The organism is Gordonia sp. YY1 (assembly GCF_009872315.1).
GTDB lineage: Bacteria > Actinomycetota > Actinomycetes > Mycobacteriales > Mycobacteriaceae > Gordonia > Gordonia amicalis.
This window is the reverse complement of the sequence record NZ_WXYI01000005.1, coordinates 180676-296018: the sequence shown is the minus strand read 5'-3', so window position 1 is coordinate 296018 and position 115343 is coordinate 180676. Positions and strand designations below refer to the sequence as shown.

The following is a 115343-nucleotide window of genomic DNA, read 5'->3' as shown; positions in this document are numbered from 1 at the left end:
TCCACATCACCGGTCTCATCGCGCACATCGCACTCGCCGAGCTGACCGGTGCGCCGCTGGTGCTGATGTACCGGATGGACCCGGCGGACACCATCGCGACGATCGCGCGGGAGAAGGCGACCTTCACGGTCGGCTCGATCACGGTGTTCATCGCGCTGATGAACGTGCCGGACGTCGACCCGGCGTCGCTCGCGAGCCTGTCGAAGATCTACTCCGGCGGGGCGCCGATCCCGCCGAGCACGATCGCCGAGTTCCAGCAGCGGTTCGGGCACTACATCCACAACGTGTACGGCCTGACCGAAACCACCTCGCCGTCGCATGCGGTTCCGTTCGGGGTCACGGCCCCGGCCGACGAGGAGACCGGCGCCACCTCGGTGGGAGTTCCCGTCTACGACACGATCGTCCGGATCATCGACGAGCAGGGCAACGACCTGCCCGCCGGCGAGGTCGGCGAGCTGGTCACGGCCGGACCGCAGGTGGTCGCGGGCTACTGGAACAAGCCGGAGGCCACCGCCAAGGGCATCCCGAACGGCACACTGCACACCGGCGACGTCGGATACATGGACGCCGAGGGCTGGTTCTACATCGTCGACCGCAAGAAGGACCAGATCAACACCAGCGGTTTCAAGGTGTGGCCTCGCGAGGTCGAAGACGTTCTGTACGAGCACCCGTCGGTTCGGGAGGCGGCCGTCATCGGTGTGCCGGACTCGTACCGCGGCGAGACCGTGAAGGCGTTCGTGAGTCTGCGACCCGGCACCGACGCCACGCCGGAGGAGCTGATCGATCACTGCAAGACGCGGATGGCGGCGTACAAGTACCCGCGTGAGGTCGTGGTGATGGCCGACATCCCCAAGACGGCCACCGGCAAGCTGCTGCGTCGCGAACTCCGGACGGTGTCACAGTGATTCGTCCGGATCTGACCGTCCGCACTCCGTCCGAGACCCTCGACCTCCGGCCGTCGGCGAGGGCGCTCGAACTGCGGGATGAACTCATCGCGTTCATGCACTCCGACGTCTTCCCGGCGGAGGAGCGCTATGAACACGAGCGTGGTGTCGCCGGCCCCGACGACCACGACGTCCCGGCGGTCGTCGAAGAGCTGAAGCAGAAGGCGCGGGCGCGTGGGCTGTGGAATCTGTTCCTGCCGTCGGAATCCGGGATCAGCCAGCTCGACTACGCCGGTCTGGCGGAGATCACCGGCTGGAGTCTGCATCTGGCTCCCGAGGCGATCAACGGTCAGGCGCCCGACACCGGCAACATGGAGTTGCTGCACCTGTTCGGCACCGACGAGCAGAAGAAGACGTGGCTCGAGCCGCTCCTCGACGGCACGATCCGGTCGGCGTTCTCGATGACCGAGAAGGACGTCGCGAGTTCCGACGCGACGAACATCGAGACCAGCATCGACCGCGACGGCGACTCCTACGTCATCAACGGCCGGAAGTGGTGGACGAGTGGCGCGGCCGACCCGCGCTGCAAGCTGCTCATCGTGATGGGTAAGACCGATCCCGAGGCCGCAACCCATCGGCAGCAGTCGATGGTGCTGGTCCCGATCGACACCCCGGGAGTCACCGTGGTGCGCGACGTGCCGGTGTTCGGTCGTCACGACCAGCACGGCCACGTCGAGGTCGTGTACGAGAACGTCCGTGTCCCCGTCGAGTACCTGCTCGGTGAGGAAGGCGCCGGATTCGCCATGGCGCAGACGCGACTCGGGCCGGGTCGCATCCACCACTGCATGCGCGCGCTGGGCGCCGCCGAACGAGCCCTGCACCACCTGGTCCAGCGGTCGAAGGGGCGCGTCGCCTTCGGTAAGCCGTTGGCCGAGCAGGGTGTCGTCCAACAGCAGATCGCCGAGTCGCGCATCGCGATCGACCAGGCGCGCCTGCTGTGCCAGCTGGCCGCCAAGACGATCGACGAACTCGGAAACAAGGCTGCCGCACCGTATGTCTCGGCAGCCAAGGTGTCGGTGCCGCGGGTGGCGCTCGAGGTCATCGACCGTGCGATCCAGGTCCACGGTGGCGCGGGTGTCAGCGACGACGTGCCACTGGCCGCGATGTACGGATGGCACCGCGCGATGCGCATCTTCGACGGTCCCGACGAGGTGCATCTCCGCACGATCGCCAAGTCGGAACTGCGACGCTGACCGTTCCCGCGTAGCCGTTTCCTTCTCGCAGCGACTGTTTCCTTCCCGCCTATTGGATCTGACAGGCGGGAGGGAAGCGGTCGCGCGGGAACGGGCGATGTAGATCCGCCTGTCGGGTGAAGCTGTCGACGCCATCGTGCGTGGAATAATCGCTATCGAGAAGCGCTCACCCGCAACGGTTTCCGAGGGCGATCGTGCCGACTACGAAACCGAACTCCTCACCCAAGCCCTGTCCGGTGCCACACCTGCGGAGATCCAAAAACACGCGCAAACGATCGGCAACACTATCGCCGACGAGAAGGGCGGCATCCCCGCCTGCGACGACCGAGCCTCGGACACCCTGTCGCACCACCTGACTGACGACAGTCGCGTCGAGATCCACGCCAACGTGACCCAGGCCGTGGGTGAGAAGTTCATCGCCATGATCGACGAACGCTCCACCCCGCGACCCGAACCCGACGGCAGCGAGGACCGACGATCGCCAGGCCAGCGTCGTTCCGACGCCCTCGAGACCCTGCTGGATCACCCAGAACCCAGACACTGCTCACCATTCCCGCCGACGGCAGCAATCCCGCGTTCCTGCCCTGGACCGGGTCGACAACCCAGGCGACCGCGAAACGACTGTCGTGCGACGGAACTCTGACCGAGATCATCATCGACGGCGAGACCGTGCCCCTGGCCATGGGCCGCGAACGACGACTGTTCCCCGCCCACCTGCGTAAGGCGATCATCGTCCGCGACGAGAACTGCATCAAATGCGGTGCGCCGCCATCACACACCCAGGTGCATCACATCCAACACTGGTCCGACGACGGTGATACCGACCTCGACAACGGCTGCCTGCTCTGCCGACGCTGCCACACCCAGATCCACCACAACGGCTGGGACATCATGATGGGCTTCGACCGCCACCCTGGCTGATCCCACCGGCTGACATCGACCCCCGACGTCAGGCACTACCCGCCTACAACCGACGCACCATGCGACTCGACGACGCCGCCTGACACACAGAGACTTTCGCGCAGCAGGGTTTCGATACGGCTCGTCGCAAGCTCCTCACCTACTCAACCAGCAGAGGCACCCGGCGATCAGCCGGGACCGCATCCGTTCCTTGACAACTCCACAGTGTGAACACGGCCCCCCGATCGGTGACCGCCGGCCTCGCGCGACGGGCTGGTGCCGCGTGGCGACCGGTCAAATGAATCTCGTCGGCGCTGGTGCACCGGGATGCGGGTCGGCTTACCCTTGCCGCAGGTCACGATGATGAGGCGCGGCCGTCAGGGGATGAAGGACGAGGAGTGTGCGGTGAATCCAGGCGATCCCAACCAGCAACAGGGCGGTCAGTGGTCGCCGGCCCCACAGGGTCCTCCGCCGTCCGGCGGTTTCCCCGGCAACCCGGGTGAGACCGCGCAGTTTCAGGGCGGTCCGCCCACCGGTGGGGTTCCCGGACAGCAGTGGGGTCCTCCGGGACCGCAGAACCAGTACCCGACCGGCGGCTGGGGTCCCGCACCCGGAATGGGTCCTCAGCGGATGGGCCCTCGTCCTGATCTGTCGGTGATCTTCGCGCTGGCGGCGGCGGTCGCCGGCGTCGTCACCTACTTCATGGGTTTCGTCAGCTGGGTCTCGGTGTCGGCGGGAGCCGAGCAGGAACTCGACCGGTGGGGTCGCGACTTCGAGGAAGGACGGGGCGGCATCCCGGCCTTCTTCTCCTACGAGATCGTGCTGAACCCGGGCAAGTTCTTCATCCTGCTCGGGGTGGTCGGGGTCGCGACGACGCTCGTGTTGGTTCCGAGATACCGGAAGGCGCTGCCGTTCCTCGCCGTGATCGCGCTCGCCGGTTGGCTGGCACTCTTCGCGTCCGCCCTGATCATGCCGCCGTTCCTCGACCTCGGCGCCGGCGCCATCGCGGGTCTGATCTTCGGATTCCTGCAGGTGGCGCTCCTGATGACCGCGTCGTTCTTGTACGGTCTCAAGAAGGATGACTCCACACCTTCCTGACGGACATGTGCAACCGGCGGGTCTCGTCGACGACCCGCTGGTGATTGCACTTCGTCGTGCCGGCTGCGTATTCGCCGAGGACGAGGCCGAGTTGCTCCGTCGACACGCCCTCGCAGCCGAACTCGACGATCTGCTCAGACGCCGGATCGCGGGTGAACCTCTCGAACACCTGCTCGGCTGGGTGCAGTTCGGAGGTCTCCGGCTCAGCGTCGGACCGGGTGTGTTCGTGCCGCGACAGCGGTCGCTGTTGTTGGCGCGAGAAGCCGTCACGGCTGCGGCGCAACGACGAGAACCAGTTGTCCTCGAGGCGTTCTGCGGGGTGGCACCGATCGCCTCGGCCGTGGCCGCGACGGTCGACGGCGCGCAGGTGCACGCCGCTGACATCGCCGCCGACGCGCTCGTCCATGCCCGCCGAAACCTGCCCGATCGCGCGCAGATCCATCACGGGATCGGCTTCGACGCGATACCCGCGTCGCTTCGCGGCCGCGTCGAGGTGATCGCTGCCGTCCCGCCGTACGTTCCCGAGCACGCCTTCGATCTGCTCGCCCCGGAAGCGCGCGACCACGAGCCCCGACGTGCCCTCACCGGAGGGGTGGACGGCCTCGATCACATCGAGGCGCTGATCGCCGATGCGCAGACGTGGCTGTCCGACGACGGAGTGCTGCTCGTCGAGATGAACGTCGCACAGTTCGACGCCGTCGCTGTTCGCGACGGGCACTCCAGCGCATTCGCACTCGACGCCGTCCCCGGCGACGACGGGCAGACCGTCGTCGCCGTCCTGCGACGGTGCCCCTGAGATCCGCCCCGGGAATCAGCCCCGGCCCGAAATACGCCCCCGTGATCCGCCCTCCAGCGCCCCACCGACGACGATACGTCGTCGGGTAGCCGCTGAGGGGTTGTTCTCCGGGGCGCATTTCGGGAGCGGGTGGTTTTCGGGGGCGGTTGTCAGGGGCGGTTTCCAGGACGCCGGGTCTGGCGGCCTGTCAGACGCCCAGGGCCTGACGCAGCCGGCTGACCTCTGCCCGGTACTTCTCGACGTTGCGCATCTTCACGCTCTCGTAGCCGCGCACCATGTCCGGCAACCCGGCGAGTTCGACGACGGTCGGCAGCTGCGACTCACCGACCTTCCCACTCGCCATCGCGGCCAGCAGTGCGTCGACCATCTCGCGGTACTCGACGATCAGCGCACGTTCGGTGCGGCGGATCTCGTTGCGGCCGAACGGGTCGAGTGCCGTCCCGCGAAGTCGCTTCATCGACGCGAGGGACTTCAGCGGCCGGTTCGCCCAGCCGCCGAGGGCCATCTTCTCGCGCATGCCCATCCGGCGCAGTGTCGGCGGATGCAGGCGAACGGCGACCTCTGCATCGTCACCGAACTCCTCGGCCACCTTCGCCGCGAACGCGGGGTCCTGCGTCAGCCGTGCCACCTCGTACTCGTCCTTGTACGCCATCAGCTTGTACAGGTTGCGCGCGACGGTGTCGGTCAACTCGTCACTGCCCACACCCCGGCGCACCCGCTCGACGACGCCGAGATACTCACGTGCGTAACGCTCGTCGGCGTAGGCCGTCAGCTCGTCGTAGCGGAGGGCGACGGTGCGTGCCTGCTCGTCGCCGAAACCGCCTGCACGGACGACGCCCATCGCGTGCTCGGACGGTTCGGGTTCCGCGGTCGCGGCACCATGCAGCGAGGCGATGGTCGCCGACACCGCGTCCGCGTCGGCAACTGCCTGACGCCCCCGTCGGAATGCCTGCACGTTGGCATCGACCGCGACCCCGTTCAGCTCGATCGCACGCTCGATCGACGAGGCCGAGATCGCCAGCGCCCCGGCCTGGTACGCGGCTCCCACCATGACCAAGTTGGCGAACTGCTCGTCACCGAAAAGGGCCGTCGACAATGCCCCGGAATCCAGGTAGAGGCCGCGTGTCACGTGAGCGTCGATCGCCGAATGGATCGCGGTCTCGGCGGGGAAGCCCACCGAGGTGTCGATGACCATGAGCCCGGTGGGCACCTGCGTCGTGGACACCACGGCGACGGTCTTCTCGGGGGCTGCGACCTTCAGGTTGACCGGGTCGGTTCCGACCAGCGGGTCGCAGACGAGGTAGAGGTCGCAGTCGTCGGTGGCCACCTTCGCCGCCTGTTCGACGTCGTACGGCGCGACCTTGATGTCGCTGACGACGGCGCCGCCCTTCTGCGCCAGGCCCGTCATGTCGACGGTGCGGGCGGCGTGACCGTCGAGCACCGCAGCCGTTGCCAGCACCTGAGACACCGTCACCACGCCGGTGCCGCCGATGCCGGTGATCCGCAGGGAGAAGGTGTCGCGCACCGCCGGGAGGGACGGTTCCGGCAGCAGCGCGTCGGGGATGTCGGTGGCGTGCGCCCGCGTCCGCGTCGCGCCCGGCGTGACGGTGACGAAGGAGGGGCAGTCGCCCTTCAGGCACGAATAGTCGAGGTTGCATGAACTCTGGTCGATCTGCGTCTTGCGTCCGAACTCGGTGTGCACCGGATGCACGGACAGGCAGTTCGACTTCTCACCGCAGTCGCCGCACCCCTCACAGATCCGCTCGTTGATCATCACGCGCGTGGTGGGGGTGGGCATGGTGCCGCGCTTGCGCTTACGGCGCTTCTCCGCGGCGCAGTGCTGGTCGTGGACGAGGACGGTCACACCGGGTACGCCGGCGAGTTCGGTCTGCACCTCGCCCAACTCGTCACGATGACGGACCTCCACGTCTCTCGGAAGGCCCAGTGCGCGAGTGCGTTTCGGGTCGTCGGAGGTCACGACGATCCGGTGGACGCCCTCGTCGAGCAGGAGGGACGTCAACCGCGGGAGGTCCATCGCCCCGACCGGGTCCTGGCCGCCGGTCATCGCGACCGTGCCGTTGTAGAGCAGTTTGTAGGTGATGTTCTCGCCGGAGGCGACTGCTGCCCGCAGCGCCAGCGAACCCGAGTGCATGAAGGTGCCATCACCGACGTTCTGCACGAAGTGGTCGGCCGACACGAACGGCGCCATACCGATCCACTGCGCGCCTTCGCCGCCCATCTGCGTGATGCCGGCGACATCGCCGACCTGGCGCGGGTCCATCAGCAGAACCATGGCGTGACAACCGATCCCGGCGCCGACGAGGGTGTCCTCGGAGACCTTGGTCGAGCTGTTGTGCGGGCACCCGGAACAGAAGTACGGCGTGCGGACCGCAAGGGGTAGTTCGATCCTTGTGCGACGCCGCGACCGCTGCTCGATCCACGCCTGCGCGGCGTCGACGTGATGCCGTGCGAGACGGTCGGCGAGACCGCGGGTCACGGCGTCGACGTCGAGTTCGCCGAACCGGGAGAACAGCGTCGAACCGTCCTCGTGGACCTTGCCGACGATGCGGGGTGCACGCGGGTGACGGAACAGGATGTCGCGCATCATCGTCTCGATGAAGTCGCGCTTCTCCTCGATGACGATGACCTCGTCGAGATCGCCTCTGGCGGTGTCGAACATGAAGCGGTTCAAGATGTCCCGCTCGATCGGATAGACCATCCCGAGCTTGAGGAGGCGGATGCCGAGACGACGCAGGTCGTCGTCGCTGATGTGCATGAGGCGCAGGGCTTCTCGAAGGTCGAGGTAGGTCTTGCCCGCGGCGACGATGCCGATCCGGTCGTCGGGTGTGGACACCACGATCTGGTTGATCCCGTTGAGCCGCGCGTACTCCTGCGCGCGGGGGATGCGGGTGGTGAGCTGATTCTGCTCGAGTTCCATCAGGTTGGTACCGAGAAGCCGGCCGCTCGGGACATGCGGGCTACGCCCGAGATCTCCATAGGTGGGGATGATCCGATCGGGATCCACGTGGGCGGTCGACGAGCCGTCGGCGACGTGGGCCGAGATCTTCAGCGAGGTCCACAGTCCGCTGACGCGACTCATGATCGCCGCGTGCACGCCGAGGTCGAGGATGTCCTGCGAGTCGGCGGGGTAGAGGATCGGGATGTAGAGGTCGGCCAGGGCCATCTCCGACGCGCACGGCACCGTCGAGGACTTGGCACCCGGATCGTCGCCGACCAGGGCCACCGCACCGCCGGACGGGTGCGTGCCGACCAGATTGGCGTGCCGGATCGCGTCGGTGGCGCGGTCGAGGCCGGGGGCCTTCCCGTACCAGTAGCCGACGACGCCGTCGCGGGACATACCGTCGGGAGCAGCGCTCAGCTCGGCAACCTGGGCGGCCACCTGCGAACCCATCACCGAGGTCGCGGCGATCTCCTCGTTCAGGCCGGGGCGGTGGACGATGTCGTAGGGCGCGAGGAGGTCGCGGCGACGAGCGAGTTCGAGGTCGTAACCGGCGAGGGGAGAGCCCTCGTAGCCGGAGATGAACGACGCGGTGGTCAGGTTCTGGCGGCGGTCGACGCGAGCGCGGTCGCGGACCATGCGGACCAGGGCCTGAATGCCGGAGAGGTAGATCGTGCCCGACTCACGGGTATAGCGGTCGTCGAGCGAGAACCCGTCAGGAAAGGGCTCGGACGAGCGTGTTGCCGACAAGCCGGTCTGTGGGGTCGGCACGTGCTGGAAGCGTGCGCGGTCGTCTGCGAGGGTCATGGGGTTACCTGGCCTTCTATGTACGGTGGCCGGTCCGGTCGTGCCGGGGATCGACGCATCGGTTGTGGCGGCCCGGGGGTGGTGGGCCTGCCATCACAGTACGAGATGACGTGACGCGCGTCACGTTGAATGGGGCCACGGTGCGGGGGCTTCGACGCGGTGCCTCGCTCCGCTCGGTACCGGCTCAGCCGGCGGGGGTGGCGGTTGGGGGGCTTCGACGCGGTGCCTCGCTTCGCTCGGTACCGGCTCAGCCGACGGGGAGGCGGGCGTGACACGGACCACTCCATGGCGTACGATTCCGTTCAGTTAATCCCTACTAACTGAAGGGTCGATGGTGACCAGCACGCTCGACGGCTTCCGGGCCGCGCACCAGCAGAATCTCGACCTGCTCAACCAGCGTCTGACGACGGTGTCCGCCGGCGGCGGGGCCAAGGCGCGCGAACGCCACGTCGCCCGCGGCAAGCTGCTGCCGCGCGACCGAGTCGACGGGCTGCTCGACGTCGGTTCGCCGTTCATCGAGGTGGCTCCCCTCGCCGCGTTCGGGATGTACGACGACAAGGCTCCGGCCGCGGGTGTCATCGCCGGCGTCGGCCGGGTGGCCGGCCGGGAATGCATGATCGTCGCCAATGACGCCACCGTGTCGGGCGGCACCTACTACCCGGTCACGGTGAAGAAGCACCTGCGCGCGCAGGAGATCGCCGCGGCCAACCGGTTGCCCTGCATCTACCTCGTCGACTCCGGCGGCGCGATGCTGCTGCAGCAGGACGAGGTCTTCCCGGATCGCGATCACTTCGGTCGCATCTTCTACAACCAGGCCACCATGAGCGCCGCGGGCATCCCGCAGATCGCCGCGGTCCTCGGTTCCTCGACCGCCGGCGGCGCCTACGTTCCGGCCATGAGCGACGAGACGGTCATCGTCCGCAATCAGGGCACCATCTTCCTCGCCGGACCGCCGCTGGTGAAAGCCGCCACCGGCGAAGACGTCTCGGCCGAGGACCTCGGCGGCGGCGCGATGCACTCCTCGGTCTCCGGCGTCACCGACCACCTCGTCGACAACGACCAGCAGGCGCTCGCTAAGGTCCGCGAGATCGTCGCCACCCTCGGTCCGCGTGAGGCGCCGCAGTGGGAGACCATCCCGGCGCGGGAGCCGCTCCGTCCGCAGACCGACATCTACGACGTCGTGCCCACCGATTCGCGCACGCCGTACGACGTGCGCGAGGTCATCGAGATCATCTGTGACGCCGGTGAATACACCGAGTTCAAGGCGAACTACGGCACGACCCTCGTCACCGCCTTCGCCCACATCCACGGTCACCCGGTGGGCATCATCGCCAACAACGGCGTACTCTTCAGCGAATCCGCCCTCAAGGGAGCGCATTTCATCGAGCTGTGCGATCAGCGTCGAATCCCGTTGATCTTCCTCCAGAACATCACCGGGTTCATGGTCGGCAAGGCCTACGAGGAGGGCGGCATCGCCAAGAACGGGGCCAAGATGGTCAACGCGGTCGCCTGCGCGCGTGTCCCGAAGTTCACCGTCATGGTCGGCGGCTCGTTCGGTGCCGGCAACTACTCGATGTGCGGCCGGGCCTACTCGCCGAGGTTCCTGTGGATGTGGCCCAACGCACGTATTTCCGTAATGGGTGGGCCGCAGGCCGCCGACACGCTGGGCACGGTGCGCCGCAACCAGATCGAGCGATCCGGGGACACCTGGCCGGCGGCGGACGAAGAGGCCTTCAAGGCGCCCATCCGGGAACAGTTCGAACGCCAGTCCGACGCCTACTATTCGACGGCCCGACTCTGGGACGACGGCATCGTCGACCCCGCCCAGACCCGCACGCTGCTCGGGCTCGCGCTCGAGACGGCGCGGTACGCGCCACTGGCCGACCCGCGCTACGGCGTCTTCCGGATGTGAGACCCGAGACCGAGATGCAATCGCCGAGTTCGACCACGACCCGCAGAGGACCCGAGACCGTGAGCACCAGACCCATTCGCAGCGTCCTGGTGGCGAACCGTGGTGAGATCGCCTGCCGGGTGATCGACACGCTGCGCCGCCTGGGAATCCGAAGTATCGCCGTCTACTCCGACGCGGATGCGCAAGCACGCCACGTCCGTGAGGCCGATGTCGCCGTCCGGATCGGACCGGCCGCCGCCTCACAGAGCTACCTCGACATCGAAGCCGTCGTCGACGCCGCACGCAAGACCGGAGCCGACGCCGTCCATCCCGGCTACGGATTCCTCTCGGAGAACCAGAAATTCGCTGCCGCGCTCGCGGACGCGGGCATCGTCTTCATCGGCCCGCCGGCCGAGGCCATCGCCACGATGGGCGACAAGATCACCGCACGCGCCGCTGTCACCGAGCGCGACGTACCGGTGGTTCCGGGACTCTCGCGTCCCGGTCTCACCGACGCCGACCTCATCGCCGCGGCCCCCGACATCGGCTTCCCCGTCCTCATCAAGCCGAGCGCCGGGGGTGGCGGCAAGGGGATGCACCGCGTCGCCGACCCCGCCGAACTGCCCGCGGCACTCCAGCGCGCACGACGCGAGGCGGGCGCCGCGTTCGGCGACGACGCCCTGTTCCTCGAACACTTCGTGGACACCCCGCGCCACATCGAGGTGCAGGTCCTCGCCGACACCCACGGCAACGTGATCCATCTCGGCGAACGTGAGTGCTCCCTGCAGCGCCGTCACCAGAAGGTCATCGAGGAGGCGCTGTCGGCGCTGCTCGACGCCGAGACCCGCGCCCGGATCGGCGAGGCCGCCTGCGACGCCGCGCGCAGCGTCGGCTACACCGGCGCCGGCACCGTCGAGTTCATCGTCTCGGCGCACAAGCCGGACGAGTTCTTCTTCATGGAGATGAACACCCGGCTGCAGGTCGAGCACCCGGTCACCGAACTCGTCACCGGAATCGACCTGGTTGAGCAGCAGATTCGCGTCGCCCGCGGTGAGGTGCTCGGCCTGGCCCAGGACGACATCGAGCTCACCGGCCACGCCATCGAGGCCCGCGTGTACGCCGAGGATCCCGCGCGCGGCTTCCTGCCGACCGGCGGCACCATCGAACATCTCGTCCATCCCGACACGTCGCCGGGAAGCGGCGTCCGCGTCGACTCCGCGATGCTGGCGGGTCTGCGCGTCGGCAGCGACTACGATCCGATGCTCGCCAAGATCATCGCGCACGGCAGCGATCGTGAGGAGGCTCTCGAACGACTGGACCAGGCACTGGCGCACACTCGCGTCCTCGGTGTCGTCACCAACATCGACTTCTGCCGCTTCGTCCTGCGTCAGCAGGCCGTCGTCGACGCCGAACTCGACACCGAGCTCCTCGATCGTCTCGTCACCGATTACGCAGTGCCGCAACCTTCTCCGGAGGCGCAGGTCCTCGTCGGCCTCGCCCGCATCGGCACCCGGGACCGCGGTGACGTCTGGTCCTCGTCCGTCGGGTGGCGCGTCGGCGAACCCGCGCCGGTGGTGACCAGACTCGTGAGCGGCGGACATCACTCCACCGTCTCGATCCGCGTTGAACGTGCTGACGCGCACTCTGTTTCGGGAACAGCCACGGTCACCGCGGAGGGTGTCGAAGGCGACGCGTCGTGGTCCGCCGACGTCGTCTACCTGCCCGCGCGGCCAGGTGACGGCCCGAACTCCGACCGGCTCATCGTCGACGGGATCAGTCAATCGTGGTCGTCGACGCTGATCGGCGAATCCTGGTGGGTGTCGGGCCCGTCCGGCGCGTGGGTCCTCGACCTGGCCCGCCCGCTCCTCGACGAGGCCGCCGACGAACGGGCCGGCGAGATCGTCAGCCCGATGCCGGGCACCGTCGTCGCCGTGGGTGTCACCTCCGGCGACGAGGTGAGCAGCGGCGCATCCGTCGTGGTCGTCGAGGCGATGAAGATGGAACACGCCCTGACCGCGCCGGTCGACGGGACCGTCGATATCACGGTGTCGGTGGGTGACAAAGTGGATGCCGGACAGATCCTCGCCGTGGTCACGCCGGCTTCGGTGGCCGATCCGAAAGAACCCGTCGATGCCACCGCCCCTTCGTGACGGCCCTCCGCAGGCTCCGGGCCTCCTCAGGGAGCGAAGGGGTGACGGCCCTCCGCAAGCGACGAGCCTCGAAGGGCTCGGAACCAACCGAACACCAAAGTGACAAGAGCGAATAGGACTCTCATGGAACTCACGCAGGAGTACACCGACCTCATCGAGACGGTGCGCGACTTCGCGCAGACCGTGGTGGCGCCGGTGGCCGCGAAACACGATGCCGACCACACCTTCCCGTATGAGGTCATCGCCCAGATGGGCAAGATGGGGCTCTTCGGGCTGCCGTTCCCCGAGGAGTACGGGGGCATGGGCGGTGACTACTTCGCGCTGGCCCTCGCGCTGGAAGAACTCGGCAAGGTCGACCAGTCCGTGGCCATCACCCTCGAGGCCGGGGTGAGCCTGGGTGCGATGCCGATCTATCGTTTCGGCACCGAGGAGCAGAAGCAGCAGTACCTGCCCGACCTCACCGCCGGCACGGCACTCGCCGGTTTCGGCCTGACCGAACCGGGTGCGGGCTCCGACGCCGGTGCCACCGCGACCACCGCCCGCGACGACGGTGACTCATGGATCATCAACGGCGGCAAGCAGTTCATCACCAATTCGGGCACCGACATCACCTCGCTGGTGACGGTCACCGCGGTGACCGGGGTCAAGGAGAACGGCAAGAAGGAGATCTCGACGATCATCGTGCCGTCGGGAACGCCCGGATTCACCGCCGAACCGGCCTACAACAAGGTCGGCTGGAACGCCTCGGACACCCATCCGCTCACGTTCACCGACGTGCGGGTGCCCAAGGAGAACCTGCTCGGCGAACGCGGGCGCGGCTACGCCAACTTCCTGTCGATCCTCGACGAGGGACGCATCGCGATCGCCGCCCTCGCCACCGGTGCCGCACAGGGTTGCGTCGACGAAAGCGTCAAGTACGCCAAGGAGCGTCAGTCGTTCGGCAAGCCGATCGGGGAGTACCAGTCGGTGTCCTTCGCCATCGCCCGGATGGAGGCGCGGGCGCACGTCGCGCGGACCGCCTACTACGACGCGGCGGCGAAGATGCTGGCAGGCAAGCCCTTCAAGAAGGAGGCGTCGATCGCGAAGCTGGTGGCCAGCGAGGCGGCGATGGACAACGCGCGCGTCGCCACCCAGATCCACGGCGGCTACGGATTCATGAACGACTACCCGGTCGCGCGCCACTACCGCGACTCCAAGATCCTCGAGATCGGCGAAGGCACCACCGAGGTGCAGCTGATGCTCATCGCCCGAGAATTGGGATTCGCATGAGCGAGACCGACCAGACACCCGTGAACCGCGTCGTCCAGCGCGGACTCTGGTTCGAGGAGTTCACCGAGGGCACACTCTACGAACACCGGCCGGGCCGCACCGTGACCGAGGCCGACAACGTGCTGTTCACCACGCTCACCATGAACACCCAGGCCCTGCACCTCGACGCCGCCTGGTCGGCGCAGCAAGCCGGCTTCGGTGGACAGCGCCTGATCAACTCGATGTTCACGCTGTCCACGATCGTGGGCCTGTCGGTCAGCCAGCTGACACAGGGCACACTGGTGGCCAACCTCGGATTCTCCGAGGTCGCGTTCCCCGCGCCGCTGTTCGCCGGTGACACGTTGTACGCCGAGACCCTGTGCACCGGTAAACGCGAATCCCGGTCGAGGCCGGGGGAGGGCGTGGTGAACTTGACCCACATCGGACGCAATCAGCACGGCGAGGTCGTCGCGCGAGCCGCGCGGGCCACGTTGGTGCGCAAGCAACCTACGGAGTGACGAAGATGTTCTTCGACGGACCCGCCGACAACTCGCTCGTGAGCGGAGCGAATCTGGGTGATTCCCAGCTGGCCAACGCCTGGCTACCCGCCGGGCCGGCCCTGCTGTTCTGCCCGGCCGACCGGCCGGAGCGCTACCAGAAGGCTCTCGATCGCGCCGACGTCGTCATCCTCGACCTCGAGGACGCGGTGTCGCCGGCGAATCGCGCGGTGGCCCGGGAGGCGTTGATCGCCAACCCGATCGACCCCGACCGCACGATCGTGCGGATCAACCCGGCCGGCACCGGCGACTACCGTCGCGACCTCGCCGCGGTCTCCGAGACGAACTACCGCGTCGTCATGCAGGCCAAGTCGGAGGACGTGGCGTCGATCCTGGACACCGCATTCCAGACGATCGCGCTGATCGAGACACCGCTCGGTGCCACCCGCGCCAACGACATCGCCGCCACCTCGACCTGCATCGGACTCATGTGGGGCGCCGAGGACCTGGTCGTCGGACTCGGCGGGACGTCGAGCCGATTCGGCCCCGACGAGCCGCGGGCCGGCGAGTACCGCGACGTCGCCGCCTGGGTACGGTCGATGGTCCGCATCGCGGCCGCCGCGCACGGCAAGTTCGCCGTGGACTCGGTGCATCTCGACATCGGCGACGTCGACGGCCTGATCGACGAGGTGCGGGACGCGGTGGCCCTCGGCTACACCGCGACCGCGTGCATCCACCCGTCGCAGGTCGAGCACATCCGCGCGGGCTACCAACCGTCCGAGGAGTCGATCGCGTGGGCGCGCAGGGTCATCGACGGTTCCGCGGAACACAACGGCGGCGTCTTCAGCCTCGACGGCCAGATGATCGACGGTCCGGTGCTCCGGCAGGCCGAGGTCGTGCTGTCCCGGCTGACCGAACGACCGACCGTGAACGCCGAGGACTCCTGATCCACCTGCGACTCCTGATCCACCTGCACTGACTCGTTCGCGACATCCCCGAGAGACCGGAGCATGCCATGAGCAACGACGCTCACGCCCAGAACCTCGCACACACCCACGGACCGCAGAGTCCGGCCCTGCTGACGGACACGATCGGCGTGACCCTGGCGCGGACCGTCGAGAGATACGGCGACCACATCGCGCTGATCGACGCCGCGGCGGATCGGCAGTGGACCTACACCGAATTCCACCGTGACGTAAGGGCATTGGCCGCCGGCCTGCTGCGCCTCGGGGTGGCGCCGGGGGATCGCATCGGCCTGTGGGCGCCCAACCGGTTCGAGTGGGTTCTCACCCAGTACGCCACCGCCGAGATCGGCGCGATCCTGGTGAACCTGAACCCGGCCTACCGCCAGAACGAGATCGAGTACGCCCTGAAGCAGTCCGGATCGAGCGTCGTCCTCGCCGCCGAGCGGTTCAAGGACTCGGGCTACGCGTCGATGCTGGCGGAGGCGCGCCCGCACTGTCCGGACCTGCGAACCGTGGTGACCTTCGAGTCCACAGACTGGGCGGACCTGACCGCCACCCCCTCCGACGAGGAGCTGGCACGCGTCGCCGACATCGCGGCGTCGTTGTCCGCCGACGACCCGATCAACATCCAGTACACCTCGGGCACAACGGGATTCCCCAAGGGGGCGACGCTGTCGCATCGCAACATCGGGAACAACGGCTACCTCGTCGGTGAGCTGCTCGACTACACCGCCGAGGACCGCATCTGCCTGCCGGTGCCGTTCTACCACTGCTTCGGGATGGTCATGGGCAACCTCGCCGCCACCAGTCACGGTGCGGCCATGGTGATCCCGGGCCCGGCCTTCGACCCGCGGGCAACACTGGACGCGGTCGCCGAACACCGCTGCACCAGCCTGTACGGCGTGCCGACGATGTTCATCGCCGAACTCGCGCTGCTCGACGCGGCCCCCGACGGGTACGCTCCCGACCTCTCGTCGCTGCGCACCGGGATCATGGCCGGTTCACCGTGCCCCGAACAGGTGATGCGCCAGGTGGTCGATCGCATGCACATGAGCGAGGTCTCCATCTGCTACGGCATGACCGAGACATCGCCGGTGTCCACCCAGACCAGGGTCGACGACCCGCTCGAGTTGCGCGTCACCACCGTCGGCCAGGTCGGACCGCACCTCGAGATCAAGATCGTCGCCCCCGGCACCGGGGAAACGCTCGGACGCAACGAGACCGGTGAACTGTGCACGCGCGGCTACTCGGTGATGACCGGCTACTGGAACGACCCGGAGAAGACCGCCGAGGCCATCGACGCCGACGGGTGGATGCACACCGGCGACCTCGCCGAGATGGACGACGCCGGCTACGTCCGGATCACCGGCCGGATCAAGGACATGGTGATCCGCGGCGGCGAGAACATCTACCCGCGCGAGATCGAGGAATTCCTCTACACCCATCCCGACATCCTCGACGCCCAGGTCATCGGTGTCCCGGACGAGAAGTACGGGGAGGAACTCATGGCGTGGGTCCGACTCCGCGACCACGCAACCGATCTCACCGCGGAGGACGTTCGCGCCTTCGCCGACGGCAAGATCGCCCGGCACAAGATCCCGCGATACGTCCACGTGGTCAAGGAATTCCCCATGACCGTCACCGGAAAGGTACGCAAGGTCGCGATGCGCGAAGAGGCCACCTCCATCCTGGAGGACCTGAGATGACCGGTGCGTCCCGGTCGGGTGACCGGCAGACGAGTACGGCGCTGCGGGCCGACGAGCCCGCGATGGACCGGTTCCGCCGGCTCGTCGAGGACCGTTTCGGTGCGCGCACCGCGGATTACGACGAGCTCTGGTCGTGGTCGGTGCGGCAGCCGGCACAGTTCTGGCGAGCACTGTGGGAGTTCTTCGACCTCGACGCGCTGGCGGCCGAACCCCTCGCCGAGGGCGACGCAGCGGTCCTCGGCGACGCCCGGATGCCCGGCGCGCAGTGGTTTCCCGGCATCCGCTTGAACTACGTCAGCCAGGTCCTGCGCCACGCCGACCTTCCCGGTGCCGCCATCGTCGGACTCGACGAAGCCGGGGAACGCTCCGAGATCGCCTGGTCGGAATTGCCGGGAATGGTTGCCGCCCTGGCCACGACGCTGCGTGAGCAGGGGATCGGTCCCGGCGACGTCGTGGCCGCCTACCTTCCCGACATCCCCGAGGCGGTCGTCGCCTTCCTCGCCACCGCGAGCCTCGGCGCCATCTGGTCCGGATGCGGTCAGGACTACGCACCCCAGGGCGCCGCGAGCCGCCTCGGCCAATTGCACCCGAAGGTCTTGTTCAGCGCCGCGGGTTACCGCTACGGCGGCAAGGACATCGACAAGCGTTCCGACAGTGCGGAACTGGCGAGCCTGCTGCCGGAGCTGGTCGCGCACATCACGATCGGCGGGGACGCCGACACCGTCTCGGACGGGGGCCCGGCACGCATCGACTACGCCGACGCCCTCACCACGGATGCCGGTGACGCGGAACCGGTCCTCGTGGACTTCGACCATCCCCTCTGGATCTTGTTCAGCTCGGGGACGACCGGACGCCCCAAGGGGATCGTGCACGGTCACGGCGGCGTCGTCGTCGAACATCTCAAGGCGGGTGCGCTGCACGGCGACCTGTCCTCGGACGACGTGTTCTTCTGGCAGACCGCGCTCAGCTGGATGATGTGGAACTACCAGGTCGCCGGTCTGCTCTGCGGGGCACGGATCATCTGCTACAGCGGTTCTCCCCTCTACCCGGACGCCGACCGGCTCTGGCAGATCGTCGCCGATGAGAAGGTCACCTACTTCGGCACCTCGCCCGGTCAGCTACAGGCATCTCGCAAGGCCGGCCTCGAACCGGGCCGCGACCACGACCTGTCTCGGCTGCGCGCCCTGGGCAGTACGGGCTCCTCGCTCGCCGCCGACCTCTTCACCTGGGTCGACGACCACGTGAAAGGCGGACTGCCGATCTCGTCGATCAGCGGGGGCACCGACATCGTGTCGGCCTTCGCCGGCGGATCGATCGGTGCCCCGGTGGTGCCGGGCGAGTTGTCGGTCCGCTATCTCGGTGTCGCGCTGCAGAGCTGGGCCCCGGACGGCACACCGCTCGTCGGCGAGGTCGGCGAGCTCGTCGTCACCGCGCCGATGCCGTCGATGCCGGTGCATTTCTGGGACGACCCGGACGGCACCCGCTACCGTTCCGCCTACTTCGACCATGAGTGGGAAGGCCCGACGGCGCATCCCGATGGGCCGGTGTGGCGTCACGGCGACTGGGTCACCGTGACCGAGCGCGGCTCACTGGTCATCCACGGTCGCAGCGATGCGACGTTGAACCGGCACGGAATCCGCATGGGATCGGCCGACATCTACGAGGTCGTGGAGGCCCTCGACGAGATCGCCGAGGCGTTCGTCCTCGGCGTCGACGGACCCGGCGGCGCCTACTGGATGCCCCTGTTCGTCACTCTCGTCCCCGACGCGGTCCTCGACGACGCCCTCACCGCGCGGATCGCTGCCGCGGTCCGAGACCGGTTGTCCAAACGCCATGTGCCCGATGAGGTGATCGAGGCACCCGGTATCCCACACACGCGGACCGGCAAGAAACTCGAGGTTCCGGTCACGGCGATTCTGGCCGGCCGGTCGGAGGTCAACATCGATCCCAAATCGGTCGACGACTACTCGCTGATCGACTGGTATGCCGAACAGGGCCGAGCTCACCACTGGTGATCGTTGTGCACGAGGAGCGCATCGTCCCCGCCCGGCATGGGTAGCGTGGACGGTGTCGTCGACGGCAGACGTCGAATCGTTCATGTGACCCGACGGTCACATGTACTACCGTGGGCCCGGTGTGCCCGTCGGGACGGTGACGGGGGAGATTCCGTCATCACCGGCGCGCGACCCGAGCGAAGAAGACCCAGACGAGCCGACCAGGAGATCGCCATGACGTATCCATCGGGGGGCTACGGGCAGCAGCCCGAGTCCGGCCAGTCCTACGGCCAGTACGGGAGTCCCTCGGGCTACCCGCAGGCCGGATCCCAGAACCCCGGATCGCAGGGGTCGCCGACCTCCGGTTCGGAGCAGTACGGCCAGCAGTACCCGCAGAGTGGTCAGCAGGGTTACGGCCAGAGCCCTCAGCAGAATTATGGGCAGCAGTACGGCCAGCAGCAGGGCTATGAACAGCAGTACGGCCAGCAGCAGGGCTATGAACAGCAGGGTTACGGTCAGCAGGGTTACGGCCAGCAGGGCTACGGCCAGTACTTCTATTCGCAGCAGCCGGCGAAGCCGCCGAGCCAGGGCCTGCCCGCGATCACGCCGACGATCCTGGCCGGCGTCATCGGGCTGTTCGGGCTCGTCGTGCTGTTCAGCGGCTTCCTCGCCGCCGCCAAGGCCTACGACTTCGAGGTGCAGCTGTTCCAGACGCAGTACAACGCCCCGTACGCGCTGGTCGCCGTCGCCGGTGTGCTCTCGCTCATCTGGCTGATCCCGGGCGTCAAGGTCGCCGCGGCACCGATCGTCGCATCGCTGACCGTCACGGCGTTCCTGATCACGCTGTTCCAGTTCCTCAACGTCGACGACAACGCCTCCGGCGCGATCGTCCTGCTGATCTTCTCGCTCCTCTCGGCGATCCTCGCGATCGTGTGGCTGCTCGTCGAGGCGGCGGTCATCAAGGTGGCGCCCGCGGTGGGAGCTCCGTCGTCCGCCACCGGACCGATCTCGACCGCGGCGTCGACCGCCGATGCCTCGGCGAGCCAGTCGGCCGCCGGTCAGGGTCAGGGCGATGCCCAGTCCGCCGCATACGGCACCGGCAGCGGCCAGGCGCAGTACGGCCAGCAGTCGTCGGGCCAGCAGCCGTCGGCGAACTACGATCCGTCCGCGTACTCGCAGGCGCCCGGCACCGGCCAGAGCGGCTACCCGGGATCGGGCGCCCAGCCGGGACAGGCGTCGGCGCACAGTGAGTCCGGCTACGGCGGCTACAACCCGGGTCAGTACTCGGCGAGCGCCTCGGGAGCCTCGACCGGTGGTGGCGCGTCGGCGAGCCCGTCGGAATCGGAGGCCGGTCCGGCCGCCGACCACTCGACCACGGTCTTCCAGAAGCCCGAACCGCCCACGAGCAGCGGTAGCTGATCGGAGGCATACGAGGGTGCCCCGCCGACACTCGTCGGCGGGGCACCGTCGTGTTCGGGGCCGGCTCTCGTGACCTGAGACGCTTTCCGTCTCATCGCGGCGCGTCTCCGACGGCCCGGCGGCCACCCGTGCCACGCTCATGACGATGCCCACCTTCAGGCCCGACTCGACCGCGGAGAACCTGGCGTCGCAGCTGCGCGCACTGCGACGATCCCGTCGTGCCCAGCGCAGCGCCGTCGAGGGTTCGGCCCGGCAGCTGGCCGTGGTCGCATTCACCGTTCCCGCGCTCGCCCTGGTCACGCTCATCGTCGTGATGCTGACGGTGCTGCTGCTCGCGAGTAGCGGACTCACCGGCCTGCCGAGCGCGATCGCGTCGAGCTGGTTGGCGATCCATCAGGTGCCGGTGACCATCAGCGGGGTCACGATCGGCGTGCTGCCGTTGCTGCCGACCCTGGTCGTCGCGATCGGCACCGCCCGCCTGACGACCCGCGCGATCGGTGGGAGTGGACCCACACAACGGTCGGCGCACGACCTGTTCGACGTCGGTGCCGTGGTCTGCTCGGCGATCGTCGGTCCGTTGCTGATCACCGCGATGTCCCTGGCCATCGTGATGGACGGCGGATCGGTGCTCCCGGTGCAGACGCCCAATGCGCTGATCGCCTTCGCCTACACGATCGGTATCCACGGCGGTGCGGCGCTGGCCGGCGTCACCTGGGTACGACGACACGACTTCGCAGCCCGGTGGGGGATGTCCTACGCCGACCGCCGCGGCTTCCGATACGGACTCGTCGCCGTGCTGGCATTGCTGGTCACCGGCGCGGTGCTGGTGTGCCTGCGCATGCTGATGCGGCACACCGAGATCGGTGAGCTGATCGAAACGGGCTACGACTTCGACGGTTTCCTCGGGCTCACCCTGCTGTCGCTCCTGTATCTCCCGAATCTGATGGTCGGCGCGACCGCTGTCCTCGTCGGTTCCGACGTACAGCTCGGCGCGATGACCGTCGACCTGTTCACCGTCCGCGGGGGAGCGGTCCCTCCCGTCCCCGCCCTCGCCGTCCTGCCCGACGGAACCGGTGCAGGCGACTGGGGCTTCCTCGGGCTGATCGCCCCCGCCGCCGTGGCGGTCTTCGTGGGCTGGCGCTGCCGCGACCTCAACCCGGTCGCGCATTTTCGCTCGATCGGGGTGGCCGCAGCCGTCGCCGCATCGGCCATGGCGATCCTGACCGCGACCGCCGGCGGATCGCTGGGCGAGTTCGGCGACGTCGCGGTCACCGTCTCCGCGGCCGGCGTCTTCACGCTCGGCTGGATCGCGGTGGTCGGCATCCTCCTCGCGCTCGTCTACGCCTTCCTCCCCTCGACCCGGGCCGCCCGCGCAGCCGTCGGGGACGAGTACTTCGACGACCCGGACGACCTCGGCTTCGAAGACGAATACGTCATCGTCGCCGACATCGACGAAGACGACGAATACGTCGAGTACACCGAGACCGACGACGGTGCGTACGAGGACGATGAGTACGGCGAGGGGTACGACGACGAGGGGTACGGCGACGAGGGTGGCTACGAGGACGCCGAATACACCGAGGCGGACCACGCGGGGGACGACTCCGTCGACGGGTTCGTCCCGGCCGATGCGGACGACGTCCCGCCGTCGACCAATCGGATCCACCCCGACGACCTCGACGACAGCAACCTCGTCGACGACGCCGACTACGACCTCTACCCGGGAACACCCGGCGCGGGGCGTCGGCGCTGAGACCCGCTCATTCCCGCTCGACGTGCTGCTATTAGGCTCGCAGGCGTGACTTCGGAGACCGCGCCTGCACCAACACCTGTCGTGGTGATGGCGTCGGGCACCGGTTCCCTGCTCGAGTCGCTGCTCGCCCGTGCCGCCGCCGACGACGCTCCGTTCACGGTCGCGGCCATCGTGGTCGATCGCGTCTGCCGGGCCCAGGAGATCGCGCAACGCAACGAGATCCCGTTGATCACCTGCCGCGTCGGCGACCATGACGATCGGGCCGCCTGGGATCAGGCGCTCACCGACGCCGTCGCGGCGATCGATCCGGGCTGGGTGGTCACCGCGGGATTCATGAAGATCCTCGGTCCGGCCTTCCTCGAACGGTTCGGTGGACGAATCGTCAACAGCCATCCCGCGCTGCTGCCGGCGTTCCCGGGCGCGCACGGCGTGCCCGAGGCACTCGACTACGGCGTCAAGGTCACCGGTGCGACCGTCCACCTCGTGGACGAAGGCGTCGACACCGGCCCGATCCTGGCCCAGCAGGTGGTCACGGTCGACGACGACGACACCGTCGACACCTTGCACGAACGCATCAAAACGGTCGAGCGCGTGTTGCTCGCCGAAGTGGTGACCGCACTGGTCACCCGTGGAGTAGTCATCGATGGACGAAAGGCCCGCATCCCGTGAACGCACAGCCCGCTGACAGCGCCCGCCGACCCATCCGGCGCGCACTGGTGAGTGTCTACGACAAGAGCGGCCTGGCCGACCTCGCGACCGCACTGCAGGTCGCCGGGGTGGAGATCGTCTCGACGGGATCGACCGCCAAGACCATCGCCGACGCAGGTGTCCCCGTCGTGGAGGTCTCGACGCTGACCGGCTTCCCCGAGTGCCTCGACGGCCGGGTGAAGACCCTGCATCCCAAGGTGCACGCCGGCATCCTCGCCGACACCCGCAAGGACGACCACGTCGCCCAGCTCGCCGAATTGGGCGTCGCCGCATTCGATCTCGTCGTCGTGAACGTGTACCCGTTCACCGCGACCGTCGCCTCGGGCGCGACCCCCGACGAGTGCATCGAGCAGATCGACATCGGCGGCCCGTCGATGGTGCGCGGTGCCGCCAAGAACCACCCGTCGGTGGCCGTCGTGACCAGCCCCGGTGACTACGGTCTGGTGACCGAGGCGATCTCGGCCGGCGGCTTCACTCTCGCCGATCGGAAGAAGCTGGCCGCCAAGGCGTTCCGGCACACCGCCGACTACGACGTGGCCGTCGCCTCATGGATGTCGAGCGTGGTCGCACCGGAGGACGAGTCGCAGTTCCCGATCTGGGCGGGTGCCACCTGGAACCGCTCGGCCGTCCTGCGTTACGGCGAGAACCCGCACCAGGCCGCCGCCCTCTACGTCGGCAACGCCGGCGAAGGCGGCCTCGCCACCGCCGAGCAGTTGCACGGCAAGGAGATGAGCTACAACAACTACACCGACGCCGACGCCGCCTGGCGTGCCGCGTACGACTTCGACGCGCCGGCGGTCGCGATCATCAAGCACGCCAACCCGTGCGGCATCGCCGTCGGTGCCGACATCGCCGAGGCGCACCGCAAGGCCCACGCCTGCGACCCGGTCAGCGCCTACGGCGGCGTGATCGCCGCGAACCGCGAGATCACCGTCGAGATGGCCGAGCAGGTCGCCGAGATCTTCACCGAGGTCGTCGTTGCGCCCGGTTTCGCCGATGGCGCGCTCTCGGTGCTCACCCGCAAGAAGAACATCCGTGTGCTGGTGGCGACACCGCCGTCGGCCACCGGTATCGAGACCAAGCCGGTCTCCGGTGGTCTGCTGATGCAGCAGCGCGACGTCCTCGACGCCGAGGGTGACAACCCCGCCAACTGGAACCTGGTCGCCGGTCCGCCGGCCGACGCCCAGACTCTCGCGGATCTCGAATTCGCCTGGCGTGCTTGTCGTTCGGTGAAGTCGAACGCGATCCTGCTGGCCGCCGACGGTGCCTCGGTCGGCGTCGGCATGGGGCAGGTCAACCGTGTCGACTCCGCCCATCTCGCCGTTCAGCGTGCCGGTGACCGCTCCTCGGGCAGTGTCGGTGCGTCCGACGCCTTCTTCCCGTTCCCGGATGGTCTCCAGGTGCTGCTGTCCGCGGGCGTCAAGGCGGTCGTGCAGCCGGGCGGTTCCATTCGTGACAACGAGGTCATCGAGGCGGCCGACGAGGCGGGCGTGACGCTCTACCTCACCGGGGCCCGCCATTTCGCTCACTGATCTCGCACTACTCGTCGTCGCCGGTTTCGGCGCGGGTCTGATCGGATACATCACCGGACTGGCGTCCATCGTCAGCTATCCCGCACTTCTCGCGGTCGGTCTCACCCCGATCGCGGCGAACGTGACCAACACGGTCGCACTCGTCGCGGTCGGGGTCGGCAGCACCGCCCAGTCGGGTAGGGCCCTGCTCGACGGCGATCGCCGACGCCTCGTCATCGGACTGTTCGCCGCACTCGTCGGCGGAACGATCGGCGCCGCACTACTTCTCGTCACGCCTGCCGAGGCATTCGAGGCGCTGGTCCCGTTCCTGGTGGCGATCGCGGCCATCGCGCTTCTCGTGCAGCCGGTCCTGCGTCGGTGGGCGACCTCGCACGCCGAACGGCCGTGGATCTTCATCCTGGGACTGATGATGATCTGCATCTACGGCGGCTACTTCGGTGCGGGTGCGGGCATCATGATCCTGGCGCTGATGCTGGTGGTCACCAGTGAGCCGTTATGGCGTGCGGCACTGTCGAAGTCGGTGTTCCTCGGGGTCGCCAACGCCGTCGCCGCGGTCGGGTTCATGATCTTCGGGCCGGTGGACTGGTGGGCCGCGCTCGCGATGGCGATCGGCTGCCTCCTCGGCGGCTGGTGCGGGCCGCCGGTGGTCAAGCGACTGCCCGCCGGTCCGTTGCGGATCGTCGTCGGACTGTGCGGGCTCGGCCTCGCAGTGTGGCTCGCCGTCGCCTGAGTACGGATGAGGCCGACGATGGCGTCCTCGTGAGAGGTCCCCGAGGGCACATCGCCCTCGGACAGCGCTGAGATGGACGCGAACTTCGCGGTGTTTCGGTGTTTCGGTCAGCGTGAGCGCAATCCTGTCCGTCTCGTCGGCGGGCGACTACACAGGACGGGTGTCCGTTTCCGCACTGCCTGCCCCGCACCGCGACTGCTCGTCGAGCATGTCGTGTCCCGGGCCGGCGGCCGGAACGGAGTCGATGCGTCTGATGACGATCCACTCGATGAACTGGTCCGACGGGTCCCACCAATCGAGTTCGGAAACCGGTTGGGCGACCTGACGTTCGGCCACCCGGTGTGGGATTCCGGCGACGTCCCGGACGAGGTGTACGAACTCGACAGCGCCGACAACGGATTCGCCGACGTCTGGCACACCGACATGACGTTCATGCCGCGACCGCCGATGGGTTCGATCCTGCGTCCGGTCGTGTTGCCGCGCAACGGCGGCGACACCAACTGGGCCGACGCCGAACTCGCGTATCTGTCGCTGTCCGAGCCGATCCGACGCCTCGTCGACGGTCTGACCGCGGTGCACGACGGCAGTCGCGAGTTCGGCTACTACCTCAAACAGCGCCGCGACGGGCGCGGAAACACCTGGGACGGCAAGGAAGTCACCGAACTCGTACCGGTGAGCCATCCGGTGGTGCGGGTGCATCCGGAGACCGGCCGCAAGTCGCTGTTCGTCAACCCGGGTTTCACCTCGCACATCGAGGGCGTGTCGGAGGCCGAGAGTCGCGGCATCCTCGACCTGCTCTACGCGCACATCACCAAGCCCGAGCACATCGTCCGCCACCGCTGGCGTCTGGGTGATCTCGTGCTGTGGGACAACCGCAACACGCTGCACTACGCCAACCGCGACTACGGCGACAACCGCAGCGTGATGCACCGCATCACGCTGCGCGGCGACGCTCCGGTCGGGCCGGCCTGAGGCGACCTTCGAGATCCGTATGACGTTGTGCCCGGAATCCGGGCACAACGTCATACGGATACTTTTGCCCTCGTATTCAACCAAGGGGTTGACAACAGCGCTCCGCGGGAGCATCGTCATATTCAACTAATCGGTTGAGGAGGACGAATGGCCGACGAGCTGTCCAAGGTGTTCGCCGCACTCGCGGACCCGACCCGCCGCGACATGGTCGCGCGACTGGCGGTCTCCGACGCGACGGTCAGCCAGCTCGCCGAGCCGTACGACGTCAGCATCCAGGCGGTCTCCAAGCACCTGAAGGTGCTCGAGGATGCCGGCCTGGTGACCCGAACCCGAGAGGCCCAGAAACGTCCGGTCCATCTGGAAGCCGAGGTGTTCGACCTCATGACCAAGTGGATCGAGCGGTACCGACGGCGGGCGGAAGAGCGCTACCAGCGACTCGACGTACTGCTCGCCGAGATGAACGACGGACCCGAGGCGGAACGTCCCGAGGGTCAGAACGACAAGACAACCGATAACGACACGACAACGAGGAAAGGAAAGGCGTCATGAGCACCACACAGACCCGCTATCCCGAGGCCGCCATCGAAGCCGACAAGGAGGTCCCGATCATCCGGATCACCCGCGACTTCCGTGGCACCCCAGCCCAGCTGATGAAGGCGCACACCGATCCCGATCTGTTCGTCCGCTGGATCGGCCCCGACGCCATCACCAGCCGGATCCTCGAATGGGATGTGCGCGACGGCGGCAGCTGGCGCTATGTCTCGACCCACGAGGGTCAGGAGTTCGGCTTCCGCGGCTGCTTCCACACCGTGGGTGAGGACAAGATCGTGCAGACCTTCACCTTCCTCGGGATGCCCGACCAGGTGTCGCTGGAGACGCTGTGGTTCGAGGACCTCGGCGACGGCACGACGCGCCTGCATGCCCAATCCCTGTGCGACAGTTTCGAAGCCCGCGACGGCTGGCTCGCGTCGGGCATGGAGGTCGGCGTCAACGAGGGGTATGCCGCCCTCGACCGGCTGCTCGAGTCCGGCGAGCTGTAGAACCATGGCACTGGCAGAACTCGACGCCGCAGACCGGCACCGTGCGGTCGCGGCCGGATTCGCCGACGTGATCGCCGACGTCTCCGACTGGGAGGCGCCGACACCGGTCGACGGCTGGGTCGCGCGCGATGTCGTGGCCCACCTCGTCGACTGGTTCACCGGGTTCCTCGACGCCGGGGGCGTGCGGTTGCCGGGCGGGCCCGCGGTCGCCGACGACCCGGCGGCGGCCTGGTCGGCGCATGCGGCAGCTGTGCAAGAACTGCTCGACGGGCCGTCGGCGCGGGAGACCTTCGCCCACCCGATGGCGGGGGAGCACCGCCTCGCCGACGCGGTCGACCGGTTCTACACCGCCGACGTCTTCATGCACACCTGGGACCTCGCCCGGTCGCAGGGCGCGACCCCCGACCTCGACACCGCCTATGCGCAGGTGCTGCTCGACGGGATGATCCCCATCGACGAGTTGCTGCGGAGCTCGGGTCAGTACGGACCCGCCGTCGACGTGCCCGCCGACGCCGACTCCGTCAGCCGCCTGATGGGCTTCGTCGGCCGGGACCCCACTGCCGGCTGAGCCGGTTCCGAGCGTAGCGAGGCGTTGTCCTGCCGGCTGAGCCGGTTCCGAGCGTAGCGAGGCACCGCGTCGAAGCCCCAGCCCCGCTGCCCCTCGAGACGCCCTTCGGAGGCTCCGGGCTCCTCGGGGAGCAGGGGGTGCTTCGTCGGGCGCGACCCCTCTGCCGGCTGAGCCGGTTCCGAGCGTAGCGAGGCGCCGCGTCGAAGCCCCAGCCCCGCTGCCCCTCGAGACGCCCTCCGCAGGCTCCGGGCTCCTCGGGGAGCAGGGGGGTGCTCCCTCGGCCGCGACCCCTCCGCCGGCTGAGCCGGTTCCGAGCGTAGCGAGGCACCGCGTCGAAGCCCCCTCTGCCGGCTGAGCCGGTTCCGAGCGTAGCGAGGCACCGCGTCGAAGCTCCTGGGTGACCACCCGACAGTGCGCACGCACATCACAACTCGGAGTAGCGTGGATCACGTGCCAGAGGACAATTTCACCACCCATGGTTCTCAGTCGACCGAAACCCGCCATCCTTCACCCCGCACCCTGGGTGAACTGCGTGCCAGCGGCCATGTGCAGCGCAGTGTGCGCGACGAGATCCGCAACAATCTGCTGACCGCGCTCCGCGAGAGTCGCGACCCGTGGCCGGGGATCGTCGGCTTCGAGGCCACCGTCATCCCCCAGCTCGAGCGCGCGCTCATCGCAGGTCACGACGTCGTGATGCTCGGCGAGCGCGGACAGGGCAAGACCCGCATCCTGCGCACCCTCGTCGGGCTCCTCGACGAGTGGACGCCGGTGATCGCCGGATCAGAGCTCGGCGAGCACCCGTACGAGCCGATCACCCCCGCGTCGATCCGCAAGGCCGCGAACCTGCTCGACGATCTGCCGATCGAATGGCGTCACCGCTCGCAGCGCTACAGCGAGAAGCTCGCCACCCCCGACACCTCGGTGGCCGACCTCGTCGGCGACATCGACCCGATGAAGGTGGCCGAGGGTCGCAGTCTGGGCGATCCGGAGACCATCCACTTCGGCCTCATCCCGCGTGCACATCGCGGGATCGTCGCGATCAACGAGTTGCCGGATCTGGCCGAGCGCATCCAGGTCTCGATGCTCAACGTGATGGAGGAGCGCGACATCCAGGTCCGCGGCTACACACTGCGGCTCCCGCTCGACGTGCTCGTGATGGCGAGTGCGAACCCGGAGGACTACACCAACCGCGGTCGCATCATCACTCCGCTGAAGGACCGCTTCGGCGCCGAGATCCGCACGCACTACCCGCTCGAACTCGACGACGAGGTCGCCGTCATCGAGCAGGAGGCCGACCTCACCGCGAGTGTCCCGACCTTCATCGTCGAGATCCTGGCGCGGTTCACCCGTTACGCCCGCGACCACCCGTCCATCGACCAGCGTTCGGGTGTCTCGGCCCGCTTCTCGATCGCCGGGGCCGAAACCGTTGCCGCCGCGGCACTTCACCGCGCGACGGTCACCGGCGAGGACCAGGCGGTCGCGCGTGTCGTCGATCTCGAGTCGGTGGTCGAGGTGCTGCGCGGCAAGATCGAGTTCGAGTCCGGCGAGGAGGGGCGCGAGCTGGAGATCCTCGAGCACCTCATGCGCAAGTCCGTCGCCGACACCGTCCGCGCACATCTCGGCGGAATCGACATGGCGGCGCTCGTCGACGCCCTCGAGAACGGTGAGCCGGTCGTGACCGGTGACCGCGTGCGGGCTGTCGACTTCCTGGGCTCGATCCCGTCCCCGGAGACAACCGGGAATGTGCTCGACGCGATCGCCGAGCGCCTCGAGGCCGACATCGAAGGCGAGCGGGCGAGTGCCGTCGAGTTGGCACTCGAGGGTCTGTTCCTGGCGCGTCGGATCGGCAAGGAAGCCGACGAGGCGGGCCAGACCATCTACGGCTGAGGAGAACACATTGGCGCGCAAGAGCTTCCATCGTTCGCGCTACCAGCGGTACACCGGTGGGCCCGACCCGCTCGCCCCGCCTGTCGACCTGCGTGAGGCGCTGGAGACGATCGGCGACGACGTCATGGCCGGTGCGTCGCCGCAGCGTGCCCTGCGGGAGTTGCTGCGCCGGGGCACCCCGAACATGCGCGGCCTCGACAAGCTCCGGGAACAGGTCAACCGGCGTCGGCAGGAGCTGCTGAAGAAGCGCAACCTCGACGGCACGTTCGCCGAGATCCGCGAGCTCCTCGACCGCGCCGTCCTCGAGGAGCGCAAGCAACTCGCCCGCGATCTCGACGACGACGCGCGCTTCGCGGAGATGCAGATCGGCAGCCTCCCGCCGTCGACCGCGCAGGCCGTCGAAGAGCTGTCGGAGTACAACTGGCGCAGCCCCCAGGCCCGGGAGGACTACGAGAAGATCAAGGACCTCCTCGGCCGCGAGCTGCTCGATCAGCGGTTCGCCGGAATGAAGGAGGCGCTCGAAGGCGCCACCGAGGCCGACCGGCAGCGGGTCTCGGACATGCTCAAAGATCTCAACGAGCTGCTCGAGGCGCACAACCGCGGTGAGGACACGTCGGAGATGTTCGACGAGTTCATGGACGCCCATGGCGACTTCTTCCCGGAGAATCCGCGCAACACCGAAGAACTCATCGACTCGCTGGCCCAGCGTGCCGCCGCGGCGCAGCAGTTCTACAACTCGCTCACCCCGGAGCAGCAGGCCGAGCTGGACCAGCTGGCGCAGCAGGCATTCGGTTCGCCGGACCTGATGAGTCAACTCGCGCAGATGGATTCACAACTCCGCGCGGCGCGGCCCGGGCTGGACTGGGACAACGCGCAGTCGTTCTCGGGGGACCAGCCGATGGGACTGGGGGAGGGTGCCGCGGCGCTCCGCGACATCTCCGAACTGGAAGCGTTGTCCGAGCAGTTGTCCCAGCAGTACGCCGGAGCGCAGATGGACGACATCGACCTCGACGCTCTCGCACGGCAACTCGGCGACGAGGCGGCGGTCGACGCGCGGATGCTCGCCGAACTCGAGAAAGCGCTGTCGGAGGAGGGGTTCTTCGACCGTGCCGCGGACGGGCAACTCCGGTTGAGTCCCAAGGCGATGCGGCAACTCGGGCAGTCGATCTTCCGTGACATCGCCGAGCAGTTGTCGGGACGTCGAGGCGATCGTCAGACCCGGCGCACCGGTCTGCTCGGTGAGCCGACCGGCGCCAGCCGCGAATGGGAGTTCGGCGACACCGACCCCTGGGATGTCACCCGAACGGTGTCAAATGCGGTGTTGCGCACTGTCTCCGAGACCACCGAGCCGTCGCTGGCGACGTCGGAGATGGCGCGGTCCGGAGTGCGGATCGACGTCCGCGACGTCGAGGTCGCGGAGACCGAGAGCCGCACCCAGGCGGCGGTCGTGCTGCTCGTCGACACCTCGTTCTCCATGGAGATGGAGGGTCGCTGGACACCGATGAAGCGCACCGCGATCGCGTTGAACCACCTGATCTCGACCCGCTTCCGCAGCGACGAACTACATCTCATCGCCTTCGGCCGCTACGCGAGGTCCATCGACATCGCGGAACTGACCGGACTGCAACCACGGATGGAGCAGGGCACCAACCTGCACCACGCGCTGTTGCTGGCGCAGCGGCACCTGCGTCGCTTCCCGAACGCACAACCGGTGGTCCTGGTGGTCACCGACGGCGAACCCACCGCGCATCTCGACCCCAGTGGTGAACCGTTCTTCTTCTACCCGCCGCACCCGCAGACGATCGCGTTGACCGTGCGCGAGCTCGACCACGTGGCCCGGCTCGGCGCGCAGGTCACGTTCTTCCGTCTCGGTGAGGACCCAGGCCTGGCCCACTTCATGGACCAGATCGCGCGCCGGATCGGCGGTCGCGTCGTGGCACCGGACGTCGACGGCCTCGGCGCCGCCGTGGTCGGGGACTACCTGAAGTCCCGGAAGGGTCGTCGTCGACGCGGCTGACCGGCGGGCGCCGGCTCAGGCCGTGCGCGGCCTACGTCCGGCGATGGCCCACAGCACGATCCCGATCAGCAGGAGGACGGCGCCGAATCCGCCACCGAAGACGGCCAGGAGAACCCCGCCGACACCACTGAAGATGCCGCCGAGGTCGATCGTGGCGACCACGACGCGGTCGCTGCAGAGGAACGAATAGGTTCCCGCCTCGACCACCTCGTAGGAGTCGAAGGACCGCACCTGGGTGCCGTCGTAGGGGAATTCGGCCGTCACGTCGGTACCGCGTTCGAGTGCCGCCGGTCCGGTGATCTCACAGGAGGGCGTCGCGGCGGTGTTGTCGGGGCGGAAGAGGGCGAAGGTGTCCCCGGCGTCGTATCGGTGCTCGGCCCGTGGGTCGACGACGAAGGCCTGGTCCGCCTGATCGACCACCTGGCTGATCCCGCTGACGGCCAGCACCACGCCGACCGCGACCGATGCGACGAGGATCACGACACCGACGGCGGTGAGGATCTTGCCCCAGAGTCGCATCCCGGTCCGGTCCTTGGGGGGCGCGGGCGGCGGGTAACCGCCGTACCCGTACGGGCCGGGCTGGTTCGGGCCGGGCTGATATGGATTCGGCGCGCCGGACGAACCGGGATCGTAGGGTTGGCCCATGGGTCGCCTCCGGTGTAGGTCGGGCGGGTGTCCGTCCGGGGTGAGTGAATTATGCCCCACATGCGTCGGGCGGTGGGCGGATCGTCGTCGGGGTCGGCTCAGGGTCGAAATCAGGGTGGTCTGACTGCGGTGCGGCCACTAGGGTTTCCAGACGTGACCTCTTCCGGCGATCTCCCCGCACCCGACGATCGGCGGGCGCGTCTGCGTGCCGCCGACGCCGACCGGGAACTGGTGCACGAAATCCTGTCCGCAGCCATGGCTCACGGCAGCCTCTCGCCCGTCGAGTACGAGGAGCGTGCGGGAAAAGCCATGATGGCCAAGACCTTCGGCGATCTCGACGAGTTGACCGATGACCTCCCGATCGCGCAGCTCGGCGTGGCGATGCCGGCGCCGTCGATGTCGCCGGGCCCCCGGGTGACCGGTGGGAGTTCCGATGCGGCGGTGCGCCATCGCCTGGCCATCATGTCCGGTAGCGAATTGTCGGGGACCGCGGTGGTGGCCGACGCCCTCACCGCGACGGCGATCATGGGGGCCGTCGAGATCGACCTGCGCGAGGTCGAGTTCACCGCACCGGTTCTCACCATCCAGTGCATCGCGATCATGGGCGGCGTCGAGATCAGGGCCCCCGAGGGCGTGACCGTCGAGATCGGCGGCCTCGGGATCATGGGCGGCTTCGGCGGGAAGTCGCAGAAGTCGCCACGGCCGGGTGCGCCGGTCGTGCGCGTGACCGGGCTCGCGCTGATGGGCGGCGTCGAGGTGAAGGTCGTGCCGCGCGAAGATCCCGACGCGTGACCGAGCCCGCGCGGTCAGCGGTCATCAGGCGAGAAGCAGGGCGATGACGGCGATGGCCGGGATCGACGCGAGTGTGGTGATCAGCGCGGTGTCCCGCGCCAGGATCTGCCCGCGCCGGTAGCGGGTGGCGTAGACGAGGACGTTCTGCGCGGTCGGCAGTGCGGCGATCACGACCTGGGCGAACAGTGCCTCACCGGTCTGGCCGAATCCCCACCGCGCGATCGCGTACACCGTCAGCGGCATCACGACCATCTTCAGTGCCGCGGCGAGCGCGATGTCGCGGCGCGGGCTCTCACCCTTCTTGAACACCTGGACGCCGGTCAGCGACAGACCGAAGGCCAGCAGCGCCGCCGGCACCGATGCGTCACCGAGCATCTTCAGCGGTGACATCACTGCCGCGGGTGGCATCACACCGAGCACCGACACGAACAGCCCGGCGATGCCGCCGACGACGATCGGGTTGGTGATCGGGGCGATGAGCGAATCACGGACGATCGAGGTCTCGGTGTTCCGTTCGAGGGCGGTGAGGTCGAGGGCCAACAGTGCCATCGGGGAGTAGATGACGATCTGGAACAGAAGCAGTGGCGCGATGAACGACGCGTCGTCGAGGACGAAGATCGCAATCGGGAGGCCGAGATTGACGCTGTTGACATACGACGACGAGAGCGCGCCGATCACGAGTTCCGGGACTGGGCGTCGTAACCACAGCTTGGCGATCACGAGGTAGATGACGCCCATGAGCATCGCGCTACCACCGGCGATCACCAGCGTCGAGGAGAAGACGACCGACAGGTCCGTGGTGACCAGCGAATGGAACAGCAGCGCCGGGGTGAAGACGAAGAACACCAAGCGGGACAGGACTTCATGTGCGTGATCGCCGATCACATGCGTCCGCCCGAGGAGATAGCCGACCCCGACTACTATGAAGATCACCGTGAAGCCGGAGATGACGCCAGACACCGCTCGAGTCTATTCATTAGGGTGATGAACGGATTTATCGGATCGAACGAGGGGGTTACGGGTGTCATATCCACCGGGACAGGGCTCGGGCCAGGGCCAGGACGACTGGGGGACGGTGCCGAGCCCCGGGGCGGCGGACGGATCGGGAGGGTCGCGCCCGAACCTGAACAAGGGTGACCAGGGTCAGGGTTCCCCGGACTACGCGCCGACCGAGTTCGGTCAGACATACCAACCGGGACCTTCCTCCGATCCGCAGGGTCAGAATTCGCAGGGTCAGAATCCGTACGGACAGAACCCGTATGGGCAGAACCCCTATGGCCAGAACTCATACGGACAGAACCCGTACGGCCAGGACCAGAATCCGTACGGTCAGCCGCCGGGGACGGGCTACGGCCAGTACAGCGATCCCTACCAGGCCGGGCAGGCGCCCGCTTACGGATCGGCCGCCTACGGTGCCCAGAATCCTTACGGCGCTGCGCCTTACGGAGGTTACGGTTACGGCGCTCCGCAGAAGAGCACCAACGGCAAGGCGATCGGCGCACTCATCTGCGGCATCGTCGCCCTGGTCATGCTTGCCGCGTGCTTCCCGCTCGCGCTGCCCCTCGGAATCGCGGGTGTCGTCCTCGGCTTCATGTCGCGGCGTGAGGTGGAGCAGTCGGCCGGAAACCAGACCGGTGCCGGCATGGGCCTCGCCGGCATCATCACCGGCGCATTGGGAATCCTCGGCGCGATCGTGTGGATCGTGCTGTTCATCATCCTGATCGCGGCCGGCAACTCGACGGACTCGGTCTACTACTACTGAACGAATTTCGGCCGATCTGAGCTTGCGATCGTCGACTTCTGCCCAGTTCGAGGCGTTTTCTCACTACTCTGTGACCTGCGCAGCCATGTGCATGAACGATCCTCGCGCCGCGACGACGCACGGCTTGGAAGGGCACCTGATGTCGAACCCGACCGGAGGCGGGGATCCGCGCGATCCGTCCTCCACACCCCAGTCCCCGTCGGATCAGGTACCGCCGGATTCGGCACCCGACCCGAATCCTTCTCCGGGGGAGCCGACGCAGAAGGTGTCGGCCGCAGAGCTCCTCGGCGAATCCGGCGATCGCCCAGCAGGTTCGGAGGAGACGACCGAGCCGGTGCCCTCGACGCCGGACACCCGCTCGCCCGACACCTCGACACCCCTGACCTCGACGCCGGGCGCCGGTCCGGAAGGCACGTCGGTGCCGCAGTCGCACAGCCCGGCCGACGGTGTCACCCGCGTCATCAGCACTGGTGGCGCACGTGCCGGGGGTGCACCTCAGGGTCATACCGCGCCGCCCGCACCGCCCGGTCCGCCACCGTCGGGGTACGACTCGACACGCGTGATCTCGACCCGCCCTCCGGGTGGTCCCGGTGGGCCGGGTGGACCTCCGCAACCGGGTTACGGCCCGCCGCCGGGTTACGGCCGGCAGGGTCCGGGGCAGCAGGGGCCGGGGCAGCAGAATCACCGGCAGCCGGCGCCGCCCGGGTACGGACCGCAGGGGACCCCGCCCGGCTACGGCGGGGCCTACGGACAGCCCGGTCAGCCGGCGCCAGGAGGTCGGCCCGGGTACGGTCCGTCACCTCAGCAGCAGGCGCCCGCGGGGCCGCCGCCCGGACAGCATGCGTTCGGCGATGATCCTCGGCCCGGCCTGACCCCCAAGACGAATACGCTTGCGGTGGCTGCGCTGGTCGCCTCGCTGCTCGGTCTCGTGTGTGTCGGCATCGGCGGCCTGGTCGGACTCGTACTCGGCGTGGTGGCGCGCAGACAGATCGCGGCGTCAGGCGGTGGGCAGACCGGCGACGGCCTCGCGCTGACGGCCATCGTCATCGGCTTGTTCATCGTCGTCATGTGGGTGGCGTACTGGCTCGTCGTCGCGTTCACGGGAGTGGAAAGTCCCTGGTCGTACATCTGACGCGGATCTGCGGAGCGTCGTACGGATGACCATTTTGGAGCTGGGCGGTCCCGCCAGGTAGTCTGGTCGGGTTGTGTGCCGCGCCCGCGGGGGCCGATAGGCGCACTGACTCGGGTCGATCGGTGACGCGCAGCGTTGCCGGCGGCCACGCAGACCACAGTAGGAGAAGGGCTCAACCATGGCTGTACCGAAGCGCCGGATGTCGCGGGCGAACACCCGTAGCCGTCGTTCGCAGTGGAAGGCGGAAAACCCCGCACTGCAGGAAGAAAAGGTCAACGGCGTCCCCGTGCGGATTCCGCGTCGACTCGTGAAGGCCGCTCGCGCGGGCATCATCGATCTGGATCGTCGCTAGCCTTTTCCCGGTTGCCGCCTCGGCACCGCGATTTCTACACGGACGGCCGTCCCCGGTTTACCGGGGGCGGCCATTCGTATGCCGTCGGCGGACCGGCGTCCTGGTCGTGAGGAGGGTCTGAGGTGCTTCTCGACGTGCTGAACTTCGCGGGTGTCGCGGTGTTCGCGGCCTCCGGTGCGATGGTCGGTGTCCGCAAGGACTTCGACATGTGGGGCATCGTGACCGTCGGAGTGCTCACCGGCGCCGGTGGCGGGGTCCTGCGGGACGTCCTGCTCGGCATCACCCCACCCTCGTCGGTCCAGGGCTTCGGCAACGCGCTGACCGGCACGATCGCCAGTCTGCTCGTCTTCGCCTTCCATCCGGCCTTCACGAAACTGCGCCGGTCGATCCTCGTCCTCGACGCCTTCGGGATGGGCCTGTTCGCGACGACCGGGGCGTCGATCGCCGTCGACGTCGGAGCGAGCGCGTTCGCCGCCACCGCCGTCGGACTCATGACCGCAATCGGCGGCGGCGTCCTGCGGGATGTGATCTCCAACGAGATCCCGCTGCTCCTCCAGCCCGCGGACCTCTATGCGATCCCCGCGCTGCTCGGCGCCACGATCGTCGCGGTCGGTTCCTACCACACCCCCGTCCCGCACTGGGTCTGGCTGACGGTCGGGTCGATCCTCGCCACCGGTCTGCGTCTGCTCGGACTGAAGTTCGGGTGGCGACTCCCGACGGCCCGGCACTGACCGCCGCCTCGCAGACCCACCCACCCCGCAAACCCACCACTTTTCCAGATATCCACCCCATTGTCGGGTGGTGGAAATCTGGAAAAAGGGTGGGTTTCCGGTCACTCGACGCCGGCGGATCGAAGCGCTTTCTTGATCTGCGCGTAGAAAGCGGCCTTGTCGGCGAGGTCCTGCCATGTCCACCGCACGACGGTGTACCCCTGCGCACGCAGCTTGTCCTCACGGACCTTCTCGTCGACGACGGTCTTCCAAGCCGGATCATCACCGACTGTGCCGTTGTACTTGATCATTCCGTCGAACTCGCCGACCACCCTGTTCGCCAGCAAGAAGTCGACGCGAGCAATGAACTTGCCGTGGTCGTCGACGATCTCCACCTGCTGCTGGGGCACGGGTAGGTCAGGAGACTCGAGCATGATTGCGCGACTGAGGGACTCGCCGACGCTTTCCGATGACGCGTTCGCGTGCGGCAGCGTGCGGCGGAGCATCTCGACCCCCTTGAATCCTCGGCACGAGTCGAGGATCTGCCGCAATCGTTCCGGTCTGGCGTCGCGTCGGAGCGCGGCGTCGAGCACCGCGAGGGCCTGTCGATCGGTACCCAGGCGGGCGACATCGCACGCCGTGCGCTCGATGGATGTCACCGTCACCCCGTCGACGACCTCGATGTCCTGCGGCTCGACGACGGCCTGATGCCGGACGATCTTCGCCGCCCGCTTCCCGACCTTCGGCGACGTGACGTGAACGTGTGACAGTTGGGGCCAGAGCACCGGCAACCGGTGGATGGCAGCCGCGGAGACGTGGCTGAACAGTCGGCCCGGGCGTCCTGCGCTCGCGGCGGCGATGACGGTCAACCGGTGCTTCTCGATGGCGTCGAGTTCGTTGACCGTGGTGAAGTCGGTCATCGCGCCCGGCCAGAGACGGTACAGCGCTTTGCCTGTGACCATCCGCTGCAATGTGTCGTCGGTGGTGTGAGTGCCGACGGTGTCACTTCTGAGGATCAGTCCGTGCCGGTCGTTGGGTAGCTCCATGTGAATGAGACGCACGGGCGCCCGGTTTGGACCCACCTCCTGACAAATTCACCCTTTTTCCAGATTTCCACCCCCTTCTCGGGTGGTGGAAATCTGGAAAAAGGGTGGGTTTGCGGGGCGGCTACTGCGCGATGAACTTGTTGACGGTCCGGTTCAGGAAGTTCGGGATGACCTTGGCGGCATTGCCGAGGACGAGGGTCTGAGCACCGACGGAGTAGCTGGTGCGGTGCAGCAGCTTGTCCTGGCGCGTGGGATGCACGGATTCCCAGACCTTGTCGGCGATCTGGTCGGGCGTGATGCGGATGCCCAGGGTCTTCGTGGACTTCGCGTCGTCGGCGGCCAGCGCGGTCTTCGCCCACAGCGGCCAGATGCTGACGACCCGGATGTCGTCGTGCTCCCACTCGAGTTCGAGGGCCTCGGTCAGTCCGCCGACGAAGAACTTGGTGGCGGAGTAGACCGCGATTCCGGGCTGGCCGTAGATCGCCGACGCCGACCCGATGTTCACCAGGTGCGCGCCCGGAGTCTTCTTCAGGTACGGGTGGGCGGCCTGTGCGCCCAGGGCGACACCGAGTGCGTCGATGTCGATCTGCCGCTTGATCTGCTCGGGCGTGATGGAGTCGATCCTGCCCGCGTGCAGGATGCCGGCGTTGTTGTCCAGGACGTCGAGGGTGCCACCGGTGTGCGAGGTGAACTCGGCCAGCGCGTCGGCCCACTGCTCCGGTTCACGGACGTCGAGCGTGCCCGTGATCCAGTCGGGATGGTCGGCCTCGACCTTCGCGAGGGCGTCGGTATCGACGTCGTAGACGCCGACAGTCCATCCCTCGCGATCGAACCGTTCGGCAGTGGCGAGTCCGATCCCGGCCGCTCGCCGGTGATGAAGATGGATGACATGCGTACTCCTACGGGGTGGTCGGTAGCGGCTTTGGTGGCGCTGACCTGCAAGAAGGCTGTCCAGCACCGAACTTACCGGCCAGTATATTCGTTGATTCGTTTACTGGGTCACAGTGCGGTGCTATCTTGACAACACACATTGTCATTACATCGATCATTGTCATGATCGACGTCGACCGGGAGGGGAGTTCGCATGACGGCCGCGATGGAACGAACCGAGAACGTCATCAGCATGCGAGACCAGGGCACCGAGGAGGTGTCAGCGCGTCTGCTGGCGTCGGCCGCCCGCCTCTCGCGCAATGCGATGACCGAGATCGACTGGTCCAAGCCGATGGACCCGACCAAGTACGGCTGCAGTCCGGAGTGGTCGTCGCTGTACGGCACCGACTACTGGGACGAACTCACCGAGGAGCAGCGGATCTCGGTGACGCGCCACGAGTTCGCGTCGATCATGAACATCGGGATCTGGTTCGAGATGATCCTGCAGGAGATGGTGATCCGCGATCAGTACCTCGGCGACTACCACGGCTCCGAATTCCAGTTCGCGCTGACCGAGATCGCCGACGAGTGCCGACATTCGCTCATGTTCGCCAAGGCGTCGGAGAAGATGGTCGGCGCCTCTTACCGGCCGTCGAAGAAGGTCGCGCGCCTCGGCAAGATCTTCATGCAGACCGCGAAGAACGAGGTCGCCTACGCCGGAATCCTGGTCGCCGAGGAGGTCCTGGACGTTTTCCAGCGTGGCTGCATGCGTGACGACCGCGTCCTCGACTTCATCCGCACGGTCAACGAGATCCACGTCCTCGAGGAATCGCGCCACATGAAGTTCGCGCGCGAAGAGGTGCGCGAATCTCTCGACGGAGTCAGTTGGGCGCGCCGCCAGTTCAGTGCGCTGACCGTAGCGATCGGTGCGTACTACATCGTCACGAGTCTGGTGCAGCGCAAGGCCTTTGCCGACGCCGGCCTCGACGCCGACCGCGCGGTCCGCGAGATGCGCCACAATTCGCACTTCCACTCGATGATCCGTTCGAGCTGCGCCCACCTCATGGAGTTCCTCGACGAGGTCGGCTTGCTCACCAAGCCCGCCATGCGGTACTACCGGAAAGCGCACATGCTCTGATGTTCGTCATCACCCAATCATGTTGCAGTGACGCGGCATGCGTGTCCGTGTGCCCGGTGAACTGCATCCACCCGACACCCGAGGAACGCGGCTTCGGCAGCTCCGACATCCTGCACATCGACCCGCAGGCCTGCATCGACTGCGGTGCCTGTGCCGACGCGTGCCCGGTCGACGCGATCTATCCCGCGGACAAACTCGGCACGCGCGACAAGGTGTTCATCGACATCAACGCCGACTACTACAAGAACAACCCCGACGTCCGGTCGGGGTGGGTGCCGCCGACCGACGACGAGGCGTCCACCGTCACCTACCCGGACATCCCGAAACTGCCTGCCGGCCTGCGGGTTGCCCTGGTCGGCACCGGACCGTCGGGTGGTTATGCGTTGCGTACCCTGCTCGACCGGACCGAGGCGACGGTCACCGTCATCGACAAGCTGCCGACGCCGGGTGGACTCGTCCGTGCCGGCGTGGCACCGGATCATCCGGGCACCAAGGGTGTGCTGCGCGGATTCGACCTGCTCTACCGCGACCCCCGCGTCACCATGCTGACCAACGTGTCCGTCGGCGATGGACCGGACGAGGTCACCCCGGCTGAACTCGCCGAGCATTTCGACGCGGTGTTCTACGCCGTGGGCGCCAGTGAGTCCCGGCGCCTGGGCATTCCGGGTGAGCACCTGCCGGGTTCGACGTCGGCGACCGATCTCGTGGCCTGGTACAACGGCGTGCCCGGCGTCGACGCGGGACCGCCGCTGCGTCGGGGAACCGCCGACGATCCGGCGACGGGCCGCGCGGTCGTCGTCGGCACGGGCAACGTCGCGCTCGACGTCGCCCGCATCCTCGTATCCCCGCCGGAGTTGTTGGCCACCACCGACATCGCCGACCGGGCGCTCGAGATCCTGCGCGAACAGAATGTCCACGAGGTGGTCCTGCTCGGTCGTCGTGATCAGGCCGCGGCCGCCTACACGGCAGCGGAATACCGTGCGCTGTCGGAGATCCCGGGCGTCGAGGTGGAGGTGTTCGACGGAGCGAACGGGCAGGTTCCGTCCTTGCACGAACCCGCTGACCCGTCGCGGCGTCGGATCGTGTTCCTGTTCCACAGCACTCCGGAGGAGATCGTCGGCAATCCGCAGGTGCAGTCGGTGACGGTCCGTACCGGCGAGGGACGGCATCACGTCGCCGCCGACCTCGTCGTGCGCTCGATCGGGTACCGCTCGACCCCGATTCCAGGTCTCGCCTTCGACGACGAGCGCGGCGTCTTCCGCAATGTCGACGGTCGACTGGTCGACGAGTCGGGCGGGATCGTCCCCGGCGGCTACGTGCTGGGCTGGGCCAAGCGCGGCCCCAGCGGCGGGATCGGCGCCAACAAGAAGTGCGCCACCCAAACGGTCGAGGACTTCATCGCCGACGCCGCGTCGGGGAGTCTTCAGCGCACCCGGCGTGCGGCGGGGGAGTTCCCGGCACTGGTGCGCAAGCGGGTGCCGACCGTGATCGGGTACCGCGGAATGCGCGCCATCGACAGGCGAGAACGCCGCCGGGGCATCGAACAGGGTCGCCCTCGTGTGAAGTTCACCCAGGTCGCCGAGATGGTCGGCGCGGCGGGATGGCGGCGTAGCTGACCCTTCGAGACGGCCCTCCGCAAGCTCCGGGCCTCCTCAGGGGGCGATGGGGCACGGCCTCCGCAAGCTCCGGGCCTCCTCAGGGGGCGGAATGCATCCGCAGCCGCGTCGACCGTGCCACCATCGGGGCACACACCCATCCCAGGAGGCGCGATGATGCACGACGGCTTGAACCAGAAGTGGCGCGAGCGTTCGCTGTTCGCCGTGTTCGTGACTGCGTTGGTCACCCAGAACGCGATTGCGATCCCGTATGTGCAGCGCAACGGCCCGGAGTCGGTGAAGGATTTCTTCGTCGGCGACATCATGAAGACCACGCCGGGTCGTTTCGCGATGGTCGATCTGCTCTTCGTGGTGATCGCCTTCCATCTGTGGGCGTTCGGCGAGGCCAGGCGGCTGCGGATCATGCCGTGGTGGATCGCGTCGGTGGTCCTCACCTTCGGGGTGGGCATCGCGACGGCGATCCCGTTCTTCTTCCTGGCCCGCGAACGCGCGTTACGGCGCTGAGCACACGCCTCCGGGCTGCTCTCCGGCCTTCGGAACGGCCGTGAGAACCAGACAACCCTGCCGTAACACCGAGGCAAGTCGCATTTCACGCGGCGCGCGGATAGTGGCGGCATGTCGAGTACTCCGCACTTCCTGCAGGGTGTGTTCCCGTTCGCGGGAGCGGGCCTGACCAAGTCCGGTCCCATCGACCCGGTGCTGTCGTTCGTGGTGCCGTCGGGAATGACGGCCCAGCCCTTGTACTTTCGTGGCGGCAACAGCTCCGACGAACTGATCTGCGTGACCCTGATGCGCGACGGGACGCCGATGCGGATGTTCCCGATGGGGGCGCGGTCGTCGGTGAACGTGCCGCTGAGGGTGGTCGAGGACGTCGATCCCGACACGACGCTCGAACTCGTGATCGCGGCGCCTGAGGGTGCGAGCGGTGAGGTCGTGGTGGACTTCGGGATGGTCGTCTTCTGATGGCGGATTCGCAGAACCTGCACGAACGACGCCGACTGGTCGTCGTCGGGAACGGTATGGCGGGGGCGCGCACGGTCGAGGAGATCCTGACGCGCGGTGGCGGCGACCTGTTCGACATCACGATGATCGGCGACGAACCGTACGGCAACTACAACCGCATCATGCTCAGTCATGTCCTCGCCGGTGAGGCCACGGTCGACGACGACGATCTGATGCTGAACCCGATGGCGTGGTACCGCGAGCACGGCGTCACTCTCTACGCGGGCGACCGCGCCGAGGCAATCGACCGCTTCGCCAAGACCGTGACGTGTGCGTCGGGGCGGGCAATCGACTTCGACGTCCTCGTCATCGCGACCGGCTCCCACACGTTCTTCCCGAACATGGACGGCCTCCGCGAACCCGACGGCAAGCTCGCGCGTGGTGTGTTCGGATTCCGGACCATCGAGGACACCAACGGCATGCTGCAGATGGCGACGTCGCGCGATCACATGCGCGCCGTCGTGATCGGTGGCGGCCTGTTGGGTCTCGAAGCGGCGTACGGTCTGCAGACGCAGGGCGTCGCTGTCGACGTCGTGCATTCGCCCGGGCATCTGATGAACCAGCAGCTCGACGAGCGCGGGGGACGGGTGCTGCGGAACAAGATCGAGTCTCTCGGTGTCGGCGTGCACACCGGCAAGCGCACGACGTCGGTACTGCGCAACGACGACGGGACGGTCGCGGGAGTCGGCTTCACCGACGGGGATTCGCTGCCGGCCGACATGATCGTGGTGACCGCGGGTATCCGCCCGAACGTCGAGATCGCGCGTGGCGCCGGTCTGGTCGTGGAGCGTGGGATCGTCGTCGACGATCAGATGCGTTGTGAGGATGAAGCATTCATCTACGCGGTGGGTGAGTGTGCCCAGCACCGCAGTGAGGTGTACGGACTCGTCGCCCCGCTGTGGGAACAGGCTGTGGTTCTGGCGGACGTGCTGACCGGCGTGAATCCCCAAGCGGAATATCATGGTTCGCGACTGACCACGAAGCTCAAGGTCGCCGGTGTCGACGTCGCGGCGATGGGTGTCAAGGGGCCCGAGCGTGACGACGACGAGTTCGTGCAGTTCTACGAACCGCGCAGCGGCACCTACAAGAGCGTGGTGGTCCGCGACAACAAGCTGATCGGCGCGATGCTGCTCGGCGACATCTCCAAGGCCAACTTCCTCACGCAGGCGTTCGACGACAAGGTGCCCCTGCCGGACGAGCGCATCTCGATGCTGTTCGACATGGGCACGCCGAGCGCGGAGACCGGCGCCGCCGAACTCGCCGACGATGTTCAGGTCTGCAACTGCAACGGCGTCACCAAGGGCGACATCATGGGTTGCGTCGCGTCGGGTTGCACCAGCGTCGGCGAGGTGTGCGCGAAGACGCGGGCCGGCAAGGGATGTGGGTCGTGCAAGGGCCTCGTCGCCGACATCGTCGAGTACGCCGCGGGGGACACTCTGACGGCCGACGCCGCGGCCGACTGGTACGTCCCGTCGATCCCGCTCACCAAGCCCGAACTCATCGACGCGATCCGGCGACAGGATCTGCGGTCGGTCAGCGAGGTCTTCGACAAGCTGGCACCCGACGGCGAGGACGCGACGGCAAAGATGCCGCTCGCCTCGCTGTTGCGGATCATCTGGGGATCGGAGTGGAAGCATGAGCCGGGTGCGTTGTTCGTCAACGACCGAGTGCACGCGAACATCCAGCGAGATGGCACGTTCTCGGTGGTTCCGCAGATGAAGGGCGGGGTGACCTCACCCGAGCAGTTGCGCAAGATCGCCGACGTCGCGGAGAAGTACTCGATCCCGATGATCAAGGCGACCGGCGGTCAGCGACTCGATCTGCTCGGCGTCAAGAAGGAAGACCTGCCGAAGGTGTGGGAGGACCTCGGGATGCCGTCGGGTTATGCCTACGGCAAGTCCTTCCGGACCGTCAAGACCTGCGTCGGAACCGATTACTGCCGTTTCGGTCTCGGTGATTCGACGCAACTCGGAATCGACATCGAAACCCGCTATCAGGGCCTGGAGTCGCCGGCGAAACTCAAACTCGCGGTGACCGGTTGCCCACGCAACTGCGCCGAGGCGCTGTGCAAGGACTTCGGTGTGGTCGCCATCGGCGACGGCAAGTGGGAGATCTACGTCGGCGGCGCCGCCGGTGCCCACATCCGCAAGGGTGACCTGCTGGCGACGGTGGACTCCTCCGACGAGGTGATCCGGTTGTGCGGCATCTTCATCCAGTACTACCGTGAGCAGGGCAAGTGGCTCGAGCGAACCTACTCCTTCGTGCCGAGGATGGGCATCGAGGAACTGCGCGCGATCATCGTCGACGACCGGGACGGCCTCGTGGCCGGCCTGCAGGAGCGGATCGACGAAGCCGTTGCCGCCTACGTCGATCCCTGGCTGGATCGCGCCGAACCGAAGTCGCCCGCACAGTTCACCCCGGCGCTGCCGTTGCTGCCGCTCCCGCAGGTGCCGGTCCGATGACCAGCATCGCCGAACCCGGAGTGGTCATCGGGGCCGTTGCCGACCTGGAACTGGGGGAGAGCCGCGCATATGTCGTGGACGGCAGGCAGATCGCGGTCTTCCGCATGACCGACGGCACGTTACGCGCCACCGACGCCGTCTGCCCGCACCGCGCCGGACCGCTCGCCGACGGCCAGTTCGACGCCGCGAAGATCGTCTGCCCGCTGCACCAGTACGCCTTCTCCTTCGCCGACGGCGCTTGCACGTCGGACGGGATCGGGTCGGTGTCCGTCTATCGCGCCGAGGAGCAGGACGGCGAAGTCATCGTCTGGCTGTAGCACCGCCTGAACGCTCTCGAGAGACTTACCACCTCGGTGATCGTTGCAGGGCGGGTCCCCGCACCTGTGCCAGATGCGGTCCTCCTCTGATGGACCAGTTGGTCACCCCAGACGTTCCTGAGCCCACGCCCAGTCGATACGTTCCTGCTCGAGTCGCACCCGCTCGCCGAGAGCATCCATCACAAGATCTGTGTAGAGATCGCGCTCGGTAGGTGTCAGCCGGACCAGATCCGATGAAGCGGGTCGTTGCTCGATGACCCAGCGATCTCGATGGGCCACAAGCGTTTCGCGATCCATCAACACCGACTCGGTCTGTGGCAGCCACGCTCTCAACCGGTCGAGGATGGCGAAGCCGTGGGTGTCGAGGTCGCCCCAGTAGCGGATTGGGACGCCGGCGAGCCAGGGGAGACGTCCGATCCGGTCCACCTCGAAACCCTTGCCCCACAGCACCACACCGTCGTCGGGGACATCGACACACAGGTAGGTGATCTCGTTCTCGATCACGAGCGCGGTTCGTGGCTGCACTGCGAGACGCGCGAGTTCGTCGGTGCGGACGGTGATCTCGGTGAGTGCTGCAGGTAGACCCATCGATGCGGACGGCCGCAGCCGTACGGACTCGGGCTTTGTCTGCAGCCCCAGTCCGGACAAGAAGCCCGATGCCGTCGACGACACCCCGAGCATCGCAGCCAGCACCGGGCGATGGCGTTCGGCGAACTTGGTGTCGACGCCGGGGGCGCTGATCTCCCGGAGGTAGCGGTGCGAGTCCCGATGGGTGTTCAGCCACGCGTAGGCGGCGATGAGTCGCGGCATCTCCGGTCCCAATTCGAGTGCACGCAAGGGGTATCGGAGCATCCAGTCGCGGACTGCCGGATGAGCGGAGGCTGATTCGAGGAGTTCGTCGAACTGCCGGACCGCCGGTGAGACCCCCAACAGTGCCCACGCCTGATCGAACGTCGACACCACGGCGCGCGACGGCAACTGGTTGCGCCCGACGTGCCGCCCGCCGACCGACTGCCACACCAACGCGTAGCGTCGGTCGCCCTGACGGCCGCTGTCCATCACGGTCACCCAGTCGCGGGCCGCGCCCAGATCCTCGCCGATCTGCGAGGCGGTCGGTCCCCGGAGCGGAATCTCGATGGGTTCGAACGGCTTTGCGTCGGCGTGGGCACGCAACAACGTCCCGTCGTCCCACCGGCGGCGAACCTTGCCGGCGATGTCGTCGGGCGAGGTCCATCGTCGGGTCACTTGAGCCGACCGTCGCGGCGTGACCGGTACTCCTCGATCGTCATCGTCTGCAGGCGCGAGAAGGTGCCGGTGGGGTTGTCGACGAAGCCGATCGCCTTGACGTACGGTTCGATCACGTGCACCTTCTGCAGTGGCGTCACGATCAGCAGCTGCAGCCCCAGCTTGGCGAACAGGTCCAGCGCGTACCTTGTCGACACATCCGAGCCACGTCCGAAGGCCTCGTCGATCACGGCGAAGCGGAAGTCGCGGGACTTCTCCACACCCCATTCCAGGCCGAACTGATACGCCAACGACGCCGCGAGGATCGTGTATGCCAGCTTCTCCTTCTGCCCACCGGATTTGCCGTCGGAGTCGCTGTAGTGCTCCCACTCCACGTCGGTGTCGACGTCTCGTTCGGATGCGGAGAACACGAACCAGTTGCGGACATCGGTGACCCGCCGCGTCCAGTTCTTGTCGGAGTCGGCGTGGCCGTCGCGCCCGCGGAATCGTTCGATGATGCGCTTGACGTCCAGGAATCGTTGCTCGGAGTACTGGTCGCCGTCGACGGCGAGGCTGTCGTTGGTGAGGTTGCGTAGGTCCGCCCGGAACTGTGCAACGTCCTGATTGGTGGTGGCCTCCCGCTCGAGCCGGATGTAGCGTCCCGGGTTGTACGGCACCGCCCCCAACGCCTCGTTGATCCGGGCGACGCGCTCGTCGATGGAGGCGGCCTGCCGGTTGAGCCAGTTGTTGAACCCGGCCAGCTCCTGGATCGCGTTCTTGTTCAACTGCTCCTTGAACTCGAACTCGAAGCGCGGCAGATCATCGGTGGCAACCTGTTCGCGGAACGTCACGAAGTCGGCGCGCGCATCGACGTCGGCGTCCATGTCGGCCCGCAGATCGGGCCAGCGCCGCAGCACCTCGGCCATCTGCTGGGCCAGGCTCTGCCCGAAACCGCCGAGCTCACGGGTGAGCCGTTCGATTCGTTGATGCAGCGTCGACGACAACGTGTTCTCCGCGGCGGCACACTCGGCGGCCCGGGTCGGCAGTGATCCGGAGAGTCGTTGCGTCAGTGCGGCATACGAGGTGCGGGCCGTCGCGAGGTCGGTGTCGGTGTGCTCGGCGACGTACTCGTCGTCGCGTTTGCGGTCCTGCTCCGCGCGATGGCGGGTCGCGGCGGTGGTGGCGAGCTTGCCGGTGAGCTCGTCGATGGCGGTGTCGGCGGTGGCCGCCAGCTCGGCGTTGCGTTCCAGAGCGGTCGTGATCTCCTGCAGACGAGAGGAACCTGATTCCAGCCGTGCTCGTTCGGCCGCATACTGGTCGGCGCGGCGTTGCGCTTCGTCGACGTCCAGATCGGCCCACGAATGGAAGCCGTCGAGACGGGCGAGCGCCTCGCGGCGCGTCTGCAATTGGTCCCGCTCCGACGACAGTGCCTCGACTTCTGTGGCGGCGGTCGCACGTTGCCGGTCCAGGTCGGCGAGATCCTCGCGCAGCGCGGCGATCTTGCGCTCGTTCGCCCATCCGAGAACCCAGCGGCGGGGATCGTCGACCCGATGCCGATCGTCCTTTTCGTGCCGACCGCCCGAACGGACCTGCCCCTCACGGGTGACGGCCCGCTTGGCGGACCGGAACTCCTCAAGGGTCGCCGCGCACTGGTGGTCGGCACGCTTGATCAGTTCGTCGCGCAGATAATCAGCGAACGGACCGGCTTTGACATCGAGGCGGTCGGCGAGCAGCAGGGTCGCGGAACCCTGCCGCTGCAACGGAATTCGTCGTGCCGGCACCCGTTCGTAGACGAGTTTGGCGCCGACGGTGCGCCCGCCGGCACCCCGGAACGTGAGGCGCCGGCCGTTGACCCACTGGGTGACCGCCTCGTAGTGCTGCTGCGGAACCAGCAACGACAGCGCGAAACCACGCAGTACCCGTTCGGCCGCGCCGCGCCATTCGGCATGCTCCTCGGCGACGTCGAGAAGCTCACCGGCATAGGGCACCTCCTCGTGGGAGAGGCCGAGATCGGTGCACAGCTCGTCGCGCAGCTGGACCTGATCGGGCGGCAGGTTGGTGGTGCGATTGGCGAGGTCGTCGAGTTCGTCGCGGATGGCGTCGCACCGTCTGGCGACTTCTTTCTCCCGTCCGATGGCGTCGGCGGTCGACGCGTCGAGTGACTGCTTCGTCGCCGCCAGTCGCGGACGTTCATCGGCGATGAGACCACGCAGCGAGGTGAACTGTTCTGCCGTGATCACCGGCTCGAAGCCGGCGGCGGTCACCGCGGTGTCGAACAGTGCGCGGCCGTGGCGGCGTTTGTCCACATCGTCGCGGGCGGTCGACGCGAGACGTTCCAGCTCACCGATGCGATCGCCGCCGGCCCGGGCCCGTTCCTCGATGAGCGATTCACGTTCGCGGCTCAGAGTCCGTTGCCGCGCTTTGGCTTCGTCCTGCTCACGCAACAGGCGTTCGCCTTCGGCGGTGAGGGTGGCGATCTCGTGGGCGAGCAGACCGGAGCGATGCTCGGCCATGAACAGTCGCACTGCTGCCCGCTGCCGGTCGAGGGCGTCACGTTCGGCCAGCGCGGCGTCGTACTTCTGCGCGGTCGCGACGATCGGGTCGAGCAACTCGAGCTGCTCGCGCGCCCGCTTGACCGCGTCGTACGCCTTGGTGAGGTCGTCGAAGTGGGCGATGATGTCGCGAACCCGGTCGGTCGAGTCGCTCGGTTCGAGCATGTGCCCGCGGACGAAATCGTTGAGATTGCCCACCGACTTCATCGACACTGTCTGGTGCAGCAGCTCCAGGGCCTGTTCGGACCGGATGCCCAGCAGCCGCCGAAGCGCGGTGGAGTATCTGGGGAACTCGTCGACCACGTCGGCGCCGCCGGATCGCAGGCGTTTGCGCAGATCGCGCAGGTCGGAACCGAAGTCGGCGAAATCGGTGGCGATGGCGAGCTGTTTGCTCGCGGTGACGTAGAAGCGGTACGGCTGCCCGGCACTGTCGCGTTGCTGGAAGACCTGTGCCAGGGTGACGGTCTCGTCGTAGCCGGGATTGGTGAACACTCCCAGGATCACCGAGTAGGTGCTGCGGTCCTGGCGCAGCCCCTTCGCACGTGATCGGCCGGTCGCCTCTTGTCGTTCCGACTTGTAGTGGCCTTCGACATAGGACCGCAGTGTGCGTTCCTTGGCCTCGGCGCCGGCGGCCTTGTTGTAGGCGATCTTGTGGGCCGGCATCAGCAGCGTCGTGACCGCATCGACCAGAGTCGACTTGCCGGAGCCGATGTCGCCGGTGAGCAGGGCGGTGTCGGTATTGGGGCTCAGCCGCCACACCTGCCGGTCGAAGGTGCCCCAGTTGAGGACCTCGACATGTTGCAGCCGGAATCCGACGCCGCCGGCCGGGGCGGCCAGTTCGACCGAAGAGAACAGGCCCTCAGTCATTGGCGCTCGCCGTCCCCGCGTACTCGCGCAGCTTGCCGGCGAAGTCCGACAGTGTCTGTGCATCGATGTAGGCCTTGATGATGCGCCGGACCTCCCACTGATCGGTCTGGCCGCGGAGCTGGCGCAGGAAGCCGAGTTCGACGGTTTTCTTGATGGTTGCCTCGGCCTGGTCGACCAGTCGGGCCTCGTTGGTGGACTCGGCCTGGAACAGCCGCAGCATCTCCATGATCTGTTCGGTCGACAGCACGAGGCGCCCGTCGCCGCCGGTGATCTCGAACTCCAGCAGCCGTTTGCGCAGCAGCACCAGCAGCAGACTCACGTTGTAGGTCAACGCACGTCGGCGCACGAGCCGCGGAAGTGGTTCGTCGCCTTCTTCTGCCGGACGGGACCGCAGGTAGGCATAACCCTCGGAGTCGTCGAGCACCACATCCACGCCGATGATGGCGAAGTGGTCGCGTACCCCGGCACCGGAACGTTCGAGGGTGCTCCAGGTGTCCTCGTCGGATTCGCGATACACCACGCCCTGCATCAGCCGGATGATCGCGCTCGCGACAGCGCGTTCGTCGGTCATCGTCGCCTCACCGTGACTCTCGGTAGCCGGGCACGTTTGGTGGTGTCCGGGTCGTCGGGGTCGGGATACTCGAGCAGCGTTTCCTCGGTGTCGTCGATGTCGACACTGACGTCGTCGTCATCGAGAGCGAGGTAGCCGACGATCTCGGCCGCGCCCTGCTCGATCGGGTACATCTCGATCACATCCGACAGCAGCGCCGACGAGCGCTGCGGGAGGATGGTTCGGATGTTGGCAGCCAGTCGCGCCTGATCCACGTAGGTCTGGCTGAACAGGAGATCCGCGTCGACCTCCTCGGTGGCGTCGTCGAGCCGGCTCTCGACGGTGACGGCTGCCGGTTGCTGATAGAGCGGCCGTTCGAACGGCAGCACGATCTCGATGCCGGGCTGATCGACCGTGAGGCCGAAACCCGGTTCCCGGCCGCGGACCTCGAGAGCGGTGGCCTCCACCGAGCGCACGAGGTCGAGGACGCGTCGGTTCTCGAGCCACACCTGGTCGTCGAGGAATCGGCGAAGTTGTTCGGAGATCTGTCGCACGGTGCGCTGGGTGCGATCGGCGGCCTCCGACCAGTCGTGGTGGATACCGCGGATGGGCCGGTCGGCGTCGATGATGTCCATCGACGACACCGCGTCGAGCAGGTCCGACAGTTCGGTCTGCCGTTCGTCGGAGAGCAGGAACTCGTAGAACGACTGGAAGCTGCGGCCCTGATCGGAGCCGGCGATCTCCGAGCGGCCACCCACCAGTTCGGCGAGCAGCTCACCCTTCGGGCCGTCCCAGGAGGCGATCTTCTCGCGGGCGGCTCGGTCGAGCAGACGGAAATTGTCCTCGACCTCGCGGAAGTCGGAGAGCAGCTCCCGGGCGGTCGACGAGAGCTGCTGATAGCGATCGCGCACACCGACCTCGTCGAGGACCGACACATCACCGGCTTCGACCGCCTCGATCTCGGCGTCGATCTCCGCGCGACGGCGACGTAGCTGGGCCAACCGGATCTCCGGGTCGGACTCGGTGCCATGCACGATCTGTCGCAACAGCTCGACGACGGTGTGCAGCCTCGACTCGGTGCCGACGAACGACCGGCCCCGCAACGAGACGACCCACCCGTAGGCCTTCTCGAAGGCGGGGGTCACCTCGTAGTGGACCTCGTCGTCGCCGGGCGGGTAGAAGCGGCGCAGGAAACCGGCGTCGGTGGCGGCCCAATCCTCCAGATAGGCGCGCGGTTCCTTGGGAAAGCGTGGTTGCCCGTCTTCGGTCGATGAGGCGATGTTGAGGGTGTAGAGGAGGTCATCCAGCGCTGTGGCCAGGTCACTTGCCGAGCCGGCGCCCCGGTTGCCCTCGACGAAATAGTTGCCGAGGAACGTCAGGATGAGCGGCGAGTTGTGCGCGCGCAGCAGCCGCCAGGCGGGATGCCGTTCCCACAGGCTGCCGAATGCGTCGAAGTCCACGGGTCAAGGGTAGGCAATGGGGCCGACATGCTGGGTCAACGGTGTGCGTGCCGGGTTGTGGCCGGGGAGGTCAGTACACATCGCGCACGTACCGCTTGTCGGCGGCGAGGGCCTTGACGTAGGCCTCGGCAGACGCGGGGGAGCGGCGACCGTGCTGCGCGACGATGCCCTTCAGGGTCGCGTCGACGTCCTTCGCCATCCGGGTCGCGTCACCGCAGACGTATACGTGGGCACCGTCGTGCAGCCACTGGTAGAGCTCTTCGCCGTGTTCGACCATGCGGTCCTGGACGTAGATCTTGCGATCCTGGTCGCGGGAGAATGCGACGTCGAGGCGGGTCAGCAGGCCGTCGCCGAGCATGGTCGTCAGCTCGTCTCGGTAGTAGAAGTCGGTGGCCGAGTACTGTTCGCCGAAGAACAGCCAGTTCTTACCGTTGTGGCCCAGGGCCTCTCGTTCGCGGAGAAAACCGCGGAACGGGGCGATACCGGTGCCCGGTCCGATCATGATCATCGGGGTGTCGGGATCGGCCGGCGGGCGGAAGTGCGTGGTCGAGGTGACGAAGACCCCGACCTCGGTGTCTTCGGCTTGGTCGGCGAGGAAGGTCGAGCAGACCCCGCCACGCTGGATGCCACATCGGTTGTAGCGCACCGCCGACACCGTCAGCTGCACCTCGTCGGGACTCTCCAGTGGGCTCGACGAGATCGAATACGAACGCGGGGCCAGTGGTTTGAGGATCTTCAGCCACTCGTCGACGTCGGCGGAGATCGGGTGCTCGGTGAGGACGTCCACCGACTGACGGCCCCAGGACCAGTCGTTGAACGCCTGCTTGTTGCCGGCCGCGACGAGCGTCTTCAGCTCGTCCGAACCGCAACGCTCGCCGACGAATCGGACGAAATCGGGAGTGACCCGCGCGAACTCGAGCCGTTCGCGCAGTGCCTGGTGCAGGGGCATGTCGTCGCCGCCGACCGTCACCGAGTGTCCGCCGTCGAGTCCCGTCCGGTCGAGAAACTCGTCGATCAGGGCCGGGTTGTTCAGCGGCCACACGCCGAGCGCGTCACCGGCCTGATAGGTCAAGGTGTCGGCGGGCAGCCGGAACCCGAAGTTGCGCACGTCCTTCTGCGATCCCTCGGTGTTCAGCTTCACATTGCGCACCAGCGAGGTGACCAGCGGCTTCTTGCGTGAGTAGGCCGGCGCGGTCCTCACCGACGGTGCTGCCGACGAGTCTGCGGGCTCGCTGACGACGGTGACCCGCTCGTCGGTGACGCCGGAGACGGGCGCGCGGTTGCCGATGCTGATCGCGCGGATCACCTCGTTGAGCCAGCCGCCCGCGGTCTCCTCGAAGTCCGGTTCGCAGTCGACGCGGTCGACGATCCGACGACCACCGAGCTCACCGATCCGTTCGTCGAGTTTGCGCCCGTGGCCGCAGAAGTCGTCGTAGTTCGAGTCGCCGAGGGCGAGCACCGCGTAGTCGACACCGGAGAGGTCCGGTGCCTCAGCGCCATTCAATGCCTCCCAGAAGGCCGTACCGTTGTCCGGCGGATCACCGTCGCCGGTCGTGGACGTGACGAACAGCGCGGTACCCCGCAAGTCGCCGACCTCGACCTCGTCCATCGACTTGGCATCGACGCGGAGCCCGCTCGCCTTCACCCGTTCGGCGGTCTCGGTGGCCAGTTCCTCCGCGTTGCCCATCTGCGACGCCCACAGCACGGTGATCGTGCCGGTCGACTCCGCCGGCTCCGAAGACTCTTCGCTCGGCGGGGCGACTTCGGTGCGCGCGAACATCCCGGCCAGCAGGCCCGACACCCACACTCGGACCTCCGGGCGCAGCGGTGCATCGGCCGGAACCGTGGGAACCTTTGACGGTGCGTCCGGGACCCCGGCGGCCAGCCCGGCCAGATACAACTGTTCGGTCGATGACAACTCCGGAGAGGTGACGTCCGAAACCTCGAGTGCGACAGCCAACTCGGAAGACCCGGCGACCGGCACCACGGCCGGTGTAGACCCGGCGGCCTTTGTCAGCGTCACGGCACACACCTTCAGCTCGGGCTGCCGGGAGAGCGGGTCCACCGCATCAGACGTGACCGCGTTGATGGAGAGGTGCTCACCGAAGACGTCGTTCCAGTGGAACGGCACGAAGCAGTTCCCGGGACGCACCCGATCGGAGATCCTGGCCGGCAACACCGCTCGTCCACGACGCGACGCCACCTCGACCTTGTCCTTCGCCGCGACACCGATGCGCTCGGCGTCCTCCGGATGGAGTTCGACGAACGGCTCCGGGTTGAGTTTGTTCAGCTTGGCAACCCGGCCGGTCTTGGTCATCGTGTGCCATTGGTGCGGCAGGCGGCCGGTGTTGAGCAGGAACGGATAGTCGTCGTCCGGGAGCTCGGCGGGGTCGAGGTGCGGCCGGGCGAAGAACTGCGCGCGGCGTGTGGGTGTGGCGAATGCCAGTCGCGGAGTCGATCCGTCATCGAGACGGTGCAGCGTCTGGCTCCGGCCGTCGTTCAGATAGCGGATCGGGTTGCGCGCGCCGTCTTCGAGGAGGTCGGCCCCGTCGGACGACGGTGGGCACGGCCATTGCATCGGTGCCCGGCGCAGGCCGTCGTAGGTGACGCCGCGCAGGTCGTAACCGGTGTCGGGGTTGGCGAACTGCTTGATCTCGGCGAAGATCTCCTCGGCGCTCGAATAGCTGAAGGCGTCCGCGTAGCCCATCTCGCAGGCGATGCGTGCGATGATCTCCCAGTCGGGGATCGCCTGCCCGGGCGCGTCGAGAGCGGGTTCGAACAGGGTGAGGTTCCGCTCCGAGTTCACCATGATTCCGGTCGATTCCGACCACAGCGCCGCGGGGAGCACGACGTCGGCGTACTGGTTGCTCTCCGTCTCGGCGAAGGCGTCCTGCGTGATCACGAGATCGGCGCGTTCGAGTCCTTCGATGACAGTCTTGCGATTGCCGACGGAGGCAACAGGATTGGTGCAGATGATCCAGCAGGCCTTGATCTCGCCATCGGCCATCTTGCGGAACAAGTCGATGGTGCCGCCGCCGACGTCGGTGCGTAGTGTGCCGGCCGGGAGGCCCCACGCGGTCTCGACGAACGTGCGATCCACCTCGGACAGCACCGACCTCTGGCCGGGCAATCCCGGCCCCATGTAACCCATCTCGCGGCCGCCCATCGCATTCGGCTGGCCTGTCAAGGAGAACGGTCCGCTGCCGAGTCGGCAGATCGCGCCTGTCGCGAGGTGGAGGTTGATGAGCGCGTTGGTGTTCCAGGTGCCGTGGGTCGACTGGTTGAGGCCCATGGTCCAGCAGCTCATCCATTCGCCGGCCTCGCCGATCATCGTGGCCGCGGTACGCAGGTCCTCGGCGGGAATCCCGGTAATGGATTCGACGACCTCCGGCGAGTACTGCGCAGCGAAGTCCGGCATCTGCTCGAATCCGTCGGTGAACGACGCGATGAACTCGTCGTCGGTGTGGCCGTCGGAGATCAGCAGATGCAGGAGCCCGTTGAGGAAGGCGAGGTCGGTGCCGGATTCGATCTGCAGGAACAGGTCGGCCTTGTCGGCGGTCGCGGTCCGCCGCGGGTCGACCACGATCAGCTTCGCTCCCGCCTTGACCCGGTCCATCATCCGCAGGAAGAGGATCGGGTGGCAGTCGGCCATGTTCGACCCGATGACCAGGAAGACGTCGGCGTGGTCGAAGTCCTGGTACGAACCGGGCGGACCGTCGGAGCCGAGCGACAGCTTGTAGCCGGTGCCGGCGCTGGCCATGCACAACCGGGAGTTCGACTCGATCTGGTTGGTACCGATGAAACCCTTGGCGAGTTTGTTCGACAGATACTGCGCCTCGAGTGACATCTGACCGGACACGTACAGCGCGACCGCGTCGGGGCCGTGATCGTCGACGATGGCGCGCAACCGGCGCGCGGTGTCGGTGAGGACCGCGTCGAGGTCGCCGCGGCGTAGCTGACCGCCGCGGTCGTCGCGGACGAGGGGAGCGTCGAGCCGTCCGCCGGCGGCGAGCATGTCGGCGGTGGTCGATCCCTTGGTGCACAGCCGGCCGAAGTTCGTGGGGTGATCGGCGCGCCCGACGGTCTTGACCAGCCCGCCGGCGTCGTCGAGCCGCATCTCCATACCGCAGCCGACGCCGCAGTAGGCGCACAGGGACATGACCGATCGGGACATGACGGGGTGCGTGGGGGGTGAGGCGGTCACGGTTCCAGCGTCGAAGTCGGATGTTTCGCAACCCGAAGGCCGGCGTTACGCAACCATCAACTTGATCTCACAGTCGATGGGCACTGGCGTGAAGGCGGGAGAAACTGCAGGTCGCGCGCAATTCCGAGACAGGATGGTCCGTGTTGCGGCGTTGCTCAGGCGGATCTCAGCCGAGGCGGATAAGACTGTATGCCATGCGCATCCTCGTGGTTGATGACGACCGGGCGGTCCGGGAGTCGTTGCGGCGGTCGCTCACCTTCAACGGATACACCGTCGAGACAGCGGGCGACGGCATCGAGGCACTCGAGAAGATCCTCGCCGATCGTCCCGACGTCGTCATCCTCGACGTCATGATGCCGCGACTCGACGGCCTCGAGGTGTGCCGCCGACTCCGTTCTGCCGGTGACGACCTGCCGATCCTGGTGCTGACCGCCCGGGACTCGGTGTCCGAGCGGGTCTCCGGGCTCGACGCCGGCGCCGACGACTATCTGCCGAAACCGTTCGCACTCGAAGAGTTGCTCGCACGGTTGCGGGCGCTGTTGCGTCGCGCGGCACCTGAAGGCGACATCGACTCGGAGACGCTCACCTTCGCGGACCTGTCGCTCGACCCGGTGACGCGTGACGTGACTCGTGGTGAGCGGCCGATCAGCCTCACACGCACCGAGTTCGCCCTGCTCGAGATGTTGATGGCCAACCCGCGTCGGGTGCTGTCCCGAAGCCGCATCCTCGAGGAGGTGTGGGGATACGACTTCCCGACCTCGGGTAATGCCCTCGAGGTCTATGTCGGCTACCTGCGCCGCAAGACCGAGGCCGACGGCGAGTCGCGACTCATCCACACCGTGCGCGGCGTCGGATACGTGCTGCGGGAGACCCCGCCCTAGTGTCGTCGCCCTCGCGGATGCGCGACCACCTGACCCGTGTGCTCGCCGGCGGTCCCGGTTCGTCCGGGGAGAAGGGGGCGTCCGGGGAGAAGGAGATGCGGGCGCCGATGCCGTTGACGCGGGCGGTGTCCCTGCGTTCGCGTGTCACGATCCTGTCGGCGACCGTCGTGCTGGTGTCGGTGAGTCTGATGGCCGCGGCCGCCTACTTCGTGGTGTACCGGGCGATGTACAACGAGGTCGACCAGCAGTTGGAGAGCCGTGCCGACGGCATGGCGGCTCTGGCGCGCGCCGGTGTGCTCCGCAACCAGCCCGAGCAGCTGGTGGCGGGAACCGTGTTCTCGACGAACATCTCGGTCGCCCTCGTGACCCCGAGCGGTCAGACGTACCTGATCGGGCAGGTCCCGTTCGAGGACCCCGAGCGCGAGATCGTGCGGTCGCCGTCGGTTCCCGGGACCAATCCGCAGAGCCTGCGCACCACCCGCAATCAGCGCGTGCTGACGCGGAAACTCGACGACGGCAACACCCTTGTCCTGGCGCAGAGTCTCATCCAGACCGATCGCGTTCTCAAACGCCTGGCCTGGGTGCTGCTCGTGGTCGGTTGTGGCGGAGTGGCTTTGGCGGCTCTCGCCGGCACAACGGTCGGACGTGCCGGCCTGAGACCGGTTGCCCGGCTGAACCGGGCCGTCGAACGAGTCGCGCGAACGAACGACCTGACACCCATCCCGGTGACCGGCAACGACGAATTGGCCAAGCTCACCGCGAGTTTCAACGCGATGCTCCGGGCACTCGCCGAATCCCGGGACCGCCAGGCACGTCTCGTCGCCGATGCCGGACATGAACTGCGAACCCCGTTGACCTCCTTGCGCACCAACCTCGAACTGCTGATCGCGGCGAGCAGGCCGGGTGCACCGGCCGTCCCCGAGCAGGACATGGTCGACCTACGCGCCGACGTCATGGCCCAGATCGAGGAATTGTCCACGCTGGTGGGCGATCTCGTCGACCTCGCCCGCGAGGACGCCCCCGAGGTGGTGTACGAGGAAGTCGACCTCGCGGAGATCATCGAGCAGGCCCTCGAACGTGTCCGACGCCGCCGCAACGACATCGAATTCGAGCTCGACCTGTCGCCCTGGTACATCTTCGGTGAACAGCACGGACTGTCCCGCGCGGTACTGAATGTGTTGGACAACGCGGCGAAATGGAGTCCGCCGGGGACATCGGTGGCCGTCGGGCTGACGCAGACCGGGATGTCCACCGCGCAGCTCACCGTCGCCGACGCCGGTCCCGGGATTCCCGAGGAGGACCGTGGTCTCGTCTTCGAACGCTTCTATCGTTCGACGCAATCGAGGTCGATGCCGGGATCCGGTCTGGGCCTGGCGATCGTGCGGCAGGTCGTCGAACGTCATGGTGGCACCGTCGTGGCTGACACGTCGCCGCGCGGCGGTGCACTCATCCGGATGACTTTGCCCGGCCGGGCAACTCCCGCGGAACCATCTCCGCAAGTGATTCGTCAATAAGGGTGAAGCGCCGTGCATCGGCGGGTCACGACGGCCGTCGTCCACATCGACAGCTGTGTGGTTACCCGGTGTGACCTGCCCATCGATCCCCTAGGGTTGACCAAGGCGCTGTGCGGGACGCCGGTCGAGTGGTTTCGGCCGACAAACCCGAGCGAAGTGAACCTTGCCGGCACGTGGCCGGCGGAGACCACTGAGCCGGCTGTGTGCCGGTCAGACGACGAGGAAGAGACGAAGATGACGACTGGCGGTTCGCAGGGTGGCGGTCCGTACGGGGGTGGCCAGCACGGTCAGCACGACGCTGACCGGTCGAACGGGGGCAGCGCTCCCTCCACACCATCGGGCTCTGAGTCACCGACGCAGTCCTACAGCGGCCAGGGCACTCCAGGGCCGGCCTCAGGGGCATTCCCCTCGCAGGGCGGCCGGCCCGTCTTCGGCGGCAACAACGCACCCACCTCTGTCTACGGCAACCCGGGAACCAGTCCTTTTCCTCCGCAGGCCCCGTATGGCGGGCCCGGCGCCGGCAATGCCTACCCGCAGCCCGCGTTCGGCGGGTCGGGTGGCAACCCGCCGCCCCAGGCGGCGAAGAACAAGGGCGGCGGACGCCTGGCCGCACTCGGCGCCGGTGCGCTGGTGGTCGCCCTCGTCGCCGGTGGTGCCGGCGGTGCGATCGGTTACACACTGGCCGACGGTTCCGACGGGTCGTCGAGCAGCAGCACGAGCAGCGGCCCGCTCGGCGGCGACCCCAAGGCGAACGGGAACACCGCGCCCGTCGAGGCACCGGCCGGCTCGGTCCAGGAGGTGGCCGCCCGCGTGCTCCCGTCGGTGGTCTCCATCGAGGTCGCCTCGGGCGGCGCGCTGGGCTCGGGATCGGGAGTCGTCCTGACCGAGGACGGCGTCATCATGACCAACAACCACGTCGTGAGCGCCGGCGGCAACGGCCCCGCGGCCAAGGTCGCGGTCAACTTCTCCGACGGTTCGCGTGCGCAGGCCCGGGTGCTGGGCGCCGACCCGATCTCCGACATCGCGGTGATCAAGGCCGACCGGAACGACCTGACCCCGGTCACGGTCGGTAACTCGAACAACCTGGCGGTGGGGCAGGACGTCATCGCCATCGGTTCCCCGCTCGGCCTGGCCGGGACTGTCACCACGGGCATCATCAGCGCCTTGAACCGACCGGTCCTGACCTCGCGCGATCCGGGCACCAACACCACCTCGGTGATCGACGCCATCCAGACCGACGCCGCGATCAATCCCGGCAACTCGGGCGGTGCGCTCGTCAACGCCAGGGGAGCGCTGGTCGGCATCAACACTGCCATCGCCACCCTCGGTGGAGGCGAGGAACAGGCCGGTGGCAGCATCGGACTCGGGTTCGCGATCCCCATCGATCAGGCGATCCGCGTGGCCAAACAGCTCGAGTCCACGGGTAGGGCCAGCCACGCCAACATCGGTGTGTCCGTGCGTCCGAGTGGTGACTCCGACACGCCCGGCGCCGTCGTCACCGATGTGACCCCGGGAGGTCCGGCAGCGACCGCGGGTATCCCGAAGAATGCGGTCATCACGAAGGTCGACGACCGTCCGATCGCGTCGGGAGACGCTCTGGTGGCGGCCATCCGGTCGCACGCGCCGGGGGACACGGTCACCGTGACCTACTCCGATGGCGGGAACAGCAAGACCGCGCAGGTCAAGCTGGGCACGCTCGAGGTGAAGTGACGCGCTGCGCGTCCGCCCGCGAGTACGAATCGCACAACTACAGAGCGCACCACGACCGTCCATCGGACGGTCCGAGAAGATAGAGAAAGGGCCTGCCATGACTTACGCCGGATCCCCCGTTCCCGGAAACCCCGCCATCTCCGGCGACACCGACGAAGGGCAGTCCCTGGACGTCCGTCTCGCTGGTGATCCGGGTCAGGTCGATCCGGCCGACGTGGTGGCCGCCGACGCCGCCGCGCGGGAGTTCGTTGCGCGCCACGAGCAGGCCACCCACCGGCCGCAGGGCGAGGAGATCGGCCGGGCACTCGTCGTCGTCGTCGACGACGAGGCGGCGCACGGAGAGGACCAGCGTCTGCTCGGGCCGCTCGTCGGTGAACTGCTCGCCGAGGCGGGGTTCCATGTCGATGCGGCCGTTGTCGTATCCGGCGACGAGGTGGAGATCCGCAACGCACTGAACACCGCGGTGATCGGTGGCGTCGATCTGGTGGTGTCGGTCGGCGGGGTGGGTGTCGGCGCCCGCGACGTCACCCCGGAGGCCACCGAGCCCCTGCTCGATCGCCGGCTCCGCGGCATCGAGGAGGCGGTCCGCAGTTCCGGTCTCGCCGCCGGCGCGACGGACGGCGGACTTTCGCGCGGGCTGGCCGGAATCTCCGGGCAGACGTTAGTCGTCAATCTGGCCAATTCCCGCGCCGCGGTGCGCGACGGAATGGCGACCGCGGCACCACTCGCCAAATATGTGATCGAGTCCATAAGTGAATTCTGATTATGGCCGCGATTACTCGTCTCGAGTACTGTTGAGCAAGGCTAAGGATCTCCCGGAACACAGGGACGATCGACCGACCGGAAACGGGGCGTCCCGTCCGCCGGCGGCTGACCGTGAGCACCCCGGAAAACGACCGATGAGCAGTAGCTATGACGCTGCTGCTCGTCGTGCTGCACGGCGGGCGAAGCTCGATTCCGTGTTCGGTGACGACCTCCCGGATCTCACCACAGACGAGTATGGCGAAGATCACAAAGGCCACTCTCAGGATTGGTTCGAAGCGCAGCGCCCGCCTCATTACGAGTGAAATGCGACTTCTTCTACATAGCCGCATCAGCGTGTTTATCTACCGTTAACTTTGGTCCGTTGATGGATCACGTATTCGATATTTGTGATGCTGCGTCTCCAGTTCGTGACACGGCTGAGTCCAGCTGTTGCCTGTTCTGAGACCCCTCCGATAACGTTCGGCTCGACAACGCTCGGTGCCCCCGTAAAGGGGACATGAGCAGTGTCCTGCGATCTGTCGCGAGTGACGACGCAGCAGTGACCAGGAATTCGATGAATCCTCAACGGAAGCTAAGTAGTGCGTCAGAGCATGCTGAGCACCACCGTGGGGAGCACATCGAACGTCGAGGTCATGACTTGCGGATGTGAATGCATTCCGCGGGGGTAACAGCCGAATCCTGTGAGAGGGAACGAATGAGCAAGTTCAGCAAGCTTGGGCTGCGCCGCGCCGCGGGCGCGGTCGCGATCGCCTCGGCCGCGGTCGTGGGCCTGGCAGGCATGGGCGTCGGCGATGCCGCGGCTGCCGGTCTGCCGAATGGTTACAAGAAGGCCGCCGGCATCGACGGGGAGTCCATCCAGACGTGGCGCACCGGTGAGAGTGCGTACCCGGTTTCGACTGTGGCGAACAACCCGGCATCGCGTGGCTTCGCGATCTCCGGCACCTACACCGCGAAGGCTTCGACCGGTGTCGGCGGCAAGCTCGCCGTCAAGTACATCATCGGTTGCCAGGTCGACGTCAGTGGCATCTCGCTGGATCTGGGTGGCGCCATCAGCCTCACCGCGACCACGCTGTCCGGTTCGCTCGGCCTCCCGCTGAAGCCGGGTCAGGTCGCGGTCGTCGACATCACCGACAAGGATTTCTCGGACAGTGGCATCGCCGCCGTCCAGCTGTCGCAGCTCACGTTCAACCTCAACCAGTGCGGTGGCTACGCCTCGGCACGCTCCGCGGCCAAAGTCATCGGTGCCAAGGGATACAACACCGACGACGGCAAGCTGAGCGGCGAGGGCACCCTGATCCAGTCCACCCTGTACGGCAAGCCCTTCACCATCAACTGACCGGGCAGATAACTAGCACTTCCTGACTTATCTGCCCTGTGCAGACTGATATTCCACGAAGGGGAATCATGAAGAAGAACATCACGCGTCGCGTGGTTGCGGCGGCCGGTCTCGCCGGTGCCGTCGCGATGGGCCTCACCAGCCTCGGCGCCGGCGGCGCCACCGCCGGCCCGCTGCCCGGTGGCACGATCACCAAGACCCTGGTCGACGGCACGCCGGTCACGGTTCAGCTGTTCGACGAGTACGTCAACGTGCAGCGTCCGATCAGCAACGTCCCCACCACCCGTGAGGTGTGGCTGTCGGGCAAAGTCCGCGTCACCGTCGGCGGTAAGGCCAAGGGCGGCGCCGTCAAGGTCGGCTACGACGTCGGCTGCCAGGTGAACTTCGGTGGCGGCGAGGCCAAGGTGCCTGGCGCCGAGGCGGGAGTTGATTACGTGCCGGGTGATGTGACCGCCGGCGCCGGCATCACCCCGTACGACGACGACGGTAACCTTTTCGGCGGTAGCTTCTCCCTCGGCCCGGGTGAGGTCAAGCGCCAGTGGCTCATCAACGAAACCTCGGGAAGCGACACCTCGTACACCGACTACGAGCTCAACGGCTACACCTTCAAGGGCAACAAGGGTGGCGTGGCCTACAGCCAGGAGCAGTTCAAGGTCGAGCACTGCGCCGGCTACGCCGCGGCTCGCGCCTTCATCCAGGTGACGGTCAGCACGGACGCCGTTAAGGGCGTCGTCGCGCTCAACGGCAAGCCGTTCAGCCTCGGCTGATACACAAGCACAGAACCGCTGAGGGGCGGGAATCCGAAAGGATTCCCGCCCCTTTGTGTTTGCCTGGCCTATGTTCGCGGAGGTGTTAGGAGAGGGCGCGCTCGTAGAAGGACCACGAGCGATGGAGCTGGTCCTGCCAGTAGTGCCACGAGTGGGTCCCGGTGGACGGAATGTCGACCGTCGCAGGGATGTTCAGCTGATCGAGACGATGCACGAGTTGGGCGGTACATGCCAGCGTCGCGCCTTCGATGGCCCCTCCGACGACAATCTGGTTCACGAGCGTCTCGGGATCCTCGACATGACGGGAATTGTCGTACGGACCGGGTACGCCGCTGGCGTTGGAGATGTACAGCTTCTTGCCGCGGAGCTCGTGGGCGTTGACCACCGGGTCGTTCTGACTCCATCCAGGCCCGTTGTAGGGGCCCCACATGTTGGTCGCGTCGCCTCGTCCTCGAACCTCGACGACCAGACGAATGTTCTCCTGCCCGAACGGGTCCGACGTCGTCGGGCATCCGCTATAGGCGCCCACGGCCTCATACAGTTCGCGGTGCTCTCGTGCGAGGTTCAGGACCGACGTGCCCGACGACGAGATCCCGCCAATCGCGTTCCGCCCCGATGTGTTATAAGCGGCGTCCACGACCGGAGGAAGTTCTTTGCCGAGGAAGGTTGACCATTTGTTGACCCCGAGAACCGGATCGGGCGTCTGCCAGTCGGTGTAATAGCTGTACTGACCTGCGTTCGGGATCACGACGTAGAGATTCTTGTCCTTGGTGAATTCCTCGATGTCGGTCTTCTCGAGCCAATTGGCGCTGTCCTCGCCGCCTCCTGCGCCGTTGAGCAGGTAGAGCACCCCTCGCGGCTTCGTCTCATCCGTTGGCCTGATCACCGTGAGGGGAACGTCGCGGTCCATCGACCGCGAGTGCACCACGATCTCGGTGATCCGCTCATCAGGAGCGCCGGGATCGACCAGAAGGGGGGCGGCGCGTGCCTCGCCGGACACGGTAATCATGAGCGAGGCGCTCACAGCGGCGGCAATACTCCAATGGAGCCTGCGCGGGCACCGGGTCATCTGATTGCTCCTTCATCGAGACAGGCGATCCCCGCTCGAATGCGGGGGTCGCGGACAATTGCGGTCCGGGGGTTCGTTCTAGACAGAATTCTTCGCAAACCCGCAACCAGTGAATGTATTGTTAATTTTCGTTCGAAAGCACAAAGGTCGCCCCGCGGCAGATGCCGGCGGGGCGACCGTGAGTCGGGTTGCGACTACTCCGTGGTGGTACCCGAGTCCGATCCTGATTCGATCGCGCCGGTGACCAGTTCGACGATTGCGTCGGTGATTGCAGCTTCGATGATGCTTGCCATATTGACCCCCTTGGTCGTGTTCTGCGAACCTCGGATTTCGAGCCGAATGGAGGGTCGCACGGGTGAGATTACTTCAGCAGTGCGAGACCGATACGTACGAGAGGTGAATTCTCGCCGAACCGATTCGAACTCCTCAGACCCCGGTTTCGGGCGTTGTGGGCTCGTCGGACTCGCTGTCCAGGATGCGGAAGATCTCGCTCAGGTTGATTTCGATACCGGTGGCCATAATGGTCCTCCTAGCTGGGATGGTGTCCACTTGCCCAGGTAGGGCTGGTGGTGGTCATATGCGAGCCCAAAGCGGCGGTGCCGGCCGCGAGCTCGAGATGTACTAGTCCGCTGGGGGCGGGGTGGGCTCTTCGCTCTCGAGCGATCCGCTCAGCAGTGCCTTGATGGCGTCGCTGATGGAGCCTTCGACGATTTCTCCCATGTCTTCTCCCTTGTTTATTCGGTGCTATTCGCAATTGAGCGGACCTCGCAACGGAACTTATTGATGTCGCGAGGTCTGGGGTGGCTGGCCTATTCCTCTGGCGCGTCCGAGCCGCCGTCGGAGGCGGTGATCAGCTCGTCGAGATAGAGACGGATCCAGGAAATGTTGATGGCTTCGGCCATGTGACTCTCCTTGCATTTTAGGGGAACTCGCCGCGGTTGCTAACGCCGAGTACGGCGCAGCAGACGTTACCGCAACCGCGCTCACGTGTCTTCGTCAGTGAAGATGAATTCTGGGTATCCGCAGCGTTGCGTCTTGGTCAGATGTGCTGATATTGACGGGTGAGTGAAGGTATGACGTCGGTCGGGCGGTCTCGACAAATGCTCCCCACGGACCAGGAGAGCGCGCTCGATCTGCTTGAGGCAGGTCTTCGCGAGGTCCCGGTCTATCGCTGGCTGCTGGGGGCGGATGCCGACCCGGCCATCTACCGCTGGTACGGCGAGATCCTCTTCGTCGAATATCTGCCCGGTCTTCGTGGTGTATTCGACGAATGCGGTGACCTCATCGCGTTGATCGCCGTGTCCGAGAGCACGCAGGAAGCCGGACGCATCGACGACGATCTCAAGACGCGAACGCGGGGTCTCATCAAGGAGATCGACGGGTTTGTCGGGCGGTTCACCGAATTGCAGACGAAGACGGCCGAGGCGGAGGTGGCCCAGGATCCGATCAAGGTGATCTTCGGGCTTGTGCACCCCGGCCGTCGCCGTGGAGGCGTGTTCTCGGAGTTGGTCGATCCCGTGGTGCATCGGGCGGCGCGCCTGGGGTTACCCCTGACCTGCAGCACGGCCGATGAGCAGTTGTCGCAGCTCTACGCCCGCAAGTGGAACGCGATCGTCCGGGCAGAGTTCACTCTGACCGATGGGCCGACGGTGTGGGTGCAGCGCATTGATCCACCGGGATAGACCGACAGCGGGCTGGGTCCGGCAATGGCGACGCGTGGTGAGGCTCAGCGCGAATGGCGTCCCGGTGCGTCCGGACCGTCACCGGGGAACTGCTCGCCTGGGTACTGGTCGCCCGGGTACGGCTGCTCGCCGGGGTACTGGGAGCCGGGGGGCGGGTAGTTGCCGGGCGGCGGATAGTTTCCGGGCGGGGGGTAGTTGCCCGGAGCCGGCTGCGGCGTCGGATACGGCTGGCCTCCCGGGCCCCCGGGATGACCCTGCGGCGAGTCGAACAGCGGCGACGACTGCGGTCCCGACTGCGGTGAACCCTGCTGGGACGGTCCGTGCTGGAACGGCTGACCCGACGACGGGGGAGTCGAAATCCGTTGTGTGGTACCGGCACCGGACGGCGACTCGTACGGCGCGAGGGGGCCCGACTGGGGTGCGTAGGGGTCGCCGGCCGGCGCGGATGGCTCGGCCAGATGCGGCGGTAGGTCGCTCTCCGCCTCGGCCTTGGCTTTCGACGTTCCCTCCGGATCGAGCAGGTCGCGGATCTCGGTGAGCAGAGCCACCTCGGTGACCTCGGACTTCTTGCCGAAGCCGCCCAGTTCCGCGAGCTTGTTGTACGGCAGGATGATGATGAAGTACACCACCGCCGCGATGATCAGGAAGTTGATGACGGCGGTGATCACCCCACCGAGGTCGACAAATGTCGAGGCGTTGTCGGTGATCTGGAAGCCGAGTCCCTGTGCGGCGTCGGAGCCGATCGGGATCGAATTGATGATCGGCTGGACGATGCCGTCGGTGAACGCGGTCACGATGGCGGTGAAGGCCGCACCGATGATGACTGCGGTAGCGAGCTCGACGACGTTGCCCTTGAGTATGAAGTCCTTGAATCCCTTGAGCACGGTGTGCGGCCCCTCCTCGGTTATCCCGCTCTTGTTTCCGGCGATTCGGTGTCGGTCGGTGCAAATCCGACATTCTGCTGTGCGAACTCGTACTACCCTATCCACGATCGTGAACAGCGCGATCCATTTGCCTTGAATCGTCCGGAGTGTCGCGGGTTCAGTGCAGGACGACCGCGAGCGAAGAATCCAGACCCGCGGCGGCGACGCGATGGGCAGCTGCGGCATCCATAGCCAGGAGAACCGGTGCTACCGAGTTCCGGCCGGAGGCGATCCCGCCCGAGGAGGACTGACCGGTGTGCATCGCCACGACGGCGCGTCGTGCGAGGACATCGGCCGAATCGGTCAGGACGTCAACCACATCCCCGGGCCGGAGCAACGAGGTGACCGCCTCGTCGGACAACCGGACCGGTACGAGACGGGCGTCGTCGACCCCGGTCAGCTCGGCCGGCAGACGCGAGGACAACAGCCGGGTGTCGGTGAGTATCTCCCCGGTCCGTACGCGACCGGTGACGGTACGGCCGGTCGCGAGTGCGGCATCGGAGATCGCACCGGCGGGAACCGTGCTCCCCATGACGAGCCGAGGGGTGAGATCACCGGCGTCGACCATCTGGCCGGGTACCAGATCGTGTGCCGCGACGAGCACCTCGAACTCCCCGTCGGCGCGGGCCCCCACCACTGCGACGACGGCGGCCGCGACGATCAGCGCCACCGCGACCAGTCGTCGGACCGCGAGACTGCGCGTCCATCCGGGACGCACTGCGTGAGCGAGCCGGTCGCCCAGGCGTGGGCCGAGCCGCTCGCGCGGCAACGACATCCGAGTCAGTGGCATGGCTGGACGATAGGCGTCGACCGCCCGGGAAACGGTGCCGCGGACTCGTTGTGGACAGTCGTGGAGTCCGGCGTCGCCCTGTGCACAAGCGACCGCCGGGTCGGGCCTCCGCTAGGGTGACGTCGGAAACAAACCATGGTGTGCCGGGAAGTCTGGTCGGCCGTCGCCCGGTGAAGGGTGGCGTGAAGAGGGCACGTGTACGTGTGCCCCGCGGACAGAGGAGTTCCATGACACGCGACCGGCTGCGGCAGTGGGCCGCTCTCGACACCACCAGCGGCGTGCTGTTGCTCATCACGGCGGCCATCGCAGTCGTATGGGCCAATTCGCCGTGGCGGGAGAGCTACACGTCGCTGCTGCACACCGAGATCGGTCCCGAAGCCCTGCATCTGCATCTCTCGCTGGCGCACTGGGCGTCCGACGGACTGCTGGCGATCTTCTTCTTCGTGGTCGGTGTGGAGCTCAAACACGAGTTCGTCGCCGGCAGCCTCCGCGACCTGAAGCTCGCCGGGGTGCCGATCGCGGCCGCCGTGGGCGGCATGGTCACGCCCGCGCTCTGTTACGTGGTCGTCGTCGCGGCGGGGGACCCCGAGGGACTTCGGGGATGGGCCATCCCGACGGCCACCGACATCGCCTTCGCGCTCGCCGTCCTCGCGATCTTCGGTCGCGGCCTCCCACTGCCGTTGCGGACGTTCCTGCTCACGTTGGCCGTCGTCGACGACCTGCTCGGCATCGTCGTGATCGCGACCTTCTACACCGACGAGATCGACTTCGTCATGCTCGGCGGCGCGATCGCGGTGGTCGCGGTGTTCGCCGTGCTGGTGCGTCGGTCGTGGCAACTCTGGCCGCTCCTGATCCCGGTCGGCCTCGTCGCCTGGGGCCTCATGCACGCGTCCGGCGTGCACGCCACCGTCGCGGGTGTGCTGCTCGGCTTCGCCGTGCCCGCGGTCGCCATCCGCGGCGAGAAGATCCCCCGCACCGAACGGCTCGACGAGGCGGTCCGTCCCTACTCCGCGGCGATCGCGCTCCCGGTCTTCGCCTTCGCCGCCGCCGGCGTGACGGTGATCGGCGGTGAGGGCTCGATCGTGCAGCCCGTGTCGATCGGCATCGTGCTCGGACTCGTGGCCGGTAAACTCGTCGGCGTCCTCGGATCGACGTGGCTGATGACGAGGTTCACGCCGCTACGGCTGCCCGACGCCATCGGAATCCGGGACCTGCTGCCGATCGGCATGCTCACCGGCGTCGGCTTCACCGTGGCGCTCCTCATCGCCGAACTCAGCTTCGAGGGCGGTTCCGACGACCACGCCGCGGCCGCCAAGGCGGCCATCCTGGCCGGCTCGCTCATCTCCGCGGTGCTCGCCGCGGTCCTGTTGCGCTGGGATGCCCGCCAGGCGCGCGACGCCGACATGAACCGCGACAACATCCCCGACGTCAACCGCGATGTGATCGGCGGATAGGCGTCGGGAGGGGTCGCCGGGCGGGCTGGGTGGACCCGCGTTAGCACTCGGAATGTGGGAGTGCCAAAATCGGTTACACTTGTCAGCGTTTACTGACTTTCGGAGGTTCAGGTGCCCACCTACTCGTATGCCTGCACGGAGTGCGACAACAAGTTCGACATCGTCCAGTCGTTCTCCGACGATTCGTTGACCGAATGCCCGCAGTGCACAGGTCGCCTGCGCAAGCTGTTCAACTCGGTCGGCATCGTGTTCAAGGGGAGTGGCTTCTACCGCACCGACTCGCGGTCGGGTTCGTCCTCCTCGGACGCCACGTCGTCCTCGTCGTCGGACAGTTCGACGTCGAGCAGTTCCACGTCCGGCAGTTCCTCGACCTCGTCGGATTCGTCGAGCTCGAGCAGCGCCACCAAGAGCGACAGCAAGGCCGCCACGCCCGCCTGACACGCGGCACGCACAACTTCAGACCAGAGCCTGGGCAGGACTCACCCGTCACGCGACGGACGCACCGCCCGGGTTCTGTCGTCTCAGCCGAGTTCCTGGAACCCGCCGCCGGGGGTCAGCGCCCAGCCCACGGCCACATCGTGATCGCCGGCCGGCAGGGAGTCGACGAACTCCTCGTCGTAGACCACCGCGACGAGTTCTGCGGACAGCCCCACGAGCGTGCGGTCGTAGTACCCGGCACCACGGCCGAGGCGGACGCCGGTCTTGTCGACGGACAGGGCGGGGATCAGGATCACCGACGCCGCGCGGATCGCGGCGACACCGAGGCGGTCGGTGGTGGGTTCGAGCAGGCCCCATCTCCCCGGCGACAACGATCCCGGACCGGTGTATCGCGCCCAGTCGAGCGGTGCGGGTTCGCCGGCGGGAACCACCGGGAGCAGCACCGTGACGCCGCGATCGAGCAGTGCGTCGAGCATCGCCGTCGATCCCGGCTCGTCGCCGACCGGCACATACGCGGCCACCGTGACGTCGTACTCGAGCCGGAACGGGCAGGTGTGTATCCACTCGGCGAGGTCTGCCGCAGCCCGCTCGCGCGCGGCCTTCGGTATGGCCGACCGGCGTTTCGCGGCTTCCTCGCGCCGTTGGTCCTTCAGGGTTCGCACGACGCGTCCGTCCTTCATCCCGTGGTGGCTCGCCGACGACCGAACTGTATCCGACCACGGTCTCGATCCGGGTGAGGTCCGGGTCACTGCCGTCCGTCCGGCCGGCCGGGGACACCTGTCCTAGGGTGGATTCATGACTGCGTCCAAAGAAGGCTTCAGTGAGTACGAGGCGGTACCCAACACTCCGCCGATCCCGCGTACCGCGGTGGTCCCGGCTGCCGGGCTGGGGACGCGGTTCCTCCCCGCCACCAAGACGGTGCCCAAGGAGTTGCTGCCGGTGGTCGACACCCCGGGCATCGAGCTGGTCGCCGAGGAGGCCAAGTCCGCCGGCGCCGAACGGCTCCTGATCATCACCTCCCCGGGCAAGGACGGGGTGGTCGCCCACTTCGTCAAGGACCTCGTGCTGGAGAGCACCCTCGCCAAGCGCGGCAAGGAGGCCATGCTCGCCAAGGTCCGCAAGGCCCCGAACCTCCTCGAGGTCGCCTCGGTGATCCAGGAGAAGCCTCTGGGTCTCGGTCATGCGGTCGGTTGCGTCGAGAACCTCCTCGACGACGACGAGGACGCCATCGCGGTCCTGTTGCCGGACGACCTCGTCCTGCCCGGTGGAGTGCTGGAGGTCATGGCACGTACCCGTCAGCGCCGGGGCGGTTCGGTACTGTGCGCGATCGAGGTTCCCGAGGACCGCATCAGCGCATACGGCGTCTTCGACGTCGAGCCGCTGCCGGATGCGAACAATCCCAATGTGATGAAGCTCAAGGGCATGGTCGAGAAGCCCGAGCCGCAGGACGCACCGTCGAACCTCGCGGCCGCTGGACGCTACATCCTCGACCGCAAGATCTTCGACGCGCTGCGCCGGATCAAGCCGGGTGCCGGTGGTGAACTCCAGCTCACCGACGCGATCGCGCTGCTCATCGAAGAGGGCGAACCGGTGCACGTCGTCGTGCACCGCGGCACCCGCCACGACCTGGGCAACCCGGGTGGCTACCTCAAGGCCGCGGTCGACTTCGCGCTCGACCGTGACGATTACGGGCCTGATCTGCGTGAGTGGCTGGAGAAGCGGCTGGCCGAGAGCTGATCGCCGGCGGCCTCCGCGCGCCTCGACCGTTCCGGCGCGCACGCCCGATAACGTTTCCCTGTGTTGTATCGAGCAGTGCGGGAAGAGCGGTGAGATGCGGTCCGTCGAAGATCATCTGACGCTCGTGACCGCCGCCGCGGTGGCGCCGCGGCCGGTGCGCGTCGCGATCTCCGAGGCGCAGGGTCTGATGTGCGCGGAGGAAGTGGTCACCGAGCATCCCATGCCGGGTTTCGACCAGGCCGCCATCGACGGTTACGCGGTGCGTGCCGTCGATGTGGCGCTCGCCGGTGTCGTCGCGCCGGAGGATCTCGAGGATTTCGATGCGAACGGCGCCGAACTCGTCGACCTCGAGGCAGGCGAACCGATGATCGTCTCGCTGCCCGTGGTCGGAGAGGTGGGTCCGGGGTCGCGGACCCCCACTCGGCTGCAGCCGCGACAGGCCGTCCGGGTCGAGACCGGTGCGCCGATGCCGACTCTCGCGGACGCGGTAGTGCCGCTGCGCTGGACCGACGGCGGCGACCAGAAGGTGAAGATCGGGCACGGCGTCGAGAGCGGCAACTATGTCCGACGGGTCGGGGACGACGTCCAGCCCGGTGACGTCGCGGTCCGTGCCGGCGCGATCATCGGTCCCGCCCAGGTGGGTCTGCTGGCTGCGGTGGGGCAGGCGCGCGTGATGGTCCACCCGCGCCCGCGGCTGTCGGTGATCTCGGTCGGCAGTGAGCTCGTCGACATCGATCGCACTCCCGGGCCAGGGCAGATCTACGACGTCAACAGCTATGCGCTCGCCGCGGCGGCGCGCGACGCCGGCGCCGACGTCAACCGGGTCGGCATCGCCGAGCGCGACGCCTCCCGCATGCGAGAGGTGGTCGAGGCGCAGCTCATCCGCTCCGAGATCGTGGTGATCTGCGGCGCGGTCGGCGGTAGCGCGTCGAAGGCCATCGCCGACGCCCTCGCCGATCTCGGTGAGCTCGAGATCGTCCGGGTGGCCATGCATCCGGGATCGGTGCAGGGCTTCGGCCGGCTCGGTCGCGACGAGGTGCCGACCTTCCTGCTGCCGGCGAACCCGGTGAGCGCGCTGGTGACCTTCGAGGTGATGGTGCGGCCGCTGATCCGTATCGCGCTGGGCAAGCGGCAGCCGATGCGCCGGGTCATCAAGGCCCGCACCATCGGGCCGATCGCGTCGGTGCGCGGCCGCAAAGGGTACCTCCGCGGACAGCTCATGCGGGACGAGCGGACCGGGGACTACCTGGTTCAGGTGCTCGGCGCGTCGCCGACCGGCTCGTCGCATCTGCTGGCCGAACTCGCCGAGGCGAACTGCCTCATCATGGTCGACCCCGACGTCGAAGAGATGAGCACCGGCGACGAGGTCGAGGTCGCCTTCCTCGCCCAGCGCGGCTGACCGCGGAGCGCGACTCTCCGCGAGACGCAGGTCTCATGCGGGGGGATCCTGTGATTGCGCCTAAACTGTCATCTCGTGTTCAGGTGGTTGAGTGGCGGTGAGGGGAGTCCGGGCTGGCCGGCGTCCCTGGGACCGCTGCGCACCAGGGGTGGAACGGTCACGCTGCGCCCGGTGAAGATGCGGGACGGCAAGACCTGGAGCGAACTGCGCATCCGTAATCAGAATTCGTTGTTGCCCTGGGAGCCGACCGGCGTCGGGAGCTGGGCCGACCGGCATCAGCCCGGTTCGTGGCCGCCGTTGTTCGCGGTGCTGAAATCCGAGGCCAAGCGCGGCACGATCCTGCCGTTCGTGATCGAACTCGACGGCCAATACGTGGGGCAGCTGACCGTCGGCAACATTCAGCGCGGAGCCGTGCGCAGCGCGTGGATCGGCTACTGGGTCGACGACACGCACTCCGGGAAGGGCATCGCGACGGCAGCTGTCGCTCTGGGCGTGGATCACTGCTTCGGTCCGGTCGGCCTGCACCGGCTCGACGCGACCGTGCAGCCGGCCAACGACGCCTCGCAGAAGGTGTTGAAGAACATCGGTTTTCGGCAGGAGGGCCTGCTGGTCCGGTACATGGACGTCAACAAGCGCTGGCGCGACCACATGTTGTTCGCGTTGACGGCCGAGGAGGTCGTCGGCTCCGCGGCCGAGGCGCTGGTCCGTTCGGGCCGGGCGTCCTTCCAGTAGAAAGGCACGCGTCGTGAGCGAGCTGGAAATCGTGGTTCGCGGCAACGCACGCGGCCGCTACGCCCCAGAACGTGGCGTCATCGACATCGCCGTCCATCTCGAAGGCCCGGTGAAGTCTGCGGTGTACGAGTCTGCGGTGACGCTGCATTCCAGGATCACCGACGCCCTCGGCGAACTCGAAGCGGCCGGCGCGGTCAACCGGTGGACCGCCGAATCGGTACGGGTGTACTCGTACCGGCCCTACACCAACGAGGGCGAGTCACGGGAACCGATGTACAACACCCGTATTCGCCTCGATGCCGAGTTCGGCGACTTCGAGAAGCTGTCGGAGTTCATCGACACCTGGTCGAGCGAGGAGGGGGTGACGATCGACGGCGTCCGTTGGGACGTGCACGAGGCCAGCCGTCGCGCACACGAACGTGAACTGCGCCGGGAGGCGGTCGAGGACGCAATTGCCAAGGCGCAGGCCTACTCCGACGCCGTGGGCCGCGGACCGGTGACACCGACACTCCTGTCCGACCCCGACATGGTCGACCACGTCCCGTCGCCGCGTGCGCGATTGATGGGTGCTGCCGTCGCGGGTTCGGCGCCGAGTCTGGAACTGCGCGCCGACGACATCGAGATCGACGTCGCGGTCGACGCGCGGTTCCGCGCTGAGTGACTGAGAGTGGCGTGTGAATCCGCGTCGACATGACCGCGCTACGGCGCGTCGGCGTGGAACTGGGACTTTCGGGCCCTAGATTGTGGAGTGGCCTCGTGTGACCAGAGTGAATGAAGGGAGAGTCGCATGCCCAACTCCGTACTGTGGGTTTGTCTCGTCGCGGTCTGGCTCTTCGTGCTGGTCCCCATGGTGATCAAGGGTCGTCCCCAGATCCTCAAGTCCACTGAGGCCGCGAAGAAGACGCGACTGCTCCACCGTGGTGGAGCGCGAGCGACGGCACCGTCGACCGCGCGACGCCGCTCGTCGGCTCGCCATCCGCACGACCCGTCCTGGAAGTCGACGCGTAAGACGGCCGCGGCCGCCACCGCCGTCGTCGACGAGACCGAGGACGACACCCAGACCGACGATGCCGACGACACGACGAAGGTCCAGAGCGTCGGGGACGTCGAGGTCGAGAAGCCGACGGTCGAGGCCTCCGATGACGCCGACGACGATCTGACCGCCGACGCCCACGCCGACGCCGCCGACGACGCCCACGCCGACGCCGCCGACGACGCCCACGCCGACGCCGCCGACGACGTCGAGGCCGACGACACAGACGACGAAGCCGAGTACGAGGATTCCGAAGAGGCCGAGTACGAGGACGATTCAGAGGCCGCCGAGTACGAGGACGCGACCGACGATCTCGACGAGGACGAATACGACGACTACGCCCGTGCGTCCCGGCACACCGAGGACGAGCCGGAAACGGTCGTCGACGAGCTGGAGGACGAGCGTCCGGCTGCGCACACCGCACAGTCCGGGCGGGGTCGCCGCAGCGTCTACTCCTCGGAGAAGGAACGCGAGCTGAAGTATCGCGAGCGTCAGCGGGTCACTCTCGGCCTGTTCGCGCTGCTGATCCTGGCAGTGGTGTCCGGGTTCCTCATCGGGACGACTGGTTGGGTCGCCACCGGTGTGATCGGGCTGATGCTGGTCGGCTACCTCGCATACCTGCGTCGGGCCGTGAAGGTGGAGCAGCAGATCCGGGCCCAGCGGCTTGCCCGTGCCAAGCGTGCGCAGCGCGCTGAGGAGGAGCGTCGTCGACGCGCCGCCGCGGTGCCCGAGTTCGCCGCCGCACCGCCGCCCCCGCGCCTGCGACGTCCCGGTGGCGCAGTGGTTCTCGAGATCGACGACGAGGACCCCGTCTTCGATCACCTGCCCCCGTTCCAGCGTCGCCGCATGGACCGCGAGGACGTGGAGTACCGCCGGGTCGGCTGACCTTTCAGCTGCCTTTGGTCAGCGACGCCCTGCCGTGCGACTCCAGCCAGGCCTGGCCGCGTCTGGCGGCCGTCGAGAGGGCGAATCGCTCACCGACATAGGTCGCCGGTGCGCCGATCACCGGGATGTACCCGAGCATCCGGAACAGCACCATCGGCTGGGGACGCTTCTCGAACTCGTCATCGACCGCTCGGAGCAGCTTCGCGGCGTCCCAGATACCGCGGAACAGCGACTTCTTGCGCTCGTCCGGGTCGGTGGGTAGTGCGGCACCGGATTCCGCGTCGACGTCAGGCGTGGAGATGTCCCGTCCGCACAGCACCGACGCCAGGAGCGCGACCTGGCGACCGCGCTCGGTGACCCCGTACTCGCGGGCGATCGCGACGAGCACCATCGCCTGGTTGGCGAACCCCAGATAAGGCGTGACCGGCAGGCGCTTCGCCCAGACGCCGAAGACACCGGGGAAGGCGACCGCACCGGTGTTCAGCGTGCCGATGCGGGTCACCCACCAGCTCGCGCGCTTGTGCATCGGCCGTTCGCCCCAGCCCTTGGTGCCGGGCCAGTCGGCGACGTCGAGGAGCTTCGCCGCGGCGTGCCGGGCCTGCTGGAGGCGGGAATCCGGGTGGTCGTCGTCGTGGAAGGTGTGTTCCTTGAGGTCGAGCGGGTCCCGTTCGGCGAGCACGTCGAGGACCGGGTTGATCACCCCCACGACATTGTTGAGAACACCGGCCAACTGCTGATCAGACATCTGAGACACCGACCCAGCCTAGCCATGGGTCCAGGCGTTTGGGATCCCGCGCGGTGGGGCTGCTAAAGTGGCTCCCGGCTGGTCGCAATGCGACCCTCCGGGGCTATGGCGCAGTTGGTAGCGCGACTCGTTCGCATCGAGTAGGTCAGGGGTTCGATTCCCCTTAGCTCCACAGAGTCCGAGGGCTCCGGCGCACGCCGGGGCCCTCGCTGTCGTTTGGGAGCCGACGTTTGGGCGCCGTCGATCGGATGTCCGCGCCGGTCGACGGCTCGGAGCACGGCCGGGGTAATGTCGAAGACATCCAGATCGAACATCCGACAGGCCGCTGTCGGCGTCTCCGGTGTCAGACAGACCGTTTTCCGTCTGGTGAGCATGTCAGGTGGCAAATGTGAGTCCCGTCTCGCGTGGTTTCATCGTCCCGGCCGTGGGGGCCCGTCGATGAGCGCCCCGCCGCTTCTGGGTCCGCCTCGAGTGCGGTTCGGCGTCGATCCGTCAGTGGCGATCGGCGGCGCCTGGTACCCGTACACGGTCCAGCTCGCCGACGAGTTGCCCGGCGTCCTCGCCGCCGCGCGACCACAGATCGGCGAGGTGACCGGCATCGACGTCAACTGGCAGAGTTTCCGCCGATACCCCGGCCTGGATTCGCCCGACTCGCCCGCGACGCCGCCGTTGATGACTCTGACCGCGAAGGGGATCGAGGTGACCCTGCTGGTCATCCCCCCGCGAACCGTGTCGTCCCTGGCAGCGATCCTGCTGCGTCAGGCGAGCAACACCGTGTCCCCGGACAGTCAGCTGCATTCGCTGGAATACCGTCGTGCGGAGCGGATTCTGGAGCTCGCTCGCCGGTCGCTGTCCACGTCCTGATCCCTGAGGTTCGAACTCGGGCACATCCGAGCGACCTATCGTCGTCGTTCATCGCGTGGAGGGCGCTTTCCGGTCTCCGCCACCCGGGACGCAGCGGTCCGTCGTGGCGGGGATGCTGCGGTTTCGGCCGCCTTCCGAGCCCGGGTCGCTGTAGGTTTCCGCCTATGACCGCCGCGATGCTCACCTTCGCCGGGACGCTGCTGGTCGCGATGATCGGAGCGGTCATCGCGCGACTCGACGCCAACGACCGGCACCAGAAGCTGTCCCAGAAGGTCGACATCCTGGCCAAGCTGTCGCCCGAGACGCCGGTACACACGCGGATGAGCGGAATCGTCCTCGCCGCCATCGACGATCTCGCCGAGCACGAGCATCGGCGTCGCAGTGCGGTCTTTCAGCGTCGGACGCTCACGATGGCGTTCCTCGCCTGGCTCGTCGTGGTCGGATTCCGAATCGCGGCCGAGCAATTCGACCTCGGCCACTACGAGAGCGTCATGCACTACGTCGCGGTGACACTATTGGTGACCGGCTTCGTTCTCGTCCTCGCGTCGGCCGTCGCGACCGTGCGCGACTTCCGCCATCGCGACGAGGAAAACACCGTGTGACCTCATCTGGACGCGTGATGCCTCGGCGACCGTGACCGGAGATGCGCGTCAGCCGGTGACGCGCGCGGCGTTTCCGGCGTCGACCGGGATCACGGCACCGCTGATGTGAGCGTTGTCCGGCTCGGTCAGGAACAGCACGACCCGGGTGATCTCCGCGGCCTCCAGCCAGGGGACCGGTTGTGCATGGAGAGATTCGAAGACGGGCGCGACGTCGTCGATCGTGGGGGATTGCAGGTCCGGGCGCATCATCGAGTACAGCGCCTCGTTGTGGATCATCGGCGTCGAGATGTTCCCGGGCGCAATGGCGTTGACGGTGATGCCGTGACCGGCGAGGTCGAGGGCCGCGCTCTTGGTGAAACCGATGACACCCCATTTGGATGCCGCATACCCCGCCATGTTGGTGTTACCGGCCCGGCCGAGCATCGACGAGATGGTGACGATCCGTCCGTAGTCGCGTTCGATCATCCCGCCCGCCACCGCGCCGACCGTGTTGAAGACACCGGTCAGATTGGAGGAGATGACCTCCGCCCACTGGCCGGAGCTCATCGACTGCACAGGTGCCGCGACCGACACGCCCGCGTTGGCGACCGCGATGTCGATGCGGCCGCACTCCGAATGCGCCTGTGCGACCAGCGCATCCATCGCGGCGCGGTCGGCGGTGTCGGCCCGGACGGAGATGCATCTGCGGCCGGTGGCGGCGACCAGACGCGCGGTCTCGGCCAGATCGGGCTCGGTGGCCAGCGGATAACCGACCGCGGGGCTGTCCTCGCAGCGGTCGCAGAGGACGACGTCGGCCCCGCGTTCGGCGAAGGCGACCGCGTGGCTGCGGCCCTGGCCGCGGGCCGCGCCGGTGATCAGTGCTACCTGGCCGTCGTATGTGCTCGTCATGTCTGCGTGATCCTCATCTGGTCCTAGGCGCATGACCGCATGGCTTCCCGTAGACCTCTCATCGTGCCACGGTGTGGACGTCCTCACCCGACCAATGGGCGCGGGGGCGGTCTTCGAGATCGGCGCGTTCGGGCCGGTCGGTTCCTGTTGACGGGGAGTCCGGCAACCGGTCTGGGTAAACGCCCACCCAGGTCCGCAGGTCTTTGTTAGTTTCTCAGCGATGAGGTCCTCGAAGCTGCTGTTGGGGCTGGTCGTGGCGGCGCTGGCCGGGGTGTTGGTCGCACCGCCACGCCCGCGCGGGCAGACACATTGCCGGTCACCTACAACTTCCTCTCCGGAATCCCCGGTGAACTCACCGACCCGGGTGGTTCGCTGCCCGGCGCGAACGACTGGAACTGCAAGCCGTCGACGCGTCACCCCCACCCGGTCATCCTCGTACACGGGACGGGCGGATCGCAGCAGACCAACTGGGGAACCTACGTCCCGCTGCTGAAGAACGAGGGATACTGCGTCTTCACGCCCACCTACGGCGCGCTCAAGGGCGCCCCGTGGCCGATCAGTGCGATCGGCGGGATGGGCCTGATGTCGGAGAGTGCACGCGAACTGGGCGGCTTCGTCACCAAGGTGCGTCGCGCCACCGGCGCGTCGAAGGTCGACATCGTCGGACATTCCCAGGGGACCGTGGTGCCGGCGTACTACGCCAAGTATCTCGGTGGCCAACACAACATCGACAAGTACGTCTCGCTGGCACCCGTGTGGCGGGGGACGACCGTCGCCGGCGCCGATGCCATCGGCCCGTTCGTACGCGGTCTCGGTGTCCGGCCCGAGCAGGTTCCCCTGTGCCAGGCGTGTTTCGACCTCGACCCCGGTGCCGCGTTCCTGCGTAGGGTCGCCGAGGGTGGCTACTACCTGCCGGGCATCGAGTACACCAACATCGCCACGCGCCACGATGAACTGGTGGTGCCGTACTGGTACGGACTTCCGCCAGGTGGATCGAATGTCCGCAACATCGTTGTGCAGGAGGGATGTTCGGTCGACTACACCGAGCATGCGGGTATGGCGGGGTCGCGGCGAACGGCGTACTTCGTGCTGAACGCGCTCGATCCCGAGCACCCTCGACGCGTGCCGTGCGAGCGGGTCGCACCGTTCACGGGTAGCCCGTTCTGACCGTCGTGCACGAACCCTTCCGTCCCGGCGTTCGGCGTCTACCGCGGGTGTCCGCCGTGCTCGTGATCGCGCTTGCCGCAGTGCTGTTGCTGCCCGTCGGTGTCTCCTCGCCGGCGCGAGCCGCGGTTCCGCCGCTCGGTCCGGACTTCGATTTCGGCGTCGCCCAATCCGGCTTCCAGTCCGAGGGATACAACCGGGACTCGAACTGGCTGCGGTACGGCAAGCAGGGCAAGGTCGAGGATCCGGTCGGCAACGCCGTCGACTTCTACCATCGTCACGCCGAGGACATCGACCGGGCCGCGTCGCTCGGTGTCGGGATCTACCGCACGTCGGTCGAGTGGTCGCGGGTGGAACCGACACGCGGACACGATGATCCGGCGGGCTGGGCGTTCTACGACAGGGTGATCCGCAAAGTCGTCGACGCCGGCATGCGACCGATGATCACGCTCAACCACTGGGTACATCCTGGCTGGGCGGTGGATCTCGGCGGGTGGAATCTCGCCCCGGAATGGCCGACGACATGGTGGCGTTCGCCTCCCGGGTCGTCGACCGGTATGCCTGGGCCGACCCGCTGTGGATCACGTTCAACGAACCGACCGAGTACGTTCGGCGCGAACTCCAGTACGGCGGGGTCTCGCCACAGAACCTGGGCCGGATGGTCGACGGGATCGTCGCGGCGCATCGGGCCGTCTACCGGCACATCCATCGGGTCCAGCCGGGCGCGGAGGTGTCGTCGAACTTCGCCTACTATCCGATCGCCGGACTCCAGCCGTGGCTGGAATCGATTTTCCCGCAACGGATGCGCGACACCCTGGACTTCGTCGGCGTCGACCACTACTACTCGTTCTCGGTTACCGATGCGTCGGTGGCCTACGGTGCACTCGGCGAGTTCTGGAAGAGCTCACAGGCGCCCGAGAGCATCTATTACGTGCTCCGCCACGTGGCGGGGCAGTTCCCGGGCAAGCCGATCCGGGTGATCGAGAACGGGCTGGCCACCGATCCGGCCGGCCGACGCCCCGACGGTTATCGGCGTTCGGACCACCTTCGTGACACGGTGTACTGGCTGCAGCGGGCCAAGCAGGACGGCATCCCCGTGAAGTCCTACAACTACTGGAGTCTCACCGACAACTACGAGTGGGGCGATTTCGACTCGCGCTTCGGTCTGTTCACCGTCGACGTCCGGCGAGACCCGTCGCTGACACGGCGTCCCACCGACGGCGTCGCCGCTTACCGGGAGATCACGCGGGCCGGGGGAGTGCCTGCCGATTACCGGCCGACGCGGATGCCGGTGCCGTGCTCACTGGTCGACGTTCCGGACAGCTGCGCCGACCCGGCTGTCGTCCGCTGAGTAGTGTTCCGCGGAACACTCGGGTCTCGGTGACCTGCGGGTTGTCGGTGGGCGGGGCTAGGTTGTTCGTATATCTGTTCGAACAGCGGGGGGTTGGGGTGTCTGTTTCGGTGTTGCGTGGTGAGGGTGTGGCGTCGATGTTCGATGGTGCGGATCCGTCGTCGTTGGCTGATGAGGTGCTGGAGGCACGGGTGATCGGGTACGCGGCGCAGATCACCGCGTTGACGGCCCAGTTCTTTGCGCATGTGGCGGTGTTGGAGGAACGGCGGTCGTGGTCGGGGCCGGGGATTTCATCGTTGGCGCAGTGGTTGTCGTGGAAAGCGGGGATCACTCAGCGCACGGCGCATGAGCAGGTGCGGGTGGCGCGGGCGTTGCGGGGGTTGCCGGTGATCCGTGCGGCGTTCGCGCAGGGGCGGCTGTCGTATTCGAAGGTGCGGGCGTTGACGCGGGTGGCGACTGACGTGCGGGAGCAGGAGTTGGTGAATTTGGCGTTGTCGTGCACGGCGTCGCAGGTGGAGCGGGCGGTGCGGGCGATGCGTCAGATCGATGCGGCGAACGGGACGGATGAGCCGGTGGCGCCGCGGGAGTCGGCGGGGCGGTGGAAGTGGAATGCCGATGGGACGTTGTCGGTGTCGTTGCGGTTCACGCCGCTGGACGGTGCGCGGTTTCTGGCGGGGGCGGTGCGGGCGGAGTATGAACGCACCCGCACGGTGAGCGACGACGATCTGCCGGTGCCGGCGGGTGTTCCGCGGAACGCTGCGGGTGCGCTCGAGACGGTGTCGGGTGAGCCCGATTCGGAGGTTCGGCCGGCGAATCGGCGGGATTTGTGGCGGCATGTGCCGTCGAATGTGGCGCCGGCGGTGGTGGCGATGGCGGACATGGTGCATGAGGGGATCGCGATGCCCGATCTTGCGCCGGGGGCGGAGATCCTGATCCATGCCGGCGACGGTGTGGAGAGTGCGCATCTCGATGATGGTCCGGCGTTGTCGGCGGCGGAGGTGGGGGAGGCGTCGTGTGGTGCGGCGAGGCGTGAGGTGTTGTCTGCGAGGGTGTCTGGTCGTCCGGGGAGGTTGGCGTTGTTGGGGTTGGGTCGAAAGAAGCGGGCGCCGAACAAGGCGCTGGTGAAGGCGCTGTTTGTGCGGGATCGGTGTTGTCAGATGCCGGGGTGTGAGCGGACGCGGCATTTGCATGCTCATCATGTGGTGTTGTGGTCGGCGGGTGGGGCGACGGATCCGGATAATCTTATTTTGTTGTGTGGGTCGTGTCATCGGGCGTTGCATCGGGGTGAGTTTGGTATCGCTGCGCATGGCGGGCAACGGTTTTCGTTTCACTGGCCGGACGGGGCACCGATCGATGTGGCTCCGTCGATGCGGGCACCGGGACAGTGGAGGCCCAATGCTGATGTCGCCTCGGATGCGACGGTGCCGGTCGGTGGCGGGAGGCTCGAGCTCGGGTATGCGACCGAGGTGATCTACGCGGTGTGGGAATGGAAGGAGCGCAACGCAGCCGCTGTCGCCGCCTGACCGCTCAGCGCGGCCGCCGACCCACCTCCCTCAATCTCGCTGCCGGTCGAATGCCATCACGGCTCGGACGTGTTCCGAAAGCGCCGCGTCGTCGAACTGAGGCAGCTGCATGAACCAGCGGTAGAAGATCGGGGCGAGAAGCATTTCGGTGACCCGGACAGGGTCTCGCGCGCCCTCGCCACGGACGAGTTCCCGCATCTGGGCAAGCTGAGGCGCAAGGAGCCGCTCCTGAAATTCTTGCGCCACCGCATCGTCGGTCTGGATCGAGGCGGCCAGCGACCGGAGTAGAGAACGCCGCGGTTCGGTCGAGATCTCCTCGACGGCCGCGCTGAGTGCAGCCGTGACCGACGTATCTGCGGGTCTCTCCGGGGGAGGGGTGCTGTCGTGGGCGAGCGCGTCGAACACGATCGCCGTGACCGAGGGCCAGTTGCGGTACAGGGTCTGCTTGCCCACGCCGGCTTCGGCCGCGATCCCCTCCATGGTCAGCGCCGTCGGTCCGGCGCGCAGCGCAAGCCGCAACACTGCGGCATGGACTTTCTTCACGGTTCGTAGATGCGGCACTGGTCCACTATAAAACGAGACGCAGCGTCTCGTTTGTGTTTGAATGGGCGCATGACCAGAACACAGACGTGGATGATCACCGGAGCCGGACAGGGCCTTGGGTTGGCACTTGTGCGTCGAGCACTCGAGGCAGGACACAACGTCGTCGCCACCACGCGACGGGTCGAATTTCCCATCACTGACCCTCGACTGACTGTTCTCCGGGTCGACGTAACCGACAGGCAGGCCTGCCATGTCGCCGTGGAACGGGCTGTCGCCGAATGCGGCCGGCTGGATGTCCTGGTCAACAACGCGGGCTACGGGTTGGTCGGGGCCATCGAGGAGGTCGATGAAGGCGAGGCGCGAGCCATCATCGACACAGACCTACTCGGTCCGTTGTGGATGAGTCAGGCAGCGTTGCCCGTCATGCGAGAGCAGCGTTCTGGGCACATCGTTCAGATCTCCTCGGTGGGAGGTGTGGGCGCGATGCCGTTCTTCGGGCTGTACAACGCCGCCAAGTGGGGACTCGAAGGCTTCAGTGAAGCCCTTGCCGACGAGGTGGCAGCGTTCGGGGTACGAGTCACCATCGCCGAGATCGGGTCCATGGATACGGAATGGGCCACGGGCAGTATGCGATTCAGTCAGCCGAAGAACGTGTACGACGCCATCCGCGCCGAGCGCCTCGGCACCGCCGCTGTGCCCTGGCCCCATGATCCAGGGGCTACCGGCGGAGGCACCTCGCCCGCCGCGGTCGCCGAGCGTCTCGTCGCGCATATCGCCGACCCGGAACCAGGCCGTCTGAGACTCCTGATCGGCGAGGACGCGCCGTCCCAGGTCGCCGTGGTTCTCGATCGGCGCGCACGCGAGTACGCGGCCCAGGCGCATGCCTGACGAGGTCGGCTCAGGGGAGGCCGAGCGCGCGGAGGCCAGCGGCGGTCGCGGCGGCGAGGATGACCACGACCGCGATCGGCGCGCGCAGGACGGCCGTGAGGACGCCGATTCCGATGCCGAGGGAGAATTCGGAGATCATCGGGGTGCCTCACTGTGGTTTCGACACGGCTCGAGCGGCGGGGGCCGCAGCCGCCGGGCTGCTTCGACGGCGGCGAATCCGGCCAGTGCGCACAGGATCGGCAAACCGGCGGGCAGGAACGGCGTCGAGGCCACCGCGACGGCACCGCCGACGGCGACCGCTGCCCAGGTGGCGCGCGTCCGCAAGGCCGGAATGGCAAGCGCGGCAAGCAGAGCGGGGAATGCGGCGTCGAGTCCCAGCGCTTCAGGACTCGCGACGCTGCTCCCGAGGAGGGCACCCAGCCCGGCTCCGACCGGCCAGCAGATGAGTATTCCCAAGCCGCACAGCAGGAATGCCGCACGGGCGCGCCGCGGCTCGGATTCCGCGGTGGTCATCGCGGCCGTCTCGTCGTTGATCAGATGCGCGCCGAGAAGTATCTCCGGGAGCCCGCGCAGGTGTTTGCCCACCGCGAGCCCGTATCCGAAGTTCCGCGTGTTGATCAGGAGTCCGGCGAGGGCGGCGACAACAGGGACGCCCCCGGCGGCCAGGACGCCGACGAAGACGAACTCTGACGACCCGGCGAGCACGACGGTTGCGATGAGCACGATCTGCCAGAGGGCGAGGCCGGCGCTGTGGGCCGCGACCCCGTACGACGCGCCGATCACGAGTACCGACAGGCACATCACGACGACGGCGCGCAGGGTCGCCGAATCGAGTGTTCTCCATGCCGAACGCATGACTATCATAGTGAACACACAACAGGTGTTCGTTAAGATGGACGATCGGACGGTTTGATGAACGAATCTCGGCAGGTGAACCCGAAAGCGCTGGTCGCCGCGTCGCTGAAGCGCGAACGTGCACGTGCCGGACTGTCGCTCACCGAGCTGGCGCGTCGTGCGGGTATCGGGAAGTCGACCCTGTCCCAGCTCGAATCGGGCGAGGGGAACCCCAGCGTCGAGACGCTGTGGTCGCTGTCCACGGCACTCGGCGTGCAGTTCTCGGCGCTGCTGGACTCACCCGCGCCGACCGTCGAGGTGATCCGGTTCGGGGAGGGGCCCCTCATCCCCGCCGCAGACGCCGATTACTCGGCCACCCTGCTGTCGACCGCCGCGCCCGGCTCCCGACGCGACATGTATGTCATCCGGGCAGAACCCGGCAAGCCGCGGGTTTCCGCGCCGCATGCGCGCGGCGTCGTTGAACACGTGGTCATCAGCGCCGGGCGTGCACGGCTGGGGCCGAGTGACGCCGCCGAAGAACTCGGCCCCGGGGATTACATCTCCTATCCCGGTGACGTCGAGCATGTCTTCGACGCGCTGGAACCCGGCACCGTCGCCGTCATGCTGAGCGAGACGTTCTGAGCCGCGACCTCGGTCACAACGATTCGCTTCTTTCGTTACCGGCGCGTAGTGTCGATCGCAGTGTTGCACCCATGACGGGTTGCATCAACGCGTCGTAGAACGCTTCTCTCGCAGGTCGGGGCCCACTCAGGTGGTCGCCGGGTCGGACTTCAGATGTCCACCGCCTGCCATTGACTTCATACGGCGAACGAGCCCGCGTACCCGCGTGTTCGCCATCGGCACCGACCATCGGCAGTGAACTGTCGTCCTGCTCGCGTGCCACGCACAGGAAGAGCTCTGCTCACATAATGACTGCTGTCCTCGAGACCCCCTCGGCACCTGCAAACCAGGTCGCCGACACCACTCCCGCCGACACCACCGCTCCCCAGGTTTCCTTCGAATCCCTCGGCGTACCAACCAAACTGGTCCAGGTCCTGGCATCGCAGGGCAAGGCCGACGCCTTCCCGATCCAGGCCGACACCCTGCCCGACACCCTCGACGGCAAGGACGTCCTCGGCCGCGGCAAGACCGGCTCGGGCAAGACCCTCGCCTTCTCCATCCCGCTGGTCGCCGGACTCGCCGAGATGCAGGTCAAGCGCTACGTCGGTGCCCCCACCGGCCTCATTCTGGCGCCGACCCGTGAACTGGCCACCCAGATCGCGGCTGTCGTCGAGCCGCTCGCGGCCGCCGTCGGCCTCACCGTCACCACCGTCTTCGGCGGCGTCAAGCAGACCCGCCAGGAACAGGCCTTCCGCCGCGGCGTCGACATCGTCGTCGCTTGCCCGGGACGCCTCGAAGATCTCATGCGCCAGGGCATCGTGAAGCTGGACGAGGTGGAGATCACCGTCATCGACGAGGCCGATCACATGGCCGACCTGGGCTTCCTCCCGGTCGTCACCAAGCTCCTCGCCGCCACCCCGGCGGAGGGTCAGCGGATGCTGTTCTCGGCAACCCTCGACAACGGCGTCGACAAGCTGGCCAAGCGCTTCCTCGACAACCCGGTCCTGCATTCGGTCGACTCCGCCGAGTCGCCGGTCGCCGCCATGACCCATCACGTGTTCGAGGTGTCGTCGGCGGGCAAGGCCGACCTCGTCGCCGAACTCGCTTCCGGCGCCGGTCGCCGAATCCTGTTCATGCGCACCAAGCATCAGGCCAAGAAGCTCGCCAAGAAGCTGAGCGAACAGGGCATCCCGGCCGTCGACCTGCACGGCAACCTCAGCCAGGCCCAGCGCGACCGCAACCTCGCCGCCTTCGGTGAGGGAGACGTGCGCGTCCTCGTGGCCACCGACGTCGCCGCCCGCGGTGTGCACGTCGACGGCATCGAGCTGGTCGTCCACGTCGATCCGCCCGCCGAGCACAAGGCCTACCTGCACCGTTCGGGCCGCACCGCGCGCGCCGGCAGCTCCGGTGACGTCGTCACCGTGTGCCTGCCCGAGCAGCGTCGTGAGGTCTCGCAGCTGCTCCGCAAGGCCAAGATCAAGGTCACCCCGAAGCAGGTCGACGCCAAGGCCGGCGCCGTCGACGAGCTCGTCGGCGAGCGGGCCCCTCGCGTGTCGGCTGCCGAGCGCGCGGCCGCCGAGGCGGCCCGTGGTGGCCAGGGTGGTCGTTCGCAGGGTGGTCGTTCTCAAGGCGGTCGTTCGCAGGGTGGTCGTTCGCAGGGTGGTCGCCGTGGCGGACACCCGGGGCGTTCGCGCGGCGAGGGTCGCGGCAATGGCGCCGCCCGCGGTGAGAGCCGTGGCGGGGTACGCGGTCAGGGCGGCGAGAGCCGCGGGGGCGAGCGCCGGTCGGGTGGACAGCGTGCCACCGACGGCCGCTCCGCCGGTCAGTCCCGTTCGGCGGGACAGGGTCGCTCGGCGGCTCAGCCCCGTTCCGGCGACCAGCATCGTGCGGGTGGACGTTCGCAGGGCGGACGTCGCGCCAGCCGTCCGGCCGGTTCGCCGACCAACCGCTGAACCGAACCAACCGCTGAATCAGGCGGGTAAGAACTTCTGAGCAAGCCGTGGCGCAAGCCACGGCTTGCTTCCCCATGCGAATGCCCGGCCGGTCAGCGCCGCCCACGTGGGTGAGAGCCGGCCGTAACCGATCAGCAGCGCCGCGGCGGGGTCGACGCTGACGTGGACTTCGGCGCGTCGGGGATCGTCGGGGTTGATGATCAGCTCGCCGTCGGTGAACTCGTAGAGGTAGCGCTCCGAACACCCGCGCAATCGGATGTCATAGGTGCCGTCGTGTCCCGCCGCTGCCGTCGGGTCCACCCAGCTCGGCAGCACCTGTTGTCGGCCTCGGATGATCATCAGCACCACGTCGGGCTCGACCCACCACCGCGCGCCCACCGCACGCGCGATGTCGTGCCCGTGCACCACGAACTCGCCGATGAGGATGCCCAGCGCGGCGTCGGCCCGGATGAGCCGGTCGCCGTCGAACCGCATCTTCGGTACCTGGGCATTGAAATGCGAGACGGTGTCGACCAGGATGTCGAGGCCCTCTCTCAGCTGGCGCGCCAGCACCGAGACGTCACGGGTCGGCAGGTTCGCGATCTGTTTCGCGTTGAAATCCGGGACGTCGATCGCCTGTCGGCACCATTCGCCCTCGCCGCGCGCGAGCGCGAGAAACCGGGCCGGCGCCAGGGCGACGTGCCCCAGGCAGTCGACCAGCGTCCAGCCCGGCATATCCGGCAGACGCGTCTCCGGCTCGTCGACCCCCTCGACGAGTTTCAGAAAACGTTCCCCGGTGGTCAGCGCGGCGTCGGTGTAATCAAACCTCGAGAACATCCCCGTCACGCGTGGTTCCTCCCCCCACATGAGGCGCAAGAGTACTCGTGCGCACTGCGACGTGCGAGACCTCGTTCGGAATCGTGTGCAGTTACAGTGCCTATCTGGCACGCGCACAATGTCATACGGGATTCTCTCGCCGTGATCTCAGGTCTGGAGTCCAGCTTCAGGGTGACTCACCAATCGGACGAAACCGACACGGGCGGGCCCCGGTTTATGGGTTCTTCGCGGCCACGATCGCCGCACGCACCGCTTCGAGGCACTCCGCGCCGTGTGGCTCGCCGACGCCGAGGTGATAGCTGCCCGGGCGACCGTCCTGACCGGCGAAACCGGTCACCGCGAACCCGTCCGCCGACTCCGGTGTCTCGACCGACGCGACGGCGAGCGGCACCGACAGCGCCGAGATCCCGCGGTTCGCCCCGGAGACGACGACCAGCAGGTGCGTCGGGTGCAGTGCGACGAGCGTCTGGTGCTCGGAGTCGGGATCGGCCGGGTTGGCGCGCCGCCCGAAGAGCTTGCCGGTCAGCGACGAGGACGGCGGATTGATGCTCCGGGTGATCCACGCGGGCAGGTCATCGGTGATGGTCAGCTGCCGCGACTCGGCGTGGTCACGCAGCGCCGCCGCGAGGTCAGCCGGAAGAGCGGACAGATCGGCGCGCACGGTGGTGCGCTGGTACGCGGGCCCCATGGTCGATCAATCTATCCGAGAGCGCGCCCTCTTCGAGATCTGCGAGCAGCGAGGACACGGTCTCCGCCGAGTCGGTCTTGTTGGTGCCGATGAAGCCCGACGGTCCACGCTTGATCCAGCCGGTCACGTACGTGCCCGGTACCTGTTCGTCGCCGTCGAAGACCCGCCCGGCGCGATGCGGGATGACGCCCTTTGCTTCGTCGAAGGGCAGGCCCGGTACGGGGACGCCGCGGTAACCGACCGAGGTCAGCACGAGTCCGGCCTCGAGGGTGGCGCTTTCACCGGTGGGTTCGATCACGGTCGCGCCCGCGTCGTCGACGATCACCCGGTTGCGGCCGACGACGACACCGTTCGCGCGTCCGTCCTGCCCGCGCACCTCGAGCGGAGAACCGAAGAACGCCAGCCTGATCCGACGCCCCTCTGGTTCACCGGCAGCGGCGCATTCGGCCAGGATGTCGAGTTTGGCGCGGATGGTCGCGTCGAGTTCGCCGTCCACCGGAGGCGACTCGAGATCGGCGGGATCGACCGTCACCGCGACACCGGAATCCACCAACCCGATCAGCTCGGGCAGCGTGAATGCGGCGTGGACGGGTCCGCGCCGTCCCAGAACGACGACCTCGCGCACCGACGACCGCTGCAGGGCGGTCAGTGCGGCCGGCGAGATGGGCGTGTCGGCGAGTGCGGCAGGGTCGGCGACGAGGATGCGTGCCACGTCGAGTGCGACGTTGCCGTTGCCGATGACCACCACCCGGTCGGTGGACAGGTCGACGTCGAGGTCGGTGAAGTCCGGATGGCCGTTGTACCAGCCGACGAACGACGTGGCGCTGGTGACGCCGGCCTGCTCGATCCCCGGCAGGTCCAGCGTCTTGTCGGTGGGGGCGCCGACGGCCCAGATGACGCCCGAATGACGTGCCCGGAGGTCGTCGAGCGTGATGTCGCGTCCCACCTCGGTGTCGAGCAGGATCTCCAGATTCGGGTTGCGCGCGATGTCGTCGAACAGGCGCATCACCTTGCGGGTGTGCAGGTGGTCCGGGGCGACACCGAAGCGGGCGAGACCGAACGGCCGGTCGAGGCGTTCGTACATCGTCACCGAGACCTGGGGATGGCGCAGCAGCTCGTCGGCGGCGTACATCGCCGACGGTCCGGAGCCGACGATGCCGACCGACACCCGGCGCTCGACCGCGAGTTGCCGCGGACGGTCGATCGGGGCGAGAGGGAGTCGTCGTGCGGGGTCCACGGGGAAACGCGCCGCACCGTCGACGGTGTCGCGGTATTGCAGAGCGTTGACCTCGGCGAACCGTTCCTGGCCGTCGGGCAGGCGATGGCCGGGCACGATTGCGCCGACTGGGCAGGCGCTGACGCATGCCCCGCAGTCGACGCAGATCGCCGGGTCGATGTAGAGCATCTCGGCGATGCCGAAGTCGGGTTCTTCCGGGGTGGGGTGGATGCAGTTGACGGGGCATGCGTAGACGCACGACGCGTCGCCGCAGCACGCCTGGGTGACGACGTGAGGCATGAGGGTCGGTTCGCTACCTGTGTGGAGGAGGGCGGATCAGGCCGGTGGGGGGTCAGGCTGCCGTGTAGGTCGGTTCGCTGCGGAAACGCGAAGGGCGACCGCTGATTCCGAGTGCACGCCAGAGCAGGCGCGACACCGGGTTCATCAGTCCGCTCTGGTCGGCGAGCATCCGGACGTCTCCGAAAACGTTGCGCAGGAAGCGCTTCGACTCCTCGGACCGCCAGAAGATGTCTTTCATGACCTCACGGGGGACGTCGAATTCCCGGGCGAAGGAACGTGGCGGCACCACGATTGCACCGCACAGGATGCGCATCGTCAGCGGCAGCATGAGTGACAGCAGGAAACGCTGGAAGCGGTTGCGCTGCGGGACCTGCTCGCGGATGAAGTGATGCGCGAACGAGATGTGACGCGCCTCTTCGGCGACGTGCAGCTGCATCACCGCGGCCATCGTCGGGTGCAGGCGGGCGCGGGTCCGCAGGAAGTCCTTCTGGATGTGGTCGATCGGTTCCTCACCGCCGAGTACGCCGAAGAAGAACACGATCGGGAAGACCGTCGACACGAGCGGGACGAGCGGCGAGATCAGCCGGTACCCGATCTTCGCGCCGGGAACGTCCATGCCCACGCGGTTCACGAACTCCTGGAACATCAGGGTGTGATTGCACTCCTCCTTGGATTCGTGCGTGGTGTACCGGAACTCGCGTGCGCCATTGGGGAGGGAGAAGCTGTACTGCATCAGGCCACGGATGAGCACCGACTCGAACTGCAGGCCGACCTTGGCGACGTTGGCCTGACGCCACATGCCGATCTCGATCTGCTTGCTCTCCGGCAGCTGCTGGTACCAGGGGTGACGACCGATCGGGTCGACCTCGTAGGAGAGGATCCAGCGCGGGTCGTCCGCGGTGATCGCCATGTGCGGCGCATCCCAGTCGATGTCGACGTAGGGGTCGAAGTTGCGGTGCACCGAGGCCGCGGACAGGTCGTCGAGCACCTGGCCGTAGTCGTGTTCGGAGCCCGTTTTATCGGGTTCGGGAACGTAGCGCGAGGGTGCGTCGCCGGTGGTGTTCGGATTCGTCAATGCTTTGGTCATCGTCGCGTCCTTCGAGGTGGGCCGGGCCATGTGCGGGTGGCCACAGCAGATGAGTCGAACGTATTTCGACGCTCCGCTATTTGTCAACACTCGATGTCACGTTCCGTGGTCCGACCAGGTCCGGTTCGCCCGCTGACCAGCCGAGACGGACGTAATTCGTTCGGCTGGTTTCACACGGTTGCGGACCGCTTCGCGCGTTAGAGTTACCGCACAATCCGTGCCACCCGACCTCATCGGAGGAAAGCGATGTCCCGTCGTGTCCCGTACGCGCCCGGTCCGCCGCCGCGCGCTCCACGGCCGGGACCCGGCGGCCTCGGGGACCTGACACCCGAACTCGTCGAGACCGACGTGTGGACCGACGCCATGGTGCAGGCGGCGGGCATCCCGGTCGTCGACGTCCCGTTCGTCACCGTGGGTTCGGGGATCGGTTCCTTCGTGACCGTCGACTATCTGCGGATCTGTGGCGTTCCGCTCGACCAGATCGCGGTCCTCGGTCCGCAGGACGTGCCGTGGCGCAGCTACGAGTACCTCACCCGGGTGTCACAGATCCCGCGGGGCGAACGGCTGCGGTCGGATTCGGCGTCGACACCCGACAACATCTGGGGATTCCCGTCGTATGCGGTCCGCGAGGCGTGGGCCGACAAGCAGATCAAGCCGCTGTGGAATGTGCTGGTGGAGCCCGTCTTCGCGAACTTCTACACCCCGAGAGCGGGGCAGGCGTTCGAGTCGATGGAGAAGGAGTGCCGGCGCATCGGCTATCTGAAGTCGCTGCACCGCGGGCAGGTTCGCATGATCCGACGCCGCGCGGGCGGCGGCTACTTCACGATCCTCACACCGCCGCAGGGGAGTTCGCCGACCAAGCGGGTCGCCTTCCGCAGCCGCTGGGTGCATGTGGCGATCGGCTATCCGGGAATCAAGCTGCTGCCGGACCTGCAGGCGTTCCGCGAGACCTATCGCGACGCCAGCAAGGTCGTCAACGCCTACGAATCGCACGAACACGTCTACCAGTCGCTGCAGCGCAAACCGGGCACCGTCGTCATCCGCGGCGCCGGGATCGTCGCATCCCGTGTGCTGCAACGCCTGATCGACGACCGTGATGCGCTCGGCCTCCAGACGCAGATCGTGCATCTGTTCCGCACCTACTACGACAAACCCCACGGACCGCACATCTTCATGCGGCGCAAGGGCAAAGACGGGTGGGCCTACCAGGGCTTCAACTATCCGAAGTCGGTGTGGGGTGGGCAGCTCAAGGCGCGCATGCGCAAACTCGAGGGACACGAACGCGCCGAGGCCTACAAACAGATGGGTGGCACCAACACCCCGGTCCGCGACGACTGGCAGGAACAGCTCGCGCGCGGACGCCGGGAAGGGTGGTACCGGGTGGCGGTCGGCAGGGCCGAGAGCCTGGTGCCGGGTCCGGGCGGCCAGGGCGTGGTGACGACCGTGCGCGTCGACCCGCACGCCCCGATCCGACAGGAACACCGGCCGGACGGCACCTTCGAGCTGTACGCCGACTACGTCATCGACTGCACCGGGCTCGAGGCCGACGTGCGCGAACACCGGTTGCTGCGAGACCTTCTCGACCACACGGGCGCGGGGATCAACCCGGTCGGCCGGATGGACGTCGAACGCGACTTCGAGCTGAAGGGCACCCGCAACGGCGACGGGAAGCTGTACGCATCGGGCAGCGCCACACTCGGCGGGTACTTCCCGGGTGTCGACACGTTCCTCGGTCTGCAGATCGCCGCGCTCGAGATCGTCGACGATCTCGCCCGGCAGGGATTCTGCAAGCGCCTCACCCCGTGGCGGTCGACCGCCCAGTGGTGGCGGTGGATGAACAACAAGGGAGTCGACTGATGCTGCCCACCCTGTGGGGACGGATCCAGACCCGCGTGCTGGTGCTCGGCATCCTCGGCGGGTTGTGGACCATCGTCCTGGTGCCGTTCCTGTGGCTGATCTCCTCGGGTGATCCCACGATCTTCGACGTCTACCGCGTCGCTTTCACGGTGTTGTTCACGGTCATCGTGCTCGGTGTCGCCTGGGAGTTCGTCTACCACTTCCTGCAGCAATTCCGCTGGGAGAAGGACTGGCCCACCCTGTTCGGGCTGCTCACCGCGATCAACGAGGGCATCGTGGTGTGGCTGGTCATCGACGTGACCGGGCTGCTGCCCGAGGAGCTCCGGCCGTCGCCGTTCGTGTTCGCGGTCCAGTTCGTCACCACCTGGATGCTGGTGTGGGTGGCGGTCAACGGTCCGCTGCGAGTGATCTTCCCGCACTGGCGATTCCAAGGAGGACGGTTCCTGTGACCAGTCCGGGCGACATCCCGAGCGTGACACCCACGGTGACGCTGATCCCCGGTACCGGGATCGTGATCCGCAAACCCGCATTCCTCTGCCTGATCGCGGACACGGTGCCGGCCGCGTTCATCACCGACCTCCTCGACATCGAATCAGCGGTTTCGGTACCGGATTCCGCGCCCCGGCGCGGCCGTCATCTCGTCCGCGCGCTCGCGCAACTCGTGCTGACCGCCGACGAGCAGATCGACATCGCCTTCGCCGCACCCGACACCGTCGGGATCGCGATCTTCCTGTCGGGCAGGGTCTACGGGGAGACCGACGGCAAACGGATCGAGCCGCCTCCCGGCGAGACCTACGACAAGGCCGTCCCGTGGCCCTTCGAGGGGCTCGGCCTGTACCTCGAGGGGACCGTCCCGGCCGAGGTCGGAGAGGAACGATTCGACCTCGTCGACGGTGTCGTCCCCGCCTCCGGGGCTCTGCTGCACACGCCACTGGGTTTGCGCGGCACCGAATTCCATCCGCTTCCCGCCTCGTCGCGGATCCCGGCGCCCGAGCCGGAACCGCAACCCGAGGCGGAACCGCGGCCCGAGGCGTCCGCGCCGCAGCCCGAACCGGAACCGCAGCCCGAACCGGAACCGGACCAGATGGGGACGACCGAGCGGATGCGACCGGACGTCGACGAACTGTCGACGCCGGCGCATGCCGCGCCGGTGGCGGAGCCCCTGCCGTTCACCTCGACCCCGCTGGGCGGGACCCCGGTCGGGCAGCCGGGGGCCGGTGATCCACTCCCCACGGAGCCGATGCCGGCCGCGCCCGCGGTCCAGCAGTCGCCGTTCGCCCAACCCGACCCGTTCGCCGAACATGTCGAACCGCGGGCCCCGTTGCCGAAGGAAGAGCATCAGCGGCCCGCGACCGAGGTCGTGAAGATCGAGGCCTCACGGGCCAAGGTGCACGGAATCCGATGCTCCCGAGGTCATCTCAACCACCCGCAGTCGTGGCTGTGCGGGGTCTGCGGCATCCGGATGGATCAGCTGACGACCTTCCTCGTGGAAGGTGAGCGCCCGCCGCTCGGCTGGCTCCTACTCGACAACGGCTTCACCTTCCTGCTCGACGAGGACCTGGTCATCGGCCGCGAACCCGGATCATCCGGCGGTGGACGGGCCGGGAGCCCGAAACCGATTCGCGTCCAGGACGAGACCGGACAGCTGTCGCGCCGCCACGTCGAGATCCGGCTGGTCGAGTGGACCGTCCAGCTCGTCGACCTCGGTTCGGCGAACGGCACGTTCGTCGCCGACCCGAGCAGCGGGAACCGGGAGGTGCGCCTGCTCCCGCATCGTCCCCATGTACTGGTTCCGGGGTCGCATGTGCGTATCGGAGGACGCCACTTCATCTTCGAGTCGCACCATGCCCGAATCTGAGACGGCCAGGACCTGACATGGACAAGCACACGGTTGCGTTCCTTCTCCTGGATGTCGCGGTCATCATCGCGGTCGCCCGCGTCGGTGGGATGATCGCCCGTGCGGTGCGTCAGCCGGCCGTCGTCGGTGAGATCGCGGCCGGAATCGCGTTGGGGCCGAGTCTGTTGGGTCTCCTGCCGGGAAACTCCGACGAGTGGTTGTTCCCCGAAGAGGTGCGGCCGCTCCTGGGTGGGCTCGCGCAGATCGGTCTCGTGCTGTTCATGTTCATCGTCGGTCTCGAACTCGACATGCGACTGACGCGAGGTCGTGAGCGTGCGGCGGCGAGCATCTCGGCGTGCTCGATCGTGCTGCCGTTCGGACTCGGTGCGGCACTGGGGCTTCTGCTGTACCCGTCGCACGACACCGTCGGCGGAGTCGAGATCGAACGGCTCGGGATGGTCCTGTTCATGGGCGTCGCGATGTCGATCACCGCCTTCCCGGTGCTCGCCCGCATCCTCGCCGACCGCGGGATGATGCGGACCGTCCCCGGTGTCTTCAGTCTGGCCGCGGCCGCGGTCGACGACATCCTCGCGTGGACCCTGCTCGCGTTCATCATCGCGATCATCGAGGGCGGTGATCCGCTGGAGGTGGCCAAGATCGTCGGGATGACCCTGGTGTACGCGGCGGTCATGTTCGGCATCGTGCGCCCACTGCTGGTCAAGCTGGTCGAGTGGCGGGACTCGGCGGGACGTCTCAGCCCGGACATCCTGGCGGTCATCCTCATCGGCGTGTTCCTGTCCTCGGCGGTCACCGACGTCATCGGCATCCACCAGATCTTCGGTGCGTTCATGTTCGGCGCGGTGATGCCGAAAGTCGGTGCCGAGCAGTTGCACCGGGAGATCCTGGAACGGCTCGAACAGGTCAGCGTGCTGCTGTTGCTGCCGATGTTCTTCGTTGTCACCGGCCTGAGCGTGGACCTCGCGGGCATCGGGCTGTCGGGGCTCTGGCAGTTGGGTCTCGTGCTGGTCGTCGCGATCGCCGGCAAGTTCCTCGGCGCCTACGCGGGTGCGCGGGCCAGCGCGATACCCACGCGGCAGAGCGCGGCGATCGCCGTACTCATGAACACCCGGGGTCTCACCGAACTCGTGATCCTCTCGGCGGGACGCGACCTCGGCGTCCTCAGCGACGACCTCTTCGCGATGCTCGTGGTGATGGCGCTGGTGACCACGGTGCTGACCGAGCCGCTGCTCCGCCTGGTGTATCCGGACGTGGTGGTGGCGAACGACATCGCCGCGGCCGAGCGTCGAGCGCTGGCCGCCGCGACCGCACCGCGGGTGCTGGTGGTCCTGCGCGATCCCGGCGGCACGGTCGACGACCTGCGTGCACGGCACCGCCGGTTGCTCGATTGCACAACGGGTTACGACGTCGTGCTGGCGGGTCTGCTCACCGCGACGGACAGCCCGGCGAAGCGCCTCGAGGTCGGGGTGCCGGTGGTGCCCGACTTCGCGGCCATGGCGTCGGCCGTCGAGAAGCTGAACCTGCTCGGTGCCTCGCTGACCGGGGCCGGGTCGGTGTCGGTTCTGTGCCGGTTCAGCGCCGACCCGGCCACGGACCTCGACGCGATGACCCGAAACGCCAACGCCGACGTGATCGTCATCGACGCCGCCGATCGCGAGCTCGGTGAGATGCTGCGGGCGGCGCCGGTGGCGATCGTCGACGAGAACGTGTCGGCGGGTGTGGGACCCGGCCGCAGCGTCATCACCTGCGTGGTCGCCGACAACCGCAGCGGCCGCACTGCCGCCGTGGTGGGGGCGGGTCTGGCATTGTTCGGGTCGCGATCTCTCACGATCGTCTCCGCGGGCTCCCGTCGCCGGTGGCTCGCCGACCTGAGACCCGTTGTCGACCGCGGGGTCCGGGTCTCCCTCGTCGAACCGAAGCGTCACCGCGGTGAGGACGGCGCCTTCACGGTCGCCGCCGCCGACGACGCCACCCGCGGGCGTGGCTCGGACACTCCGGTGATCGTCGTCGACAACACCGAGACCAGCGAAGAAGCCCTGGGGGACCGGATGGCCACGCTGTACGCCGAGTCTCCGGCATCCGCCGACACCGCCGCGAACGCCACCGACACCACGCAGACCACCGACGCCGGATCTGCCGCGAAAGAGAGGCACTGACATGGCCACTGTCGAGATCCCGCAGCAGCTCGCGGATTTCACCGTGCTCCAGAAGCTGGGAGTCGGCGGCAACGGAACGTTCTATCTCGCCGTACCCCCCGCACGGCTGGGCCTGTCGACCGATCGCGTGGTGGTCAAGGTCTTCAGCGGCGTGTGCAGCGACGACGCCTACCGCCGAGGCGTGCGCGAACTACGTGCGTTCGCCGCGGTCGCCTCGCCCTACCTGGCCGGTCTGTACGACGCAGTTCTCCAGGGCCAGTTCATGTATGCGATGGAATACTTCCCGCTGGGATCACTCGGCACACCCGCGCGCCCCCTGAGCCGGGACGAGCGGCTCGCCGCGGTTGCCGACGCGGCGCGAGGCGTCGACGCCCTGCACGAAGCCGGCATCGCCCACGCGAACATCACGCCGTCGAGCATCATGGTGACCGAAACCGGCGGGAAGATATCCGATCTCGGGCTCGCCCGGGTTCTCGCGGCGGACGAACCGATCACGAGCTTCGCTCAGCCGGGTGCGGTGCAGTACATGGACCCGGCGCTCCTGGCGGGCGATGTGCCGTCCCGCGCGACGGACATCTGGTCACTCGGCGCCTGTCTGCATCGCGCGCTCACCGACGAGGGGGTGTACGGCCAGGTGCCCGACACCCAGCCGTTGCTGGCGATCCGAGCCGCCCTGTCGACGCCACCCGCACTGTCGGAGAACCTGAATCGGGACGAGCGCACGCTGATCGCCAATTGTCTTGCCCTGGCCGGAAGCCGGCCGTCGACCGCGCTGCAGGTCGCCGAGCGGGTCGACGCGCTACGGGGTCGGTGAGGCGGACCGTCGCTCAGCCGAGTGGTGCGGTGCGCCACCAGGCGTCGAGGATCTGACGACCCGAATGACCGGGCCACGTGGTGATCACCGTGTACGGCTCACGCGCCGGCGCGACGAAATTGGTGACGACCCAGCCGTCGGCGAGACTGTCCCGGCTCGACGACGCGGGACCGTCCCGCCACTGGATCTCGTCACCCGGATACCCCTCGAGCGCTGCGGTGACGGTGTCCCGTGCGATGGGTGTGGCCGTGTGCCAGACGACGTAGGTCACCTGCTCGGCGTCGGAGCACGTGATGGCGTCGAGGCCGTCGCGGAACACGGCCTCGCAGGCCGCATCCCGCCAGCCCTGCTGGTCGGGAGAATCGGGCAGCAGTCGCGGAAAGGCGTCGGCGATCGGCGCGACCGCCGGCGGCCACGGTGGTGGCGCGTTGCGGGCGCCGAGGACGATCACCGTGCCCACGCAGATCGCGACCACCACGAGCGCCACCACCAGTGGCGTGAGTGTCGGGCGTCGCGGTGGCGTGTCGGGTCTGTTCTGACGTGTCGGATGGTGGCCGGCGACGAGTTCGGTCGGCCGATCGGGATTCCACGCCGGCTGGAAGGCCCGCGGCGGTGAGCTGATCACCTCGGTCGGTGGCTCCCCGTCCGTGTGAGTCAGGTGGAGGGCGAGGTCGGCGGCCCGGACGAACTCCGCGCAGGTCCGATAGCGGTGATCGGGCTGCGGATCGAGAGCGCGGGCGAGCGCCGAGTGGAAAGCGGGGGATACCGCTCCCGTAATACGGTGTCTGGCAACCGAAGTGGTGCCGCTGAGCAGCTCGACGAGAATTCGGCCGACTGCGGCGACATCGGTTTCCGGGTGCGGGGTGTCCTCATCGTGGGCGGGTGGCGTCAGGCCGAAACCGCGCAGGGTGACGGCACCGGGGCCGGCGATGTCGGAGGCGGTGATCTCCGACGAAGCCGAATCCGGGCGGGCCGAGATCAGGATGTCGGCGGTCGTGAGGCCGCCGTGGACCAGCCCGCGGCGATGTGCGGCGTCGAGGGCGTCTCCGACGGCACCGATGATGCGCACCGCCAGGTCGATGTCGATGCCGTCGGGATGGCGTCGGATCAGTTCGGCGGCGTCGGTGGCGGGTATCGGCGCCGTGGCGACCCACACCCGGCCGTCGGTCAGTCCGTGGCCGGCGATTCGGGCGATCGCGGGATGTCTGGCGCCGGAAGCCAATTCATTGGAACGTGCGAACCAGTCACGAAAACGTGGATCTGCCGAACGCGCCGGGTCGACCACGGTGAGGACTACGGGTTCGGGTCCGGGTGGGCCGGAGGAAGGGGGACCCGACTGCACCGGGACCGCGCGACAGGTCGTGCTCACCGCGGATTCGTGGAGCACCCGTTCGATGCGGTGACCGGCGACCACCGAGCCGGGAACAACCGAGCCTCGCGCGGGCGAATCGCCGTGACTGGCATCGAAGGACACGCTTGGCTCCCGGTGGTCTGAGAGCTCGAATTGTACCGGCCGGGGCCGGCGCTATTCGGTGTTCGACTCGAACAGCACGGGTGCCGAATTGAACAGCATCACGATGAAGAACACCAGCAGGAACCAGGACCCGCCCTGCCACAGTTGCCATCGGCCACCGGCTTTCCAGACCCGGTACGTCCGCACCAGCATGGCGATCGCACCGATCAGGACCACGACCGGCGCGACGACGAAGAGTGCGTTCTGGAGAGACTGCGACGAGGCGTGTGCGACGATGAGGAGACCGAGACCGAACGCGACGGTGATGGCGATGTGGATCACGATCGCGCGAAAGTCGTTGTTGCCGTTCTTCGGTGTCGGGGAGTTCGGCGTCGGGGAGGTCATGATGACTCCCACGCTACACGCCGCTCGATACCCGGTGAGAAGGACTTAGTGCTCATTGCTGCCCGCGGTCCGCGGGAGCAGGATGAAGTGAGGACCGGCCCCCGGCCGGAGTTTGACGACCGGCCCCGGCCGGGGTCGTGACCAGAGGAGATGAGCGAGGGACATGAACGCGATACTCGTCGGTGTGGACGGTTCCGAGGCGGCCGAAGGCGCGGTGCGGTGGGCGGCGAAGGCCGCGGCGGCGGAGCGGCTCGATCTCAAGATCGTCGGTGCCTATGACGCGAGCACCAGCGACTACGCTCCCGGACTGATCATTCCGCAGGACGTCATCGACGCCATCCGTCAAGACGCGTCGGACGCAGTGCATGCCGCCGCCGCCGTCGCCAAAGAGGTTGCGCCGAACGTCAGCGTCGCGACCTCGATCGTCGACGGTGACGCTGCCCGCGTGCTGCTCGAGTTGGGCAAGGACGCTGCGATGATCGTGGTCGGCACGCGCCGGCTCGGCAGCGTGAAGGGACTGTTCCTCGGTTCGGTGAGCATCAGCGTCGCGGCCCACGCCCACGGCCGGGTGGCCATCGTCGCCGCCGGGGGATCGGACACCGGGCCGGTCGTGGTCGGTGTGGACGGATCGCCGATCAGCGATGTCGCGGTCGCCGAGGCGTTCCGGCAGGCGTCGCTGCGCAACGCGCCGCTGGTGGCCGTCCACACCTGGACGCCGCTGGACGCCGACGCCCTGCACGGCTACGGGATCGGGCCCGAGGAGGTCCAGCGGATGACCCAGGACGCGGTCGAGGTGCTCGCGGAGCGACTGGCCGGATACGCCCAGGACTACCCGGACGTCCGCGTGGAGCGGCACGTGCTGCCGGAGGAGCCGGCGAAGGCGCTGCTGGACGCGGCCGGTACCGACGCCCAGCTCATCGTCGTCGGCAGCCGGGGACGCGGCGGATTCCGCGGACTGATGCTCGGCTCGACCAGCCAGAAGGTGATGCACCAGGCCGAGTGCCCCGTGCTGGTGGTGCGCGGCTGACCAGGTGAGCTGCCTACTATCGACCCATGACGCTGAAGAGACTCGAGCTCTCGGTCGGGGAGCTCGCGCAGCGCGCGGGTATCGCGCCGTCGGCGGTCCGGTTCTATGAGGAACAGGGACTGATCTTCAGCCGGCGGACGGCCGGCAATCAGCGGCGCTACCACCGGGCGATGCTGCGGCGGGTGGCGTTCATCCGTGCCTCACAGGTCGCCGGCATCCCGTTGTCGGTGATCGGGGAGGTGCTCGCCGAACTCGGTGACCACGAGTCCCCGTCGAAGTCGATGTGGGAGGCGGCGTCGAAACGCTGGATGGACGACATCAACCATCGCATCTCCCTGCTGGAGAACATGCGCGACATGATCGGCTCCTGCGTCGGGTGCGGATGCTTGTCACTCGGGGAATGTCACCTGCTCAACCCGGGAGACGAACTGAACAAACTCGGTCCGGGACCGCGTCGTCTCATGACCGAGTGAACGGGAGTCGAGAAACCGTCGGCGGTAGGGTTGCGGCATGGCTCGACCGTCGCGCGTGGCGCTTGCTCTGGGAAGTGGCGGCGCTCGCGGATACGCGCACATCGGGGTGATCGCCGAACTCGAGGCACGTGGCTTCGAGATCGTCACGGTCGCCGGATCGTCCATGGGCGCGCTGGTCGGGGGCCTGTACTGTGCGGGCAAACTCGACGACTACGTCGACTGGATCTCGGGACTGTCGCAGCTCGACGTGGTACGGCTGCTCGACGTCTCACTCACCAAACCCGGCGTCATCGGAGCCGAACGCATTCTCACCCGTGTGCGGGAGATCCTCGGCGACACCGTGATCGAGGATCTGCCGATCCCGTTCACCGCCATCGCGACCGACCTGTTCGCGGGTCGCGCCGTGTGGTTCCAGCGCGGCAATCTCGCCGACGCCCTGCGTGCATCGATCGCGATCCCCGGCGTGATCAGCCCGCATGAGCACAAGGGACGGCTCCTCGCCGACGGCGGCATCCTCGACCCGGTGCCCGTCGCACCGACCTCGGGCGTCCCCAGCGATGTGACGATCGGCGTGATCATCGGCTCCGACGGCGGGCCCGAGACGGGTGCCAGCCGGCAGTCCAAGACGAAAGGCCTGCTCCGACGCAACGTCGCGCCGATCCTCGACAACGAGTTCGTGCGCTCGGTCCGTGACCGCTTCGGTTCGGAGGCCGGTGACGTGGCGGGGACCGAGGGGGCCGACGAGATCGCCCCCGCTGCCACCTCCGACGAGGAGGGAGCTGTCGTGGTCGACACCGGCGCACTGTCACCGGACGCCGCCGGCGAGCCCGGCCGGATGGGTCGCGTCGAGGTGCTCAGCCGGTCGCTCGACATCATGCAGGAGGCGTTGACCCGCTATCAGGTGGCCGGTTATCCGCCCGACGTCCTGATCCGGGTGCCCCGTCGTGCGGTGCGGACCCTGGACTTCCACAAGGCCGCCGAGATGATCGACATCGGCCGTGAACTCACCGCCAAGGCCCTCGACGACCTGCCCGAGATGCCATGAGGCAGATCCCTCGCGGCATCTGGGTGCTGCTGTCGGCCAACGTCGTCATCGCACTCGGCTACGGGTTCATCGCGCCCGCCCTCCCGAGTTTCGCTCGCGCCTTCAACGTCTCGTTCACCGCGGCCACCGCGGTGGTCTCGGCCTTCGCCGTCATGCGGCTGCTGTTCGCGCCGACGGGCGGACGACTCGTGTCGGTGTTCGGCGAACGGCGAATCTATCTGACCGGACTCCTCATCGTCGCCGCGAGCACGCTGGCTTGTGCCTTCGCGCAGACGTATTGGCAGTTGCTGGTGTTCCGCGGCCTGGGCGGCATCGGATCGACGATGTTCAGCATCTCCGCGATGGCCCTGCTGATCCGGATGGCGCCCAGCGACATTCGCGGGCGGGTGTCGGGCTTCTTCTCCGCGGGTTTCCTGATCGGCAGCATCACCGGACCGCTGATCGGCGCGGCCCTGGTGGGTTTCGGCCTGCGCGTGCCGTTCGTCGTGTACGCGGTCGCGCTTCTGGTCGCGTCCGCGGTCGTGGCCACCCAGCTGCGCGAGGTGATCGCCCCCGACCAGGCCGAGGGGCCGACGGCCGGACTCATCGGCTTCCGGACGGCCTTGCGCGACAGTGCCTACCGGGCCATCCTCGCGTCGAACTTCACGCAGGGCTGGGCGTCGATGGGTGTGCGGGTCGCGGTGGTTCCGTTGTTCATCACCGAGGGACTCGGTGCAGGCGCCGGTATGGCCGGGATCGTGCTGGCGATCTATGCCGCGGGCAACGTGCTCGCGATCCTCATCGCCGGTCGCCTGTCCGATCGGTTCGGCCGTCGGCCGATCATGCTGCCGGGTCTGACGATCACCGTCGTCGCCACCATCGCACTGGGATTCTCGCCCAACGTCCCCGTCGCGCTCGCACTGTCGGTGCTCGCCGGTGTCGGTTCCGGTCTGTTCGCGCCGACTCATCAGGCGGCCCTCGCCGACGTCCTCGGCAATCGTCAGCAGGGCGGATCGGCGCTCGCGGCGTACGGGATGTCCTCGGACCTCGGTGCGGTGACCGGGCCGGTCATCGTCGGATTCGTGGCCGATCGGGTCGGCTTCGGTCCCGCGTTCGTGCTGACCGGTGTGGTCGCGGCGATCGCCCTGGTCGCGTGGCTGTTCGCCCGGGAGACCGCGCCTGCGGTCGTCGGTCAGGGTCCGGCGTTACGGTTGAGCGATGACGCGTGAGGGGCAGCAGGACACCGCGGGCGAGTGGGATTACGCTCTGGGGGCGAACTCGGAGGTCGGCACCCTGCGCGCGGTGATGCTGCACCGCCCTGGTGACGAACTGCGGCGCCTCACCCCGCGCAACAGCGATCAACTCCTGTTCGACGGCCTGCCCTGGGTCGACCGTGCGCAGGAGGAACACGACGCCTTCGCCGAGGTGCTGCGCGATCGCGGTGTCGACGTCTACCTGCTCGGCGACCTGCTGACCGAGACGATCGCACACAGCGGGGCCGCCCGCATCCAGGGGATCGCGGCCGCGGTCAGTGCGCGACGTCTGGGATCTCATCTCGCCGAGGATCTCGCGAGGCACCTGCGGGGACTCGCGCCCGCGGAACTGGCCGACGTCCTGATGGCCGGTATGACGTTCGACGAACTGCCGATCACGCCGTCGGCGGAGCGGTCGTCGCTGGTCCGCCGGATGCATCACGGCCCCGAGTTCGCCATCGAGCCGCTGCCGAACCTGCTGTTCACCCGCGACAGTTCGTTCTGGATCGGGTCGCGCTTCGCGATCACCTCTCTCGCGCTGCCCGCGCGAGCGCGAGAGACGTCTCTGACCGATCTGATCTACGCCCATCACCCCCGTTTCACCGGTGCCCGACGCGCCTACGAGTCGCAGGTCGCGCCGGTCGAGGGCGGCGACGTATTGCTCCTCGCGCCGGGTGTCGTCGCCGTCGGGGTCGGCGAGCGCACCACGCCGGCCGGGGCGGAAGCGCTGGCGCGCAGCCTCTTCGACGACCATCTCGCCCACACCGTGCTCGCCGTGCCCATCGAGCAGGCGCGGGCGTTCATGCATCTCGACACCGTCTGCACCATGGTCGACACCGATGCGGTGGTGATGTACCCCAACATCCGCGACCACATGTCGGCGTTCACCCTGTCCCACGACGCGGCCACCGACGCCGTTCACGTGACGGGGGAACGGCCTTTCGTCGAGGCGGCGGCCGAGGCCATGGGGATCGGCAAACTCCGCGTCATCGACACCGGTCTCGACCCGGTGACCGCCGAGCGCGAGCAGTGGGATGACGGCAACAACACGCTCGCGTTGTCCCCGGGAGTCGTCGTGTCCTACAACCGGAACGTGGAAACCAATCGCCGCCTGCGTGATTCGGGGATCGAGGTGATCGAGATCGAAGGCCGCGAACTCGGCTCGGGTCGCGGTGGGCCCCGGTGCATGTCGTGCCCGCTGGCGCGTGATCTGTTGTGAGGGGACGACAATGACCACATCGCTGCTGGCCCATCTGACCGTCGACCCGGCATCGGACCGGCCACCGTTCGAGCAGGTGCGGCTGCGTATCGTCGAGCTGATCGCCGACGGCACGCTGCTCACCGGTGAACGCCTGCCGACCGTCCGGGCCCTCGCCGCGCACCTGGACCTCGCCCCCAACACCGTGGCCAAGACGTATCGCGAACTCGAGGCGGCCGGCGTGATCGAGACGCGCGGACGCTCGGGTTCCTTCGTCAAGGCGGGGCGCCACGACGCGCAGGACGCCGGTTTCGCGGCCGCGTCGACGTACGTCGGGACCGCCCGTGAGCTGGGACTCGACGACGACACGATCGTCTCGATGGTCCAGCGGGCGTTGCGCGCGACTTGAACAGACGCGCCGACGTTGCTTTGGTGGGGTAATGACAAGTGAACAGACAGCGACGACTCGTCGCGCGCGAGATGGCCAGCGCCGGCGTGATCGGGGGAGTCGGCCCGGGAGCCCACGGATCGATCCGGTGGTCTTCTCGATCACGGCTGCACTCGTCATCGCGTTCGTCGTGTGGGGCATCGGGGACAAGGACAGCCTCAACTCGACCACCGGTGAGATCCTGAGCTGGATCACCACCAACCTCGGCTGGCTGTTCATCCTCTCCGCAACCGGATTCGTGATCTTCGCGGTGTATCTGGCGGTTTCCAAGTACGGACGAATCCCGTTGGGGCTCACCGGGGAGAAACCTCAGTTCCGTACCATCAGCTGGATCGCGATGATGTTCAGCGCCGGAATGGGAATCGGCCTGATGTTCTTCGGTGCCTATGAACCGCTGTACCACTTCGCAAGTCCGCCACCGGAGATCGATGCCGGCGATGTCCGGACGGCAATGGCGACCACCATGTTCCACTGGGGTTTCCATCCGTGGGCGATGTACGCCGTCGTCGGACTCGCCCTCGCCTACAGCACCTTCCGGCTCGGCCGGACGCAGCTGATGAGCGCGGTGTTCACGCGTCTCCTCGGCCCACGCGTCTCGCACGGTCCCGCGGGCAAGCTCATCGACATCCTGGCCATCTTCGCGACCCTGTTCGGCACCGTCGCCTCATTGGGCTTGGGCGCCTTGCAGATCGGTTCCGGTCTGGACAAGGTCGGCTGGGTCAACGAACCGACCAAGCTCCTGCTGGTCGCGGTCATCGCGATCCTCACCGCAGCGTTCGTGGCCTCCGCGGTGTCGGGTATCGCGCGCGGCATCCAGTGGCTGTCGAACATCAACATGGTGCTCGCCGTGGTGCTCGCGGCCTTCGTGTTCGTCGTCGGACCCACGATCTTCATCCTCAATCTGCTGCCGACGACCCTGGGCGCCTACGCCACCGACCTCACCACCTTCGCGGGCCGTTCGGACGCCACGGTGACCTCCGACGCGGGCCGGCAGTGGCTGGCCGACTGGACCATCTTCTACTGGGCATGGTGGGTGTCGTGGACGCCGTTCGTCGGCATGTTCCTGGCCAAGATCAGCCGGGGCCGGACGATCCGTGAGTTCGTGATCGGCGTCATGGTGGTGCCCACGACCGTGTCGCTGGTCTGGTTCTGCGTGTTCGGCGGCACCGCGATCCGGCAGCAGACCGACGGCGTCCTCGACTTCGACCCGGCCACGGCGGCGAGCGAGGACACCCTCTTCGACGTACTGGCTCACCTGCCGTGGACCGGTGTCGCCTCGGCACTGGTGATGGTGCTCGTCGGGATCTTCTTCGTCTCCGGAGCCGACTCGGCCTCGCTCGTGATGGGCACCCTGTCCCAGCGTGGCGTCGAACATCCCTCGCGCGCGCTGACGGTGTTCTGGGGCGTGCTCACCGGTGTCGTGGCGGCGTTGCTCCTCGCGATCAGCGGTGACGACGCACTCGACGGCATCAAGACGATGGCCATCATCGCCGCCTTGCCGTTCGTCGTGGTGATGATCGGCATGTGCCTGTCGCTCTACCTCGACCTCCGGCGCGACCCGCTGATCGTGTCTCGTCACGTCTTGTCGGCTCAGGTCGATCAGCACGTCCGCGAACAGGCCGTGGCGATCGCCACCGGTGAACTCGAGTCGATCGACGCCGACGCCGTCAAGCACCTGGAGAAGATCGATCCGGGCTACGTCGAGCAGGTCGGTACGGGTGTCGCCCACCCGCTGGGCGAGGCGCACCACGCCGACACCGAGGCGGGCGTCGAGCCCCAGAAGTAGTCGCGCTCAGCCCCAGCTCGGCAGCCAGATCTGCTGCCGCCAGAGTCCCGGCGAGATCGGGGAGGCGGTGAGGATCGGCCACAGCCACACGAAGTTGGTGACCACGAGTGCCACGTAGACGGCGACCACGATGATCGACAGCACCCGGCGCTCGGGTCGGGCGCGGGCCGTGGTCGCCGTCGAGCGCAACAGATCGCCGCAACACAAGGCGAGGCCCATGACGAGGAACGGGGCCAGGGCGGTCGCGTAGAAGAAGTACATCTGGCGGTCGAGGGACAGGAACCACGGCAGGATGCCCGCACCGTAGCCGACGAGCACCGCCGCGTAGCGCCAGTCGCGGCGGACGACCCACGACCACAGACCCCACAGCAACATGGGCAGTGCGAGCCACCACAGGGCGGGCGGTCCGATCAGCATCTGGGCGCGGACGCACTCGCCCCCGCCGCACTGATCGGGGCCGTTCTCGAGTGCGTAGAGCATGGGGCGCAGGCTCATCGGCCAGGTCCACGGCTTTGATTCCCATGGATGGTGATTGCCCGCGGAGTTGGTCAGTCCCGCATGGAACTGGAGAATCCCGGCCTCGTAGTACCAGAGCGACCGCCACGCTCCCGGCACCCAGGCGAAGGTGCCGCCGGTGCCGATCGCATTGCCCTCGGAATAGCGGTAGACCGCGGTCTCGCTGTTGAACCACGGGATGTAGGTCAGGAAGTAGATGACGACCGGCATCACCGCGAGGCTCGCGCCGGCGGGCACGACGTCACGGACGATCGTGCCGATCCCCGGTCGCCGCACGTGGTACGCGCGCCGCGCCGCGACGTCGAAGCCGATCGCGAGGACGGTGAAGAAGATGACGTAGTAGACGCCCGACCACTTGGTTCCGCAGCTGAGTCCGAGCATCACCCCGGCGGTGAAGCGGTACCAGCGGAATCCGAGCCGTGGACCGAACCGGCTGTCGTCCATCCGGCCCTCGAGGTAGACGCGGTACATCCGCTCGCGGACCTGGTCGCGGTCGGCGAGGAGCGCGGCGAAGGCGGCGACGATGAACAGGGTCTGGAAGATGTCGAGCATCCCCATCCGGGACTGCACGAACAGCACCCCGTCACAGATCGCGAACACGCCGGCGACGGCACCGACCAGAGTCGACCGCGTGAGCCGGCGCACCGCGCAGTAGACGAGGACGACGATGAGGACACCGGAGATCGCCGGCGCGACCCGCCAGCCGAGCGGACCGTACCCGAAGGCGGCCTCGGAGGCGGCGAGCATCCACTTGCCGACCGGAGGATGCACCACGAGCCCGTATGCCGGATTGTCCTCGATCGAGTTGCCGCCGGTGAGGACCTGCCATCCCTGCGGCACGTAGTGCTTCTCGTCGAAGACCGGCGTGCCCTTGTCGGTGGGGTGACTCAGGTTCCAGAAGCGGGTGAGGGCGGCGATGAGAGCGGTGACGACACCCACCACCAGGCCGCGACCACGGTCCGGGGCACCGAACAGCGCCGCCGGGACCTCCGGTCCCAGACGACGAGGCGGGACCGCCGCGGGGACCGGGACACCGACGGGCACGGCGGTGTCACGCGCGGCGGTCATGGTCACCCGCTCGATCCTAGTGGGCCCTCGTAAGCTGGCTGACGATGAATGCCGCCCAGCCCGACACACAGTCCACCGACCACCTCCGGTCTGCCGTGCCCGGGACGAGCGGACGGCTGGTGCTGGCCGCCACCCCGATGGGACAGGTGGACGATGCGTCGCCCCGGCTGAGGGCGGCGCTGCAGACGGCCGACATCGTCGCCGCCGAGGACACCCGCCGCACCCGGTCGCTCGCCGCCGCGCTCGGCGTCGAGATCGGCGGACGCGTCGTCAGCTACTACGACCAGGTGGAGGCCGCCCGGACACCGGGCCTCGTCGAGGCGATCGCCGGCGGTGAGACGGTCCTGCTGGTCACCGATGCCGGGATGCCCTCGGTCAGCGACCCCGGCTACCGGATCGTGGTGGCCTGCGCCGAGGCGGGTCTGCCCGTGACGGCATTGCCGGGACCCTCGGCGGTGACGACGGCACTCGCGGTGTCGGCGCTGCCGTCGGAGCGGTTCTGTTTCGAGGGCTTCGCGCCACGCAAGCCGGGTGCCCGTGCGGAATGGCTGCGCGAGCTGATCGCCCAGCCGCGCACCGCCGTCTTCTTCGAGTCGCCGCACCGGCTGGCGGACACGCTCGCCGCGGCGGCCGAGATCCTCGGACCCGATCGGCGCGGCGCGGTGTGCCGGGAGATGACGAAGACCTACGAGGAGGTCCGCCGCGGTGGTCTGGCCGAACTGGCCGAGTGGGCGGCCGGCGGCGTCAAGGGCGAGATCACGGTCGTCATCGCCGGCGCGGTGGCCGCCGAATCCGACATCGACGAACTGGCCGACCGCGCCGAGAAACTGGTGGCGGGCGGGATGCGGCTCAAGGATGCCTGCGCGGAGGTCACGCAGGGTTCGAGTGCCTCGCGACGCGACGTCTACCAGTCGGTTCTCGATAGGCGTCGAGCTGATCCGAGCTGACCCGCAGCTCGACGCGCGGCGCCAGCCGGTAGGGCCGGCTCGAGACGAGCGCGCCGACCACCCGGCGCAGGCGCGACAACTCGGCACGCACGCTCACGGTGTGGTTCTGGTCGCCGAACAGCAACTGGCTCAACTGCTGTGAGGTGAGTCCATGGTCGCCCGCGTCGGCCAGCAGCAACAGGATCTGCGCGTGGCGCCGGGTGAGCACCGTACGCCACGGGTCGTCGTCACCGGTGACCGTGATCGTCGGCTCGCCGTCGAGGTCGAGTTCGGCGATGACCGGACCCGAGGGGCCTGCCGGACGCACGAGCCAGCCCATCCCGAGTCGTTCGACGACGCACATCCCGAGTCCGGGCACGAACTGACGCATGTCCACCGTCGGCGCGGCGACCCGGACCGGCGGCGTGCACCCGCGGCCCTCGGCCACCCAGCCGTCGTCGTCGATGAGTAGACCGGGCCCGTGCAGGCCGGCGAGCTGGGCACGGCCGTAGTAACGGAGGTCGGCGAGGGTGCGCTGATGGGCGAGAGTCACCTCGTGCTCGCTCAGTGCCGCCAGGGCGTTCGTGAACGCCGAAGCCGCGGGCTGCATCTGCATCGCCGGTCCGGCCAGCCCGGCGACCGCGACCATCTCACCCGTGCGCGGATCGTGGACCGGCGTCGCGGTGCAGTACAGCCCGTGCAGGGATCGGCTGTAGTGCTCCGCGCCGAAGACGCGGCTGGGTCGCCGGTGGCGGATCGCCAGGCCCACCGCCGTCGTCGCCGCGGAATCCTCATCCCACCGGCTTCCCTCGACGAGGCCGAGCCGGTTCGCCTCGGGCAGCACCGCGCGCGAGCCGCCACGCCACAGCATCACCCCGTCGGTGTCGAAGATGCCCAGTGCCATCAGCGGGTCGTCGGCCGACTGGGCGAACACCCGCTTGAGAGAGTCCACCGAGTGGCGGAGCGGATGCGCGGACCGGCGGGCTTCGAGCTCGTCGCGGTCGATCCGTCCGCGGTGGTGGTCGTCGAGCGTGGAGGGATTGTCCGCGGCCTTCACCCGGGTCCAGGACTCGGCCACTTCATCCGCGAATCGGGGAGGCGGCGTCGCACCCGACATGATCGCCTCGCGGTCGCGATTGATCTCCCGGGCCAGCTCCGTGAGATCGGTGGTCGTCCGGATGGACAAAGTCATGGGAGAAATATTACCCAAATCGCCAATCAAGTCCGGTATTTGCGATCCTGCAACGTCTGCGTCCGGTCGCCGGCAACGATGCTGGCAGCCTTGTCGAGACACTCCTGCCACTCGTCGTCCGGGACGGAATCAATGGTGATTCCGCCACCGACACCGAGTGCGATGCCGCCGTCCGGAGCGATCTCGACCGTGCGGATCGCGACGTTGAGATCGAGGGCGCGGTCGGGTCCGGCGACGCCGATCGCGCCGCAGTAGACGCCCCGGGCGCTGCTCTCCCAGTCGGCGAGCAGCTCCATCGCACGCAGCTTGGGCGTACCGGTGACCGATGCGGGCGGGAAGGTGGCGTCGAGCACCTCGGCGTTGCCGGTGCCGGGCCGCACGATCGCCTCGACACGCGAGACCAGGTGCCAGACGCCGGGCGCGGGCACCACCGACAGCAGTTCGGGCACCCGGACGCTGCCGGTGACGGCGATCCGTCCCAGGTCGTTGCGGACGAGGTCGACGATCATGATGTTCTCCGCGATGTCCTTCGCGGAGGCGGACAGGGCGTCGGGGTCGGCGTGCGCAGGCAGGGTCCCCTTGATCGGCGAGGAACTGATGATGTTCCCGGTGCGCCGCAGGAAGGTCTCCGGTGACAGGCTGGCGACCGTACCCCAATCACCCTGGAGGAAAGCCGCTTTCGCGGGGGTGGTGGCACCGGCGAGGTCGGCGAAGAAGTCCACCGGCCGACCCGACAACGTGCCGGTGAACCGCGTGCACACGCATGCCTGATACACCTCGCCGGCGCGGATCGCGTCGAGACAGCGATCGATCGCGGCCAGATGCGGTTCGCGCGCCGGCGGTGTCCAGTCGGTCGTCGTCGGCTTCCCCTCACCGGGATGCGGGGCGTCGAGTACGGCGTACGCCCAGTCGGGGAGGCCGGTGCCGAGGGTCGACCACACGCCGTTCCGCAGGACGAGGACGCCGTCGGTGAGACCCCCGGCGGTCGACGGCAGCGACGCCTCCTCGGCGCGCACGGGGAATCCGAGGTAGCCGAACCAGAAGCGGTCGGGGTCGTCGGGCGGGGTGCAGCCCGGGACGACCTCGATTGTCGGAGCGATCACCGCGTCGGTGTCCAGCCAGTCGCCGATCAGCGCTGCGGGCGGTGGGAGTCCCCGGGTGCGGGTCTCGGCATGGAGAGCCCGGAGCGCATCGAGCGCGGACGCGGCCATGTGCGGCGAGGGCGGGTCAGTTCTCGTACCGCGGGAACACCGGCGACGGTTTGGGCAGTGCGACGCCCGGTGCCAGCCGGGTGGTGACGACGCTGAACTGGCGGTCGTCGCCGACGGCGAGCAGATCGAGGATCTTGTTCGACGACTCCGGCATCACCGGCTGGCTCAGCACCGCGACGATGCGGACCACCTCGGCGCACACATAGAGCACGGTGCCGGTGCGGTCGAGGTCGGTCTTCGCGAGCTTCCACGGTTCCTGCGACGAGATGTACCGATTGGTCTCGGCCAGCGTCGACCACAGCGCCTCGAGTCCGAGGTGGATGGCCTGGTTGTCGAAGTGCTCGCGGACGGTCTCGAGCAGCGAGTCGGCCCGGTCGAGCAGCGCGCGGTCGGTGTCGGTGAGTTCACCGGTCGCCGGCACCACACCGTCGAAGTACTTGCCGATCATCGACAGGGTGCGCTGGGCGAGGTTGCCGAACTCGTTGGAGAGGTCGGCGTTGATGCGCGACACGATCGCCTCGGCGGAGTACGACCCGTCCTGGCCGTAGGACACCTCGCGCAGGAAGAAGTAGCGCACCGGGTCGAGACCGAACTCGTCGATCAGGTTCTCCGGGTCGACGACGTTGCCGACCGACTTGGACATCTTCTCGCCCTTGTTGAACAGGAAGCCGTGCGCGAAGACCCGCTTGGGCAGCTCGACGCCCGCGCTCATCAGGAAGGCGGGCCAGTACACGCAGTGGAACCGGATGATGTCCTTGCCGATGATGTGCAGGTCGGCGGGCCAGAACCGCTCGAAGGTCGCCGGATCGTCGGGAAACCCGACTCCGGTCAGGTAGTTGGTCAGCGCGTCGACCCACACGTACATGACGTGTTCGGGGTGGCCGGGGACCTGGACGCCCCAGTCGAAGGTCGTCCGCGACACCGACAGGTCGGTGAGCCCGCCCTTGACGAAGCTGATGACCTCGTTGCGCCGCGCGTCGGGACCGATGAAGTCGGGCTGTGCCTCGTACAGCTCGAGGAGCTTGTCCTGGTAGGCCGACAGCCGGAAGAAGTACGTCTCCTCCTCGGTCCAGGTCACCACGTGACCGGTGTCGGAGGCGACGCGCTCGCCGGCGTCGTTGACCTCGGTGTCGGCCTCGGCGTAGAACGTCTCGTCACGGACGTCGTACCAGCCGGAGTACTTGTCGAGATAGATGTCGCCGCGGTCGCTCATCCGCTTCCACAGCTCTTCCGACGCCCGCTTGTGATCGGCGTCGGAGGTGCGGATGAAACGGTCGAAGCTGGAGCCGAGGCGTTCCTGCAGCGACTGGAACCGGTCGGAGTTCCGGTTGGCGAGTTCGGCGGTGGGGATGCCCTCGGCCAGCGCGGTCTGCTGCATCTTCTGGCCGTGGACGTCGGTGCCGGTGAGGAACCGGACGTCGAAACCGTCGAGGCGCTTGAACCGTGCGAGGGCATCGGCGGAGATGTACTCGTAGGCGTGCCCGATGTGCGGTGCGCCGTTGGGATAAGCGATCGCGGTGGTGAGGTAGTACGGGCGCCCCGCACCGTACGAGGTGCCGTCCTCGGCCGTGCCGGACAGATCAGGGCTGGTCAGATCGGGTGCCATAGTGCTCCACAGAGTACCGACCGGCGGCCGGTGACAGCCAATCGCGGGTCGGCGCCGATCAGGGGGATCGTAACGATCCGATGGCCCGCGCGGTGCGCGCGACCGTCTCGTCGGCGTCGTCCCCCAGGTCGGTCAAGGCCTTCGACGCCGCGTCGCCGGCAATCTCGGCCAACGCCTGGACCAGCCGCAGCCGGACCGACGGGTCCGGGTCGCCGCCGAGACGATCGACGAGCAGGCCGACGATCCGGTCGTCGTCCGCATACGTCGCAAGGGTCTCGGCCGCCTCGACGTCGCGGTCCCCGGCGGCGACGAGTTCGATGAGGACGTCCACCGCGGCGTCGACCCCCCGACGGCCGAGGGCGCGGGCGACCGTGCGCCGGACCTCGGGATCGGGGTCCGTCAGCGCCCCCTCCAGCACGGCGGTCGCCCGGGCGTCCTCGATCGAGGCGAGGGCGGTGATTGCGCGGCGCCGGATCGTCGGATCGTGGTCGGCCACCCGCGCGGCGAGCTGGTCGAGCGCACCCGATGTCTGCGCGAGTGCCCAGCGGAGGGCGCCGGCCGTGTTGGGATCGGATTCGGCCAGCAGCGCGTCCGTCAGGGCCTCGGCGGACAGTCCGGCGTCGCCCGCCCGCAACGCCGCCCGCTGGCGGTGGGCGGCGTACTCGGAATGCACCGCGCGCAGCAGACCGACCACATCGAGTACCGCCGACCAGTCGTCGGCGTCGGCGGCCTCGATCTGCCGCAGCCGATCCAGTAGCCGGGCGTCGGCGGCCATCCGGTCCTCCGTGTCCTGGATCATCCGCTCCAGGAGCGCATCCGGCGCGAAGCCGGGATCGTCGAGTGCACGGCCGACGTCGCGCAACGACAATCCCAGCGACCGGAGACTCTCCACATGGAGGAGGCGTTCGATGTCGGCGTCGGAGTACTCGCGGTAACCACCTGTGGTCCGGCCCGTCGGCCGCACGAGGCCGAGGGTGTCGTAGTGGCGCAGCATCCGGGTGCTCACACCCGAACGCCGCGCCACCTCGCCGATCAGCACGGCGGACCCGAATCATGAACCGGTACACCGGTGTTCGCCAACCGTGTGGCCATTTCGAGCTCATACGCGAAGTCGCTGTCCGGATCGTCGAGGAGCCGCGCGGTGGCGGCGGCATGCGCGCGGACCCGTGGATCCCGATGTCGACGAGCCGAGGCGAGTGCGTCGAGCGATATCTCGCCCAGAGCGGCGAGCGCACGACTCAGGCTGCGCTGCACCTCGATTCCGCGGCGACCGAGTTCACCGGCCAACTCGACCGAGAGTCCCACCTCCTCGTCCGCCGGGACGAGGACCACCGCGGCGCGCCACGCGGCCCGTGCGACGTCGGGATCGGCGTCGTGCAGCAGTTCGACGGTGATGGCCGGCC

94 protein-coding genes, 1 tRNA gene and 6 pseudogenes (2 of these 101 only partly in view) are annotated in these 115343 nt (G+C 67.7%); 70 read left to right on the top strand and 31 right to left on the bottom strand.

Going from position 1 to position 115343, the window contains the following annotated elements; genetic code table 11:
* From BPODLACK_RS09955 to BPODLACK_RS09930, 5 genes and pseudogenes are all read left to right on the top strand, one after another.
* Positions 1-905, top strand: the 3' portion of a protein-coding gene (locus BPODLACK_RS09955) for a class I adenylate-forming enzyme family protein (protein ID WP_006436148.1). The gene continues 757 nt to the left of window position 1, outside the view; 905 of the gene's 1662 nt are visible here — the last part of the coding sequence; its start codon lies beyond the left edge, outside the window; its stop codon occupies positions 903-905.
* Positions 902-2137, top strand: a complete 1236-nt coding sequence (locus BPODLACK_RS09950) for an acyl-CoA dehydrogenase family protein (RefSeq protein WP_006436149.1) — start codon at positions 902-904, stop codon at positions 2135-2137. Before BPODLACK_RS09955 ends, BPODLACK_RS09950 begins: the two co-directional genes overlap by 4 nt.
* Positions 2138-2243: 106 nt before the next feature.
* Positions 2244-3141, top strand: a pseudogene (locus BPODLACK_RS23530) (DUF222 domain-containing protein); the annotation flags it as partial.
* 301 nt (positions 3142-3442) lie between these two features.
* Complete coding sequence (locus tag BPODLACK_RS09935; protein WP_006436152.1) at positions 3443-4135, top strand: DUF5336 domain-containing protein; 693 nt, start codon at positions 3443-3445, stop codon at positions 4133-4135.
* Entirely contained in the window at positions 4116-4931 is an 816-nt protein-coding gene (locus BPODLACK_RS09930; protein WP_051349674.1) for a N5-glutamine methyltransferase family protein, read from the top strand. Before BPODLACK_RS09935 ends, BPODLACK_RS09930 begins: the two co-directional genes overlap by 20 nt.
* Before the next feature lie 187 nt (positions 4932-5118).
* On the opposite strand, the gene BPODLACK_RS09925 is transcribed toward BPODLACK_RS09930, so the two are convergent.
* Positions 5119-8697 (bottom strand): indolepyruvate ferredoxin oxidoreductase family protein, encoded by a 3579-nt coding sequence (locus tag BPODLACK_RS09925; RefSeq protein WP_024499988.1) that lies wholly within the window; start codon positions 8695-8697, stop codon positions 5119-5121.
* A 331-nt stretch (positions 8698-9028) separates the two neighbouring features.
* On the opposite strand from BPODLACK_RS09925, the gene BPODLACK_RS09920 reads away from it, so the two are divergent.
* From BPODLACK_RS09920 to BPODLACK_RS09835, 18 genes and pseudogenes are all read left to right on the top strand, one after another.
* On the top strand, positions 9029-10609 hold the full coding sequence (locus tag BPODLACK_RS09920; protein ID WP_006436155.1) for a carboxyl transferase domain-containing protein: 1581 nt from the start codon (positions 9029-9031) through the stop codon (positions 10607-10609).
* A gap of 59 nt (positions 10610-10668) precedes the next feature.
* On the top strand, positions 10669-12738 hold the full coding sequence (locus tag BPODLACK_RS09915; protein WP_159405190.1) for an acetyl/propionyl/methylcrotonyl-CoA carboxylase subunit alpha: 2070 nt from the start codon (positions 10669-10671) through the stop codon (positions 12736-12738).
* Positions 12739-12861: 123 nt separating this feature from the next.
* Positions 12862-14007 (top strand): acyl-CoA dehydrogenase family protein, encoded by a 1146-nt coding sequence (locus BPODLACK_RS09910; protein ID WP_006436157.1) that lies wholly within the window; start codon positions 12862-12864, stop codon positions 14005-14007.
* Positions 14004-14504 (top strand): MaoC family dehydratase, encoded by a 501-nt coding sequence (locus BPODLACK_RS09905; protein ID WP_006436158.1) that lies wholly within the window; start codon positions 14004-14006, stop codon positions 14502-14504. The genes BPODLACK_RS09910 and BPODLACK_RS09905 overlap by 4 nt, the downstream gene beginning before the upstream one ends.
* Before the next feature lie 5 nt (positions 14505-14509).
* Positions 14510-15430, top strand: coding sequence for an HpcH/HpaI aldolase/citrate lyase family protein (locus BPODLACK_RS09900; protein WP_159405189.1), 921 nt, complete (start codon positions 14510-14512; stop codon positions 15428-15430).
* Between the two features lie 68 nt (positions 15431-15498).
* The gene (locus BPODLACK_RS09895) at positions 15499-17154 is read left to right on the top strand and encodes an AMP-binding protein (protein ID WP_006436160.1); all 1656 of its coding nucleotides are present in this window, start codon (positions 15499-15501) and stop codon (positions 17152-17154) included.
* A 62-nt stretch (positions 17155-17216) separates the two neighbouring features.
* Positions 17217-19169: an acetoacetate--CoA ligase gene (locus BPODLACK_RS09890; RefSeq protein WP_051995393.1), complete on the top strand. Its 1953-nt coding sequence runs from the start codon at positions 17217-17219 to the stop codon at positions 19167-19169.
* A gap of 213 nt (positions 19170-19382) precedes the next feature.
* Positions 19383-20567: a DUF5336 domain-containing protein gene (locus BPODLACK_RS09885; RefSeq protein WP_159405188.1), complete on the top strand. Its 1185-nt coding sequence runs from the start codon at positions 19383-19385 to the stop codon at positions 20565-20567.
* Between the two features lie 145 nt (positions 20568-20712).
* Positions 20713-22320: a cell division protein PerM gene (locus BPODLACK_RS09880; protein ID WP_006436163.1), complete on the top strand. Its 1608-nt coding sequence runs from the start codon at positions 20713-20715 to the stop codon at positions 22318-22320.
* Positions 22321-22365: 45 nt separating this feature from the next.
* On the top strand, positions 22366-22989 hold the full coding sequence (gene purN / locus BPODLACK_RS09875; protein ID WP_006436164.1) for a phosphoribosylglycinamide formyltransferase: 624 nt from the start codon (positions 22366-22368) through the stop codon (positions 22987-22989).
* Positions 22986-24560 (top strand): bifunctional phosphoribosylaminoimidazolecarboxamide formyltransferase/IMP cyclohydrolase, encoded by a 1575-nt coding sequence (gene purH / locus BPODLACK_RS09870; protein ID WP_159405187.1) that lies wholly within the window; start codon positions 22986-22988, stop codon positions 24558-24560. Before purN ends, purH begins: the two co-directional genes overlap by 4 nt.
* Complete coding sequence (locus tag BPODLACK_RS09865; RefSeq protein ID WP_081598219.1) at positions 24547-25290, top strand: sulfite exporter TauE/SafE family protein; 744 nt, start codon at positions 24547-24549, stop codon at positions 25288-25290. Before purH ends, BPODLACK_RS09865 begins: the two co-directional genes overlap by 14 nt.
* A gap of 294 nt (positions 25291-25584) precedes the next feature.
* A pseudogene (locus BPODLACK_RS09860) lies at positions 25585-26262 on the top strand (TauD/TfdA dioxygenase family protein); the annotation flags it as partial.
* A 147-nt stretch (positions 26263-26409) separates the two neighbouring features.
* Complete coding sequence (locus BPODLACK_RS09855) at positions 26410-26811, top strand: ArsR/SmtB family transcription factor (RefSeq protein ID WP_024499993.1); 402 nt, start codon at positions 26410-26412, stop codon at positions 26809-26811.
* Positions 26808-27302 (top strand): SRPBCC family protein, encoded by a 495-nt coding sequence (locus BPODLACK_RS09850; RefSeq protein WP_006436170.1) that lies wholly within the window; start codon positions 26808-26810, stop codon positions 27300-27302. The genes BPODLACK_RS09855 and BPODLACK_RS09850 overlap by 4 nt, the downstream gene beginning before the upstream one ends.
* Positions 27303-27306: 4 nt before the next feature.
* A complete protein-coding gene (locus BPODLACK_RS09845; RefSeq protein WP_006436171.1) occupies positions 27307-27870 on the top strand; it encodes a maleylpyruvate isomerase N-terminal domain-containing protein in 564 nt (187 codons plus the stop codon).
* A 441-nt stretch (positions 27871-28311) separates the two neighbouring features.
* The gene (locus tag BPODLACK_RS09840) at positions 28312-29757 is read left to right on the top strand and encodes a sigma 54-interacting transcriptional regulator (RefSeq protein WP_006436172.1); all 1446 of its coding nucleotides are present in this window, start codon (positions 28312-28314) and stop codon (positions 29755-29757) included.
* Between the two features lie 10 nt (positions 29758-29767).
* Positions 29768-31774: a vWA domain-containing protein gene (locus BPODLACK_RS09835; protein ID WP_024499994.1), complete on the top strand. Its 2007-nt coding sequence runs from the start codon at positions 29768-29770 to the stop codon at positions 31772-31774.
* A gap of 15 nt (positions 31775-31789) precedes the next feature.
* On the opposite strand, the gene BPODLACK_RS09830 is transcribed toward BPODLACK_RS09835, so the two are convergent.
* A complete protein-coding gene (locus tag BPODLACK_RS09830; RefSeq protein WP_006436174.1) occupies positions 31790-32419 on the bottom strand; it encodes a hypothetical protein in 630 nt (209 codons plus the stop codon).
* A gap of 153 nt (positions 32420-32572) precedes the next feature.
* On the opposite strand from BPODLACK_RS09830, the gene BPODLACK_RS09825 reads away from it, so the two are divergent.
* Positions 32573-33211, top strand: coding sequence for a DUF1707 SHOCT-like domain-containing protein (locus BPODLACK_RS09825; RefSeq protein WP_024499995.1), 639 nt, complete (start codon positions 32573-32575; stop codon positions 33209-33211).
* 24 nt (positions 33212-33235) lie between these two features.
* Here the strand turns inward: BPODLACK_RS09825 and BPODLACK_RS09820 are convergent, their stop codons facing one another.
* Positions 33236-34171: an AEC family transporter gene (locus BPODLACK_RS09820; protein WP_006436176.1), complete on the bottom strand. Its 936-nt coding sequence runs from the start codon at positions 34169-34171 to the stop codon at positions 33236-33238.
* A 61-nt stretch (positions 34172-34232) separates the two neighbouring features.
* Between BPODLACK_RS09820 and BPODLACK_RS09815 the strand changes: the two genes are divergently transcribed.
* The 4 genes from BPODLACK_RS09815 (at position 34233) to BPODLACK_RS09800 (ending at position 37188) form a co-directional block, all read left to right on the top strand.
* On the top strand, positions 34233-34973 hold the full coding sequence (locus BPODLACK_RS09815) for a DUF4190 domain-containing protein (RefSeq protein ID WP_024499996.1): 741 nt from the start codon (positions 34233-34235) through the stop codon (positions 34971-34973).
* A gap of 91 nt (positions 34974-35064) precedes the next feature.
* Positions 35065-36105, top strand: a complete 1041-nt coding sequence (locus tag BPODLACK_RS23295) for a DUF4190 domain-containing protein (protein ID WP_232513081.1) — start codon at positions 35065-35067, stop codon at positions 36103-36105.
* 178 nt (positions 36106-36283) lie between these two features.
* Positions 36284-36457, top strand: coding sequence for a 50S ribosomal protein L32 (gene rpmF, locus BPODLACK_RS09805; protein WP_005193867.1), 174 nt, complete (start codon positions 36284-36286; stop codon positions 36455-36457).
* A 122-nt stretch (positions 36458-36579) separates the two neighbouring features.
* Positions 36580-37188, top strand: a complete 609-nt coding sequence (locus tag BPODLACK_RS09800; protein ID WP_024499999.1) for a trimeric intracellular cation channel family protein — start codon at positions 36580-36582, stop codon at positions 37186-37188.
* A 101-nt stretch (positions 37189-37289) separates the two neighbouring features.
* On the opposite strand, the gene BPODLACK_RS09795 is transcribed toward BPODLACK_RS09800, so the two are convergent.
* Together BPODLACK_RS09795 and BPODLACK_RS09790 are read right to left on the bottom strand one after the other, a co-directional pair.
* On the bottom strand, positions 37290-38213 hold the full coding sequence (locus BPODLACK_RS09795; RefSeq protein WP_024500000.1) for a hypothetical protein: 924 nt from the start codon (positions 38211-38213) through the stop codon (positions 37290-37292).
* Positions 38214-38334: 121 nt separating this feature from the next.
* A pseudogene (locus BPODLACK_RS09790) lies at positions 38335-39104 on the bottom strand (SDR family oxidoreductase).
* A gap of 193 nt (positions 39105-39297) precedes the next feature.
* Between BPODLACK_RS09790 and BPODLACK_RS09785 the strand changes: the two are divergent.
* The 6 genes from BPODLACK_RS09785 (at position 39298) to BPODLACK_RS09760 (ending at position 45618) form a co-directional block, all read left to right on the top strand.
* Positions 39298-40221, top strand: a complete 924-nt coding sequence (locus tag BPODLACK_RS09785; protein ID WP_006436185.1) for an AurF N-oxygenase family protein — start codon at positions 39298-39300, stop codon at positions 40219-40221.
* Positions 40221-41837: an FAD-dependent oxidoreductase gene (locus BPODLACK_RS09780; RefSeq protein ID WP_006436186.1), complete on the top strand. Its 1617-nt coding sequence runs from the start codon at positions 40221-40223 to the stop codon at positions 41835-41837. Before BPODLACK_RS09785 ends, BPODLACK_RS09780 begins: the two co-directional genes overlap by 1 nt.
* Before the next feature lie 153 nt (positions 41838-41990).
* The gene (locus tag BPODLACK_RS09775) at positions 41991-42341 is read left to right on the top strand and encodes a DUF2834 domain-containing protein (RefSeq protein WP_006436187.1); all 351 of its coding nucleotides are present in this window, start codon (positions 41991-41993) and stop codon (positions 42339-42341) included.
* A 111-nt stretch (positions 42342-42452) separates the two neighbouring features.
* A complete protein-coding gene (locus BPODLACK_RS09770) occupies positions 42453-42800 on the top strand; it encodes a hypothetical protein (RefSeq protein WP_006436188.1) in 348 nt (115 codons plus the stop codon).
* Positions 42800-45301 carry a nitrite reductase large subunit NirB gene (nirB, locus tag BPODLACK_RS09765; protein ID WP_006436189.1) on the top strand — a complete coding sequence of 834 codons (2502 nt, stop codon included), beginning with the start codon at positions 42800-42802 and terminating at the stop codon, positions 45299-45301. Before BPODLACK_RS09770 ends, nirB begins: the two co-directional genes overlap by 1 nt.
* Entirely contained in the window at positions 45298-45618 is a 321-nt protein-coding gene (locus BPODLACK_RS09760; RefSeq protein WP_024500001.1) for a Rieske (2Fe-2S) protein, read from the top strand. Before nirB ends, BPODLACK_RS09760 begins: the two co-directional genes overlap by 4 nt.
* 102 nt (positions 45619-45720) lie before the next feature.
* Here the strand turns inward: BPODLACK_RS09760 and BPODLACK_RS09755 are convergent, their stop codons facing one another.
* The 5 genes from BPODLACK_RS09755 to BPODLACK_RS09735 form a co-directional block, all read right to left on the bottom strand.
* Positions 45721-46863 carry a Wadjet anti-phage system protein JetD domain-containing protein gene (locus BPODLACK_RS09755; RefSeq protein ID WP_006436192.1) on the bottom strand — a complete coding sequence of 381 codons (1143 nt, stop codon included), beginning with the start codon at positions 46861-46863 and terminating at the stop codon, positions 45721-45723.
* A complete protein-coding gene (locus tag BPODLACK_RS09750) occupies positions 46860-50261 on the bottom strand; it encodes an ATP-binding protein (protein ID WP_024500002.1) in 3402 nt (1133 codons plus the stop codon). The genes BPODLACK_RS09755 and BPODLACK_RS09750 overlap by 4 nt, the downstream gene beginning before the upstream one ends.
* The gene (locus BPODLACK_RS09745; RefSeq protein ID WP_006436196.1) at positions 50254-50832 is read right to left on the bottom strand and encodes a DUF4194 domain-containing protein; all 579 of its coding nucleotides are present in this window, start codon (positions 50830-50832) and stop codon (positions 50254-50256) included. Before BPODLACK_RS09745 ends, BPODLACK_RS09750 begins: the two co-directional genes overlap by 8 nt.
* The gene (locus BPODLACK_RS09740; RefSeq protein ID WP_006436199.1) at positions 50829-52271 is read right to left on the bottom strand and encodes a DUF3375 domain-containing protein; all 1443 of its coding nucleotides are present in this window, start codon (positions 52269-52271) and stop codon (positions 50829-50831) included. Before BPODLACK_RS09740 ends, BPODLACK_RS09745 begins: the two co-directional genes overlap by 4 nt.
* 70 nt (positions 52272-52341) lie before the next feature.
* Positions 52342-56430: a bifunctional nitrate reductase/sulfite reductase flavoprotein subunit alpha gene (locus BPODLACK_RS09735; protein ID WP_024500003.1), complete on the bottom strand. Its 4089-nt coding sequence runs from the start codon at positions 56428-56430 to the stop codon at positions 52342-52344.
* Between the two features lie 239 nt (positions 56431-56669).
* On the opposite strand from BPODLACK_RS09735, the gene BPODLACK_RS09730 reads away from it, so the two are divergent.
* The 6 genes from BPODLACK_RS09730 (at position 56670) to BPODLACK_RS09705 (ending at position 63448) form a co-directional block, all read left to right on the top strand.
* Entirely contained in the window at positions 56670-57356 is a 687-nt protein-coding gene (locus BPODLACK_RS09730) for a response regulator transcription factor (RefSeq protein WP_006357805.1), read from the top strand.
* A 17-nt stretch (positions 57357-57373) separates the two neighbouring features.
* Entirely contained in the window at positions 57374-58870 is a 1497-nt protein-coding gene (locus BPODLACK_RS09725) for a HAMP domain-containing sensor histidine kinase (RefSeq protein ID WP_051349675.1), read from the top strand.
* Positions 58871-59104: 234 nt separating this feature from the next.
* Complete coding sequence (locus tag BPODLACK_RS09720; protein WP_201450605.1) at positions 59105-60580, top strand: trypsin-like peptidase domain-containing protein; 1476 nt, start codon at positions 59105-59107, stop codon at positions 60578-60580.
* A gap of 97 nt (positions 60581-60677) precedes the next feature.
* Positions 60678-61343, top strand: a complete 666-nt coding sequence (locus BPODLACK_RS09715; protein ID WP_006357808.1) for a MogA/MoaB family molybdenum cofactor biosynthesis protein — start codon at positions 60678-60680, stop codon at positions 61341-61343.
* 696 nt (positions 61344-62039) lie between these two features.
* Positions 62040-62681, top strand: coding sequence for an MspA family porin (locus tag BPODLACK_RS09710; protein ID WP_159405185.1), 642 nt, complete (start codon positions 62040-62042; stop codon positions 62679-62681).
* 68 nt (positions 62682-62749) lie between these two features.
* Positions 62750-63448, top strand: a complete 699-nt coding sequence (locus BPODLACK_RS09705) for an MspA family porin (RefSeq protein WP_159405184.1) — start codon at positions 62750-62752, stop codon at positions 63446-63448.
* 85 nt (positions 63449-63533) lie between these two features.
* Here the strand turns inward: BPODLACK_RS09705 and BPODLACK_RS09700 are convergent, their stop codons facing one another.
* Complete coding sequence (locus BPODLACK_RS09700; RefSeq protein ID WP_159405183.1) at positions 63534-64517, bottom strand: alpha/beta hydrolase; 984 nt, start codon at positions 64515-64517, stop codon at positions 63534-63536.
* 1100 nt (positions 64518-65617) lie between these two features.
* On the opposite strand from BPODLACK_RS09700, the gene BPODLACK_RS09695 reads away from it, so the two are divergent.
* Positions 65618-66199 carry a hypothetical protein gene (locus BPODLACK_RS09695; protein WP_236577646.1) on the top strand — a complete coding sequence of 194 codons (582 nt, stop codon included), beginning with the start codon at positions 65618-65620 and terminating at the stop codon, positions 66197-66199.
* Positions 66200-66243: 44 nt separating this feature from the next.
* Here the strand turns inward: BPODLACK_RS09695 and mscL are convergent, their stop codons facing one another.
* Together mscL and BPODLACK_RS09685 are read right to left on the bottom strand one after the other, a co-directional pair.
* On the bottom strand, positions 66244-67083 hold the full coding sequence (gene mscL / locus BPODLACK_RS09690) for a large conductance mechanosensitive channel protein MscL (RefSeq protein ID WP_159405182.1): 840 nt from the start codon (positions 67081-67083) through the stop codon (positions 66244-66246).
* Positions 67084-67240: 157 nt separating this feature from the next.
* On the bottom strand, positions 67241-67912 hold the full coding sequence (locus BPODLACK_RS09685; RefSeq protein ID WP_394855156.1) for an SAF domain-containing protein: 672 nt from the start codon (positions 67910-67912) through the stop codon (positions 67241-67243).
* A 227-nt stretch (positions 67913-68139) separates the two neighbouring features.
* Here BPODLACK_RS09685 and nhaA point away from each other — a divergent pair, with 227 nt between their 5' ends.
* Together nhaA and BPODLACK_RS09675 are read left to right on the top strand one after the other, a co-directional pair.
* Complete coding sequence (nhaA, locus tag BPODLACK_RS09680) at positions 68140-69366, top strand: Na+/H+ antiporter NhaA (RefSeq protein ID WP_159405181.1); 1227 nt, start codon at positions 68140-68142, stop codon at positions 69364-69366.
* A gap of 111 nt (positions 69367-69477) precedes the next feature.
* Positions 69478-69804 (top strand): FmdB family zinc ribbon protein, encoded by a 327-nt coding sequence (locus BPODLACK_RS09675; RefSeq protein WP_159405180.1) that lies wholly within the window; start codon positions 69478-69480, stop codon positions 69802-69804.
* A gap of 83 nt (positions 69805-69887) precedes the next feature.
* On the opposite strand, the gene BPODLACK_RS09670 is transcribed toward BPODLACK_RS09675, so the two are convergent.
* Positions 69888-70466, bottom strand: a complete 579-nt coding sequence (locus BPODLACK_RS09670) for a 5-formyltetrahydrofolate cyclo-ligase (RefSeq protein ID WP_174324720.1) — start codon at positions 70464-70466, stop codon at positions 69888-69890.
* A gap of 133 nt (positions 70467-70599) precedes the next feature.
* Here BPODLACK_RS09670 and BPODLACK_RS09665 point away from each other — a divergent pair, with 133 nt between their 5' ends.
* The 5 genes from BPODLACK_RS09665 (at position 70600) to sepX (ending at position 75590) form a co-directional block, all read left to right on the top strand.
* On the top strand, positions 70600-71541 hold the full coding sequence (locus BPODLACK_RS09665) for a UTP--glucose-1-phosphate uridylyltransferase (protein WP_006436215.1): 942 nt from the start codon (positions 70600-70602) through the stop codon (positions 71539-71541).
* A gap of 94 nt (positions 71542-71635) precedes the next feature.
* Entirely contained in the window at positions 71636-72940 is a 1305-nt protein-coding gene (gene glp, locus BPODLACK_RS09660) for a molybdotransferase-like divisome protein Glp (RefSeq protein WP_006436216.1), read from the top strand.
* A gap of 75 nt (positions 72941-73015) precedes the next feature.
* Positions 73016-73672 carry a GNAT family N-acetyltransferase gene (locus tag BPODLACK_RS09655; RefSeq protein ID WP_159405179.1) on the top strand — a complete coding sequence of 219 codons (657 nt, stop codon included), beginning with the start codon at positions 73016-73018 and terminating at the stop codon, positions 73670-73672.
* Positions 73673-73685: 13 nt separating this feature from the next.
* Complete coding sequence (locus tag BPODLACK_RS09650; protein WP_159405178.1) at positions 73686-74333, top strand: SIMPL domain-containing protein; 648 nt, start codon at positions 73686-73688, stop codon at positions 74331-74333.
* Between the two features lie 126 nt (positions 74334-74459).
* On the top strand, positions 74460-75590 hold the full coding sequence (sepX, locus tag BPODLACK_RS09645) for a divisome protein SepX/GlpR (protein WP_159405177.1): 1131 nt from the start codon (positions 74460-74462) through the stop codon (positions 75588-75590).
* A 4-nt stretch (positions 75591-75594) separates the two neighbouring features.
* Here sepX and BPODLACK_RS09640 read toward each other — a convergent pair whose 3' ends face one another.
* Positions 75595-76344 carry a hypothetical protein gene (locus tag BPODLACK_RS09640; protein WP_096273495.1) on the bottom strand — a complete coding sequence of 250 codons (750 nt, stop codon included), beginning with the start codon at positions 76342-76344 and terminating at the stop codon, positions 75595-75597.
* Between the two features lie 90 nt (positions 76345-76434).
* Here BPODLACK_RS09640 and BPODLACK_RS09635 point away from each other — a divergent pair.
* The 3 genes from BPODLACK_RS09635 (at position 76435) to BPODLACK_RS09625 (ending at position 77801) form a co-directional block, all read left to right on the top strand.
* Positions 76435-76507 (top strand) — tRNA-Ala (locus tag BPODLACK_RS09635).
* Positions 76508-76773: 266 nt separating this feature from the next.
* Positions 76774-77199, top strand: coding sequence for a DUF5994 family protein (locus BPODLACK_RS09630; protein ID WP_024500018.1), 426 nt, complete (start codon positions 76774-76776; stop codon positions 77197-77199).
* Positions 77200-77363: 164 nt separating this feature from the next.
* On the top strand, positions 77364-77801 hold the full coding sequence (locus tag BPODLACK_RS09625; RefSeq protein WP_096273497.1) for a hypothetical protein: 438 nt from the start codon (positions 77364-77366) through the stop codon (positions 77799-77801).
* A 48-nt stretch (positions 77802-77849) separates the two neighbouring features.
* Here the strand turns inward: BPODLACK_RS09625 and BPODLACK_RS09620 are convergent, their stop codons facing one another.
* Positions 77850-78689 (bottom strand): mycofactocin-coupled SDR family oxidoreductase, encoded by an 840-nt coding sequence (locus BPODLACK_RS09620; protein ID WP_159405176.1) that lies wholly within the window; start codon positions 78687-78689, stop codon positions 77850-77852.
* Positions 78690-78909: 220 nt separating this feature from the next.
* Here BPODLACK_RS09620 and BPODLACK_RS09615 point away from each other — a divergent pair.
* From BPODLACK_RS09615 to BPODLACK_RS09605, 3 genes and pseudogenes are all read left to right on the top strand, one after another.
* Positions 78910-79856, top strand: a pseudogene (locus BPODLACK_RS09615) (esterase/lipase family protein).
* Between the two features lie 56 nt (positions 79857-79912).
* A pseudogene (locus BPODLACK_RS09610) lies at positions 79913-81204 on the top strand (family 1 glycosylhydrolase).
* A 137-nt stretch (positions 81205-81341) separates the two neighbouring features.
* The gene (locus BPODLACK_RS09605; protein WP_051995417.1) at positions 81342-82727 is read left to right on the top strand and encodes an HNH endonuclease signature motif containing protein; all 1386 of its coding nucleotides are present in this window, start codon (positions 81342-81344) and stop codon (positions 82725-82727) included.
* A gap of 30 nt (positions 82728-82757) precedes the next feature.
* Here the strand turns inward: BPODLACK_RS09605 and BPODLACK_RS23525 are convergent, their stop codons facing one another.
* A complete protein-coding gene (locus BPODLACK_RS23525) occupies positions 82758-83513 on the bottom strand; it encodes a TetR/AcrR family transcriptional regulator (protein ID WP_236577649.1) in 756 nt (251 codons plus the stop codon).
* Between BPODLACK_RS23525 and BPODLACK_RS09595 the strand changes: the two genes are divergently transcribed.
* A complete protein-coding gene (locus BPODLACK_RS09595; protein ID WP_236577645.1) occupies positions 83400-84158 on the top strand; it encodes an SDR family NAD(P)-dependent oxidoreductase in 759 nt (252 codons plus the stop codon). The two genes, BPODLACK_RS23525 and BPODLACK_RS09595, sit on opposite strands and share 114 nt — an antisense overlap.
* Positions 84159-84168: 10 nt before the next feature.
* On the opposite strand, the pseudogene BPODLACK_RS09590 reads toward BPODLACK_RS09595, so the two are convergent.
* Positions 84169-84276 (bottom strand): annotated as a pseudogene (locus BPODLACK_RS09590) (AzlD domain-containing protein); the annotation flags it as partial.
* Positions 84277-84293: 17 nt separating this feature from the next.
* A complete protein-coding gene (locus BPODLACK_RS09585) occupies positions 84294-85013 on the bottom strand; it encodes an AzlC family ABC transporter permease (protein WP_159405175.1) in 720 nt (239 codons plus the stop codon).
* 57 nt (positions 85014-85070) lie between these two features.
* Here BPODLACK_RS09585 and BPODLACK_RS09580 point away from each other — a divergent pair, with 57 nt between their 5' ends.
* Positions 85071-85634: a helix-turn-helix domain-containing protein gene (locus tag BPODLACK_RS09580; RefSeq protein WP_006437113.1), complete on the top strand. Its 564-nt coding sequence runs from the start codon at positions 85071-85073 to the stop codon at positions 85632-85634.
* A gap of 287 nt (positions 85635-85921) precedes the next feature.
* Positions 85922-87565 (top strand): DEAD/DEAH box helicase, encoded by a 1644-nt coding sequence (locus tag BPODLACK_RS09575; protein ID WP_159405174.1) that lies wholly within the window; start codon positions 85922-85924, stop codon positions 87563-87565.
* Positions 87566-87583: 18 nt separating this feature from the next.
* On the opposite strand, the gene BPODLACK_RS09570 is transcribed toward BPODLACK_RS09575, so the two are convergent.
* From BPODLACK_RS09570 to BPODLACK_RS09555, 4 genes are all read right to left on the bottom strand, one after another.
* Complete coding sequence (locus tag BPODLACK_RS09570) at positions 87584-88390, bottom strand: maleylpyruvate isomerase family mycothiol-dependent enzyme (RefSeq protein WP_159405173.1); 807 nt, start codon at positions 88388-88390, stop codon at positions 87584-87586.
* A gap of 205 nt (positions 88391-88595) precedes the next feature.
* Positions 88596-89069, bottom strand: a complete 474-nt coding sequence (locus BPODLACK_RS09565; protein ID WP_159405172.1) for a hypothetical protein — start codon at positions 89067-89069, stop codon at positions 88596-88598.
* Positions 89011-90585: a 4Fe-4S binding protein gene (locus BPODLACK_RS09560; protein WP_159405171.1), complete on the bottom strand. Its 1575-nt coding sequence runs from the start codon at positions 90583-90585 to the stop codon at positions 89011-89013. The genes BPODLACK_RS09565 and BPODLACK_RS09560 overlap by 59 nt, the downstream gene beginning before the upstream one ends.
* A 52-nt stretch (positions 90586-90637) precedes the next feature.
* The gene (locus BPODLACK_RS09555; protein ID WP_159405170.1) at positions 90638-91672 is read right to left on the bottom strand and encodes an AurF N-oxygenase family protein; all 1035 of its coding nucleotides are present in this window, start codon (positions 91670-91672) and stop codon (positions 90638-90640) included.
* Positions 91673-91918: 246 nt separating this feature from the next.
* Here BPODLACK_RS09555 and BPODLACK_RS09550 point away from each other — a divergent pair, with 246 nt between their 5' ends.
* The 5 genes from BPODLACK_RS09550 to BPODLACK_RS09530 are packed head-to-tail and all read left to right on the top strand — an operon-like array spanning position 91919 to position 98354.
* Positions 91919-93529 carry a hypothetical protein gene (locus tag BPODLACK_RS09550; RefSeq protein WP_159405169.1) on the top strand — a complete coding sequence of 537 codons (1611 nt, stop codon included), beginning with the start codon at positions 91919-91921 and terminating at the stop codon, positions 93527-93529.
* On the top strand, positions 93529-93978 hold the full coding sequence (locus BPODLACK_RS09545; RefSeq protein WP_159405168.1) for a hypothetical protein: 450 nt from the start codon (positions 93529-93531) through the stop codon (positions 93976-93978). The genes BPODLACK_RS09550 and BPODLACK_RS09545 overlap by 1 nt, the downstream gene beginning before the upstream one ends.
* Positions 93975-95387: an FHA domain-containing protein gene (locus BPODLACK_RS09540; RefSeq protein ID WP_159405167.1), complete on the top strand. Its 1413-nt coding sequence runs from the start codon at positions 93975-93977 to the stop codon at positions 95385-95387. Before BPODLACK_RS09545 ends, BPODLACK_RS09540 begins: the two co-directional genes overlap by 4 nt.
* Before the next feature lie 17 nt (positions 95388-95404).
* Positions 95405-97540: a cation:proton antiporter gene (locus tag BPODLACK_RS09535; RefSeq protein WP_159405166.1), complete on the top strand. Its 2136-nt coding sequence runs from the start codon at positions 95405-95407 to the stop codon at positions 97538-97540.
* A gap of 1 nt (position 97541) precedes the next feature.
* Positions 97542-98354 carry a protein kinase domain-containing protein gene (locus BPODLACK_RS09530; RefSeq protein ID WP_006437103.1) on the top strand — a complete coding sequence of 271 codons (813 nt, stop codon included), beginning with the start codon at positions 97542-97544 and terminating at the stop codon, positions 98352-98354.
* A 13-nt stretch (positions 98355-98367) separates the two neighbouring features.
* On the opposite strand, the gene BPODLACK_RS09525 is transcribed toward BPODLACK_RS09530, so the two are convergent.
* Positions 98368-99828, bottom strand: coding sequence for a serine/threonine protein kinase (locus BPODLACK_RS09525; protein WP_159405165.1), 1461 nt, complete (start codon positions 99826-99828; stop codon positions 98368-98370).
* Positions 99829-99879: 51 nt separating this feature from the next.
* Positions 99880-100212 (bottom strand): hypothetical protein, encoded by a 333-nt coding sequence (locus tag BPODLACK_RS09520; RefSeq protein ID WP_006437101.1) that lies wholly within the window; start codon positions 100210-100212, stop codon positions 99880-99882.
* Between the two features lie 163 nt (positions 100213-100375).
* Between BPODLACK_RS09520 and BPODLACK_RS09515 the strand changes: the two genes are divergently transcribed.
* Genes BPODLACK_RS09515 through BPODLACK_RS09485 form a run of 7 tightly spaced genes read left to right on the top strand, consistent with a single transcriptional unit; the run spans position 100376 to position 107421 of the window.
* The gene (locus tag BPODLACK_RS09515; protein WP_006437100.1) at positions 100376-101239 is read left to right on the top strand and encodes a universal stress protein; all 864 of its coding nucleotides are present in this window, start codon (positions 100376-100378) and stop codon (positions 101237-101239) included.
* 26 nt (positions 101240-101265) lie between these two features.
* Complete coding sequence (gene soxR, locus BPODLACK_RS09510) at positions 101266-101712, top strand: redox-sensitive transcriptional activator SoxR (RefSeq protein ID WP_006437099.1); 447 nt, start codon at positions 101266-101268, stop codon at positions 101710-101712.
* A 37-nt stretch (positions 101713-101749) separates the two neighbouring features.
* Positions 101750-102757 carry a patatin-like phospholipase family protein gene (locus BPODLACK_RS09505; protein ID WP_006437098.1) on the top strand — a complete coding sequence of 336 codons (1008 nt, stop codon included), beginning with the start codon at positions 101750-101752 and terminating at the stop codon, positions 102755-102757.
* A complete protein-coding gene (locus BPODLACK_RS09500) occupies positions 102754-103965 on the top strand; it encodes an MFS transporter (RefSeq protein ID WP_159405164.1) in 1212 nt (403 codons plus the stop codon). Before BPODLACK_RS09505 ends, BPODLACK_RS09500 begins: the two co-directional genes overlap by 4 nt.
* Positions 103955-105208 (top strand): arginine deiminase, encoded by a 1254-nt coding sequence (arcA, locus tag BPODLACK_RS09495; RefSeq protein ID WP_159405163.1) that lies wholly within the window; start codon positions 103955-103957, stop codon positions 105206-105208. The genes BPODLACK_RS09500 and arcA overlap by 11 nt, the downstream gene beginning before the upstream one ends.
* Positions 105209-105218: 10 nt before the next feature.
* Entirely contained in the window at positions 105219-105596 is a 378-nt protein-coding gene (locus BPODLACK_RS09490; protein ID WP_006437095.1) for a GntR family transcriptional regulator, read from the top strand.
* Positions 105597-105627: 31 nt separating this feature from the next.
* Positions 105628-107421 carry a BCCT family transporter gene (locus BPODLACK_RS09485; RefSeq protein WP_159405162.1) on the top strand — a complete coding sequence of 598 codons (1794 nt, stop codon included), beginning with the start codon at positions 105628-105630 and terminating at the stop codon, positions 107419-107421.
* Between the two features lie 6 nt (positions 107422-107427).
* On the opposite strand, the gene BPODLACK_RS09480 is transcribed toward BPODLACK_RS09485, so the two are convergent.
* Positions 107428-109011, bottom strand: coding sequence for a dolichyl-phosphate-mannose--protein mannosyltransferase (locus tag BPODLACK_RS09480; RefSeq protein ID WP_191834842.1), 1584 nt, complete (start codon positions 109009-109011; stop codon positions 107428-107430).
* A gap of 38 nt (positions 109012-109049) precedes the next feature.
* Between BPODLACK_RS09480 and rsmI the strand changes: the two genes are divergently transcribed.
* Positions 109050-109952 (top strand): 16S rRNA (cytidine(1402)-2'-O)-methyltransferase, encoded by a 903-nt coding sequence (gene rsmI / locus BPODLACK_RS09475; RefSeq protein WP_096273523.1) that lies wholly within the window; start codon positions 109050-109052, stop codon positions 109950-109952.
* Here the strand turns inward: rsmI and BPODLACK_RS09470 are convergent.
* The 5 genes in view from BPODLACK_RS09470 to BPODLACK_RS09450 are tightly spaced (at most 58 nt apart) and all read right to left on the bottom strand, a layout consistent with a single transcriptional unit that may run on beyond the window.
* Positions 109876-111123, bottom strand: a complete 1248-nt coding sequence (locus BPODLACK_RS09470) for a helix-turn-helix domain-containing protein (protein ID WP_096273525.1) — start codon at positions 111121-111123, stop codon at positions 109876-109878. The genes rsmI and BPODLACK_RS09470 overlap by 77 nt on opposite strands.
* Before the next feature lie 26 nt (positions 111124-111149).
* Positions 111150-112334 (bottom strand): aminodeoxychorismate synthase component I, encoded by a 1185-nt coding sequence (locus BPODLACK_RS09465; RefSeq protein WP_096273527.1) that lies wholly within the window; start codon positions 112332-112334, stop codon positions 111150-111152.
* A gap of 16 nt (positions 112335-112350) precedes the next feature.
* Positions 112351-113940 carry a methionine--tRNA ligase gene (metG, locus tag BPODLACK_RS09460; RefSeq protein WP_096273529.1) on the bottom strand — a complete coding sequence of 530 codons (1590 nt, stop codon included), beginning with the start codon at positions 113938-113940 and terminating at the stop codon, positions 112351-112353.
* A gap of 58 nt (positions 113941-113998) precedes the next feature.
* Positions 113999-114979: a HEAT repeat domain-containing protein gene (locus BPODLACK_RS09455; RefSeq protein ID WP_006437088.1), complete on the bottom strand. Its 981-nt coding sequence runs from the start codon at positions 114977-114979 to the stop codon at positions 113999-114001.
* On the bottom strand, positions 114973-115343 hold the 3' portion of the coding sequence (locus tag BPODLACK_RS09450; RefSeq protein ID WP_096273531.1) for a HEAT repeat domain-containing protein. Its footprint extends 316 nt past the window's final position; 371 of the gene's 687 nt are visible here — the last part of the coding sequence; its start codon lies beyond the right edge, outside the window; its stop codon occupies positions 114973-114975. The genes BPODLACK_RS09455 and BPODLACK_RS09450 overlap by 7 nt, the downstream gene beginning before the upstream one ends.

Bases quoted from the DNA above. Each gene is read 5' to 3' on its own strand.
- BPODLACK_RS09930 (WP_051349674.1), top strand. From the start codon at position 4,116: ATGACTCCACACCTTCCTGACGGACATGTGCAACCGGCGGGTCTCGTC.
- BPODLACK_RS09925 (WP_024499988.1), bottom strand. From the start codon at position 8,697: ATGACCCTCGCAGACGACCGCGCACGCTTCCAGCACGTGCCGACCCCA.
- BPODLACK_RS09920 (WP_006436155.1), top strand. From the start codon at position 9,029: ATGGTGACCAGCACGCTCGACGGCTTCCGGGCCGCGCACCAGCAGAAT.
- BPODLACK_RS09910 (WP_006436157.1), top strand. From the start codon at position 12,862: ATGGAACTCACGCAGGAGTACACCGACCTCATCGAGACGGTGCGCGAC.
- BPODLACK_RS09905 (WP_006436158.1), top strand. From the start codon at position 14,004: ATGAGCGAGACCGACCAGACACCCGTGAACCGCGTCGTCCAGCGCGGA.
- BPODLACK_RS09900 (WP_159405189.1), top strand. From the start codon at position 14,510: ATGTTCTTCGACGGACCCGCCGACAACTCGCTCGTGAGCGGAGCGAAT.
- BPODLACK_RS09895 (WP_006436160.1), top strand. From the start codon at position 15,499: ATGAGCAACGACGCTCACGCCCAGAACCTCGCACACACCCACGGACCG.
- BPODLACK_RS09890 (WP_051995393.1), top strand. From the start codon at position 17,217: ATGGACCGGTTCCGCCGGCTCGTCGAGGACCGTTTCGGTGCGCGCACC.
- BPODLACK_RS09885 (WP_159405188.1), top strand. From the start codon at position 19,383: ATGACGTATCCATCGGGGGGCTACGGGCAGCAGCCCGAGTCCGGCCAG.
- BPODLACK_RS09880 (WP_006436163.1), top strand. From the start codon at position 20,713: ATGCCCACCTTCAGGCCCGACTCGACCGCGGAGAACCTGGCGTCGCAG.
- BPODLACK_RS09855 (WP_024499993.1), top strand. From the start codon at position 26,410: ATGGCCGACGAGCTGTCCAAGGTGTTCGCCGCACTCGCGGACCCGACC.
- BPODLACK_RS09850 (WP_006436170.1), top strand. From the start codon at position 26,808: ATGAGCACCACACAGACCCGCTATCCCGAGGCCGCCATCGAAGCCGAC.
- BPODLACK_RS09845 (WP_006436171.1), top strand. From the start codon at position 27,307: ATGGCACTGGCAGAACTCGACGCCGCAGACCGGCACCGTGCGGTCGCG.
- BPODLACK_RS09830 (WP_006436174.1), bottom strand. From the start codon at position 32,419: ATGGGCCAACCCTACGATCCCGGTTCGTCCGGCGCGCCGAATCCATAT.
- BPODLACK_RS23295 (WP_232513081.1), top strand. From the start codon at position 35,065: ATGAACGATCCTCGCGCCGCGACGACGCACGGCTTGGAAGGGCACCTG.
- rpmF (WP_005193867.1), top strand. From the start codon at position 36,284: ATGGCTGTACCGAAGCGCCGGATGTCGCGGGCGAACACCCGTAGCCGT.
- BPODLACK_RS09795 (WP_024500000.1), bottom strand. From the start codon at position 38,213: ATGGAGCTACCCAACGACCGGCACGGACTGATCCTCAGAAGTGACACC.
- BPODLACK_RS09785 (WP_006436185.1), top strand. From the start codon at position 39,298: ATGACGGCCGCGATGGAACGAACCGAGAACGTCATCAGCATGCGAGAC.
- BPODLACK_RS09780 (WP_006436186.1), top strand. From the start codon at position 40,221: ATGTTCGTCATCACCCAATCATGTTGCAGTGACGCGGCATGCGTGTCC.
- BPODLACK_RS09775 (WP_006436187.1), top strand. From the start codon at position 41,991: ATGATGCACGACGGCTTGAACCAGAAGTGGCGCGAGCGTTCGCTGTTC.
- BPODLACK_RS09770 (WP_006436188.1), top strand. From the start codon at position 42,453: ATGTCGAGTACTCCGCACTTCCTGCAGGGTGTGTTCCCGTTCGCGGGA.
- nirB (WP_006436189.1), top strand. From the start codon at position 42,800: ATGGCGGATTCGCAGAACCTGCACGAACGACGCCGACTGGTCGTCGTC.
- BPODLACK_RS09760 (WP_024500001.1), top strand. From the start codon at position 45,298: ATGACCAGCATCGCCGAACCCGGAGTGGTCATCGGGGCCGTTGCCGAC.
- BPODLACK_RS09750 (WP_024500002.1), bottom strand. From the start codon at position 50,261: ATGACTGAGGGCCTGTTCTCTTCGGTCGAACTGGCCGCCCCGGCCGGC.
- BPODLACK_RS09745 (WP_006436196.1), bottom strand. From the start codon at position 50,832: ATGACCGACGAACGCGCTGTCGCGAGCGCGATCATCCGGCTGATGCAG.
- BPODLACK_RS09735 (WP_024500003.1), bottom strand. From the start codon at position 56,430: ATGTCCCTGTGCGCCTACTGCGGCGTCGGCTGCGGTATGGAGATGCGG.
- BPODLACK_RS09730 (WP_006357805.1), top strand. From the start codon at position 56,670: ATGCGCATCCTCGTGGTTGATGACGACCGGGCGGTCCGGGAGTCGTTG.
- BPODLACK_RS09725 (WP_051349675.1), top strand. From the start codon at position 57,374: ATGCGCGACCACCTGACCCGTGTGCTCGCCGGCGGTCCCGGTTCGTCC.
- BPODLACK_RS09720 (WP_201450605.1), top strand. From the start codon at position 59,105: ATGACGACTGGCGGTTCGCAGGGTGGCGGTCCGTACGGGGGTGGCCAG.
- BPODLACK_RS09715 (WP_006357808.1), top strand. From the start codon at position 60,678: ATGACTTACGCCGGATCCCCCGTTCCCGGAAACCCCGCCATCTCCGGC.
- BPODLACK_RS09710 (WP_159405185.1), top strand. From the start codon at position 62,040: ATGAGCAAGTTCAGCAAGCTTGGGCTGCGCCGCGCCGCGGGCGCGGTC.
- BPODLACK_RS09705 (WP_159405184.1), top strand. From the start codon at position 62,750: ATGAAGAAGAACATCACGCGTCGCGTGGTTGCGGCGGCCGGTCTCGCC.
- BPODLACK_RS09700 (WP_159405183.1), bottom strand. From the start codon at position 64,517: ATGACCCGGTGCCCGCGCAGGCTCCATTGGAGTATTGCCGCCGCTGTG.
- BPODLACK_RS09695 (WP_236577646.1), top strand. From the start codon at position 65,618: ATGCTCCCCACGGACCAGGAGAGCGCGCTCGATCTGCTTGAGGCAGGT.
- BPODLACK_RS09685 (WP_394855156.1), bottom strand. From the start codon at position 67,912: ATGCCACTGACTCGGATGTCGTTGCCGCGCGAGCGGCTCGGCCCACGC.
- nhaA (WP_159405181.1), top strand. From the start codon at position 68,140: ATGACACGCGACCGGCTGCGGCAGTGGGCCGCTCTCGACACCACCAGC.
- BPODLACK_RS09665 (WP_006436215.1), top strand. From the start codon at position 70,600: ATGACTGCGTCCAAAGAAGGCTTCAGTGAGTACGAGGCGGTACCCAAC.
- glp (WP_006436216.1), top strand. From the start codon at position 71,636: ATGCGGTCCGTCGAAGATCATCTGACGCTCGTGACCGCCGCCGCGGTG.
- sepX (WP_159405177.1), top strand. From the start codon at position 74,460: ATGCCCAACTCCGTACTGTGGGTTTGTCTCGTCGCGGTCTGGCTCTTC.
- BPODLACK_RS09630 (WP_024500018.1), top strand. From the start codon at position 76,774: ATGAGCGCCCCGCCGCTTCTGGGTCCGCCTCGAGTGCGGTTCGGCGTC.
- BPODLACK_RS09625 (WP_096273497.1), top strand. From the start codon at position 77,364: ATGACCGCCGCGATGCTCACCTTCGCCGGGACGCTGCTGGTCGCGATG.
- BPODLACK_RS09620 (WP_159405176.1), bottom strand. From the start codon at position 78,689: ATGACGAGCACATACGACGGCCAGGTAGCACTGATCACCGGCGCGGCC.
- BPODLACK_RS09605 (WP_051995417.1), top strand. From the start codon at position 81,342: ATGTTCGATGGTGCGGATCCGTCGTCGTTGGCTGATGAGGTGCTGGAG.
- BPODLACK_RS09585 (WP_159405175.1), bottom strand. From the start codon at position 85,013: ATGCGTTCGGCATGGAGAACACTCGATTCGGCGACCCTGCGCGCCGTC.
- BPODLACK_RS09580 (WP_006437113.1), top strand. From the start codon at position 85,071: ATGAACGAATCTCGGCAGGTGAACCCGAAAGCGCTGGTCGCCGCGTCG.
- BPODLACK_RS09575 (WP_159405174.1), top strand. From the start codon at position 85,922: ATGACTGCTGTCCTCGAGACCCCCTCGGCACCTGCAAACCAGGTCGCC.
- BPODLACK_RS09565 (WP_159405172.1), bottom strand. From the start codon at position 89,069: ATGGGGCCCGCGTACCAGCGCACCACCGTGCGCGCCGATCTGTCCGCT.
- BPODLACK_RS09560 (WP_159405171.1), bottom strand. From the start codon at position 90,585: ATGCCTCACGTCGTCACCCAGGCGTGCTGCGGCGACGCGTCGTGCGTC.
- BPODLACK_RS09555 (WP_159405170.1), bottom strand. From the start codon at position 91,672: ATGACCAAAGCATTGACGAATCCGAACACCACCGGCGACGCACCCTCG.
- BPODLACK_RS09550 (WP_159405169.1), top strand. From the start codon at position 91,919: ATGTCCCGTCGTGTCCCGTACGCGCCCGGTCCGCCGCCGCGCGCTCCA.
- BPODLACK_RS09545 (WP_159405168.1), top strand. From the start codon at position 93,529: ATGCTGCCCACCCTGTGGGGACGGATCCAGACCCGCGTGCTGGTGCTC.
- BPODLACK_RS09535 (WP_159405166.1), top strand. From the start codon at position 95,405: ATGGACAAGCACACGGTTGCGTTCCTTCTCCTGGATGTCGCGGTCATC.
- BPODLACK_RS09530 (WP_006437103.1), top strand. From the start codon at position 97,542: ATGGCCACTGTCGAGATCCCGCAGCAGCTCGCGGATTTCACCGTGCTC.
- BPODLACK_RS09520 (WP_006437101.1), bottom strand. From the start codon at position 100,212: ATGACCTCCCCGACGCCGAACTCCCCGACACCGAAGAACGGCAACAAC.
- BPODLACK_RS09515 (WP_006437100.1), top strand. From the start codon at position 100,376: ATGAACGCGATACTCGTCGGTGTGGACGGTTCCGAGGCGGCCGAAGGC.
- soxR (WP_006437099.1), top strand. From the start codon at position 101,266: ATGACGCTGAAGAGACTCGAGCTCTCGGTCGGGGAGCTCGCGCAGCGC.
- BPODLACK_RS09505 (WP_006437098.1), top strand. From the start codon at position 101,750: ATGGCTCGACCGTCGCGCGTGGCGCTTGCTCTGGGAAGTGGCGGCGCT.
- BPODLACK_RS09500 (WP_159405164.1), top strand. From the start codon at position 102,754: ATGAGGCAGATCCCTCGCGGCATCTGGGTGCTGCTGTCGGCCAACGTC.
- arcA (WP_159405163.1), top strand. From the start codon at position 103,955: ATGACGCGTGAGGGGCAGCAGGACACCGCGGGCGAGTGGGATTACGCT.
- BPODLACK_RS09490 (WP_006437095.1), top strand. From the start codon at position 105,219: ATGACCACATCGCTGCTGGCCCATCTGACCGTCGACCCGGCATCGGAC.
- BPODLACK_RS09485 (WP_159405162.1), top strand. From the start codon at position 105,628: ATGACAAGTGAACAGACAGCGACGACTCGTCGCGCGCGAGATGGCCAG.
- rsmI (WP_096273523.1), top strand. From the start codon at position 109,050: ATGAATGCCGCCCAGCCCGACACACAGTCCACCGACCACCTCCGGTCT.
- BPODLACK_RS09470 (WP_096273525.1), bottom strand. From the start codon at position 111,123: ATGACTTTGTCCATCCGGACGACCACCGATCTCACGGAGCTGGCCCGG.
- BPODLACK_RS09465 (WP_096273527.1), bottom strand. From the start codon at position 112,334: ATGGCCGCGTCCGCGCTCGATGCGCTCCGGGCTCTCCATGCCGAGACC.
- metG (WP_096273529.1), bottom strand. From the start codon at position 113,940: ATGGCACCCGATCTGACCAGCCCTGATCTGTCCGGCACGGCCGAGGAC.